This window comes from Rhodobacter viridis (assembly GCF_003217355.1).
Classification (GTDB): domain Bacteria; phylum Pseudomonadota; class Alphaproteobacteria; order Rhodobacterales; family Rhodobacteraceae; genus Rhodobacter; species Rhodobacter viridis.
In genome coordinates this window covers 1-111613 of the sequence record NZ_QJTK01000002.1, presented here as the reverse complement: position 1 = coordinate 111613, position 111613 = coordinate 1, and the positions used below count along the sequence as shown (strand labels likewise).

The 111613-nt window shown below is 65.7% G+C and carries 107 protein-coding genes (1 of these 107 cut by a window edge); 49 read left to right on the top strand and 58 right to left on the bottom strand.

The features are described from left to right. Together C8J30_RS03800 and C8J30_RS03795 are read right to left on the bottom strand one after the other, a co-directional pair. On the bottom strand, positions 1-2398 hold the 5' portion of the coding sequence (locus tag C8J30_RS03800; protein WP_181420763.1) for an Ig-like domain-containing protein. 695 nt of this gene lie to the left of the window's left edge; the window shows 2398 of its 3093 coding nt (coding positions 1-2398); it begins with the start codon at positions 2396-2398; the stop codon falls past the left edge of the window. Positions 2399-2591: 193 nt separating this feature from the next. Next, complete coding sequence (locus C8J30_RS03795; RefSeq protein WP_110804406.1) at positions 2592-3035, bottom strand: NUDIX hydrolase; 444 nt, start codon at positions 3033-3035, stop codon at positions 2592-2594. A gap of 93 nt (positions 3036-3128) precedes the next feature. Here C8J30_RS03795 and hslO point away from each other — a divergent pair, with 93 nt between their 5' ends. The 6 genes from hslO (at position 3129) to C8J30_RS03765 (ending at position 9637) form a co-directional block, all read left to right on the top strand. Beyond that, positions 3129-4142 (top strand): Hsp33 family molecular chaperone HslO, encoded by a 1014-nt coding sequence (hslO, locus tag C8J30_RS03790; RefSeq protein ID WP_110804405.1) that lies wholly within the window; start codon positions 3129-3131, stop codon positions 4140-4142. Beyond that, on the top strand, positions 4135-4728 hold the full coding sequence (locus C8J30_RS03785) for a CoA pyrophosphatase (RefSeq protein ID WP_110804404.1): 594 nt from the start codon (positions 4135-4137) through the stop codon (positions 4726-4728). The genes hslO and C8J30_RS03785 overlap by 8 nt, the downstream gene beginning before the upstream one ends. Then, positions 4725-5879 (top strand): CCA tRNA nucleotidyltransferase, encoded by a 1155-nt coding sequence (locus C8J30_RS03780; RefSeq protein WP_110804403.1) that lies wholly within the window; start codon positions 4725-4727, stop codon positions 5877-5879. The genes C8J30_RS03785 and C8J30_RS03780 overlap by 4 nt, the downstream gene beginning before the upstream one ends. A gap of 50 nt (positions 5880-5929) precedes the next feature. After that, complete coding sequence (locus C8J30_RS03775) at positions 5930-7777, top strand: ABC transporter ATP-binding protein (RefSeq protein ID WP_110804402.1); 1848 nt, start codon at positions 5930-5932, stop codon at positions 7775-7777. 50 nt (positions 7778-7827) lie between these two features. Then, a complete protein-coding gene (locus C8J30_RS03770) occupies positions 7828-9051 on the top strand; it encodes a class I SAM-dependent RNA methyltransferase (protein WP_110804401.1) in 1224 nt (407 codons plus the stop codon). A gap of 82 nt (positions 9052-9133) precedes the next feature. Next, positions 9134-9637, top strand: a complete 504-nt coding sequence (locus tag C8J30_RS03765) for a L,D-transpeptidase family protein (RefSeq protein ID WP_110804400.1) — start codon at positions 9134-9136, stop codon at positions 9635-9637. A gap of 65 nt (positions 9638-9702) precedes the next feature. Here the strand turns inward: C8J30_RS03765 and C8J30_RS03760 are convergent, their stop codons facing one another. Then, positions 9703-10212 carry a CAP domain-containing protein gene (locus C8J30_RS03760; RefSeq protein ID WP_110804399.1) on the bottom strand — a complete coding sequence of 170 codons (510 nt, stop codon included), beginning with the start codon at positions 10210-10212 and terminating at the stop codon, positions 9703-9705. A 162-nt stretch (positions 10213-10374) separates the two neighbouring features. Here C8J30_RS03760 and C8J30_RS03755 point away from each other — a divergent pair, with 162 nt between their 5' ends. Then, on the top strand, positions 10375-10986 hold the full coding sequence (locus C8J30_RS03755) for a L,D-transpeptidase (protein WP_110804398.1): 612 nt from the start codon (positions 10375-10377) through the stop codon (positions 10984-10986). Positions 10987-11052: 66 nt separating this feature from the next. On the opposite strand, the gene hemH is transcribed toward C8J30_RS03755, so the two are convergent. Together hemH and C8J30_RS03745 are read right to left on the bottom strand one after the other, a co-directional pair. Next, entirely contained in the window at positions 11053-12108 is a 1056-nt protein-coding gene (gene hemH, locus C8J30_RS03750; RefSeq protein ID WP_110804397.1) for a ferrochelatase, read from the bottom strand. A 97-nt stretch (positions 12109-12205) separates the two neighbouring features. Beyond that, the gene (locus tag C8J30_RS03745) at positions 12206-13021 is read right to left on the bottom strand and encodes a methyltransferase domain-containing protein (RefSeq protein WP_110804396.1); all 816 of its coding nucleotides are present in this window, start codon (positions 13019-13021) and stop codon (positions 12206-12208) included. A 34-nt stretch (positions 13022-13055) separates the two neighbouring features. On the opposite strand from C8J30_RS03745, the gene C8J30_RS03740 reads away from it, so the two are divergent. Genes C8J30_RS03740 through C8J30_RS03725 form a run of 4 tightly spaced genes read left to right on the top strand, consistent with a single transcriptional unit; the run spans position 13056 to position 15350 of the window. After that, the gene (locus C8J30_RS03740; RefSeq protein ID WP_110804395.1) at positions 13056-13793 is read left to right on the top strand and encodes a ComF family protein; all 738 of its coding nucleotides are present in this window, start codon (positions 13056-13058) and stop codon (positions 13791-13793) included. A 32-nt stretch (positions 13794-13825) separates the two neighbouring features. After that, complete coding sequence (gene grxC / locus C8J30_RS03735; protein ID WP_110804394.1) at positions 13826-14083, top strand: glutaredoxin 3; 258 nt, start codon at positions 13826-13828, stop codon at positions 14081-14083. Further along, positions 14083-14913, top strand: a complete 831-nt coding sequence (locus C8J30_RS03730) for a carbon-nitrogen hydrolase family protein (protein ID WP_110804393.1) — start codon at positions 14083-14085, stop codon at positions 14911-14913. Before grxC ends, C8J30_RS03730 begins: the two co-directional genes overlap by 1 nt. Beyond that, positions 14910-15350, top strand: coding sequence for a MarR family winged helix-turn-helix transcriptional regulator (locus tag C8J30_RS03725; protein ID WP_110804392.1), 441 nt, complete (start codon positions 14910-14912; stop codon positions 15348-15350). Before C8J30_RS03730 ends, C8J30_RS03725 begins: the two co-directional genes overlap by 4 nt. A 211-nt stretch (positions 15351-15561) precedes the next feature. On the opposite strand, the gene C8J30_RS03720 is transcribed toward C8J30_RS03725, so the two are convergent. The 3 genes from C8J30_RS03720 to C8J30_RS03710 form a co-directional block, all read right to left on the bottom strand. Next, entirely contained in the window at positions 15562-16665 is a 1104-nt protein-coding gene (locus C8J30_RS03720; RefSeq protein WP_110804699.1) for a site-specific DNA-methyltransferase, read from the bottom strand. 122 nt (positions 16666-16787) lie between these two features. Then, positions 16788-17423 (bottom strand): ribonuclease HII, encoded by a 636-nt coding sequence (locus tag C8J30_RS03715; protein ID WP_110804391.1) that lies wholly within the window; start codon positions 17421-17423, stop codon positions 16788-16790. Between the two features lie 119 nt (positions 17424-17542). Beyond that, positions 17543-17923 (bottom strand): hypothetical protein, encoded by a 381-nt coding sequence (locus tag C8J30_RS03710; protein WP_181420762.1) that lies wholly within the window; start codon positions 17921-17923, stop codon positions 17543-17545. 181 nt (positions 17924-18104) lie between these two features. On the opposite strand from C8J30_RS03710, the gene C8J30_RS03705 reads away from it, so the two are divergent. From C8J30_RS03705 to mog, 7 genes are all read left to right on the top strand, one after another. Beyond that, positions 18105-18386, top strand: a complete 282-nt coding sequence (locus C8J30_RS03705) for a hypothetical protein (RefSeq protein WP_110804390.1) — start codon at positions 18105-18107, stop codon at positions 18384-18386. Beyond that, on the top strand, positions 18364-19062 hold the full coding sequence (locus C8J30_RS03700) for a hypothetical protein (RefSeq protein ID WP_110804389.1): 699 nt from the start codon (positions 18364-18366) through the stop codon (positions 19060-19062). Before C8J30_RS03705 ends, C8J30_RS03700 begins: the two co-directional genes overlap by 23 nt. 87 nt (positions 19063-19149) lie before the next feature. Next, the gene (locus tag C8J30_RS03695; RefSeq protein ID WP_110804388.1) at positions 19150-20244 is read left to right on the top strand and encodes a carboxynorspermidine decarboxylase; all 1095 of its coding nucleotides are present in this window, start codon (positions 19150-19152) and stop codon (positions 20242-20244) included. Positions 20245-20290: 46 nt separating this feature from the next. Next, positions 20291-21526 carry a saccharopine dehydrogenase family protein gene (locus C8J30_RS03690; RefSeq protein ID WP_110804387.1) on the top strand — a complete coding sequence of 412 codons (1236 nt, stop codon included), beginning with the start codon at positions 20291-20293 and terminating at the stop codon, positions 21524-21526. A gap of 68 nt (positions 21527-21594) precedes the next feature. Then, the gene (locus tag C8J30_RS03685) at positions 21595-22989 is read left to right on the top strand and encodes a M10 family metallopeptidase C-terminal domain-containing protein (protein ID WP_110804386.1); all 1395 of its coding nucleotides are present in this window, start codon (positions 21595-21597) and stop codon (positions 22987-22989) included. Positions 22990-23096: 107 nt separating this feature from the next. Further along, positions 23097-24326: an argininosuccinate synthase gene (locus C8J30_RS03680; RefSeq protein WP_110804385.1), complete on the top strand. Its 1230-nt coding sequence runs from the start codon at positions 23097-23099 to the stop codon at positions 24324-24326. Next, complete coding sequence (gene mog / locus C8J30_RS03675) at positions 24323-24862, top strand: molybdopterin adenylyltransferase (RefSeq protein ID WP_110804384.1); 540 nt, start codon at positions 24323-24325, stop codon at positions 24860-24862. The genes C8J30_RS03680 and mog overlap by 4 nt, the downstream gene beginning before the upstream one ends. Positions 24863-25002: 140 nt before the next feature. On the opposite strand, the gene ubiG is transcribed toward mog, so the two are convergent. Continuing rightward, entirely contained in the window at positions 25003-25746 is a 744-nt protein-coding gene (ubiG, locus tag C8J30_RS03670; RefSeq protein ID WP_110804383.1) for a bifunctional 2-polyprenyl-6-hydroxyphenol methylase/3-demethylubiquinol 3-O-methyltransferase UbiG, read from the bottom strand. Between the two features lie 68 nt (positions 25747-25814). Here ubiG and pip point away from each other — a divergent pair, with 68 nt between their 5' ends. The 5 genes from pip (at position 25815) to infB (ending at position 32292) form a co-directional block, all read left to right on the top strand. Then, complete coding sequence (gene pip, locus C8J30_RS03665) at positions 25815-26786, top strand: prolyl aminopeptidase (protein ID WP_110804382.1); 972 nt, start codon at positions 25815-25817, stop codon at positions 26784-26786. A 136-nt stretch (positions 26787-26922) separates the two neighbouring features. Further along, positions 26923-27522, top strand: a complete 600-nt coding sequence (gene rimP / locus C8J30_RS03660) for a ribosome maturation factor RimP (RefSeq protein WP_110804381.1) — start codon at positions 26923-26925, stop codon at positions 27520-27522. Between the two features lie 3 nt (positions 27523-27525). Then, positions 27526-29139 carry a transcription termination factor NusA gene (nusA, locus tag C8J30_RS03655; protein ID WP_110804380.1) on the top strand — a complete coding sequence of 538 codons (1614 nt, stop codon included), beginning with the start codon at positions 27526-27528 and terminating at the stop codon, positions 29137-29139. A 1-nt stretch (position 29140) separates the two neighbouring features. Beyond that, a complete protein-coding gene (locus tag C8J30_RS03650) occupies positions 29141-29770 on the top strand; it encodes an RNA-binding protein (RefSeq protein ID WP_110804379.1) in 630 nt (209 codons plus the stop codon). Then, positions 29767-32292, top strand: a complete 2526-nt coding sequence (infB, locus tag C8J30_RS03645; RefSeq protein ID WP_110804378.1) for a translation initiation factor IF-2 — start codon at positions 29767-29769, stop codon at positions 32290-32292. The genes C8J30_RS03650 and infB overlap by 4 nt, the downstream gene beginning before the upstream one ends. A gap of 87 nt (positions 32293-32379) precedes the next feature. On the opposite strand, the gene C8J30_RS18520 is transcribed toward infB, so the two are convergent. The 4 genes from C8J30_RS18520 to C8J30_RS03630 all read right to left on the bottom strand — a co-directional run bounded on the left by C8J30_RS18520 (position 32380) and on the right by C8J30_RS03630 (position 35478). Then, positions 32380-32517: a hypothetical protein gene (locus tag C8J30_RS18520; protein WP_181420761.1), complete on the bottom strand. Its 138-nt coding sequence runs from the start codon at positions 32515-32517 to the stop codon at positions 32380-32382. Between the two features lie 173 nt (positions 32518-32690). Then, positions 32691-33128 (bottom strand): (deoxy)nucleoside triphosphate pyrophosphohydrolase, encoded by a 438-nt coding sequence (locus tag C8J30_RS03640; RefSeq protein ID WP_245909698.1) that lies wholly within the window; start codon positions 33126-33128, stop codon positions 32691-32693. Continuing rightward, a complete protein-coding gene (gene argJ, locus C8J30_RS03635; protein WP_394341910.1) occupies positions 33125-34480 on the bottom strand; it encodes a bifunctional glutamate N-acetyltransferase/amino-acid acetyltransferase ArgJ in 1356 nt (451 codons plus the stop codon). The genes C8J30_RS03640 and argJ overlap by 4 nt, the downstream gene beginning before the upstream one ends. A gap of 128 nt (positions 34481-34608) precedes the next feature. After that, positions 34609-35478 (bottom strand): peptidylprolyl isomerase, encoded by an 870-nt coding sequence (locus C8J30_RS03630; protein WP_110804376.1) that lies wholly within the window; start codon positions 35476-35478, stop codon positions 34609-34611. Positions 35479-35661: 183 nt separating this feature from the next. Between C8J30_RS03630 and secA the strand changes: the two genes are divergently transcribed. Both secA and C8J30_RS03620 read left to right on the top strand, forming a co-directional pair. Then, a complete protein-coding gene (secA, locus tag C8J30_RS03625; RefSeq protein WP_110804375.1) occupies positions 35662-38382 on the top strand; it encodes a preprotein translocase subunit SecA in 2721 nt (906 codons plus the stop codon). Positions 38383-38579: 197 nt separating this feature from the next. Continuing rightward, on the top strand, positions 38580-39536 hold the full coding sequence (locus tag C8J30_RS03620) for a hypothetical protein (protein WP_110804374.1): 957 nt from the start codon (positions 38580-38582) through the stop codon (positions 39534-39536). On the opposite strand, the gene radC is transcribed toward C8J30_RS03620, so the two are convergent. The 3 genes from radC to dnaK all read right to left on the bottom strand — a co-directional run bounded on the left by radC (position 39533) and on the right by dnaK (position 43541). Beyond that, complete coding sequence (radC, locus tag C8J30_RS03615) at positions 39533-40297, bottom strand: RadC family protein (protein ID WP_110804373.1); 765 nt, start codon at positions 40295-40297, stop codon at positions 39533-39535. The two genes, C8J30_RS03620 and radC, sit on opposite strands and share 4 nt — an antisense overlap. Before the next feature lie 104 nt (positions 40298-40401). Then, the gene (gene dnaJ, locus C8J30_RS03610) at positions 40402-41556 is read right to left on the bottom strand and encodes a molecular chaperone DnaJ (protein WP_110804372.1); all 1155 of its coding nucleotides are present in this window, start codon (positions 41554-41556) and stop codon (positions 40402-40404) included. 68 nt (positions 41557-41624) lie between these two features. Beyond that, complete coding sequence (gene dnaK, locus C8J30_RS03605) at positions 41625-43541, bottom strand: molecular chaperone DnaK (RefSeq protein ID WP_110804371.1); 1917 nt, start codon at positions 43539-43541, stop codon at positions 41625-41627. Positions 43542-43710: 169 nt separating this feature from the next. On the opposite strand from dnaK, the gene C8J30_RS03600 reads away from it, so the two are divergent. Further along, the gene (locus C8J30_RS03600) at positions 43711-44346 is read left to right on the top strand and encodes an alpha-ketoglutarate-dependent dioxygenase AlkB family protein (RefSeq protein WP_110804370.1); all 636 of its coding nucleotides are present in this window, start codon (positions 43711-43713) and stop codon (positions 44344-44346) included. 50 nt (positions 44347-44396) lie between these two features. On the opposite strand, the gene mutY is transcribed toward C8J30_RS03600, so the two are convergent. Beyond that, positions 44397-45473: an A/G-specific adenine glycosylase gene (mutY, locus tag C8J30_RS03595; RefSeq protein WP_110804369.1), complete on the bottom strand. Its 1077-nt coding sequence runs from the start codon at positions 45471-45473 to the stop codon at positions 44397-44399. A gap of 81 nt (positions 45474-45554) precedes the next feature. On the opposite strand from mutY, the gene C8J30_RS03590 reads away from it, so the two are divergent. Both C8J30_RS03590 and C8J30_RS03585 read left to right on the top strand, forming a co-directional pair. Further along, a complete protein-coding gene (locus C8J30_RS03590) occupies positions 45555-46136 on the top strand; it encodes a DUF721 domain-containing protein (protein ID WP_110804368.1) in 582 nt (193 codons plus the stop codon). Continuing rightward, complete coding sequence (locus tag C8J30_RS03585) at positions 46133-46795, top strand: DsbA family protein (protein ID WP_110804367.1); 663 nt, start codon at positions 46133-46135, stop codon at positions 46793-46795. The genes C8J30_RS03590 and C8J30_RS03585 overlap by 4 nt, the downstream gene beginning before the upstream one ends. Here the strand turns inward: C8J30_RS03585 and lpxK are convergent. From lpxK to C8J30_RS03565, 4 genes are all read right to left on the bottom strand, one after another. Continuing rightward, positions 46792-47781 (bottom strand): tetraacyldisaccharide 4'-kinase, encoded by a 990-nt coding sequence (gene lpxK, locus C8J30_RS03580; RefSeq protein WP_110804366.1) that lies wholly within the window; start codon positions 47779-47781, stop codon positions 46792-46794. The genes C8J30_RS03585 and lpxK overlap by 4 nt on opposite strands. Then, positions 47781-49001 carry a 3-deoxy-D-manno-octulosonic acid transferase gene (locus C8J30_RS03575; RefSeq protein WP_110804365.1) on the bottom strand — a complete coding sequence of 407 codons (1221 nt, stop codon included), beginning with the start codon at positions 48999-49001 and terminating at the stop codon, positions 47781-47783. Before C8J30_RS03575 ends, lpxK begins: the two co-directional genes overlap by 1 nt. 14 nt (positions 49002-49015) lie before the next feature. Continuing rightward, complete coding sequence (locus tag C8J30_RS03570) at positions 49016-49273, bottom strand: DUF4170 domain-containing protein (RefSeq protein ID WP_110804364.1); 258 nt, start codon at positions 49271-49273, stop codon at positions 49016-49018. 77 nt (positions 49274-49350) lie between these two features. Beyond that, on the bottom strand, positions 49351-50172 hold the full coding sequence (locus C8J30_RS03565) for a sugar phosphate isomerase/epimerase family protein (protein WP_110804363.1): 822 nt from the start codon (positions 50170-50172) through the stop codon (positions 49351-49353). 88 nt (positions 50173-50260) lie between these two features. Between C8J30_RS03565 and zapE the strand changes: the two genes are divergently transcribed. Continuing rightward, positions 50261-51343 carry a cell division protein ZapE gene (gene zapE / locus C8J30_RS03560; RefSeq protein WP_110804362.1) on the top strand — a complete coding sequence of 361 codons (1083 nt, stop codon included), beginning with the start codon at positions 50261-50263 and terminating at the stop codon, positions 51341-51343. A gap of 235 nt (positions 51344-51578) precedes the next feature. Here the strand turns inward: zapE and C8J30_RS03555 are convergent, their stop codons facing one another. The 4 genes from C8J30_RS03555 to C8J30_RS03540 form a co-directional block, all read right to left on the bottom strand. After that, a complete protein-coding gene (locus C8J30_RS03555; protein WP_110804361.1) occupies positions 51579-52598 on the bottom strand; it encodes an LLM class flavin-dependent oxidoreductase in 1020 nt (339 codons plus the stop codon). A 96-nt stretch (positions 52599-52694) separates the two neighbouring features. Continuing rightward, on the bottom strand, positions 52695-53969 hold the full coding sequence (locus tag C8J30_RS03550) for a bifunctional folylpolyglutamate synthase/dihydrofolate synthase (RefSeq protein WP_110804360.1): 1275 nt from the start codon (positions 53967-53969) through the stop codon (positions 52695-52697). Positions 53970-54055: 86 nt separating this feature from the next. Continuing rightward, positions 54056-54988, bottom strand: coding sequence for an acetyl-CoA carboxylase, carboxyltransferase subunit beta (accD, locus tag C8J30_RS03545; RefSeq protein WP_110804359.1), 933 nt, complete (start codon positions 54986-54988; stop codon positions 54056-54058). Positions 54989-55063: 75 nt separating this feature from the next. Continuing rightward, complete coding sequence (locus C8J30_RS03540) at positions 55064-55942, bottom strand: CPBP family intramembrane glutamic endopeptidase (protein WP_110804358.1); 879 nt, start codon at positions 55940-55942, stop codon at positions 55064-55066. 108 nt (positions 55943-56050) lie between these two features. Between C8J30_RS03540 and C8J30_RS03535 the strand changes: the two genes are divergently transcribed. Further along, on the top strand, positions 56051-56809 hold the full coding sequence (locus C8J30_RS03535) for a TSUP family transporter (RefSeq protein WP_110804357.1): 759 nt from the start codon (positions 56051-56053) through the stop codon (positions 56807-56809). A 247-nt stretch (positions 56810-57056) separates the two neighbouring features. Here C8J30_RS03535 and C8J30_RS03530 read toward each other — a convergent pair whose 3' ends face one another. Then, positions 57057-58046, bottom strand: coding sequence for an asparaginase (locus C8J30_RS03530; protein WP_110804356.1), 990 nt, complete (start codon positions 58044-58046; stop codon positions 57057-57059). A 163-nt stretch (positions 58047-58209) separates the two neighbouring features. Between C8J30_RS03530 and C8J30_RS03525 the strand changes: the two genes are divergently transcribed. After that, entirely contained in the window at positions 58210-58734 is a 525-nt protein-coding gene (locus C8J30_RS03525) for an invasion associated locus B family protein (protein ID WP_110804355.1), read from the top strand. Positions 58735-58752: 18 nt separating this feature from the next. Here the strand turns inward: C8J30_RS03525 and C8J30_RS03520 are convergent, their stop codons facing one another. Then, positions 58753-59736 (bottom strand): Hint domain-containing protein, encoded by a 984-nt coding sequence (locus tag C8J30_RS03520; RefSeq protein ID WP_110804354.1) that lies wholly within the window; start codon positions 59734-59736, stop codon positions 58753-58755. 136 nt (positions 59737-59872) lie between these two features. Between C8J30_RS03520 and rlmN the strand changes: the two genes are divergently transcribed. Further along, entirely contained in the window at positions 59873-61054 is a 1182-nt protein-coding gene (gene rlmN / locus C8J30_RS03515; protein WP_110804353.1) for a 23S rRNA (adenine(2503)-C(2))-methyltransferase RlmN, read from the top strand. Between the two features lie 85 nt (positions 61055-61139). On the opposite strand, the gene C8J30_RS03510 is transcribed toward rlmN, so the two are convergent. Further along, the gene (locus C8J30_RS03510; RefSeq protein WP_110804352.1) at positions 61140-61964 is read right to left on the bottom strand and encodes an LOG family protein; all 825 of its coding nucleotides are present in this window, start codon (positions 61962-61964) and stop codon (positions 61140-61142) included. 78 nt (positions 61965-62042) lie between these two features. Here C8J30_RS03510 and dapD point away from each other — a divergent pair, with 78 nt between their 5' ends. The 4 genes from dapD (at position 62043) to C8J30_RS03490 (ending at position 64833) form a co-directional block, all read left to right on the top strand. Then, positions 62043-62870, top strand: coding sequence for a 2,3,4,5-tetrahydropyridine-2,6-dicarboxylate N-succinyltransferase (gene dapD / locus C8J30_RS03505; RefSeq protein ID WP_110804351.1), 828 nt, complete (start codon positions 62043-62045; stop codon positions 62868-62870). A 2-nt stretch (positions 62871-62872) separates the two neighbouring features. Further along, entirely contained in the window at positions 62873-63127 is a 255-nt protein-coding gene (locus C8J30_RS03500; protein WP_110804350.1) for a hypothetical protein, read from the top strand. Between the two features lie 13 nt (positions 63128-63140). Then, positions 63141-63494 carry a hypothetical protein gene (locus tag C8J30_RS03495; RefSeq protein WP_110804349.1) on the top strand — a complete coding sequence of 118 codons (354 nt, stop codon included), beginning with the start codon at positions 63141-63143 and terminating at the stop codon, positions 63492-63494. Positions 63495-63573: 79 nt separating this feature from the next. Then, positions 63574-64833: a lytic murein transglycosylase gene (locus C8J30_RS03490; RefSeq protein ID WP_110804348.1), complete on the top strand. Its 1260-nt coding sequence runs from the start codon at positions 63574-63576 to the stop codon at positions 64831-64833. Positions 64834-64851: 18 nt separating this feature from the next. On the opposite strand, the gene C8J30_RS03485 is transcribed toward C8J30_RS03490, so the two are convergent. The 5 genes from C8J30_RS03485 to C8J30_RS03465 all read right to left on the bottom strand — a co-directional run bounded on the left by C8J30_RS03485 (position 64852) and on the right by C8J30_RS03465 (position 70304). Further along, on the bottom strand, positions 64852-65535 hold the full coding sequence (locus C8J30_RS03485) for an NnrU family protein (RefSeq protein WP_110804347.1): 684 nt from the start codon (positions 65533-65535) through the stop codon (positions 64852-64854). Positions 65536-65538: 3 nt separating this feature from the next. After that, positions 65539-66402: a DMT family transporter gene (locus C8J30_RS03480; RefSeq protein ID WP_110804346.1), complete on the bottom strand. Its 864-nt coding sequence runs from the start codon at positions 66400-66402 to the stop codon at positions 65539-65541. 194 nt (positions 66403-66596) lie between these two features. Then, positions 66597-66884 carry an HU family DNA-binding protein gene (locus C8J30_RS03475; protein WP_013065996.1) on the bottom strand — a complete coding sequence of 96 codons (288 nt, stop codon included), beginning with the start codon at positions 66882-66884 and terminating at the stop codon, positions 66597-66599. A gap of 145 nt (positions 66885-67029) precedes the next feature. Continuing rightward, a complete protein-coding gene (locus tag C8J30_RS03470) occupies positions 67030-68505 on the bottom strand; it encodes an AMP nucleosidase (RefSeq protein WP_110804345.1) in 1476 nt (491 codons plus the stop codon). Next, positions 68502-70304, bottom strand: a complete 1803-nt coding sequence (locus C8J30_RS03465; RefSeq protein WP_110804344.1) for an adenine deaminase — start codon at positions 70302-70304, stop codon at positions 68502-68504. Before C8J30_RS03465 ends, C8J30_RS03470 begins: the two co-directional genes overlap by 4 nt. Before the next feature lie 76 nt (positions 70305-70380). Between C8J30_RS03465 and C8J30_RS03460 the strand changes: the two genes are divergently transcribed. Further along, positions 70381-71217 (top strand): SDR family oxidoreductase, encoded by an 837-nt coding sequence (locus C8J30_RS03460; RefSeq protein ID WP_110804343.1) that lies wholly within the window; start codon positions 70381-70383, stop codon positions 71215-71217. Here the strand turns inward: C8J30_RS03460 and C8J30_RS03455 are convergent. The 6 genes from C8J30_RS03455 to C8J30_RS03430 form a co-directional block, all read right to left on the bottom strand. Further along, complete coding sequence (locus C8J30_RS03455; protein WP_110804342.1) at positions 71205-72440, bottom strand: MFS transporter; 1236 nt, start codon at positions 72438-72440, stop codon at positions 71205-71207. The genes C8J30_RS03460 and C8J30_RS03455 overlap by 13 nt on opposite strands. A gap of 49 nt (positions 72441-72489) precedes the next feature. After that, positions 72490-73671 carry a TIGR03862 family flavoprotein gene (locus C8J30_RS03450; RefSeq protein ID WP_110804697.1) on the bottom strand — a complete coding sequence of 394 codons (1182 nt, stop codon included), beginning with the start codon at positions 73669-73671 and terminating at the stop codon, positions 72490-72492. Next, positions 73671-74699: a DNA polymerase III subunit delta gene (gene holA / locus C8J30_RS03445; protein ID WP_110804341.1), complete on the bottom strand. Its 1029-nt coding sequence runs from the start codon at positions 74697-74699 to the stop codon at positions 73671-73673. Before holA ends, C8J30_RS03450 begins: the two co-directional genes overlap by 1 nt. Beyond that, on the bottom strand, positions 74696-75190 hold the full coding sequence (gene lptE, locus C8J30_RS03440; protein ID WP_110804340.1) for an LPS assembly lipoprotein LptE: 495 nt from the start codon (positions 75188-75190) through the stop codon (positions 74696-74698). Before lptE ends, holA begins: the two co-directional genes overlap by 4 nt. Continuing rightward, complete coding sequence (leuS, locus tag C8J30_RS03435; protein WP_110804339.1) at positions 75177-77819, bottom strand: leucine--tRNA ligase; 2643 nt, start codon at positions 77817-77819, stop codon at positions 75177-75179. Before leuS ends, lptE begins: the two co-directional genes overlap by 14 nt. A 136-nt stretch (positions 77820-77955) precedes the next feature. Further along, complete coding sequence (locus C8J30_RS03430; RefSeq protein WP_110804338.1) at positions 77956-78465, bottom strand: DUF3576 domain-containing protein; 510 nt, start codon at positions 78463-78465, stop codon at positions 77956-77958. A 278-nt stretch (positions 78466-78743) separates the two neighbouring features. Between C8J30_RS03430 and C8J30_RS03425 the strand changes: the two genes are divergently transcribed. Both C8J30_RS03425 and C8J30_RS03420 read left to right on the top strand, forming a co-directional pair. Then, on the top strand, positions 78744-79700 hold the full coding sequence (locus C8J30_RS03425; protein ID WP_181420760.1) for a porin: 957 nt from the start codon (positions 78744-78746) through the stop codon (positions 79698-79700). 91 nt (positions 79701-79791) lie between these two features. Then, the gene (locus C8J30_RS03420; RefSeq protein WP_110804696.1) at positions 79792-80454 is read left to right on the top strand and encodes a YggS family pyridoxal phosphate-dependent enzyme; all 663 of its coding nucleotides are present in this window, start codon (positions 79792-79794) and stop codon (positions 80452-80454) included. On the opposite strand, the gene C8J30_RS03415 is transcribed toward C8J30_RS03420, so the two are convergent. Further along, a complete protein-coding gene (locus C8J30_RS03415) occupies positions 80451-81005 on the bottom strand; it encodes a L,D-transpeptidase family protein (protein ID WP_110804336.1) in 555 nt (184 codons plus the stop codon). The two genes, C8J30_RS03420 and C8J30_RS03415, sit on opposite strands and share 4 nt — an antisense overlap. Beyond that, entirely contained in the window at positions 81002-82081 is a 1080-nt protein-coding gene (gene ribA / locus C8J30_RS03410; protein ID WP_110804335.1) for a GTP cyclohydrolase II, read from the bottom strand. Before ribA ends, C8J30_RS03415 begins: the two co-directional genes overlap by 4 nt. A gap of 144 nt (positions 82082-82225) precedes the next feature. On the opposite strand from ribA, the gene C8J30_RS03405 reads away from it, so the two are divergent. Then, positions 82226-82912: a response regulator transcription factor gene (locus C8J30_RS03405; protein WP_013066010.1), complete on the top strand. Its 687-nt coding sequence runs from the start codon at positions 82226-82228 to the stop codon at positions 82910-82912. Between the two features lie 127 nt (positions 82913-83039). Here the strand turns inward: C8J30_RS03405 and C8J30_RS03400 are convergent, their stop codons facing one another. From C8J30_RS03400 to C8J30_RS03355, 10 genes are all read right to left on the bottom strand, one after another. Then, positions 83040-83384, bottom strand: coding sequence for a DUF3775 domain-containing protein (locus C8J30_RS03400; protein WP_110804334.1), 345 nt, complete (start codon positions 83382-83384; stop codon positions 83040-83042). Positions 83385-83442: 58 nt separating this feature from the next. Next, positions 83443-84594: a DNA recombination protein RmuC gene (locus tag C8J30_RS03395; RefSeq protein ID WP_110804333.1), complete on the bottom strand. Its 1152-nt coding sequence runs from the start codon at positions 84592-84594 to the stop codon at positions 83443-83445. Continuing rightward, on the bottom strand, positions 84591-86423 hold the full coding sequence (gene mutL, locus C8J30_RS03390) for a DNA mismatch repair endonuclease MutL (protein ID WP_245909697.1): 1833 nt from the start codon (positions 86421-86423) through the stop codon (positions 84591-84593). The genes C8J30_RS03395 and mutL overlap by 4 nt, the downstream gene beginning before the upstream one ends. Before the next feature lie 68 nt (positions 86424-86491). Then, entirely contained in the window at positions 86492-87808 is a 1317-nt protein-coding gene (locus tag C8J30_RS03385; RefSeq protein WP_110804331.1) for a M16 family metallopeptidase, read from the bottom strand. After that, positions 87805-89178: a M16 family metallopeptidase gene (locus C8J30_RS03380; protein WP_110804330.1), complete on the bottom strand. Its 1374-nt coding sequence runs from the start codon at positions 89176-89178 to the stop codon at positions 87805-87807. The genes C8J30_RS03385 and C8J30_RS03380 overlap by 4 nt, the downstream gene beginning before the upstream one ends. Positions 89179-89268: 90 nt before the next feature. Beyond that, entirely contained in the window at positions 89269-89820 is a 552-nt protein-coding gene (locus C8J30_RS03375; protein ID WP_110804329.1) for a DUF3035 domain-containing protein, read from the bottom strand. A 66-nt stretch (positions 89821-89886) separates the two neighbouring features. After that, positions 89887-90363: a signal peptidase II gene (gene lspA, locus C8J30_RS03370; RefSeq protein WP_110804328.1), complete on the bottom strand. Its 477-nt coding sequence runs from the start codon at positions 90361-90363 to the stop codon at positions 89887-89889. A 6-nt stretch (positions 90364-90369) separates the two neighbouring features. Next, positions 90370-91956, bottom strand: a complete 1587-nt coding sequence (gene purH / locus C8J30_RS03365) for a bifunctional phosphoribosylaminoimidazolecarboxamide formyltransferase/IMP cyclohydrolase (protein ID WP_110804327.1) — start codon at positions 91954-91956, stop codon at positions 90370-90372. 39 nt (positions 91957-91995) lie between these two features. Then, on the bottom strand, positions 91996-93756 hold the full coding sequence (locus tag C8J30_RS03360) for a heparinase II/III family protein (protein ID WP_110804695.1): 1761 nt from the start codon (positions 93754-93756) through the stop codon (positions 91996-91998). A 95-nt stretch (positions 93757-93851) separates the two neighbouring features. After that, positions 93852-95117: an RsmB/NOP family class I SAM-dependent RNA methyltransferase gene (locus C8J30_RS03355; RefSeq protein WP_110804326.1), complete on the bottom strand. Its 1266-nt coding sequence runs from the start codon at positions 95115-95117 to the stop codon at positions 93852-93854. A 78-nt stretch (positions 95118-95195) separates the two neighbouring features. Here C8J30_RS03355 and C8J30_RS03350 point away from each other — a divergent pair, with 78 nt between their 5' ends. Continuing rightward, a complete protein-coding gene (locus tag C8J30_RS03350) occupies positions 95196-95375 on the top strand; it encodes a DUF1674 domain-containing protein (protein ID WP_055209120.1) in 180 nt (59 codons plus the stop codon). 33 nt (positions 95376-95408) lie between these two features. Here C8J30_RS03350 and dapB read toward each other — a convergent pair whose 3' ends face one another. Further along, a complete protein-coding gene (gene dapB / locus C8J30_RS03345; protein ID WP_110804325.1) occupies positions 95409-96218 on the bottom strand; it encodes a 4-hydroxy-tetrahydrodipicolinate reductase in 810 nt (269 codons plus the stop codon). 106 nt (positions 96219-96324) lie between these two features. On the opposite strand from dapB, the gene rbfA reads away from it, so the two are divergent. From rbfA to pflA, 8 genes are all read left to right on the top strand, one after another. After that, positions 96325-96759 carry a 30S ribosome-binding factor RbfA gene (gene rbfA / locus C8J30_RS03340; protein ID WP_110804324.1) on the top strand — a complete coding sequence of 145 codons (435 nt, stop codon included), beginning with the start codon at positions 96325-96327 and terminating at the stop codon, positions 96757-96759. Further along, the gene (locus C8J30_RS03335) at positions 96749-97492 is read left to right on the top strand and encodes a phosphodiester glycosidase family protein (RefSeq protein WP_110804323.1); all 744 of its coding nucleotides are present in this window, start codon (positions 96749-96751) and stop codon (positions 97490-97492) included. Before rbfA ends, C8J30_RS03335 begins: the two co-directional genes overlap by 11 nt. A 50-nt stretch (positions 97493-97542) precedes the next feature. After that, positions 97543-98454, top strand: coding sequence for a tRNA pseudouridine(55) synthase TruB (gene truB, locus C8J30_RS03330; RefSeq protein ID WP_110804322.1), 912 nt, complete (start codon positions 97543-97545; stop codon positions 98452-98454). After that, a complete protein-coding gene (locus C8J30_RS03325; RefSeq protein ID WP_110804321.1) occupies positions 98451-98969 on the top strand; it encodes a DUF1643 domain-containing protein in 519 nt (172 codons plus the stop codon). The genes truB and C8J30_RS03325 overlap by 4 nt, the downstream gene beginning before the upstream one ends. Before the next feature lie 133 nt (positions 98970-99102). Then, positions 99103-100209, top strand: a complete 1107-nt coding sequence (locus tag C8J30_RS03320) for a calcium-binding protein (protein ID WP_110804320.1) — start codon at positions 99103-99105, stop codon at positions 100207-100209. A 132-nt stretch (positions 100210-100341) separates the two neighbouring features. Beyond that, positions 100342-100611: a 30S ribosomal protein S15 gene (rpsO, locus tag C8J30_RS03315; RefSeq protein ID WP_110804319.1), complete on the top strand. Its 270-nt coding sequence runs from the start codon at positions 100342-100344 to the stop codon at positions 100609-100611. Between the two features lie 502 nt (positions 100612-101113). Then, a complete protein-coding gene (gene pflB, locus C8J30_RS03310; protein ID WP_110804318.1) occupies positions 101114-103381 on the top strand; it encodes a formate C-acetyltransferase in 2268 nt (755 codons plus the stop codon). Positions 103382-103387: 6 nt separating this feature from the next. After that, positions 103388-104176 carry a pyruvate formate-lyase-activating protein gene (gene pflA, locus C8J30_RS03305; protein WP_110804317.1) on the top strand — a complete coding sequence of 263 codons (789 nt, stop codon included), beginning with the start codon at positions 103388-103390 and terminating at the stop codon, positions 104174-104176. A 3-nt stretch (positions 104177-104179) separates the two neighbouring features. On the opposite strand, the gene C8J30_RS03300 is transcribed toward pflA, so the two are convergent. From C8J30_RS03300 to C8J30_RS03275, 6 genes are all read right to left on the bottom strand, one after another. Beyond that, a complete protein-coding gene (locus C8J30_RS03300; protein WP_110804316.1) occupies positions 104180-106282 on the bottom strand; it encodes a 3'-5' exonuclease in 2103 nt (700 codons plus the stop codon). Beyond that, on the bottom strand, positions 106282-106677 hold the full coding sequence (locus tag C8J30_RS03295; RefSeq protein WP_110804315.1) for a response regulator: 396 nt from the start codon (positions 106675-106677) through the stop codon (positions 106282-106284). The genes C8J30_RS03300 and C8J30_RS03295 overlap by 1 nt, the downstream gene beginning before the upstream one ends. A 30-nt stretch (positions 106678-106707) precedes the next feature. Further along, a complete protein-coding gene (locus tag C8J30_RS03290) occupies positions 106708-108534 on the bottom strand; it encodes a DUF294 nucleotidyltransferase-like domain-containing protein (RefSeq protein WP_110804314.1) in 1827 nt (608 codons plus the stop codon). Between the two features lie 103 nt (positions 108535-108637). Next, on the bottom strand, positions 108638-110374 hold the full coding sequence (locus tag C8J30_RS03285; RefSeq protein WP_110804313.1) for a cation acetate symporter: 1737 nt from the start codon (positions 110372-110374) through the stop codon (positions 108638-108640). Continuing rightward, a complete protein-coding gene (locus C8J30_RS03280) occupies positions 110371-110679 on the bottom strand; it encodes a DUF485 domain-containing protein (protein ID WP_110804312.1) in 309 nt (102 codons plus the stop codon). The genes C8J30_RS03285 and C8J30_RS03280 overlap by 4 nt, the downstream gene beginning before the upstream one ends. 159 nt (positions 110680-110838) lie before the next feature. After that, the gene (locus C8J30_RS03275; RefSeq protein ID WP_110804311.1) at positions 110839-111516 is read right to left on the bottom strand and encodes an adenylate kinase; all 678 of its coding nucleotides are present in this window, start codon (positions 111514-111516) and stop codon (positions 110839-110841) included. Positions 111517-111613: the final 97 nt, after the last annotated feature.

Sequence of the window (111613 nt, the reverse complement as noted above, 5' to 3'; positions counted from 1 at the left end):
AGGTGCCGTCGCCATTGGCCGAGACCGTCTGCGTCGCGCCATTCTCGAGCGTCACGGTGACCGTCGAGCCCGCTTCGACCGTGCCGGTGATCGCGAAGCCCGCTTGCGCCTCGGCATGGTTCACCACATTGTCGCTCGTCACCGAATTGGCCGCGGTGAAGTTGCGCACCACCGGGTCGATGTCGATCAGGCTCGTCTGCGTCGCGGTGTTGCCATAGGGGTCGGTGGCATTCACCGTCAGCTGCACGTTGTTGGTTTCGCTCGTCGGAATGTCCGCGGCCGGAACCGTCGCCGACCAGGTGCCATCCGAATTCACCGCAGCGGTGACGATCCGGCCCGAGGCCAGCTGCACGGTGACGGTTGAGCCCGCCTCGACGATGCCCTCGATCACCAGCCCGCCCGAGGCCTCGGCGGCATTCACCACGCCATCGGTGCCGGGGGTGTCGGTCCAGTGCGAGAGCGGCGACACCTCGGTGTCGACGTCGATCATGTGCGTCGTCGTCGCGGTGTTGCCCGCAAGGTCGGTCGCGGTGACCGTGGCCGTTGCGGAGTAGGTGCCCGCGGCATATTCACTCGAGGAGAACGCGGCGCTCCAGCGCCCGCTCGCATCGGCGGTCACGGTGCGGCTGCCGGTGCCGAAGTCGACCACCACCGAGGCGCCCGCCTCGGCCGTGCCGCTGAGCACCAGATTGCCCGCGGCGCGTTCGGCCGCATTCACCAGATCGTCGCCACCGGACAGGTTGGAGTCGACGCTGACGCTGGTTTCGGTATCGACCACCAGCGTGTCGGTGATCGTGGTGACGTTGCCATGGATGTCGGTCGCGGTGACCGTCATGCCCTGGGTATATTCCCCGTTCGGCAGATCGCTCGTCGGGAAGGTCACGCTCCAGCTGCCATCCGTGGCAACGGTCGTGGTCTGCTGATGGCCCGCGATGGTGACGGCGATGCTCGCCCCCGCCTCGCTGGTGCCGCCGATGGTGATGCCGTCAGCATATTCGGATGCATTCTCGACATCGCCGGTTGATTGCGCGCCCCCGGTGATCTCGACCTCGGGGCGGGTCATGTCGATCAGGTAGTCTGGGCCGTCGAGGTTGTAGACGGTGCCATCGGGCGCCGTCACGACGACGCTTGCCGAATAATCGCCATCTGCCGGGAAGGTCGAGCCGGAGAAGCTCACCTCCCAGGTGCCTTCGGTGCCGACGGTCACGGTCATGGTCTCGCCGCCAAGCGTCACGACCACGGTCGAGCCCGCCTCGCCGGTGCCAGAGACGGTCGCCTCGGCCTCGGTGTTGGTGGTCAGCGTCGCATGATCGCGCTCATCGACGGTTGGCGTCGGATGCGTCGGGTCGGTGGGATCGGTCGGCACTGTCGGGTCGGTCGTGTCCGTCGGATCGGTGACGTCGGTCGGGTCAGTCACATCCGTCGGATCGGTGACGTCGGTCGGGTCAGTCACATCCGTCGGATCGGTGACGTCGGTCGGGTCGGTCACATCCGTCGGATCGGTGACGTCCGTCGGGTCAGTCACGTCCGTCGGATCGGTGACGTCCGTCGGATCGGTGACGTCGGTCGGATCGGTGACGTCGGTCGGATCGGTGACGTCGGTCGGATCGGTGACGTCGGTCGGGTCAGTCACGTCCGTCGGATCGGTGACGTCGGTCGGGTCAGTCACGTCGGTCGGATCGGTGACGTCGGTCGGGTCAGTCACGTCGGTCGGATCGGTGACGTCGGTCGGGTCGGTGACGTCGGTCGGATCGGTGACGTCGGTCGGGTCGGTCGTGTCCGTCGGGTCGGTGACGTCGGTCGGGTCGGTCGTGTCCGTCGGATCAGTGACGTCGGTCGGGTCGGTCACATCCGTCGGGTCGGTGACGTCGGTCGGGTCAGTCACATCCGTCGGGTTGGTGGTATCCGTCGGGTCGGTCGAGCCGCCGCCGCTATCGCTGCCAACGAGGCCGAGACCGGCCAGACCCGCCGCGGCCCAGCCCAGCGGGCCAAGCGCCAGCGCGGCCGGGGCAAAGGCCGCCATACCGGTCGTGTCATCGCCCGCCGGGCCGATGATCTCGTCGCCATCCAGGAAGGCAAGCTGCTCGTTCGGGCTCCATTTGCCCATCACTTCCGGGGTGCCGTAATCGGCATAGATCACGCCGTCGCCGCCCGCATCCACCGTCACCGGGGTCAGCTCGCCGTTCGAGGAGATGCAAAGCTCTCCATGCGCCGGGTAGAAGCCCGACAGCGTGATCGTGCGACCATCGACCAGAACGATCTCCAGATCGTCGCCGTCCCGCATGTATTTCAGGATGCTGGTCTTGTTCAGGTTCAGCGAAATCTCGTCGCCGGTTCCCACCTGAATGAAATCGCTCGCGCCATCACCGGCCACAGAGCCCCGAGAAATACCGCCCATAGAATCACGGACGACAAAGTCGACTGACTTCACCATTATACTGCTCCGCCTCGAACATGGCCCGGCTCTTGCGACCGGCTGACAACTCTTGAAGGCCGAATACCCCAAATTGGGCACAAAGGCTAGTAATAATTATTAACGCGGAAACAATTGGGAGTTGAGGCGACCAAGTGATGCAGGGCGCGCACGCCAATTAACCTATATTTTGTAGGACTTTGGCGAGGAAGTGCCTGTCGCCGGAGTTGGCGAGCGCGGCCAGAGCCTCGCCTCCGGACATCCAATGCGCGACATGTCCGGCTTCGGTCGGCGGCCCCAATCGCAGCGCCGGACGCGCAATATAGACGTGGCAGATCTTTTCGGCCCAAATATTGTATTCCGGCATATAGGTGAAGCGCCGATAGGCCCCCAACCGCCGATGCCCGGTGATCGACCAGCCGGTCTCCTCGTAAACCTCGCGGTTCAGGGCGGTCAGCGGCCCTTCGCCGGGGTCGATGCCACCGCCGGGCAGCTGGAACTCGGGCTTCGGCTCGGCCTGATGCGTCAGCAGGAACCTGTTGCCCTGCACCAGCACCGCATAGGCCCCCGGCCGCTGCCTGTAGCGCTGCCCCGAGACCACCCGTTCGCCAAACCGCCGCATTTTCGCACATCCTCTGTTGGGGGAACCGGTTGCCCCGCCTATATAGGCACGGTATGCCAGCCCAAGGGCTGCTCGAAAACCCCCGGGAACCAGATGACACCGCTTTCGCAAATCGCATGGGACGATACCGTCCTGCCGTTCCAACTCGACCGCTCGGATGTGCGCGGCCGCATCGCCCGCCTTGATGGCGTGCTGGAAGACGTGCTGCGCCAGCACGACTATCCGGCCATCGTCGAGGGGCTGGTGGCGGAAATTGCCCTGCTGACGGCGCTGATCGGGCAGACGATGAAGCTGCGCTGGAAGCTCTCGCTGCAGGTCCGCGGCAAGGGGCCGATCCGCATCCTGGCCACCGACTATTACGCGCCCACCGAAGAAGGTGCCTCCGGCCGCATCCGCGCCTGGGCGAGTTTCGATCCGGAGCGGCTCGATGAAAGCGCCGATGCCTTCAGCCAGATTGGCGAAGGGTATCTGGCCGTGCTGATCGACCAGGGCGAAGGCATGCTGCCCTATCAAGCCATGACGCCGCTCGCCGGTGGCTCGCTTTCGGCCTGTGCCGAAACCTATTTTGCCCAGTCCGAACAGCTGCCGACGCGGTTCCAGCTCGCCTATGGCCGCTCGACCGAGGCGGGTCAGGCCGAGCGCTGGCGGGCCGGCGGGGTGATGCTGCAGATGATGCCGTCCTCGCCCATCGCTGCCCGCGAAGGCTCGGGCGAGGGCGGGCTGCTGCGCCACGCCGACATTCTGGCCGGGGCCGAGGACGAGAACTGGACCCGCGCCAATGTGCTGCTCGACACGGTCGAGACGATGGAGCTGATCGGCCCGTCGGTCGGGCTGACGAACCTGCTGGTGCGGCTCTTCAACGAGGAAGTGCCGCGGGTCTATGATCCGACGCCGGTGCGGTTCGGCTGCACCTGTTCGGAAGATCGGGTCCGCACCAGCCTCTCGATCTATTCGGCGCGCGACATCCGGCACATGACGACGGCGGACAACACCGTGACCGCCGATTGCCAGTTCTGTGGCGCCCATTACGTCTTCGACCCGCTGACGCTGGGCTTCGAAGCGCAGAAGAACGCCGATGGCAGTCCGAAAGAAGCCGCGGATGGCTGAGGGTTTCACGCCCCTTCTTGCCGCTTTGGCGCGGCCGGGGCGGCCCTCGTCGGATTATGACCTGAACCCGGAAACAGACTTGCCCGCGGGGCGCGTGCTGCGGCCCGCGGGCGTTCTGATCGTCTTCGAGGAGACGCCCGCGGGGTTGCAGCTGTATTTGACCAAGCGCGCCTCGCATCTGCGCCACCATCCGGGGCAGATCGCCTTTCCGGGCGGCAAGGTCGATCCCGCCGATGATGGCCCGGTCGCTGCGGCGCTGCGCGAGGCGGAAGAAGAAATCGGCCTGCCGCGGGAAAACGTCGAAATTCTGGGTGTTCTCGAGCCGCATGAAACCGTGACCGGCTTTCTGGTCACCCCGGTTCTGGCGCGGCTCGTCGCGCCCTTCACCCCACGCCCCGACCCCTCCGAAGTGGACGAGGTCTTCACCGTGCCCTTCGCGCATCTTGCGTCACGCCGGTTCCGGGTCGAAAGCCGCCGCTGGCGCGGCCGGATGCGACACTACTATGTTGCGCCCTTCGGCCCCTATTACATCTGGGGCGCCACCGCGCGGATGCTGCGGGCGCTGTGCGACCGGATGGGCCGATGAAGATCGCGGGCGACTGGCTTTCGGCGGGCCATGTGCAGAAGGTCCTGGCGATGCTCGCGGGCGGCGGGTATCAGGCGCTGCTGGTCGGCGGCTGCGTGCGCAATGCGGCTCTGTTTCAGCCTGTTGCCGATATCGACATCGCCACCGATGCCCCGCCCGAGCGGGTGATCGAACTGGCGAAAGCCGCCGGGCTGAAGCCGGTGCCGACGGGCATCGATCATGGCACGGTGACCGTCGTTGCCGATCATGTCGGCCACGAGGTCACCACCTTCCGCCGCGATGTCGAGACCTTCGGCCGTCATGCGACGGTCGCCTTTTCGACCGATATCCACGACGACGCCGCGCGGCGCGATTTCACCATGAACGCGCTTTACGCGACGGCCGATGGCACGGTCCTTGACCCGCTGGGTGAGGGGCTGGCCGATCTGGCGGCGCGAAGGCTGCGCTTTGTCGGCGACCCGGCGCAGCGCATCACCGAGGATTACCTGCGCATCCTGCGTTTCTTCCGTTTTACCGCCTGGTACGGCGATCCCGAACAGGGGATGGATGCCGAAGGTCTGGCTGCCTGCGCCGCGTTTTCTGCTGGAATAGAGACGCTTTCGCGCGAACGCATCGGCCATGAGATGCGCAAGCTTCTCGCTGCCCCCGATCCCGCGCCCGCCGTCTGCGCGATGCAGGCGAGCGGTGTGCTCATGCAGGTCCTGCCGGGGGCCGAGGCGCAGTTTCTGGCGCCGCTCGTGCATCTGGACGGGGATCTTCCGCCCGATCCGATCCGCCGTCTGGCGGTTCTGGGCGGTGCCGATGTGGCGTCGCAGCTGCGCCTGTCGAAAGCCGAGGCAAGGCGGCTCGAACGCTTGCGGGACGCTTTGGCCGATCCGGGGTCCGACGCTGAACTTGGCTATCGTTACGGGGCCGAGATCGCCCGCGATGCGCTTTTGATCCGCGGCGCCTCTCTGGGGCAGGACATCCCCGAATTGAGCCTGAACAGGGTCGCATTCGGCGCCGCGCAGCGCTTCCCGGTCACCGCGTCCGACCTGATGGCCACTTATCAGGGCCCGGCCCTTGGTGCGAAGCTGAAAGAACTGGAGGCGCGCTGGATCGCCTCGGGCTTCTCGCTTTCGCGTGAGGCGCTGCTTGCCGAGGACGGCTGAGCTTTCCCTTTCGCCGTCGCCCGCTATATTTGAGGGCGAAAGGACCTCCGATGATTGACGCCTTCCTGCCTGCCGAGGGACCGCCCCCCTCGCGACTGACCCCGTTTCTGCGCTGGTGCCTGAAGGGCGCCTGGCCCGCTGTCTGGATTGCCGCCCTTGCCTCGTCGCTGGCAGGCTCGATGGAGGTGGGGGCCGCCTGGCTTCTGGGGCTGGTCATCGACAGCGTCGTCAGCGCCGATCCGGCGACCTATGCGGGGCAGCATCTGTGGCTGCTCTTCGCCTTTGTCGTCTTCTATCTGGTGATCCGGCCGGGGGCCTTTGGCCTCTCCACCTGGACGACGAACATGCTGGTGGCGCCCAATGTCATGCCGCAGGTCCTGTCGCGGCTGCATCGCTGGACGATGGGCCATTCGGTCACCTTCTTCGACAATGATTTCGCCGGCCGTATCGCGCAAAAGCAGATGCAGACCGCCCGCGCGGTGACCGATGTGGTGTCCGAAATCATCGGCACGGTCTTCTTCGCGCTCGCCTCGATCATCGGCTCGGTGGTGCTTCTGGCCGGGATCGACGGCTGGGGCGCGCTGTCGCTGGCGCTGTGGCTGGTGTTCTACTTGGCTTTGATCCGCGCCTTCCTGCCCCATGTCCGGGGGCGGTCGAAGGCCCGCGCCTCGGCCCGCGCGATGGTGACGGGGCAGGTCGTCGACACGATCACCAACATCAAGACGGTGAAGCTCTTCGCCCATGCCGATCACGAAGACCGTGTGGCCTTGGGCGCGATGGAGGGGTTCCGCACCGCCACCAAGCGCTTCGGCGTCACCACCACCTGGTATCGGCTGAGCCAGATCACCTTTTCGGGCCTGTTGCCGATCCTGCTCGTGGGCGGCGCGATGCTGATGTGGCGCAAGGGCGCCGCGACGCCGGGCGACATCGCCGCCGCGGGCGCCGTCGCGATGCGGATCGCGCAGATGTCGGGCTGGGTGTCGCAATCGCTGATGGCGCTCTGGTCGAACGTCGGCGAGGTCGAGGATGGCATGCGCACCCTCACACCCGCCCATGCGATCACCGACGCGCCGGGCGCGCAGGTGCTGGGCCGGGTCAAGGGCGAGGTCCGGTTCGAGGCCGTCAGCTTTGCCTATGGCCGCGAAAAGGGCGGTATCGACGGGGTGGATCTGGCGATCAAGCCGGGCGAACGCATCGGTATTGTCGGCGCCTCCGGGGCGGGGAAATCGACGCTCGTCTCGCTGTTGCTCAGGCTCTATGACACCGAAAAAGGCGCGGTGACGATCGATGGCGTCGACCTGCGCGAAGTCACGCAGGAAAGCCTGCGCCGCAACATCGGGATGGTCACGCAGGAAACCGCGATGTTCAACCGCTCGGCGCGGGAGAACATTCTTTATGGTCGCCCCGACGCGAGCGATGCCGAGATGATTGCCGCGGCGCAGGCCGCCGAGGCGCATGAGTTCATCCTTGGGCTGGTCGATCACACCGGCAAGACCGGCTATGATGCGGCGCTGGGCGAGCGCGGGGTGAAGCTTTCCGGCGGGCAACGGCAGCGCATCGCCTTGGCTCGGGCCTTCCTGAAGAACGCCCCCATTCTGGTGCTGGACGAGGCCACCTCGGCGCTGGACAGCGAGGTGGAGGCCGCGATCCAGAAGGCGCTTCGCCGGGTGATGGAGGGCAAGACGGTTCTGGCCATCGCGCACCGGCTTTCCACCATCGCGGAAATGGACCGGATCGTCGTGCTGGATCAGGGGCGCATCGTCGAGGAAGGCAGCCATGCCGAACTCTTGGCGCAGAACGGGCTTTATGCGCGCTACTGGAACCGGCAGTCGGGGGGCTTCCTGGGCACCGACGAGGAAGAGGCCGAGGAGATGCTCGGCATCGAAGCCGCGCAATAGGCTTGGCGGGCGCGGCCCCATCGGCTAAGCGGGCGCAAAGGAGCCCGCCCATGTCATTCACCATCGACCGTCTCTCCCTGCTTGCCGATGGCGTCGCCCACGGGCCCGAAGGCACCGTGCATGTGGCGATGGCGCTGCCGGGCGAGGTGGTCGAGGGCACGGTCGAAAACGGGCGCATTGCGGCGCCGTCGATCGTCACCCCCTCGCCCGAGCGGATCAAGGCGCCCTGTCCGCAGTATCGCGCCTGCGGGGGCTGTCTGCTTCAACATGCCTCGGACAGTTTCGTGGCGGGCTGGAAGGCGCAGGTGGTGGAAACCGCGCTCGCCGGGCGCGGCATTGCGGTCAAGATCGACCGCGTCGAAACCTCGCCCGAGTTTTCGCGTCGTCGCGCCACCTTTTCCGGGCGGCGCACGAAAAAGGGCACGCTGGTCGGCTTTCATGCTCGCGCCTCGGATACGGTGGTCGAGGTGCCGAACTGCCGGATCCTGCGGCCGGAATTGCTTGCCGTTCTGCCCGCGCTGCACGAGATGACCGCGGCGGGTTCCTCGCGCAAGGGCGAGATCTCCTTTGCGGTCACGCTCTCGGAAGCCGGGCTGGAAATCGCGGCCAAGGGCGGCAAGGAGATGGACCCCGCGCTGTTTCAGACCCTCGCGGGGCTGGCCGAACGGCATGATTTCGCCCGCCTCAGCTGGGATGCCGACACGGTCGCCGCCCGCCGTCCGGCGCTGCAAAGCTTTGGCGCGGCGCGGGTCAACCCGCCGCCCGGGGCCTTCCTGCAGGCCACCGCCGCGGGCGAGGCCGCCCTGGTCGATTTCGTGCGCAAGGCCACCGAAGGCGCGGCGAAGGTCGCTGATCTCTTCGCCGGTTGCGGCACCTTTGCCCTGCCGCTCGCCGCCACGGCCGAGGTTCATGCCGTCGAAAGCGAAGCGGCGATGCTGATGGCGCTCGACAAGGGCTGGCGCACTGCGCAGGGGCTGAAGCGGCTCACCCATGAGGCCCGCGATCTGTTCCGCCGCCCGCTTCTGCCCGACGAGATTGACCGCTTCGACGCCGTGGTGATCGACCCGCCGCGGGCCGGGGCCGAGGCGCAGGTGGCCGAGATTGCGGCGTCAAAGCTGCGCAACCTGACCTATGTCTCCTGTAACCCGGTGACCTTTGCCCGCGATGCCGAGCGGCTGGTGCAGGCGGGCTTTGAACTGACCCACGCAATCGTGGTCGATCAGTTCCGCTATTCCGCGCATATCGAGCTTGCGGCACGCTTTCGGCGGACGTAAGGCCATCGCGCCCGGCCGATCTTTCTGCTAAGCTGGGCGCAACCATAATACCAACACGATACCGGCAGCACACAGGCACGTCATGAACCGTCGCACGCTTCTTCTGGGGCTTTCGAGCCTCACTCTTCTGGCCGCTTGCGGCGGCGATTCCGCGAAATTCCGGCATTACTCCGGCCCGCCCGTCACGCAGATCCAGGTCTTCAAGCGCAAGCGCAAGATGTTCCTGTTCTCGGGCGAGGAGATCGTCGCGAAATACAAGATCGCGCTCGGCGGCAATCCGGTCGGCAAGAAGCACTTCGAGGGCGACGGCAAGACGCCCGAGGGGCTTTACTACATCTCGATGCACAATCCGAATTCGGCCTATCACCTGTCGCTGCGGGTGTCCTATCCGAACGCCGAAGACGTGGCCTTTGCCGAGGCGCACGGCCGCAAGCCCGGCGGCGACATCATGATCCACGGCCAGGGGCGCCGGTATCGCGGCACCCGCGGCGACTGGACGGCGGGTTGCATCGCCGTGAAGGACGCCGAGATCGAGCAGATCTTCTCGATGGTGCCGAATGGCACGCCGATCTTCATCTTCCCCTGATCCGGGTGACCCGGACATGCAAAAGGCCCCCGCGGGGGCCTTTTTCGTATCGGGCGGTGCCGGAGTTACTGGCCGGTGACCATCGTCCACCAGATCTTGCCCGAGGGTTCCTGATACCAGGAAAAGCCCATCTGCGTCGCCGCCGGGTTCAGGATCACGTCGCGCGTGTCGGCCAGCGCCATCCAGGCGGACAGCGTCTCGGTCTCGGTCTCGTAGGTCTCGGAGATGTTCTCGCCCAGGAACTGGCCCATGAAGCCCGCGCGCTGCACGCGCTGGATCGGCGAAGACCCGTCCGAGCCCCAGTGCCACGGCCGGTTCTGGTCGGCCATGTCGCGCGAGTGACGCTCGGCCGCGGAATTCAGCGAGGGGTTCAGCGCCAAGGGGGCGGTGCCGCGGGCAGAGCGCAGCGTGTTGACGGCCTCGAGCACGCGCACCGGGATCTCTTTCGCGTCCCCCTTGGAGATACGGTACATTTTCGGCAGCGGCTTGCCATCCGGCCCGATCTGTTCGCCGGACGTGGTGCAGCCGAAAAGAGCAAGACTTGCCGCAATGAGCAGGGCGGTTGCGCGGATCATGGTATTCCCCCGGGGTTTGAGCGGTCCCTTACACTGCTCCGCTCTGCGGCGCAAACCCACAGTTGCGTGAAACGTCACAATGACGTCGGTTTGATTTGCACATGCAGCGCAGCGGCATTATGGAAGCGCCCTGAATAGTTTCCCGCCCTACGGAGTTCACCCATGTCGGATGCGCGCAAGATGCTCGATCGCCGTTCCTTCCTCGGCACCGCCGCATTTGCCGGTGTTTCGCTGGCTGCACCCGCGGTGCTTGCCCAGGCCCTGCCCGATACCGGCCTCGAGCAGCACGAAGAAAGCGCCAACACCAACATGCGGCGCAACATCTCGAGCTTCCGCGAGCTCGACTGGAAGCCGTATTTCAGCAACACCAAGAACGGCATCATCCTGGTCGACACGATCTCGCGGGCGCTGCATTTCTGGTCCGAGGATCAGTCGGTCTACAAGCTCTATCCGACCTCGGTGCCGGTGTCGGATGACCTGACGCGGCGCGGCCGCACCGAGATCATCCGCAAGGTGAAGAACCCGACCTGGTCGCCCACGCCCTCGATGAAGCAGCGCAACCCCGACTGGCCGGATTTCGTCGATGCCGGTCCGGACAATCCGCTCGGCACCCGCGCGATGTATCTGAGCTGGCAATATTACCGCATCCACGGCACCCACGACACGCGCAAGATCGGCCGCAAGTCGTCGAACGGCTGCATCGGTCTCTTTAACCAGCATGTCGAAGAGCTTTACGAACTGGCGCAGGTCGGCACGCAGGTCGTGCTGATCTGAGACCGGCGCGATCGCCAAAACGAAGGGGGCCAGCGGCCCCCTTTTTCATGCGCGAGGATCGGCGGATCAGTCGATCCATCCCGCCAGATTTTCCTCGACCACCTCGAGCAGCGCCGCGATATGCAGGTCGTCGTCATTGAGGCAGGGCACATAGGTGAAGCTTTCGCCCCCCGCATGTTCGAAGGCCTCGCGGATCTCGCCGTTGATTTCCTCGAGCGTCTCGATGCAATCGGCCGAAAAGGCGGGCGAAATCACCGCGATGCTCTTCTTGCCCGCTTCGGCCAGCTGCACGACATGCTCGACCGTATAGGGGCGCAGCCATTCCTCGGTGCCGAAGACCGACTGGAAGGTGGTGTCGATCGAATCCGGCCCCCAGCCCAGCCGCTCGCGCAAGAGCCGCGAGGTCTTCTGGCATTGGCAATGATAGGGGTCGCCCTCGCGATGATAGCGCTTCGGCATCCCGTGATAGGAGGCCACCAGCACATCAGGGCGTTTTTCGAGCGTCGCATAGACCCGCTCGACCGAGCTGGCCAAAGCCTCGATATAGCTGGGCCTTGCGAAATATTCGGGCGCGGTGCGGGCAGCGGGCTGGCGCTTCACCCCCATCAGCGCGCGGAAGAACTGGTCGTTCGCCGTGGCCGAGGTGGCCCCCGCATATTGCGGATAGAGCGGCAGGAACAGGATGCGCTCGCAGCCCTGTGCCAGCATGTCATCCAGCACGTCGCGGGTCGAGGGGTTGCCGTAGCGCATGCAGAAATCGACCACCACATTGCCCGCGCCATAGCGCGTATCGATCGCGCCGCGCAGCTTGCGCACCTGATCGCGGGTGATCGTCATCAGCGGGCTTTCGTCACGCTCTTCGTTCCAGATCGTGCGGTAGTTGTTGCCCGAGGTGAAGGGGCGTTTCGACAGGATGATCAGCTGCAAAAGCGGCTGCCATTTCCAGGTCGGATAGTCGATCACCCGCTTGTCCGAGAGGAACTCGTTCAGATAGCGCCGCATCGACCAGTAGTCGGTGGAGTCAGGCGTTCCGAGGTTCGCAAGCAGCACGCCGACACGCGGAACCGGCACCGACGGGTGGTCGGCGGGGGCGTGCGGAAGGATGCGGTTGGCGATCGTCATGACTCGTCCTGCTGGCTGTCCGGTCCCGGAGGTATAGCTTTTTCATTTGGGGTCAATGAAAAGCTTCACAATATCCTTGCGCAATGATTGCGACCCGTCACGCCTGCGGCGTTTTGCCCAGAACATCGGTCAAGGAACAGGCAGCCGATCCCGGTCGCAGCGGTTTTTGTTGACTTTCATGCGGTTTCCAGCCGGTCAGCCAGACCATGTCGAAGCTCGCGCGCACCCGTCCCTCGGCATCGGCGAAATGGGCGACATAGCGCGAGAGCGCCTGCATCAGCACCGCGCGCGAGGTGAAGCTGCGCCGTCGCTCGATCAGCGCATTCGTCTCGCCCATCGCCCGCAGATCGCGCAGCAGCTTCATCGGATCGCCATAGCTGACCCGGCGCAGCACGCTGTCGGCGACCGGCAGCGCCAGCCCCGCGCGTTGCAAAAGCGCCCCCAGATCGCGGATCTCGCCCATCGGCAGCACCCGCGGCGACAGGCCGCCGGTCACCTCGACCTCGGCCTCGGCCAGAACCGCGCGCAGTTCGGACAGCGTCTGTCCCCCGAACAGCACCGCGATAAAGAGCCCGTCGGGCCGCAACGCCCGGGCGCATTGCACGATCTGCCCCACCGGATCATCGGCCCAGTGCAGGCACATCGCATGCACGATCAGATCATGCGCCTCGGGGGCAAGGTCGAGCAGATCCTCGTCCGCGACGACTTTCGCCCCCGGCAGAATTTCCGCCCAAGGTTGTGAAAAATTCGTCACCACAGCCGGAGATGTAAACGATCTGTTAACCTCGTTCAGTCTCTCCTGCAGTTCGATGGCGGCGTCTTCGTGCAGGAAAAGCTCCGGCCCAAGCGATCGGGCGCGGGCACGGTGACGCGTCAGGGCGGTGCGGTCGGTCAGTCGTGGAGAGTGTGTCATGGTCAGGACGAAAGATAGGGCGGTTCGCCCGCAGATGCCAGATGCCGTGCGGTCCGCCCTGCGCATGGCGCTGCATACGGTATTTCCGCCGCGCTGCATCTGCTGCGGCGCGGCGGTCAGCACCGATTACGGCCTGTGTGGCCCGTGCTGGCGCGAGACCAGTTTCATTTCCGGCGCGGTCTGCGATTGCTGCGGCCTGCCGTTGCCGGGCGACGAGGCGGGGACGGTGCTGTGCGACGACTGTCTTGCAAGCCCGCGGCCCTGGGCGCGGGGGCGGGCGGCGTTTCTTTATGCGGGGACCGGGCGCAAGCTGGTGCTGCAGTTGAAACATGCCGACCGGCTCGATCTGGTGCCGCCGCTGGCGCTGATGCTGGCCCGCGCGGCCGAGCCGATCCTGCGGCCGAAGATGCTGGTGGCGCCGGTGCCCTTGCATCGGCTGCGTCTGGTGCGGCGCAAGTTCAACCAATCCGCGATGCTGGCGCAGGGGCTGGCGCGCGAACGCGGTCTGGCCTGCGTGCCCGATCTCTTCGTGCGCACCCGGCCGACGGCGGCGATGGAGGGGATGACCCGGGGCGAGCGGAGGACCAATCTGGAAGGCGCCATCGCGGTGACGCCCAAGCATCTCGACCGGATCAAGGGCAAACACCTGCTGCTGATCGACGACGTGCTGACCTCTGGCTCGACCCTTGAAGCCACGGCCGAGGCGGCCTTGGCGGCGGGTGCGTCCAAGGTCTCGGTCGCGGTGCTGGCCCGCGTTGCGCGCGACGGCTGAAAACCTTACGTTGGGGCCAACAAGGAGCCCCCATGAAACGCGTCGAAATCTACACCACCCGCACTTGCCCCTATTGCCTCGCCGCCAAGGAGCTTTTGACCACCAAGGGCGTCGCCTTCGAGGAGACCGATGTCGGCGCCGATCCGGCGCTGCGGGTGGCGATGCGCGAGCGGGCAAACGGCCGTCATACCGTGCCGCAGATCTTCATCGGCGGCGTGCATGTCGGCGGCTGCGACGACATCCATGCGCTCGACGCCGCGGGCAAGCTTGACCCGATGCTGGCAGACTGATGCGCGCCGCTCTGGTCCAGCTGTCGGTGAGCGAGGATCCGGCCGCGAACCTGCCGGTGACAGTCGAGTTCATCCGGCAGGCCGCGGCGGGCGGCGCGGGCTTCGTGCTGACCCCGGAATGCACCAATCTGCTGTCCTCGGACCGGGCGCATCAGCGCGCGGTGCTGGCGCATGAGGAAGACGATGCGACCTTGGCCGCGCTGCGGGCCGAGGCCGAGCGTCTGGGCCTCTGGCTGCTGATCGGCTCGCTCGGGCTGAAGACCCATGATGCGGATGGCCGATTTGCCAACCGCTCCTTCCTGATCGGTCCGGCGGGGCAGATCGTGGCGCGGTATGACAAGATCCACATGTTCGATGTCGATGTGAGCCCGACCGAACGCTATCGCGAATCCGAGGCCTACCGCCCCGGCACAAGCGCCGTTCTGGCCGATGCGGGCTTTGCGAAACTGGGCATGGCGATCTGCTACGACCTGCGGTTTCCGCAGCTCTTCCGTCGGCTCTCGCAGGCCGGAGCCAATGTCCTGACCCTGCCCGCGGCCTTCAATGACACCACGGGCGCGGCGCATTGGGAAAGCCTGATCCGCGCGCGCGCAATCGAAAATACCTGTTTCGTGCTCGCCCCCGCGCAATGCGGCACCCATGCCGCCCACGCCGGAAAGCCGCGACGAACGCATGGTCACAGCCTCGCCGTCGCGCCTTGGGGCGAGGTGCTGGCCGATGGTGGCACCGAGCCCGGGGTGACGTTTGTTGATCTCGACCTCGCCCGCGTCGCCGAGGCCCGCGCCCGCGTGCCCTCGATCACCCATGACCGCGGGTTTGACGGGCCATGAGCGATCCGACCGACCCGCTTGCCGCCGCGCTCTTCGCCGAGGTCTTCATGGCCGATCAACTGGCGCGCAACGTGGTCAGCCGGGCGCTGCCGAAGGGGATGGAAATCTCGCATTTCTCGGTGCTGAATCATCTGGCTCATATCGCCGAGGAACGCACCCCCGCGCAGCTGGCCGCGACCTTCCACGTCACCCGCGGCGCGATGACCAACACGCTGTCGAAACTGGTCTGGGCCGGGCATGTGCATATCCGCCCCGACTGGGATGACGCGCGGCGCAAGTTCGTGGCGATCTCACCCGCCGGGCGGCAGGCGCGGGATGCCGCGCTGACCTCCTTCATGCCGGTGATTGCCGATATCGTGCGCGACATCGGCGCCGAGAAAGTCCGCGCCGCCTTGCCGGTCCTGCGCGAATTGCGGCTGCGGCTCGAGGAAAGCTGAAGCCGCGGAATCGGGGGGCTTTCCGCCCCCCGCACCCCCCGAGCGTATTTGCGCCAAGAAGAAGCGAAGGGGTTTCTTCTTGGCTCAAATACGCCCTTTTTCTTGGCTCAAATACGCCTCCTTCAAATCAAAAAGGCCCCGCCGAGCAAACGGCGGGGCAAGGTCGTGCCTTGGACCATCGTCCAGACACCGGCGGTAACCTTGAATTGGGTCAGTTCATCTCGGCGCGGATTTGCTGGCGCAGCAGGTCGATCGGCACCATCTTGCCGTCGCGCTTGAAGTGCCAGTAGGTCCAGCCGTTGCAGCTGGGCGCGCCTTCGAGATGGGCGCCGACCTGATGGATCGAGCCCTTCACGTCATTGCCGACCAGCGTGCCATCGGCGCGGACCTTCGCCTTGAAGCGATTGCCGATCGAATACAGTTCCTCGCCCGGGCGCAGCATGCCGCGTTCGACCAGCTGGCCAAAGGGGATGCGCGGCTCGGCGCGTTTCGAGCCGGTGATCTCCAGCGCCTCGCGGTCGAATTTGCGCACCTTCTCGATGCGCTTGCGGGCGGCCTCGCGATAGGCTTCCTCGCGTTCGATGCCGATGAAGTCGCGGCCGAGCATCTTCGCCACCGCGCCCGTCGTGCCGGTGCCGAAGAACGGGTCCAGCACCACATCGCCCGCATTGGTCGTGCCCAGAATGATCCGGTGCAGCAGGCTTTCGGGCTTTTGCGTCGGATGTGCCTTGTCGCCCGCATCGTCCTTCAGCCGCTCATTGCCGGTGCAGATCGGCAGCACCCAGTCCGAGCGCATCTGGATGCCCTCGTTCAGCGCTTTCAGCGCCTCGTAATTGAAGGTGTATTTGGCGCCCTCGCCTTTCGACGCCCAGATCAGCGTTTCATGGGCGTTGGTCAGCCGCTTGCCGCGGAAGTTCGGCATCGGGTTCGACTTGCGCCAGACCACGTCGTTCAAAATCCAGAAGCCCTGGTTTTGCAACTCGGCGCCCAGACGAAAGACGTTGTGATAGGACCCGATCACCCAGATCGCCCCATTGGGCTTCAGGATGCGTTTCGCCGCCGCCAGCCAGTCGCGGGTGAAGCTGTCGTAGTGATCGAAGCTGCCGAACTGGTCCCAGGCGTCATCCACCGCATCGACCTTGGAATTGTCGGGGCGATGCAGATCGCCGCGCAATTGCAGGTTGTAGGGCGGGTCCGCAAAGATCAGATCGACGCTTGCCTCGGGCAAGCCGTTCATCACCTCGATGCAGTCGCCTGCAAGAATTTCATTGAGCGGAAGCGCCGCCTGCGGCTTCCGCGTCTCGGATTTGGTCATATCTGCCTCATTCTGCCCGTTCGGGTCTTGCCCACCAGAGCTGCCCATCGGTCGCCAGCTTGTGCCGGTCTATGGTGCCAAACATGAGTCAAACACGATTCGCCGTCAATTTCTTTTTTGAATCAACGGGTTAGAGAAATGTCTTGGCACAAGATGTTGTGCACGGGGCGGAACGAACGCCTATGAACGGGGGTGACCCCAAAATCTAGAAGCGCCTGCAGATGGTCCTTGGTCGGGTAGCCTGCGTTCCTCTCCCAGCCGTAGCCGGGGAATTGTTGCGCCAAATCCACCATCAGCGCATCGCGCACTTCCTTGGCCACGATCGAGGCGGCGGCGATCGAAACCGAGCGCGCATCGCCCTTCACGATCGTCTCGGCGCTGATCGCGAGCGCTTTCGGCATCCGGTTGCCGTCGATCAGCACATGGTCGGGCGGCACCGTCAGCCCCTCGATGGCGCGGATCATCGCCAGATGGCTGGCCTGCAGGATGTTGAGCGCGTCGATCTCTTCGACGCTGGCATGGGCGACCGAGATCTCGGCCGTGGCGGTGATCTCGGCCACAAGCTCGGCGCGGCGCTTGGCGGAGAGTTTCTTCGAATCGTTCAGCCCCACCGGAATGCGGGAGAGGTCGAGCACGACGGCGGCCGCGGTGACCGGGCCGCACAGCGGTCCACGGCCGACCTCGTCGACGCCGGCGATGCGGGTGAAGCCGCGGGCGAGGGCGGCCAGTTCGAAACTGCTGTCAGGGGTGCTGCTCATGCGCCCGGTGTGCCGCCTGTTGCCGACGCTGGCAATGAAAAAGGCGCGGGGAATGCCCCGCGCCAGTCCGATCCGGCCTCTTGCGTCCGGTTGCCTGTTCTGTCGCGCCCCGACCCGGGTCAGCGGCGATAGCGCGGCTCGTTGCAGCCGGGCGAGCTCACCTCGACGCGGCGGCCATAGCGGTCGTAATGCACCCGCACCGTGCAGGCCTCGGCGCGGCGGTGGTGACCGCGATAGTCACCGGGATAATAGCCGCCCGGGTCCCCCGGGTAGTAGCCACCCGGAGGGGGCGGCGGCGGATAGTGGCGCGGCGGGGGCGGCGGGCGGTGATCATTGTTCGCGTCGGCGATGGCGGCCAGCACGCCCAGACCGACGATCAGGCCAAGCGCGGCGCGGTCGCGGTCGTTCATCGCGCTTGCGGGGGTAGCCGAGAGGCCCGTCACCGCCAGAGCGGCGGCAAGCGCGGCTGCAGTCAGGCGGGGGAAGGCGAAGGCAGTCATGGCAGCGATCCTTTCGATGCGGGCCTGACGTTGCGACGATGCGACGGGGTCCGCTTTTGCCTGTCCCGAACATGAGGTCCGCCCCCGCCGCAGCGCAATATCAGCCCCTTGTTATCGGATAGCAGCCGCGAAAACCCCTTTGGTTCTTGCATAACGCGGCCTGCGCGGGCAGCCTGCGGCCATGATGAAGACCCTGCTCCTCACCCTGCTTCTTCTGGCTGCCGCCCCGGCGCAGGCGCAGTGTTTCGCCTCGTGGAAGGCGAAACAGGACGCGCCCTTGCGGCTGACCTATGGCGTCTCCGAGGTGCCCGACAGCGCCTGTTCCAAGAAAGCCGCCAAGGCGGTGCTTGCGCCGCGACTGGCGGCGGGCGGCTGGAAACTGCTGACGGTGGTGGCCGTCTTTGGCCCCGAGGGCCTCGAACAGAGAAAGGTCAGTTCCGGTGAATTCTTCCTCCGTTACTGAGGGGCTGAAGACCGGCTCGCGGGCGCTGATCTGGGGGGTGGTGGCGATCGGGCTGGCCCTGTCCGCGGCGGCGGCCTTCCTGTTCCTGTCGCTGCCCGACAGCAATGCCTTCGATGCGCGGGTCGAGCAGATCTTCGTGCAAAACGACGTGCTGACGAATCCGACGCAGTTGCGGCTTTTGGAGGTGCTCGCCTCGTCCTCGAACACCTTCGCCGACATGCTGCAATCCTATCGGGTGATCATCTTCATCCTCCTCGTCTTTGCGATGGTGCTGATGATTGCCGCGCTGGTGCTGCTGGTGATCATCGCGGGGCTGAACCGGCGGATGAGCGCGATTCAGCGCGCCGGGATCGAGGTGCAGTCCCTGCGCATCCTGCGGGCGGAAAACGCGGTGATGCTGAACGACATGGTCTTCACCCTGACCCCCGCCGCGATCGAGACGCTCGCCGTTCTGGCCGAGGCGCGGATGGATGACGAATGGCTGACCGGGTCAAAGATCGAATCGGTGATCTCGGGGCGGCCCGAGCCCGATTGCGAGGAAGCCGCGGGGGCGACGCGGATCAAGCGGCTGCGTGACGCGCTTGGCAATGCGCTCGTCTCGGAGCTGCTTGTGAGAAATGTTTCACGGAAAGGTTACACGCTTGGCGTAGCGAAAGAGCGGCTGCGGGTTGACTGACCCCCTTTTCGCCCATCCGCGAATCCTGTTGCGCGGGGGGGGAGGGGGTCCTATATCGCGGCTTCACTTTCGCGCGGGGGGGCGCCCTTGATTCCGACACCCTTCTACCTGATCGACGAGACGGCTCTTTTGCAGAACCTGCAAAAGATCGACCTGCTGCGCGAGGCCTCCGGGGCCAAGGCGCTGCTGGCGCTGAAATGCTTTGCCACCTGGTCGGCCTTCGACATCATGCGCCCGCATATGGATGGCACGACCTCCAGCTCGCTCTTCGAGCTGCGTCTGGGGCGCGAGAAGTTCGGCAAGGAAACCCATGCCTATTCGGTGGCCTGGTCGGATCGCGAGATCGACGAGGCCTGTTCCTATGCCGACAAGATCATCTTCAACACGGTCGGGCAGTTGACCCGCTTTGCTGAACCGTCCCACGGCATCAAGCGCGGTGTGCGGCTCAATCCGCGGTTCTCGACCAGCGGGTTCGATCTGGCCGATCCGGCGCGGCCGTTTTCGCGGCTGGGCGAATGGGACGTGACGAAGCTTCTGGGCGTCGCCGACCTGATTTCCGGCGTGATGATCCATTACAACTGCGAGAACCGCGATTTCGCGCTGTTCGATGCGCAACTGGGCCGGATCGAAAATGAATTCGCGCCGCTGCTGGAGAAACTGGAGTGGGTCAGCCTTGGCGGCGGCATCCATTTCACCGGCGAGGGCTATCCGATCGAGGATCTGGCCAAGCGGCTGAAAAGCTTCTCGGATCGCTTCGGGGTTCAGGTCTATCTGGAACCGGGCGAGGCCTCGATCACCAAATCGACGACGCTCGAGGTCACGGTGCTCGACCTGCTCGACAACGGCAAGCAACTCGCCATCGTCGACAGCTCGATCGAGGCGCATATGCTCGATCTGCTCATTTACCGCGAAAGCGCGAAGCTGCCGCAGGTGGGCGATTACCCCTATCAGATCTGCGGCAAGTCCTGCCTTGCGGGCGACATCTTCGGCGAGGCGCGGTTCCCCGCGCCCCTGAAGGTGGGCGACCGCATCTCCGTGGCCGATGCCGCGGGCTACACAATGGTGAAGAAGAACTGGTTCAACGGCGTCAACATGCCGTCGATCGCGATCAAACGCGCCTCGGGCCAGATCGATCTGATCCGCGAGTTCACCTACGAGGATTACCTCTCATCCCTGTCCTGAGGGGCTGATCGCCCCCTTCCCTGTCTCGTGAAAGGAGCCAGAAGAAGTGAAGAAGAACGTGCTTATCATCGGTGCCGGTGGCGTCGCGCAGGTGGTTGCCCACAAATGCGCGCAACACAACGACATTCTGGGTGACCTGCACATCGCATCGCGGACAACCGCGAAATGCGACGCCATCATCGCCTCGGTGCACGCAAAGAACGCGATGAAGGTGCAAGGCACGTTCGAGGCGCATGCCGTCGACGCGATGGACGCGGGCGCCGTCGCGGCACTGATCCGCAAGACCGGCGTGCAGATCGTCATCAACGTCGGCTCGTCCTTCGTCAACATGACGGTCCTGCAGGCCTGCATCGAGACCGGTGTGGCCTATATGGATACGGCGATCCACGAAGACCCGAAGAAGATCTGCGAAGCGCCGCCGTGGTATGGCAACTATGAATGGCACCGCCGCGAGGCCTGCAAGGCCGCCGGCGTCACCGCGATTCTGGGTGTGGGCTTCGATCCGGGCGTGGTGAACGCCTATGTGCGTTTGGCCGAGGAAGAGTTCCTCGACACGATCGAGAGCATCGACATCGTCGATATCAACGCGGGCTCGCACGGGCGCTGGTTCGCGACGAACTTCGACCCCGAGATCAACTTCCGCGAATTCACCGGCACGGTCTATTCTTGGCAAAAGGGCGCCTGGCAGACGAACACGATGTTCGAAGTGGGCAAGGACTGGGATCTGCCCGTCGTCGGCACGCAGAAAGCTTACCTCACCGGACATGACGAGGTGCATTCGCTCTCGGCGCGCTACCCGCAGGCGGATGTGCGCTTCTGGATGGGCTTTGGCGATCACTACATCAACGTCTTCACCGTGCTGAAGAATCTGGGCCTGCTCTCGGAAAAGCCGGTCAAGACCGCCGAGGGGCAGGAGGTGATTCCGCTCAAGGTGGTGAAAGCCGTGCTGCCCGATCCGGCCAGCCTCGCGCCCGATTATACCGGCAAGACCTGCATCGGCGACGTGATCCGCGGCACGAAAGATGGCAAACCGGCCGAGGTCTTCATCTACAACGTCGCCGACCACAAGGAAGCCTACGAGGAAGTCGGGTCGCAGGGCATTTCCTACACCGCGGGCGTGCCCCCGGTGGCCGCCGCGATCCTGATCGCCAAGGGCATCTGGGACGTGGGCCAGATGGCCAACGTGGAAGAGCTTCCGCCGCGGCCCTTCCTCGAACTGCTGGGCGAGATGGGCCTGCCGAACCGCGTGATCGACGCGACCGGGCAAGATCGTCCGATCTGAGCCGCCAGCCATTGCAAGACACCCCGGGCGCAGGCACTCTGCCCGGGGTTTTTCTTTGCGAGGCTCCGATGCCGATTTCCGCCTATGCGCTGCAATATTCCGATGTGGACGTGGCGCAGGTGATCGCCTCGGGGGTTGATCTGTTCATCACCGAAGGTGGGGCCGAGACCAATTTCGCCGCCTCGGCCATCACCGAGGCGGAACTCGCGCAGATGCAGGCCGCGGGCGTGCGGGTGGTGGCCTATGTCAATCTGGCGGTGACCGATTCCGGGCGACCCTATTGGGATCCGGCCTGGACCGATACCGGCACCGATACCGGAACGCCAACCGGGGCCGCCCCGGACTGGCTGCGCGATCAGCCGCCGAATCCCTGGGGCTATGTCGTCGATTTCACCGATCCCGACTGGCAGCAGATCGTCATCGCCCAGGCGGTCGATCTGGTGACACAGGGTTTCGACGGCGTCTTTCTGGATGATCTGGCGCAGTATTTCGTCACCGGCGCCACCGGCCTGACGATTTCCGAACAGGCCAGCGCGATGATGACGCTGGTCTCGGAGGTGACCGAGGCGATCCGCGCCGTGAACCCCGAGGCGATGGTGGTGGTGAATGGCACCCCCTATGTGGTGTCGGATGCCGTGGGAGGCTCTGCCTCGGCGGTTTCGACCGCCTTTCTGGCCGATATCGACGCGATGCTGTTCGAAACCTACTGGGGCATCAGCAATACCGAGGCCGCCGCGATCGCCTATGCGCAAGCGGTGATCGGGCCGCATGCGCAGATGCTGGCGCTCGATTACGGCGGCACGGCGCTGCAAAACGCTCTGGTCGCGGCCTATGCGAGCACGCATGGCTTCCTGCCCTATCTCGCTGCGGATGCCAGCTATTCCGGCCCGGGGGCGATTGCGCTGCCCGGCGCGGGCAATGACAGCGGCCTCGGCACCAATCTGGCCGATACGCTGGCGATGGGGGCGGGCGATGACAGCCTCGACGGCCGCGGCGGCAATGACCGGCTGAGCGGCGAGAGCGGCAACGACAGCCTGACCGGGGGCGCGGGAAACGACCGGCTTCTGGGCGGGACGGGCAACGATCTGCTGATCGGCAGCGCCGGGGCGGATGTGCTGACGGGTGGGGCAGGGGCCGACCGGCTGCGCGGCGGCGCCGGGGCGGATACCTTCGTCTTTCAGAGCGCGGCCAGCAGCACGGCAACCAGCCGTGACACGATCCTTGATTTTACCGCCGGGCAAGATCGGATCGACCTGCGCCAGATCGATGCCGACACGACCGAGACAGGCCTTCAGGCCTTCACCTTCATCGGCACCGCCGCTTTCGACCATGTCGCGGGCGAGTTGCATCTTGTGCAGCGCAGCGGCTTTGCGCTGATCGAGGCCGATCTGAACGGCGATGGCCGCGCCGATCTGTCGATCCGGGTGAATGGCGAGCTGCCCGGCGCGGGGGATTTTCTCTGATCCGGGACGCAAAGCCGGATCGCGAGGCCCTCCCCGCCCTTGCGCCCCTTGAGATACGGGCGAAAACCCACTAGACCCGCGCAAAACCGCATCCTCGGAGGCTTTCCATGTCCGCTCCCAAGAAAGTCGTGCTTGCCTATTCGGGCGGCCTCGACACCTCGATCATCCTGAAATGGCTGCAGACCGAATACGGCTGCGAGGTCATCACCTTCACCGCCGATCTCGGTCAGGGCGAAGAGCTGGAACCGGCCCGCGCCAAGGCCGAGCTGATGGGGATCAAGAAAGAGAACATCCACATCGTCGACGTGCGCGAGGAGTTCGTGCGCGACTTCGTCTTTCCGATGTTCCGGGCGAATGCGCTTTACGAAGGGCTGTACCTGCTCGGCACCTCGATCGCGCGGCCGCTGATTTCGAAACATCTGGTCGAGATCGCGCAAAAGCACGGCGCCGATGCGGTGGCGCATGGCGCGACCGGCAAGGGCAACGATCAGGTCCGGTTCGAACTGTCGGCCGCGGCGCTGGATCCGTCGATCCGGGTGATCGCGCCGTGGCGGCTGTGGGATCTGACCTCGCGCACGAAACTGCTGGAATTCGCCGAAGCGAACCAGATCCCGATCGCGAAAGACAAGCGCGGCGAGGCGCCGTTCTCGGTCGATGCGAACCTGCTGCACACCTCCTCGGAAGGCCGCGTGCTGGAAGACCCGGCGCAGGAATTCCCGGAATATGTCCTGCAGCGCGTCGTGCCGGTGGAACAGGCCCCCGATCAGGCCGAGATGGTCGAGATCACCTTTGAAAAAGGCGATGCCGTCGCGATCAATGGCGAGCGCATGTCGCCCGCAACGATCCTGGCCAAGCTGAACGAGATCGGCGGCAAACACGGCGTCGGCGTGCTCGATCTGGTGGAAAACCGCTTTGTCGGCATGAAGTCGCGCGGCGTTTACGAAACCCCCGGCGGCACGATCCTCTTGGAAGCCCACCGCGGCATCGAACAGATCACGCTCGACGCGGGCGCCGGTCACCTGAAAGACAGCATCATGCCGCGCTATGCGGAGCTGATCTACAACGGCTTCTGGTACAGCCCCGAGCGCGAGGCGCTGCAGGCGCTGATCGACAAGACGCAGGAGCATGTGACCGGCACCGTTCGGGTCAAGCTTTACAAGGGCAAGGCCTCGACCGTCGCGCGCTGGTCGGATCACAGCCTTTACAGCGAAAAGCACGTCACCTTCGAGGAAGACGCGGGCGCCTACGATCAAAAGGATGCGGCGGGCTTCATTCGCCTGAATGCGCTGCGGCTGCGCCTGATCGCCACCCGCAACGCCCGGGTGGAAAAGAAGTGACGGCAAAGGTTGCCGCCAAGGTCGCCATTGTCACCGTGTCCGACCGCGCCTCGCGCGGGGACTACGAGGACAAGGGCGGACCGGGCTGCGAAGATTGGCTGAGGGGTGTCGTCACGACACCCCTTTCCATTTCCCGCGTGATCATTCCCGACGGCCGCGACAGCGTCGCCGACTGCCTGAAGGAGCTGGTGGCCCGTGGCATGGATCTGATCCTTGTCACCGGCGGCACCGGCCCGGCGCCGCGCGATGAAACGCCCGAAGGCGCGGCCGAAGTGATCGAAAAGGAACTTGCCGGCTTTGGCGAGGAAATGCGGCGGGCGAGCCTGCTCGAAGTGCCGACGGCGATCCTGTCGCGTCAGACCGCGGGGATTGCGGGCAAGAGCCTGATCATCACCCTGCCGGGCAATCCACGCGCGATTGCGACCTGTCTGAATGCGGTCTTTGCGGCGGTGCCCTATTGCCTTGATCTGATCGGTGCCGGGCATGTCGACACCGATCCGGCGAAGATCGCGGCGTTCCGCCCGAAGACGAAGTAAAAAGGGGGCGCTGCCCCCTCTTTGCCTGTCGGCAAATTCACCCCCGAGATATTTGGAGCAAGATAAAGGAGCCTGTTTTTATCTTGCTCCAAATATCTCGGGGGTCTGGGGGCAGAGCCCCCAGCCGTTTCGATCCGGCCTTAGCGTTTCACGCAGGCGGCGGCGTAGTTCACGCTGAGGTCGCGCGACGAGAGCGACCAGCTCCAGCCGAGCGGATTGAACACCATCCCCTTGCGGTCGATCGGATCAACACCCGCCTTGCGCATCAGCTCGTAAAGCTCGTCGGGCGTGACGAATTTCGACCAGTCATGCGTGCCGACAGGCAGCCAGCGCATCACGCGCTCGGCGCCGAAGATCGCCATGACGTAGCTTTTCGGGTTGCGGTTCAGCGTCGACATGATCATCAGCCCGCCCGATTTCAGCAAAGCTGCGCAGGTGTCGGTGAAACCCTGCGTGTCGGAGACATGCTCGATGATCTCCATCGCCAGCACGACATCGAAACGTTCGCCAGCCGCCGCCAGATCCTCGGCGGCGCAGTTGCGGTAATCGATCGTCAGGCCGGATTGCTCGGCGTGCAGCTTCGCCACCGGGATGTTTTTCGGGGCGGCATCGGCGCCCACCACCGTCGCGCCGAGCCGCGCCATCGGTTCGGCCAGAAGCCCGCCGCCGCAGCCGATATCCAGAAGGCGCAGCCCCTCGAAGGGCTTCGGCGCCCGCAGATCGCGGCCGAACTGTGCCGCGATCTGGCTGGTGATGTAGTCCAGACGGCAGGGGTTGAGCATGTGCAGCGGCTTGAACTTGCCGTTCGGATCCCACCATTCCGCGGCCATCGCCTCGAATTTCGCCACCTCGGCGGGGTCGATTGTCTTCGTTGCGGTTTCCATGCCATCCTCCGGTCAACTTTTCGGTCAGCCCCATGGCGGGGGCGTTTGAGGCGTTATATAGTGCAGTGATGGACAAGAACGCAGGGCAAAAGCGCACGGCAAGTGCCTTTCTCTATCCGCCGATCGAACCTTTCGATCAGCGGATGATCGATGTCGGATTCGGCCATCACATCTATGTCGAGCAGGCGGGCAATCCGCGCGGCCAGCCGGTCGTGGTCTGCCACGGCGGGCCGGGCGGCGGCTGCAGCCCCGCGATGCGGCGCTATTTCGACCCGGCGCAGTATCGCATCGTGCTTTTCGACCAGCGCGGCTGCGGGCTGTCGAAGCCGCATGCCTCGGTGGGCCACAACACCACCTGGGATCTGATCGCCGACATGGAGCGGATCCGCACCGAGCTGGGCATCAACACCTGGATCGTCTTTGGTGGCAGCTGGGGGGCGACGCTGAGCCTGCTGTACGCCCAGACCTACCCCGACCGGGTGCAGGCACTGGTGCTGCGCGGCGTGTTCCTCGCGCAGAAATCGGAACTCGACTGGTTCTATGGCGGTGGTGCGGGGCAGTTCTTTCCCGACCTCTGGACGCAATTCATCGCGCCGATCCCCGAGGGTGAACGTGGCGATCTGATTGCCGCCTATCACAAGCGGCTGTTTTCTGGCGATTACCTGCAGGAGGCCCGCTTTGCCCGGCATTGGGCAATGTGGGAAAACGCGCTCGCCTCGGTCGATTACGACGGCTTCCCGGGCGAATCGCCGCCCGATTACGCCCATGCCTTCGCGCGGCTGGAAAACCACTTCTTCATGAACCGCGCCTTCCTTGAAGTCGACGGTCAGATTCTGCGCGACCGGCACCTGATCGAGCATATCCCGACGACGATCGTGCAGGGGCGGATGGACATGATCTGCCCGCCGATCTCGGCCTGGCGGTTGGCGCATGGCTGGAAGAAATGCGAGATGCGCCTCATTCCCGCCGCGGGCCATGCGCTGAGCGAGCCCGGCATCACCGCCGCCCTTGTCGCGGTGATGGACCGGATGAAGGCCTGATCCGAGAGAAAGCTTGCAACGGAAGGGCGATTCGCCTATATGCAATGCAACAGCGGCGTTTCAGGGTCCAAACCTGAAGCCCACCGGATCCATGTGACGGGCCGCTCGGGCCCGTTTTTTGTTTTCAGGGATCGGAATGACCGACCTCATCGCCAAGACCGGTATCGACCGGCGTCTCGCCGACATCGTCGGCCCCACCATCGAAGGCCTCGGCTTCGAGCTGGTGCGCATCCGCATGCAGGGCGGGCGTCACCCGCTCTTGCAGATCATGGCCGACCGCCCCGAGGGGGGCATCGACGTTGACGATTGCGGCGCGATCTCGACCGCGGTCTCGGCGCTGCTCGATGTCGAAGACCCGATCGAGGAAAAATACACGCTGGAAGTCTCGTCCCCCGGGATCGACCGTCCGCTGACCCGGATGAAGGATTTCGACGTCTGGGAAGGCTACGAAGCGCGCATCGAGACCGACGAACAGATCGACGGCCGCAAGCGCTTCAAGGGCATCCTGCGCGGCACCGAAGACGACGAGGTTCTGATCGAGATCGAAAATCAGGGCGAACAGGTCACCATCGGCCTGAAGTTCGACTGGCTTTCGGATGCGAAACTGATCCTGACCGACGAGCTGATCGCCGAGATGCTGCGCCAGCGCAAGGCCGCGGGCATCATCGACGAAGACCAGTTCGACGAGATCCAAACCGAAGACGACGACCAGACTTCCCCCGACGAGGAGACCTGAGAGATGGCAATCACCTCTGCCAACCAGCTCGAGCTTTTGCAGACCGCCGAGGCGGTTGCCCGCGAGAAGATGATCGACCCCGACCTGGTCATTCAGGCGATGGAAGACAGTCTCGCCCGGGCGGCGAAGTCGCGCTATGGCGCCGAGATGGACATCCGTGTCAGCATCGACCGCAAGACCGGCCGGGCGCGGTTCACCCGCGTGCGCACCGTGGTCGAGGATGATGCCGTCGAGAATTATCAGGCGCAACTGACCGTCGCGCAGGCCAAGCAATACAAGACCGCGCCGCAGATCGGCGACGAGATCGTGGACGAGGTTCCCCCGGTCGATCTGGGCCGGATCGCGGCGCAATCGGCGAAACAGGTGATCTTGCAGAAGGTCCGCGAGGCCGAACGCGATCGTCAGTTCGACGAATTCAAGGATCGCAAGGGCACGATCATCAATGGCGTCGTCAAGCGCGAGGAATACGGCAACATCATCGTCGACATCGGTCGCGGGGAAGCCATCCTGCGCCGCAACGAAAAGATCGGCCGCGAAAGCTATCGCCCGAACGACCGCATCCGCGCCTATGTGAAAGACGTGCGCCGCGAAACCCGGGGCCCGCAGGTCTTCCTGTCGCGCACCGATCCGCAGTTCATGGCCGAGCTCTTCAAGATGGAGGTGCCGGAAATCTATGACGGCATCATCGAGATCAAGGCCGTGGCCCGTGATCCGGGCTCGCGCGCGAAGATCGCCGTGATCTCGAACGACAATTCGATCGACCCGGTCGGCGCTTGCGTCGGTATGCGCGGGTCGCGCGTGCAGGCCGTCGTGGGCGAGCTGCAGGGCGAAAAGATCGACATCATTCCGTGGAACGCCGATGCGGCCACCTTCCTCGTGAACGCGCTGCAACCGGCCGAAGTCGCGAAGGTCGTGATCGACGAGGAAGCCGGCAAGATCGAAGTGGTGGTGCCGGACGAGCAACTGAGCCTCGCCATCGGCCGTCGCGGTCAGAACGTGCGTCTGGCCAGCCAGCTGACCGGGCTCGACATCGACATCCTGACCGAGGCCGAAGAATCGTCCCGCCGTCAGGCCGAATTCGCCGAGCGCACCAAGCTCTTTGTCGATGCGCTGGATCTGGACGAATTCTTCGCCCAGCTGCTGGTCGCCGAAGGCTTCACCAATCTCGAAGAAGTCGCCTACGTCGATCTGGATGAACTCCTGTCGATCGAAGGCGTCGATGACGGCACCGCCGAGGAGTTGCAGGCCCGCGCCCGCGACTATATCGAGGCGCAGAACGCCAAGGCGATCGCCGCGGCCAAGGAAATGGGCGTCGAACAGTCGCTCTTCGACTTCGACGGCCTGACGCCGCAGATGATCGAGGCTCTGGCCAAGGACGACGTGAAGACGCTGGAAGATTTCGCCACCTGCGCCGACTGGGAACTGGCTGGCGGCTGGACCACGGTGAACGGCGCCCGCGTCAAGGACGAGGGCATTCTCGAGAAATTCGGCATGAGCCTCGAGGATGCGCAGAAGCTGATCATGACGGCGCGGATCCAGCTCGGCTGGGTTGATCCTTCGGAACTTGAAGCCGAAGACGCGCCCGAAGAAGACGACGAAGAAGAAACCGAGGAATGAGATGAGCCGCGGCGGCAAGGACAAAGACAGCGAAGATCCGGAACGGCGCTGCATCGTCACGGGCGATGTGGGGCCGAAGAACGGGTTGGTGCGCTTTGTCCTTGGCCCCGATGGCATGATCTACCCGGATCTGGCCGAAAAGCTTCCCGGCCGCGGGATCTGGGTCACGTCGGACCGTGACGTGCTTGAAAAGGCGGTGGCCAAGGGGCTGTTTGCCCGCGCCGCAAGGTCGCAGGTGACCCTGCCCGAAGACCTGTGCAAGATCGTCGAAGACGGTCTCGCGCATCGGGTGGTGGAGTTGGTTTCGCTGTCGCGCAAGACCGGGCACGCGGTCTGCGGCTTCGAAAAGGTCAAGGGCTGGCTGGCGGATGGCAAGGCCAAGGTTCTGTTCCAGGCCTCGGACGGGTCGGAGCGCGGCAAGGGCAAACTCTGGACTCCGCCCGGCGGGCGCTGGTTCGGCTGTCTGACGGCCTCGGAAATGGGTTTGGCTTTTGGCCGCGACCATGCCATACACGGCGCGCTTGCGGCTGGGGGACTCACCCCGCGTGTAATCAGAGAAGCGGCAAGGCTTGCAGGTTTGCGCAAGCAGGACGGCGGCGATACCGCCATGAAGGATACGAAGACGGCATGAGCGATACGGACGGCAAAAAACCCCTCGGTCTTGGCGGCGCCCGCCCCGGTTCGGTGAAGCAGAGCTTCAGCCACGGACGCACGAAAAATGTGGTGGTCGAGACCAAGCGCAAGAAGGTGGTTGTGCCGAAACCCGGTGCAGCCCCTGCCAAGACGGCCGGTTCGCCCGCGCTGGGGGATCCTTCGCGTCGTCCTGCCGGCATCTCGGATGCCGAGATGGAACGCCGCCTGAGGGCGCTGCAGGCCGCGAAAATCCGCGAGGTCGAAGAGGCCGCGCAACGCGCCGCCGATGAAAAGGCCCGCGAAGAAGAACGCGAACGCCGTCGCGCCGAGGCCGAGGCCAAGGAACGCGAAGAACGCGAACGCGAAGAAGCGCTGCGGCTGAAGGCCGAGGAAGAAGAGCGCAAGGCCCGCGAGGCCGAGCTGCGCGCGCAGAAAAAGGAAGAGGTCCGGGCGAAACCGGCGCCGAAGCCCGCTCCGGCCGATCCGGCTGCCGCCGAGGCCGCCGCCGCGCGCGCCGCGACGAAGGGCGTTTCGGCGACCGGTCCGCGCAAGACCGACCGCGACCGCGACGATCGCAGCGCCACGCCGGACCGCAATGCGAAAGCCGCCAAGGGCGGTGACGAAGGCCGTCGGGCCGGCAAGCTGTCGCTGAGCGACATCGAAGGCGAAGGCGGGCGTCAGCGCTCGCTCGCCGCGATGAAGCGCAAGCAGGAAAAAGCGCGTCAAAAGGCGATGGGCTTCGGCCAGAAAGCCGAAAAGATGGTCCGCGACGTGCAGTTGCCGGAAACCATCGTGGTGTCTGAACTGGCGATCCGGATGGCCGAACGGGCTGCCGACGTGATCAAGGCCCTGATGAAGATGGGCATGATGGTCACGGCCAACCAGGCCATCGACGCCGACACCGCGGAACTGATCATCGAGGAATTCGGCCACCGCGCCGTGCGCGTCTCGGATGCGGACGTGGAACAGGTGATCGACACCGTCGAGGACAAGGCCGAAGACCTGCAATCGCGTCCGCCGATCATCACGATCATGGGCCACGTCGACCACGGCAAGACCTCGCTTCTGGATGCGATCCGCAAAGCCAATGTGGTGGCGGGCGAAGCGGGCGGGATCACCCAGCACATCGGCGCCTATCAGGTGACGACCGAGACGGGGGCGGTTCTGACCTTCCTCGACACCCCCGGCCACGCCGCCTTCACCTCGATGCGCGCCCGTGGCGCGCAGGTGACGGACATTGTCGTGCTCGTGGTGGCTGCCGATGACGCGGTGATGCCGCAGACGATCGAGGCGATCAACCACGCCAAGGCCGCCAAGGTGCCGATGATCGTCGCGATCAACAAGATCGACAAGCATTCGGCCAATCCGCAGAAAGTGCGGACCGACCTTTTGCAGCACGAAGTCGTCGTCGAAGAGATGGGCGGCGAGGTGCAGACGGTCGAGGTTTCGGCCAAGACCGGCCTCGGTCTCGACAAGCTGCTCGAAGCGATCGCACTGCAGGCCGAGATCCTCGAGTTGCGCGCCAACCCCGGCCGCGCGGCGCAGGGCGCGGTGATCGAAGCGAAACTCGACGTCGGCCGCGGGCCGGTGGCGACGGTTCTGGTGCAGCACGGCACGCTGAAGCGCGGCGACATCTTTGTCGTCGGCGAGCAGTGGGGCAAGGTGCGCGCGCTGATCAACGACAAGGGCGAGCGCGTCGACGAAGCCGGTCCCTCGGTTCCGGTCGAGGTGCTGGGTCTCAATGGCACGCCGGAAGCCGGTGACGTGCTGAACGTCGTCGAAACCGAAGCCCAGGCGCGTGAAATCGCGGATTACCGCGAGAAAGCCGCCAAGGACAAACGCGCCGCTGCGGGCGCCGCGACGACGCTCGAACAGCTCATGGCGAAGGCCAAGGCGGATGAGAACGTCTCGGAACTGCCGGTGCTGGTCAAGGCCGACGTGCAGGGCTCGGCGGAAGCCATCGCCCAGGCGCTGGAAAAGATCGGCAACGACGAGGTCCGCGTGCGCGTGCTGCATTCGGGCGTTGGCGCGATCACCGAAAGCGACGTCGGTCTGGCCGAAGCTTCGGGGGCGCCGGTGATCGGCTTCAACGTCCGGGCCAATGCGCCCGCGCGTGCCGCCGCGAACCAGAAGGGCGTCGAGATCCGCTACTACTCGATCATCTACGATCTGGTGGACGACATCAAAGCCGCCGCCTCGGGCCTGCTCAAGAACGAAGTCCGCGAGAACTTCATCGGCTATGCCGCGATCAAGGAAGTCTTCAAGGTTTCCGGCGTCGGCAAGGTCGCTGGCTGCCTTGTCACCGAAGGTGTGGCCCGTCGCTCGGCCGGTGTGCGCCTGCTGCGCGACAACGTGGTGATCCACGAAGGCACGCTGAAGACGCTCAAGCGCTTCAAGGACGAGGTCAAGGAAGTGCAGTCCGGTCAGGAATGCGGCATGGCCTTCGAGAACTACGACGACGTCCGCGCGGGCGACGTCATCGAAATCTTCGAGCGCGAGGAGGTCGAGCGCAAGCTCTGACCTTCGTCGCCTCGGCGAGACCGCGGAAAAGAAAAGGGGGGCGAAAGCCCCCCTTTTGCTGTTCGTGAGTGGTATTCGGTTGGTCGATCAGGCGTTCTGACGCATCACGGGCTTGCCGGCGAACAGCCGATCGCCGACGCGAACAACGATTTTTCCGTTTTCGAGCTGCGACTCGAACGTTCCCTGCACGGAGACGCAGCTGCCGACAACGATAGTGCGAAGCATGAGACATCCTCCCTAGAAATCTCGATTACACCTTGAGCTTAGTCACGAATGGTTAACAAAGTGCAAACGAAAAGTTACCCGGGAAGTATCTTTTGGATAGCTTTGTTGCTGTCTGTGGCGCCATGACGCAGGAAAATTGCTGCACTGCAGGAATTTATGCTGCGCCCGCGCCGTCAGAGCCAGTCCTGAAGCACCGGAATGAGTGGCTCGTCGGCGGGCGGCATCGGGTAGTCGCGCAGCTTCGCGGGCGTGACCCAGGCCAGTTTCTGCCCTTCCCGCGGTTGCGGCGTGCCCGCCCAGCGACGGCAGGCGAAGAGCGGCATCAGCAGATGGAAGCTTTCATAGCTGTGGCTGGCAAAGGTCAGCGGCGCCAGGCAGCTGCCCCAGGTGTCGATGCCCAGTTCCTCGTGCAGCTCGCGGATCAGCGCCGCCTCGGGGGTTTCGCCCGGCTCGACCTTGCCGCCCGGAAACTCCCAGAGCCCGGCCAGCGACTTGCCTTCCGGGCGCTGCGCGAGCAGCACCCGGCCATCGGTGTCGATCAGCGCCACCGCGCTGACCAGAACCACCCGCGCCGTGGTCAGCGCGGGCGACGGACCACAGGGCGAGGTCACGAGCGGTAATCCGCGTTGATGTCGATGTAGCGATGCGTCAGGTCGCAGGTGAAGACGGATTTCGCCGCCTTGCCCAGCCCCAGATCGATGCCGATCACCAGCTCCTGCCCCTTCATGTAGGCCGAGGCCGCTTCCTCGGAATAATCCGGCACGCGCCAGCCATTCTCGGCCAGAACCATGTCGCCGAAGGAAATCCGCAGCTTGTCGCGGTCAGCCTTGGCGCCCGACTTGCCGACGGCCGCAACGACCCGCCCCCAGTTCGCATCCTCGCCCGCGATCGCGGTCTTCACCAGCGGCGAATTCGCCACCGCCATCGCCACCTTGTGCGCATCATCGGCATTGGCGGCGCCACTCACCCGGATCTCGACGAATTTCGTCGCGCCTTCGCCATCGCGCACCACCTGCTGCGCCAGATCGAGCATCACGCCATGCAGCGCGGCCTCGAAATCCTTCGCCGCGCGCGAGCGCAGATCGGTGATCTCGGCCGCCGCCGACCGGCCGGTGGCGGCAAGGATCAGCGCATCCGAGGTGGAGGTATCGCTGTCGACGGTGATCGCGTTGAACGTGTCATCGACATGCCGCGACAGCATCTTTTGCAGCATCTTCGACGGGATCTTCGCATCGGTGAAGAGATAAACCAGCATCGTCGCCATGTTCGGCGCGATCATCCCCGAGCCCTTGGCGATGCCCGCAATGCGGATCACCCCGCCTTCGCCCTGCACCTCGGCGCAGGCGCCCTTGGGGAAGGTGTCGGTGGTCATGATCGCCCGCGCGGCGGCCTCCATGCCCGCCGGATCGAGCGCGGCCACAAGGCCGGGCATGGCGGCAACGATGCGCTCATGCGGCAGCGCCTCGCCGATCACCCCGGTGGAGGACGAGAAGACCCGGTTGATCGGCAGATCGAGCGCCGCGGCCACGGCGCCGGTCACCGCATCGACCGAGGCCTGCCCGGCGGCGCCGGTGAAGGCATTGGCATTGCCCGAGTTCACGACAATCGCCGCACCCGTGGTTTCATCCGCCATCCCGGCCAGTTTCGCCTGACAGTCGAGCACGCAGGCCGCCCGGGTCGTGGAGGTGGTGAACACCCCCGCAATCGTCGATCCGGGCGCGATCTGCGCCAGCATCACGTCGGTCCGGCCCGCATAGCGCACGCCCGCGGCGGCGGCGGCGAAGGACACGCCCTCGATCACCGGCAGCGCCGGGAAAGCGGCAGGGGCGAGGGGCGAGACCGGGTTCTTGGCCTTCACGGGCGGCGCAGCCGTTTCGCTGGCCGCGGCGGCAGCTGCGGCAGCGGCTTCGGCCACGCCTTCGCGCAGCGCCGAGGCGACTTCCGTCACCTCGTCACGCAGCATCGCCACCGCATCCTCGGTGATCTCGCCCAGTTGCGAGCGCAGATCCTTCACCTTGGATTTCAGCCGCTCGATCTTTTCCTCGAGTTCGCGTTTCTTCGCCATCGTCCTCTCCCCTCAGTCCGGTGGTCTTACTTTTCGCCGAAGAAGTTCGGGGCCTTCAGCACGGCCGGATCGATCCCCTCGACATGCTTTTCAACCTTGGCCTTCGCCACGGTGTCATTCACGCGATCCTGCACGGCCTTCTGGCGCAGGTCGCCCGACAGCTCGGCGGTGGCTTCTTCCAGCGTCGGCGCCGCCGCCAGACGGCTGTCCATCAGCTTGATCACGTGCCAGCCATATTCGGTCTGCACCGGGCCCTTGACCTCGCCCGGCTTCATCGCGGCCACGGCTTCGGCAAAGGGCGGCACCATCGCAGAGAGGTCGAACCAGCCCAGATCGCCGCCATTCGCCGCCGCGCCATCTTTCGATTTCGACTTCGCCTCTTCGGCGAAATCGGCGCCGCCGTCGATCTCGGCCTTGATCTTCTTCGCCTCGTCCTCGGAGGCCACGATGATATGCGCGGCGTGATATTCGCGGCTCGGTTCGGCCTTGGCGAATTTCGCGTCATAGGCGGACTTCAGCTTCTCGGGCGTCACCGCGCGGTCGGCGGTATAGTCGAGCAGCATCCCGGCCAGATAGGCGCGGCGTTCGACTTCAAGCGCAACCTCGTCGCGGTGCGTCATCATGCCTTCGCCGATCTTGGCGAGCGCGGTCTGCTGCACCAGCTGATCCAGAACGCCGTTGAACAGCACCTGATCGGGCAATTGCTGATATTCCGCGGGCAGGCTGTTGCGGACATTGACCATCATGCCCAGCGTGATTTCGGTGCCGTCGACGGTGGCAACGACCGTATCCGGGCTCGGCATCTTGGCCGGTTTGGCGGCGTCTTCGGCCAGCGCCGGGGCGGCCAGAAGCGCCATCACGGCCGCGGAACCCAGAACTCGTGTGAAAATCGGCATCAAAGCCTCTCCCGCAGGGCCGCGGCAGCCCGCGGCGTTGACACTCGGACGGCAGCCCCTTACATCGCCAAGGGTCCTGTGAAGGCCGTTTCGCCCTTATCCGCTTGCCGTTCTACGGTCGTGTGACGGGTGCGACAAGACCGCATTTCACACGATTTGGTCAGACGAACCCGCGGAGAAAAAATGCTGGGCCTCGGTTACATTGGAAGAAAGCTCTTCGGCACGCCCAACGACCGCAAGGTCAAGCGCACGCGTCCGCTGGTGGCGAAGATCAACGCGCTGGAACCGGCCTTCGAAAAGCTCTCCGATGCCGAGATCGTGGCCAAGACCCGCGAATTGCAAGCGCGCGCGCAATCGGGCGAGGATCTTGACGATCTTCTCGTCGAAGCCTTTGCCAATTGCCGTGAAGCCGCGCGCCGGGCGCTTGGCCTGCGTGCCTTCGACACCCAGCTGATGGGCGGGATCTTCCTGCATCAGGGCAACATTTCCGAGATGAAGACGGGCGAGGGCAAGACCCTTGTCGCGACCTTCCCGGCCTATCTGAACGCGCTCGCGGGCAAGGGCGTGCATATCGTCACGGTGAACGATTACCTCGCCAAGCGCGACTCGGAATGGATGGGCAAGGTCTATCGCCATCTGGGCCTGACCTGCGGCGTCGTCTATCCGTTCCAGCCCGATGATGAGAAGCGCGCCGCCTATGCCGCCGACATCACCTATGCGACGAACAACGAGCTTGGCTTCGATTATCTGCGCGACAACATGAAATCCTCGGTCGCCGAGATGTATCAGCGAGATCACTTCTTCGCCATCGTCGACGAGGTGGACAGCATCCTGATCGACGAGGCGCGGACGCCGCTGATCATTTCCGGCCCGTCGCAGGATCGCTCGGACATGTATCGCACGCTCGACGCCTACATCCCGTTCCTGACCGAAGAGCATTACAAGCTCGACGAAAAGCAGCGCAACGCGACCTTCACCGAGGAAGGCAACGAGTTTCTGGAACAGAAGCTGCAGGCCGATGGTCTGCTGCCCGAAGGCCAGTCGCTTTATGACCCGGAAAGCACGACGATCGTGCACCACATCGGGCAGGCTTTGCGGGCGCACAAGCTGTTCTTCAAGGATCAGAACTATGTCGTGGCCGATGACGAGATCGTGCTGATCGACGAATTCACCGGCCGGATGATGAAGGGCCGCCGCCTGTCGGATGGTTTGCATCAGGCGATCGAGGCCAAGGAACGGGTGACGATCCAGCCCGAGAACGTCACGCTCGCCTCGGTGACCTTCCAGAACTACTTCCGCCTCTACGAGAAACTGGCGGGCATGACCGGCACCGCCGTGACCGAGGCCGAGGAATTCGGCGACATCTACAAGCTCGGTGTGGTCGAAGTGCCGACGAACCGGCCCGTCGCCCGGAAGGACGAACACGACCGCGTGTATCGCACCGCGCGGGAAAAATACGCCGCGGTGATCGAGGCGATCAAGACCGCGCATGAAAAGGGCCAGCCGACGCTGGTGGGCACCACCTCGATCGAGAAATCCGAGATGCTGTCGGACATGCTCAAGGCCGAGGGGCTGCCGCATAACGTGCTGAACGCGCGTCAGCACGAACAGGAAGCGCAGATCGTTGCCGATGCCGGTCGTCTGGGCGCGATCACCATCGCGACGAACATGGCCGGTCGCGGCACCGACATTCAGCTGGGCGGCAACGTCGAGATGAAGGTGCTGGAAGAAATCGCCGCCAATCCCGAAGCCGCACCCGAAGAAGTCCGCGCCCGGATCGAGGCCGAACATGCCGACGAAAAGCAGAAGGTGATCGAGGCCGGTGGCCTGTTTGTTCTGGCCACGGAACGGCACGAAAGCCGCCGCATCGACAACCAGCTGCGCGGCCGCTCGGGCCGTCAGGGCGACCCCGGCCGCTCGCTGTTCTTCCTGTCGCTCGAAGATGACCTGATGCGCATTTTCGGTTCGGACCGGCTCGAAGGCGTGCTGTCGAAACTGGGCATGAAGGAAGGCGAGGCGATCATCCACCCCTGGGTGAACAAGTCGCTGGAACGCGCCCAGGCCAAGGTCGAAGGCCGCAACTTCGACTGGCGCAAGCAGCTTCTGAAATTCGACGACGTGATGAACGACCAGCGCAAGGCGGTGTTCAGCCAGCGCCGCGAGATCATGGAAACCGAAGAGATTTCCGAGATCGTCGCCGACATGCGTCAGCAGGTGATCGACGATCTGATCGACGATTACGCGCCCCCGAAAAGCTATGTCGATCAATGGGATGTGGAAGGCATGCGCGAAGCCTTCATCGAGCACACCGGGGTTGATCTGCCGCTGGCGCAATGGGCTGCCGAAGAAGGCGTGGATCAGGTCGAGCTGGCGCAGCGCGTGACCGATGCGCTGGATGCGGTGATGGAACAGAAAGCGCAGGCCTTCGGTGGCGACACGATGCGCGTGATCGAAAAGCAGATCCTGCTGCAGACGATCGACAGCAAATGGCGCGAGCATCTGGTGACGCTCGAACATCTGCGCTCGGTCGTGGGCTTCCGCGGCTATGCGCAGCGCGATCCGCTGTCGGAATACAAGACCGAGTCCTTCCAGCTGTTCGAAAGCATGCTCGACAGCCTGCGTTATGAAGTGACGAAGCGCCTTGGCCAGATCCGCCCGATGAGCGAGGAGGAACGCGCCGAACTGCTGCGTCAGCAGGCGGCCGCCCTTGCCGCGGCCGAAGCGACCGTGGCGGCCCCGGCCGAGGTTACGGCCCCCGCGCCGCAGCCCGCGCTTGAGATGGCCGCAGCCGCTCCGGGCTTCGTCGAATCGGACCCCACGACCTGGGGCGAGCCCTCGCGCAATGATCCCTGCCCCTGCGGCTCGGGCGAGAAGTTCAAGCACTGCCACGGCCGTCTGGTCTGAGGCGATTGTGGAAGAATGATGGCGGCGGCGTGGAGAAGATCCGCGCCGCCGTTTTCCACCCTGCTGATTTTCGTTAAATTTTAGAGGATCTGCCCGAAACGACTCCGTTTCCGATTTGGAAACCATGCCGCAGTCCGGCCCAAGCTTTGCCGAGATCTTCCGTTAACCTTCCGGCAAGATGTCAGGAGTTGACGGACATGAAACCGCTTCACAAGATTGCGCTTGTTTGCACCACCTTCGTCTTGGCCGCGGCCACCGGCCATGTCATGCAGAATTCTGTCCCGGAAGGCCAGATGGCGAGTCCTGTTCCCTCTGCCTCGGAGCCCGTCACCCTGCAGCAGGCCCGGCCCGCCGCGCGCAGCGAAGTACATCTGGCCGAGGCCGCTCTCGCCCCGCCGCCGCTGCCCCGCCCGGAGATGCGTGGTCCCGCCGTCGATGCCGCGCTCGGTCCCCTGCCCGAGGACAGTCCCGCGCAGAGCCACGGCTTTGCCAAACCGGCTTGCGCCGAGCCGCAGCTTCGCGGCGAACCCGCGCCGGGCGGTTCGGTCCTGCTGACGGTCAGCGCGCCCTGTGAGGCCGGGCAAAAGGCCGAGATCCGCCACGAAGGGCTGCGCCTGCCGATCCAACTGTCCGCCGAGGGGGGCTGGCAAGGCATCGTCCCCGCCTTTGCCCCGGAGGCGCTCTTCCTGCTCCGCCTCGACCGGATCGGGCTGCCGCCGATGGTCACCGTGACCGTGCCCGAGGTCGCCGACTACAACCGCATCGCGGTGATCACCGCAGCCCAAACCGGGGTGCAGTTGCACGGCTACGAATACGGCGCCGAGCCGGGATCGATCGGCGATGTCTGGCAACAGGCGCCGCGGACGCCCGACACCAGGAACGGCGGCTGGATGGCAAGCTACAGCGTTCCCGGGGAGGTGATGGCGGTGCAGATCTATTCCGCCCCGATCGCCATGTCCGACATCGATCTCGTGCTCGATGCGCCGGTGACCGAAAAGACCTGCGGTCAGAATGTTACCGGCGTTGTCCTGCGGAAGCTGGGCAAGGGCTCCGACGATGCGATGCTGGCGATTGCGATGCCCGACTGTGGCGATGGCGAGGGCTCGGTGCTGATGCAACTGCCGGAGTTCCCGCTGAGTGTCGCAGAGAACTAAAGCAGCCCCTCGGCCCGGAAGCTGAGCTCGCGACCCTTGCCGATCACCAGATGGTCGTGCAGCACCAGCCCCAGAGCCTCGGCGGCACGGCGGATCTGCTCGGTCATGCTGACATCGGCCGGGGACGGCGTTGGATCGCCCGACGGGTGGTTGTGCACCAGGATCAGCGCCGAGGCATCAAGTTCCAGTGCCCGTTTCACCACCTCGCGCGGATAGACGGGCACATGATCGACCGTGCCGCGCGCCTGTTCCTCGTCGGCGATCAGCAGGTTCTTGCGGTCGAGATAGAGCACCCGGAACTGCTCGGTCGGGCGATGCGCCATCGCGGTGTGGCAATAGTCAAGCAGCGCCTGCCACGAGGATAGCACCGGCCGTTGCAGCACCCGCGAGCGGGCCAGCCTTTGCGCCGCCGCTTCGATGATCTTCAGCTCCTGCACCACGGCCGCGCCGACCCCCGTGACCTCGGCCAGCCGGGCTTGCGGTGCGGCCAGCACATGGCCGAAGGTTCCGAAAACCTCGATCAGTCGCCGTGCCAAGGGCTTCACATCCTGACGGGGCAGGGCGCGAAACAGGATCAGCTCCAGCAGCTCGTAATCGGGCATGGCCTCGGCGCCGCCCGCCATGAACCGTTCCCGCAGTCGCTTGCGGTGATCGGTGATGTAAGAGGGCAGCCGGTCGGAGGAGAGAGATACCGGCTGCGCCTCATCAGGGTCGCCAAACAGCGTCGGCCCTTCGTCAAAGCTGGAGGAACGGGTCTTCATGCCCTCAGCTTGCCTTGGCGTGGTAAATAAACGGTTAACGCTTTTCCTGATCCAAATACGCAAAAGGGCGCCCGCAGGCGCCCTCTCTTGACCGTTTCAGGAACTCAGCCCTTCATGCCATCCCAGAAGCTTTTCACCTTCTGAAAGAACGACGCCCCTTCGGGGTTGTTCTCGGCCTGAATGCGCTGGAACTCGTCCAGCAGTTCCTTTTGCCGCGTGGTCAGGTTCACCGGCGTTTCGACGGCGAGTTCGATCACCATGTCGCCGATGCCGCCGCCGCGCAGGGCGGGCATCCCCTTGCCGCGCAGACGCATCTGCCGACCGGATTGGCTGCCCACCGGCACCTTGACCTTGGAGCGCCCGCCATCGATCGTCGGCACCTCGACCTCGCCACCAAGCGCAGCCGAAACCATGCTGACCGGCACCCGGCAGAACAGGTTCACCCCGTCGCGCTGGAAGATCGCGTGGTCGCGCACTTCGATGAAGATATAGAGATCCCCCGAGGGTCCGCCGCGCATCCCGGCTTCGCCCTCGCCCGCAAGACGGATCCGCGTGCCCGTTTCCACCCCGGCCGGGATGTTGACGGACAGGGTGCGTTCCTTCTCGATCCGGCCCGAACCGTGGCAGGCGCGGCAGGGGTTCTTCACCACCTGACCTTGGCCACCACAGGTGGGGCAGGTGCGTTCGACGGTGAAAAAGCCGTTCTGCGCCCGCACCTTGCCCAGACCCGAACAGGTCGGACAGGTTTGCGGCTCGGCCCCGCCCTCGGCCCCCGTGCCATTGCACGAGCCGCAAGCGGCCGAGCCCGGAACGGTGATCGTCTTTTGCGCGCCCTTGAACGCCTCTTCCAGCGTCACCCGCATGTTGTAGCGCAGGTCCGAACCGCGGGTCGCCCGCGACCGGCCGCCACCACCCGGGCCGCCACGCCCGCCCATGAAGTCGCCGAACAGATCCTCGAACACATCCGAGAAAGCCGAGGAGAAATCCGCGCCCTGACCATAGGGTCCGCGCGGCCCGCCGCCGCCCATGCCGCCTTCGAACGCCGCATGACCATAGCGGTCATAGGCGGCCTTCTTGTCGCCATCCTTCAGCACGTCATAGGCTTCGTTCACTTCCTTGAACTGGGCCTCGGCCTGCGGATTGTCCTGATTGCGGTCGGGGTGCAGTTCCTTCGCCTTGCCGCGATAGGCCTTCTTGATCTCCTCGGCCGAGGCGCCCTTGGACACCCCCAGAACCTCGTAGAAATCACGCTTCGCCATTGGAAAGCCCCACTGCGAGAACACGGAAGCGAGCCCCATGACGGGGCCCGCTCCTCAGGTTCCGGCGCTTACTTGCGCTTGTTTTCACCCATGTCCTCGAAGTCGGCATCGACGATATCGTCGTCGACCGACCGCGGGCTTTCGTCGTCATCCGAGGCGGCACCGCCCTCGCTCGACGCCTGCGCCTTGTAGATCGCCTCGCCCAGCTTCATCGCGGCATCGGTCAGGTTCTGCACCGCGCCCTTGATCTTGCCCGGGTCTTCCGACTTCAGCGATTCTTCCAGCGCGTTGCAGGCCAGCTCGATCATCTCGACGGTCGAGCCATCGACCTTGTCGCCATGCTCTTCCAGCGATTTGCGGGTCGAATGCAGCAGGCTTTCGCCGGTGTTCTTCGCTTCGACCAGTTCCTTGCGCTTCTTGTCGGCTTCGGCATTGGCCTCGGCGTCCTTGATCATCTTCTCGATGTCGTCGTCCGAAAGACCGCCCGACGCCTGGATGGTGATCTGCTGTTCCTTGCCGGTGCCCTTGTCCTTGGCCTTGACCGAAACGATGCCGTTCGCGTCGATGTCGAAGGTGACTTCGATCTGCGGCACGCCGCGCGGCGCCGGGGGGATGTTCTCGAGGTTGAACATGCCCAGCATCTTGTTGTCGGCGGCCATTTCGCGCTCGCCCTGGAACACGCGGATCGTCACCGCGTTCTGGTTGTCCTCGGCGGTCGAGAAGATCTGGCTCTTCTTCGTCGGGATCGTGGTGTTGCGATCGATCAGACGGGTGAAGACACCGCCCAGCGTCTCGATGCCGAGGCTGAGGGGGGTGACGTCAAGCAGCACGACGTCTTTCACGTCGCCTTGCAGCACGCCCGCCTGAATCGCGGCGCCAAGGGCCACGACTTCATCCGGGTTCACGCCCTTGTGCGGTTCCTTGCCGAAGAACTTCGTCACTTCCTCGACCACGCGCGGCATGCGGGTCATCCCGCCGACCAGAACGACTTCGTCGATCTCGTCTTTCGACACGCCCGCATCCTTCAGCGCCGCGGCGCAGGGCTTCAGCGAGGCCTTGATCAGATCGTCGACGAGGCTTTCCAGTTTCGCACGGGTCAGCTTCATGACCATGTGCAGCGGCACGCCGGTCGCCGCGTTCATCGAGATGAACGGCTGGTTGATTTCGGTCTGGCTGGCCGAGGACAGTTCGATCTTCGCCTTTTCGGCGGCTTCCTTCAGCCGCTGCAGCGCCATCTTGTCCTTGGTCAGGTCGACGCCATGCTCCTTGCGGAACTCGTCGGCCAGATAGTTGACGATGCGCATGTCGAAGTCTTCCCCGCCAAGGAACGTGTCCCCGTTGGTCGATTTCACTTCGAACAGGCCGTCGTCGATCTCGAGGATCGTGATGTCGAAGGTGCCGCCGCCAAGGTCATAGACCGCGATCGTCTTGCTGTCCTTCTTGTCGAGCCCGTAGGCGAGCGCCGCCGCCGTCGGTTCGTTGATGATGCGCAGCACTTCCAGACCGGCGATCTTGCCCGCGTCCTTGGTGGCCTGACGCTGGGCGTCGTTGAAGTACGCCGGAACCGTGATCACCGCCTGCGTCACGGTCTCGCCCAGATAGCTCTCGGCGGTTTCCTTCATCTTCTGCAGGATCACGGCCGAAACTTGCGCCGGGCTGAATTTCTCGCCGCGCACTTCCACCCAAGCGTCGCCGTTGCCGCCGTCGACGATGTTGTAGGGCACCAGTTTCTTGTCCTTTTCCACCTCGGCATCGGTGGTGCGGCGGCCGATCAGGCGCTTGACCGCAAAGACGGTGTTGGTCGGGTTGGTCACGGCTTGCCGCTTGGCAGGCTGGCCGACCAGACGCTCGTTGTCGGTGTAGGCGACGATCGAGGGGGTGGTGCGCGCCCCTTCCGAGTTCTCGATCACGCGGGGTTGCGAGCCGTCCATGATGGCGACGCAGGAGTTGGTCGTCCCAAGGTCGATCCCGATGACTTTGGCCATTTCAATACCTCTTCTTTCGGCGACAGGTGGGGGCGGGTCCCATCAGGCCCCCGGCCCCTATCCCAAGGTTTCCAGACGGTCCGGCGCAGGTGGCCTGCTCCGGCTTCCCGGCGTATATAAGGAGGGGAAAATAGCCCTGCAAGAACTGACGCGCGGGAGTTTGCGACAAATGCCACAATCCGCCCGACCGGTGCAAATTCGCCCTGATCCGCAGGAGATCCGCGGCTTTCGGCATTACCCCGGCTGGCTCGTGCCCACGGAACAGGCCGCCCTTGTCGAGGAGCTGCGTGCGGTGGTCGCGGCAGCCCCGCTGTTCTCGCCGATGACGCCCTACGGGCGGCCGATGTCGGTACGGATGACCTCGGCCGGGCGCTTCGGTTGGGTGAGCGATCGGCGCGGCTATCGCTACAGCGAAACGCACCCTTCGGGCGGGGCCTGGCCGCCGATTCCCGAGCGCATTTTGGAGATCTGGCGGGCAGTGTCCGGCTCCGATCGCAGCCCGGAATGCTGTCTGGTGAATTTCTACGCCGAAAAGGCGCGGATGGGCCTGCATCAGGATCGCGACGAGGCGGATTTTGCCGAGCCCGTGGTGTCGATCAGCCTCGGTGATGACGGGCTTTTCCGCATCGGCAACGAGACGCGGGGCGGGGCGACGCAAAGCCTGTGGCTGCGTTCGGGCGACGTGCTGGTGATGGGCGGCCCGGCGCGGCTGCTTTACCACGGCATCGACCGGATCGCGCCCGGGACCTCGACGCTGCTGCCGCAGGGCGGGCGGATCAATCTGACCTTGCGCGTGGTGACGTGACAGAGAAGGGCGTATTTGCGCCAAGAAGAAACCAATCCCTTCATCTTGCCTCAAATACCTCGGGGGTGCGGGGGCGCCGCCCCCGCCTGTGCCCTCGCTTGCGCCAGATCCCAGACCTTGCGCATCACTGTGGGCAGGGCGGCGGGGGAAAAGTCCTGCCTTGGGGTGAAGCCCTCGCCCTCGGCTTGGGCGACGAAGACCCGCAGCCGCAGGTGGAAATGGGTGAAGGTGTGGCGGACCTCGTGCGAAAGCTGGGTCCAGTCGGCGGCAAGCGGCGGGCAGGGGGCGGGGGCGGTCTCGGCCCAGTCCGAACCGGGAAAGCCGAGCATGCCGCCGAGCAACCCCTTCTCCGGGCGGCGCTCCAGCAGCACCCCGCCCGCGGCGTCGAAGGCGACATAGGCCAGACCGAAGCGGGTCGGCTTCTCGGGTTTCGGGGATTTGCGCGGCAACTCGGCCGCGATGCCCTGCGCCTTGGCTGCGCAGAACGCATTGACCGGGCAAAGCGCACAGGCCGGGTTGCGCGGCGTGCAGATCGTCGCGCCAAGGTCCATCATTGCCTGCGCATGATCGCCCGGGCGCAGCTGCGGCGTCAGGCGCCCGGCCTTGTCGACAAGCTCCGGTTTCGCCGCGGGCATCGGGGTCTCGATCGCCCAAAGCCGCGCCACCACCCGTTCCACATTGCCATCGACCACCACCGCCGGTTCGTCGAAGGCAATCGCCGCCACGGCCGCGGCTGTATAGGGACCGATCCCGGGCAGGGCCCGCAGGCCCTCGGCGGTTGCGGGAAACTGCCCGCCTGCCGCCGCCACGGCCCGGGCGCATTTCAAGAGATTGCGGGCGCGGGCGTAATAGCCAAGCCCCGCCCATTCCGCCATCACATCGCCATCCTCGGCCGCGGCCAGATCGGCGACCGAGGGCCAGCGCGCGGTGAAGCGGCGGAAATAGTCGCGCACGGCGGCCACGGTCGTCTGCTGCAGCATCACTTCCGAGAGCCAGACGTGATAGGGATCGGGCCGCACGCCCGCCGCCCGCTCGGCCGGACCGACCCGCCAGGGCATCACCCGCGCATGGCCATCATACCAGAAAAGCAGCGCCGCCCCCGCTTCCGCCTCGCTTCCGTCACGCAATCTTTATGGCCCCCCGCCCCATTCCTCTGGCTTTGCCCCGCGGCCTGCCTAGAATAGGGCCAAGTTCCGGGAAGGACAGGGATGGACGACGATCGCCACGACCACGAGCCATTCGAGCGCCCCGCGGCGCCGACCAAGCTGCGCCGGATGCGCGGCTTTGAACCGGCTGCGGGTCTGGTCAAGGATCGCATCCGCACCGCGGGCGAATCCCGCGGCTTTGCCGTGGCCCGGCTGGTCACGCATTGGGCCGAGGTCGTCGGCCCCGAGATTGCCGCCCATGCGGTGCCGGTGAAGATCGGCTACGGCCGCGAGGGCATCGGTGCCAGCCTGACGCTGCTTGTCGCCGGGCCGATGGCACCGATGATCGACATGAGCCGCGAGAAGATCCGCAAAAAGGTCAACGCCTGCTACGGCTACAATGCGATTTCCCGCATCCTGATCACGCAGACCGCCGCCACCGGCTTTGCCGAGGGGCAGGCGGCCTTTGCCCCGGCGCCGAAAAAGGTGCCCGCGAAACCCACCCCCGAGGTCTGCGCCAAGGCGCAGGCGGCGACCGAAGGTCTGGCCGATGCCGGGCTGCGGACGGCGCTGGAAGACCTTGCCCGAAACATCCTGATGAAACCCGCAAGACAGCGGGACGACCTGAGAAAGGCTGATCCATGAACCGACGTTCCCTTCTTCTTGGCCTTGCCGGTGGCGTCGTGGTTGCCGCTGCTGGCGGCTATGTCGCGCTCGGCCGTGGCCCGGCGGAGACGCTGATCGCGACCCCGGCGCTTGCCGCGGGGGCGACCGGCACCATCCTGCCCGATATCCCGCTCGGCAAGGCCGATGCGCCGATCACGCTGATCGAATATGCCTCGTTCACCTGCCCGCATTGCGCGCATTTCCATGAAGAGGTCTTCACCCAGCTCAAGCGCGACTACATCGAGACCGGCAAGGTGAAGTTCATCCTGCGCGAGGTCTATTTCGACAAGTTCGGGCTCATGGCCGGGCAGATCGCGCAATGCGGCGGCGATCTGAAATATTACGGCATCGCCGGGATGATGTTCGCCGAGCAGAAGGGCTGGATCGGCGACGGCACCGAAGCGACGATCACCGAGAACCTGCGCAAGATCGGTCTCAAGGCCGGGCTGACGCCGGCGCAGATCGACACCTGCCTGAAGGACAATGCCCGCGCCGAAGCGATGGTGATGACCTATCAGAAGAACGCCTCGGCCGATGCGATCGAGGGCACGCCGACGCTGGTGATCAACGGCGAGAAGCACGACAACATGAGCTATGAGGATCTGAAGAAGATCCTTGATGCGAAGCTTGGCGGCTAAAGTCCGAGGCTTTCGAGCGCTTTGAGAAGCGGTGCGGCGTCTTCGAAGACCAGCCGCACCGGCAGCGCCAGAACCTTGGGCCGGAAGGCCGGGGGCAGGCGCACGGCATCCTTTTCCGTCGTGACCAGCTGCGCATGCTGGAACAGCGCCTCGGTCTCGAGCCGCGTCAGCAGTTGCGGCGAGAAGGGCTGATGATCGTCCAGCGCTTCGGCCCGCACCACCTCGGCGCCAAGGCCGCGCAGGGTGGCGAAGAATTTCTCGGGATGGCCGATGCCCGCAAAGGCGAGCACCCGCTGGCCCTCCCAATCCATCCCGGTGGGCAAGGGCACCAGTTGCCCGCGCAGATGCGGCACCGGGATCTGACCGCCCCAGCGCGCGGCAAAGCTTTCCTGCGCCGGGACCTGCCCGATCGAGAGCAGCAGATCGGCACGGGCCATCCCCGTGGCCACCGGCTCGCGCAGCGGTCCCGCGGGCAGGCAAAGCCCGTTGCCGAAGCCCTTTGCCGCATCGACGACGACGATCGAGAGATCCTTTTGCAGCGCCGGGTTCTGATGTCCGTCATCGAGCAGGATCACCTTCGCCCCGGCCGCGATCGCCGCCCGAGCGCCCTTGGCGCGGTCCTTCGCGACCCAGGTGGGCGTGAAGGCGGCAAGCAGCAGTGGCTCGTCGCCGACATCGCTGGCGCGGTGGCGCATTTCGTCGACGCGGACCGGCCCGGCCAGACTGCCGCCATGACCGCGGCTGACCACATGCGCCTCGAGCCCGCGCGAGGCCAGCAGTTGCGCCAGCGCGATCACCGTCGGCGTCTTGCCGGTGCCGCCCGCGTTGATGTTGCCGACCGAAATCACCGGCACCGGCAGGCGCAGACCGTCCTTGGCCACCCGTGCCCGGGTCGCGGCGCCATAGACCTGCCCGAGCGGCTTCAGCAGTCGCGCCCGCAGCGCGGGGCGGGCCGGGTCGGTGAACCAGAAAGCGGGGGCCTGCATCAGCTTGTCCTTTCTGCGCGGGCGGCGTCGAATTCCCGCAAGATCGCCCGCACGATGGCCTCGGCCGCGGCCGCCCCGCCCGAGGTGACGGCCCAGGCATTATGCGCCAGAACCGCCGCCCGGTCGGGCGACATCAGATCGGCGATGGCCTCGCCGAGCGAGGTTTCGTCATGGATCGACCGCGCCGCCCGGGCCTCGTCGAGCCGGACATAATCATCGGCGTAAGGCGCCGTCTGCGGCCCGTGCACCACCGCCGAGCCGAGCGAGGCGGGTTCGAAGGGCGAGCGCGCATGACCCGCCGCGCCGATCAGCGTACCGCCCATATAGGTCACCGGGGCGACGCGATACCAGAGCCCGTATTCGGCCGGATCATCGGCCAGAAAGATTTCCGTTTCCGCATCGGGTTCGCCTTCAAGCGAGCGGCTCGCCACCGTCCAGCCCTCGTCGGTCAGCCGGTCGCCCAGTTCCAGCGCGTCATCGGGCTGGTCGGGGGCAAGGATCAGCAGCATCCGATGCGCGTGATGCTGCGCATGCGCCTGCGCCGCCAAGACCGCGGCGAGTTCCGCCTGCGGCACCGAGGCCGCCAGCCAGACCGGCCGTGTATGGGTCAGCGCCGCCATCGAGGCCCGCTCGGCCTCCGAACAGCGCAGCGGCTCGGGCGGCAGGCCAAGAGCGCCGCCGACATCGATCTGCGCCGGATCAAGGCCTTGCCGTTCCAGCAGCCCGAACGAGGCCTGATCGCGCACCACAATCCGGCCGATGCGCCGCAACAGGCCGCGCTGCCCGATCCGGCCCAGACGGCGCAGGGGCGGCGGCAGGCAGACATCGACCATCATCACCGGGATGTTCTCGCGGTCGGCGCCGGTGATCAGCGTGCCGGGCAGTTCATTGCCGAAGAGCACGACAAGCCCGGGCTTGACCCGATCGAGCGCGTCCCGGGCGACGCCGATGCTTTCGTCGGGCGGGGGAACAAGCTCGACCCCCTCGGGCAAAATGGGCTCGAGCCCCGGCGGCAGCGCCAGTATCACCCGCATCTCGGGGCGCACCCGGTGCAGCCGGGTCAGAACCTGCAGCGCGCCGTCAAGACCGGCACTTGCAGCCTCGGGGCCGATCTGCATCCAGATCATCGGCCCCGGAGCATCGGGCTGCAGCACATCTTCCCCGGTCCCCGCCGCGGGGTCGGGGCTGCCGCGCCACCAGCGTGCAAGCGATCCCAGCATCGGGGGTCAGTGTCTCAGCTGCCGAGTTCCTCGGTGGGCGACGCGTCGGTTTCCTCGTCGCGCAGCCGGTGCAGGTGGGCGATGAAATAGCGCATATGCGCATCGTCCACGGTGCGCTGCGCTTCGGCCTTCCAGGCGGAATAGGCTGTGGCGTAATTCGGATAGATGCCGACGATATGGATGGCGGACACATCCTTGAACTCGCTGCGCGAGGCGGAGACAAGTTCGCCGCCGAAAACGAGATGCAGGCGTTGGGGAGAAGGTTTGCTCATGGGCCATCCTGTCGGAGAAGTTATGCGGTGAGACTATGCGAAGCCCCGCCGCCTCTCAAGCGGGGATCGGGCGGCGGTTATTGGGCGAGACCGAGCCCGATCAGGTAGTCTGCCCCCTTGCGCAGCCCGCGCGGGTCGAAAACCTCGAGCAGCAGCCGCGGCATCTGCGGCAGCCGGTTCAGCGCGGCAAAGACCGCCCTCCAGGGAATGTTGCCTTCGCCCGGGTGCCAGTGCCGATCGGCAAAGCCATCGACATCCTGCAGATGCACATGGCGCAGCGCCGCGCCCGCCGCCAGCGCGAAGGCATCGACCGGCGGCGCCCCGCAGCGGTGGTGCATCATCTGCGCATGGCCGGTATCGAGCGACAGCTTCACCATCGAACTGCCAAGCGCCTCGGCCAGCCGGGCGCGCAGCCCCGGATCGGTGTCTTCGACATTTTCCAGCACCAGCTCGACGCCCAACCGCTCGGCCCGCTCGATCACCGGCCCCATCACGAAGCGTACCCGCTCGAAGGAAATCGCGGCCGCCACCGACGAGGTGGCGATCTCCGCCTCGGTCCAAAGGCCATAGGGCGAATGCACGACCATCTGATCGGCATTCAGATCGGCGCAGATTTCCAGTGCCCGCAAGAGCCGGTGCCGGATCATCGGGGTGATTTCGGGGTCGGCGCAATCGATGCGGAAGGACATGAACGGCCCATGCAGCCCGAGCCGCCCCTTGTGGCCGTCGAGCAGCTGTTTCGCCCGCGCCACCAGTTCGGGCGTGTCGCCGTCATGGGTGGTCGGCCAGCAGAAACTTTGAATCTCGATGTCGCGGTCTTTTTCGAACAACCAGTCGCGATGGAACTCGATCATGTCGAGGCTGAGCGCCGCGCCCAGAACGGGTAACTCTTTTGTCATCGCTGATCCCTAAGGTTGTTCGCGCTGATAGAAGCTGCGCCAGCCGCGCGCGCTTTTCAATCCGGATTCAAGCCGTTAATCAGGCGCCATGCACAGAAGTCTGACTCAGATCTACGATGGCCGCGTCGCGGCGGGAACCCTGCGGGCCGATGCGGCCCAGCGTGCGGTGCTGCCGCTCCTCGACCGGGTGCGGACCGAGCTTGAGGCGCCGGTGAAAAAGCCCGGTCTGTTCGGGCTGTTTGCGAAGCCGCCCGAACCGGTGAAGGGGCTTTACCTCTGGGGCGGCGTCGGGCGCGGCAAGTCGATGCTGATGGATCTGTTCGGCGAGGCGGCGGCCGTGCCCAAGCGCCGGGTGCATTTCCACGCTTTCATGCAGGAGGTGCAGGGCAAGATCGATGCGCACCGCCGCGCCAAGGAGGAAGACCCGATCCAGCCCGTCGCGGCCGAGATCGCGGCCTCGGTCCGGCTGCTCTGCTTCGACGAGATGCAGATCACCGACATTGCCGATGCGATGATCGTCGGTCGGCTCTTTGACGAGATGTTCAAGCGCGGCGTGACGGTGGTGACGACCTCGAACCGGCCGCCCTCCGATCTTTACAAGAACGGATTGAACCGGCAGCTGTTCCTGCCCTTCATCGACATTCTGGAACACCGGCTCGAGGTGCACGAGATCGTCTCGGAGACCGACTACCGGCTGCATCGTCTCTCGGGGGCGGAGGTCTATTTTGCACCCGCGGGCACGATGGCGCACAAGAAGATGGATATGCTCTGGAACGAGCTGACCGGGCATGACGGCACGACGAAGCTGCGCATCGAGGTCAAGGGGCGTTCGGTCGTGGTCCCGCATTACCATAACGGCGTCGGGCGGGCGCGGTTCTGGGATCTGTGCGGGGCGATGCTCGGGCCGGCCGATTATCTGGCGATTGCCGGGGCGCTGCGGGTGCTGATGATCGACGACATTCCGCATCTGTCATCGTCGAACTTCAACGAGGCGAAGCGCTTCGTGACGCTGATCGATGCTTTGTATGAGGGCAAGGTGCGGCTGATCTGTTCGGCCGCCGATGTGCCCGAGCGGCTGTACAACGAGGGCGAGGGCAGTTTCGAATTCGCCCGCACGGCGTCGCGGCTGCGGGAAATGCAGTCCGCCGACTGGTCGCAGGAAAACCGGTAGGCCGTCGCTTCGGGGCTTTTGACCGAGGCCATCGCCGAGGTCACGCGGGACATTGGCCCCATGACTGCCGAGGGCCCAAAGGCACTCGGCCAGCGCCCGCCCCGCCCATGGCGGGCGCTTCTCGCCCGCCGGGGCAGGCGCCGGCCTCTGTCGCGCTTGGGGAAGCGGTCGTGGCTTCAGCGTGGCTCTGCGGGCGGGGAAAGGCGGTGCCTTTCCTTTTCCGCCCGAAACGCCCCTAGCCCAGCATGTCCCGCACCAGCGGCGCGACCTTGGCGCCGTAAAGCTCGATCGTGTCGCGCAGATGCGCGGGGTTCTGCGGTCCGGCCGAATATTTCAGCGTGAACCGCGACAGACCCAGCGCCTTGACCGTCGTCGCGATCTTCCGCGCCACCGTCTCGGGGCTGCCGACATAAAGCGAGCCATGGGCGATTTCCGCCTCGAACGCCGCTTTCGTGAACCGCGGCCAGCCGCGCGAGCGCCCGATCAGATCGTGCATCGTCGCGTAAGCGGGGAAATAGCGCTCTTTCGCTTCCTCGTCCGTCGCCGCGACATGGCCCGGCGAATGCACTGACAGCGGCAGCATCTTCGCCCCCATCCGCTCGCGGGTGTGGCGGTAGAGATCGGCCAAGGGCGCAAACCGCGCCGCATTGCCGCCGATGATCGCCATGACGAGGGGCATGTCCATCGCCGCCGCTTCCATCACCGACTCCGGGCTGCCACCCACGCCGCGCCAGACCTGCAGCGGGCGCTCGGGGCGCGGATAGACGGTCACGCCTTTCAGCGCGCGGCGGTGTTGACCCTGAAAGCTGATCTTCTCCTGCGCCACAAGGCTTTGCAGCAGCTGCGCCTTTTCGGTGAACAAGGTCTCGTAATCGTTCAGATCGAAGCCGAAGAGCGGGAAGCTTTCGGTGAAGGACCCCCGCCCGATCGTCAGCTCCGCCCGCCCGGGGGCGAGTGCATCGAGCGTCGCAAAGCGCTGGAACACCCGGATCGGATCATCCGAGGACAGCACCGTGACCGAGGTTCCGGCATGGATCTTCTCGGTCGAGGCCAGGATCGCCCCCAGCAGCGGCTCCATCGAGGAGATCGCGAAATCCGGGCGGTGGTGTTCGCCCAGACCGATGAAATCGAGACCGACCTGATCGGCCAGGATCGCCTCGGCCAGCGTATCGCGGATCACCTGCGCGCCGGACCGCAGCCCCTGCGCATCGGCGGTGATGTCGCCAAAAGTATCAAGGCCGAATTCAAGCGTCATAGCTGGCCTCCTTTCCGTTGCGGGAAAGATAGGCAAAGCGAGCCTGTGCGCCTAGGCACAGGGGCGCACAGGACTTGGCACAGAAATGCGCAGGTCTCAGCCGTTCTCGCGCAGCACTTGCCCGGCAAGATACAGCGAGCCACAGATCAGAACCCGCGCCTGCGGGTCGGTTTGCGCAATCGCGCCAAGGGCTTCTGTCACCGATCCGGCCTCGGTCACCTGCGCGAAACCGGCCGTGCGGGCGGCCTCGGCGGTGGCGGCGCTCGGCAGGGTGTTGATCTCGTTCGGGATCGAGACAGCGGTCAGGCTTTGCGCCTGCCCCGCGAGCGGGCGCAGATAGCCCGCAATGTCCTTGGTATTGAGCATGCCGCAAATCAGATGCGTCGGGCGTTTCGCCATCCGCGCCAGCGTCGCGGCAACGGCCTCGCCCCCGGCCGGGTTGTGGCCGCCATCGAGCCAAAGCTCGACCCCGGGCGCATTGGTCGCAAGCGGCCCCTGCCGCAGGCGCTGCATCCGTGCGGGCCATTCGGCGCGCGTCACCGCCGCCTCGCAGGCCAGATCGTCAAAGCCGAGAACGCGCAGGGTGGCAATCGCCGCGCCCGCGTTTTCGATCTGATGCGCGCCCAAGAGGTTCGGCAGCGGCAGATCCAGCAACCCGGTGTCGTCCTGATAGATCAGCCGCCCGCGCTCCTCGAAGGCGTGCCAGTGCTGGCCATGCGCAAACAGGGGAACGCCCAGACGCGCGGCTTTCTCCTCGATCACGGCAAGCCCGTCGGGGTGCTGCGGACCGACGATGCAGGGCACGCCGCGTTTCAGGATCCCGGCCTTTTCGCCTGCAATCTCGGGCAGGGTCTCGCCCAGATATTGCTGATGGTCGATCGAGACCGGGGTGATGATCGTCACCGCCGGTTTCGCGACGACATTGGTGGCATCGAGCCGCCCGCCAAGGCCGACTTCCAGCAGCGTAAAATCCGCAGGCGTGCGGGCAAAGGCCAGAAACGCCGCGACGGTGGTGATTTCGAAGAAGGTGATCGGCTGCCCGCCATTCGCCGCGTCGCATTCATCAAGAAGCGCCGAGAGGGCGGGTTCGGAAATCAATTCGCCCGCCAGCCGGATGCGTTCGTGAAAGCGGGCGAGATGCGGCGAGGTGTAGGCATGCACGCGCTTGCCCGAGGCCTCGAGCCCGGCGCGGATCATCGCCTGCGTGGAGCCCTTGCCATTCGTGCCCGCGACATGGATCACCGGCGGCAGGTGCGTTTCCGGGTGGTCGAGCGCGGCCAGCAGCCGATGCACCCGGTCGAGCGTCAGATCGATGATCTTCGGATGCAGCCCCATCAGCCGCGCCAGAATTTCGTCGGAAGGTTGCGGCATGCTGGGCTCCTTTCATGCAAAGGCCGGGGGCGCTGCCCCGCCGGGGCAATGCCCCGGCCCCCGGGATATTTAGAGCAAGATGAAGGTTATTCAGCCGCAGGTTGGTCGGTGGGCGGGGTGGCCTCGCTTGGCGCGGGGCCGGGCGGCGGCAGTTCGCCCCAGATCGGCGGCGGCAGGCGCATCATCATGCGCAGGATCACGATGAGTTCCTCGCGCAGTTTCTTGCGATGCGTCACGCGGTCGAGCATGCCATGGTCGAGCAGGTATTCGGCGCGCTGGAAGCCCTCGGGCAGGGTTTCGCGGATCGTCTGTTCGATGACGCGCGGGCCGGCAAAGCAAATGAGCGAATTCGGTTCGGCGATCTGCACGTCGCCGAGCATCGCATAAGACGCCGTCACGCCGCCCGTGGTCGGGTGCGTCAGGACGACGACATAGGGCAGGCCCGCGTCTTTCAGCATCTGCACCGCGACAGTCGAGCGCGGCATCTGCATCAGGCTCAGGATACCTTCCTGCATCCGCGCGCCCCCCGCGGCGGAGAACAGCACCATCGGGCAATGCAGATCGATCGCGCGCTGGGCGGCGGCCAGGATCGCATTGCCGACATACATCCCCATCGAGCCGCCCATGAAGGAGAAATCCTGGCCCACGGCGACGATCTGGGTCTTTCCCACCTCGCCTTCGACGACGAGCATCGCTTCTTTCTCGCCGGTCGATTTCTGCGCCGATTTCATCCGGTCGGGATATTTCTTCTGATCGCGGAAATGCAGCGGATCGGCGATCGGCTCGGGGACTTTCACCTCGGTGAAGGCACCAAGGTCAAACAGCGCCTCGAAGCGCTCGCGCGGCGTGATCGCCATGTGATGGTCGCAGTTGGTGCAGACGTTCAGATTGTCCGCCACTTCGCGGTGGAACAGCATGGTTCCGCATTCGGGGCATTTCGTCCACAGGTTCTCGGGCATCTCGCGGCGCGAGAACAGCGAGTTGATCTTGGGTCGGACGTAGTTCGAGATCCAGTTCATCGGGGGGCCCCTTGGTTTCCGCGACGTCGCTTTGTGAGCTTGGGCTCAGATAAGCCCGCGCGCGGGCAAATGCAATCAGCGCCGCAGCCGCAGGCGCGCCGCCAGCCAGAACGTCACGATCGCCAGCGCATCAAGGGCAAGATAGGGCGCCATCGCCCCGATGTCGCGGGTGTTGATGACGAGCGTGTAAAGCGAGAGCCCGTCGAGCTGGCCGTAGAGACCGACAAGGAAGATCGCCGAGATGTTGTTGGCGAAATGGAAGGCGAGCGAAGGGCCGAGGTTTCCGGCCCGCGCGGTCAGATCGGCGGACAGGCAGCCGAACAGCATCGCCCAGAGCACGAAGATGATGGCCGTGGGGCCGTTCTCGTCGGGGGCATAGTGGAGCGCGCCAAACAGGGCGGCGGGCAGCACCATCCACAACAGGCGCGCGCGGCTGCGGGCACCCATCTGTTGCAGGAAATAGCCGCGAAAGAGCAGCTCTTCCGAGGCGATCTGGATGAAGAGGAGCGGCAGCGCGATCGGCAGCCAATTCAGCAGCACCGGCAGGGGCGTCGATTTGCCGAGGTTCGGATCCAAGGCCGAGGTTGCGGCGACCAGCGCGACAAGCCCGAGCAGGGTCGGGAAGACCTTAAGGAAATCGCCAAAAGCTCCGGTGCCGAACAGGCTGGCGATCGGGCGGCGATGCAGGAAGCGGGTGACCAGCATCACGCCCGCCGCCAGCGGCAGGAAGCTGAGCATCACCAGCACGAGGCCGCCCGGGGTGCCGCCGCGCTCCATCGCCATCACGACGGCGGCGAAAACGATCGGGCCGCCGAAGCGGTACAGCAGCGCCAGCGCGCCCATCACCGCGCCCCAGTAGATCCCCGCAATCAGGATCAGACCGGCAAGGCTGCGCAGCCACTCGGCGCGGGCCCGGGCGGGGGCGGTGAAAAGCTCAAGTCTGGGGTAGGGCATTGCGGTCTCCCGATCTGGCGGGTGACCCTAGCGGCGCGGCCTGCGCGGGACAAGTCGCTTTACTTTGGACGGAGGCTGGCGGAAGAGGGGTCTCTGCCCGGAGGACCCATGTTCGAAGTTTCCCTTGATCTGGCCCTGTCCCTGATCGGCGCGGCCTTCGTGGCCGGGTTTGTCGATTCCATCGCGGGCGGCGGCGGGCTGATCACCCTGCCGGTGCTGCTGCTGGCCGGGGCGACACCGTTGCAGGCCTTTTCGACGAACAAGGTGCAGGGGTCTTTCGGCGCGGCGACGGCGGCGCTGACCTATGCGGCGAAAGGGCAGGTGAACCTGCGTGCGCAGGTGGGCGCCGCCTCGCTGGCGTTTCTGTCCGGTCTTGCGGGGGCGTTTCTGGTCTCGGTCCTGCCGACCGAGGCGCTGCGCCGCGTGCTGCCGTTCATCCTGATCGCGATCGCGGCCTTCTTCGCCTTTCGCAAGGGGCTCGACGACACCGACCGGGCCGAGCGGATCAAGCCTGCGGCCTTCACCGCCTTTGTCGTGCCGCTGATCGGCTTTTACGACGGGCTGATCGGGCCGGGGGCGGGGGCGTTCTACATGATCGGCTTCGTGATGCTGGCGGGCTATGGCGTGCTGAAGGCCACGGCGCATACGAAGCTTCTGAACTTCGCCTCGAACCTTGGCGGGCTGGCAGCCTTTGCCGCGATCGGCGCGCCGTGGTGGGTGACCGGTATTGCGATGGGTCTTGCGCAGGTGGCGGGCGCCAGCCTTGGCGCAAGGCTGGCGATGAAGAAGGGAGCGAAGCTGATCAAGCCGCTTCTGGTCGTGACCTCGACCGCGCTGGCGGTGCGGCTGATCTGGCAGATGATCTGAGGGGGGCTGGCGGGCTTGCTTTGGCCTCGGCCATCGCCGAGGCCATGTGGGACATCAGCCTCGCAACCGCCGGAGGCCCAAAGGCCGCCGGCCAGCGCCCGCCCCGCCCTCGGCGGGCGCTTCTCGCCCGCCGGGTCAGGCGCCGGCCTCTGTCGCACTTGCGGTGACCGGTCCCGTGACGGCTGCCCCTTTCGCGGGCGGGGAAAGGCAATGCCTTTCCTGATCCGCCCGGCCCGAGGTCGGTTTCTCAGCAAAACCCCTTCGCCAGCCGCATTCCTCCGGTCGCGAGCCCGCGCCAGTTCTTGCTGACCGGCGGCAGCAGCTGCGCCACCACCGGGTGATCCGGCGCCAGCGCGCCCAGATGCACCAGAAGCGCGGTGATCGCCGCTTCCGAGGCGCGGCTGGCGCCATCGGTGATCTTCAACGCGATGCCGCGCTTCTGCTCGGGCAGGATCGCGACGAAGACCCCCTCGGCCCCGGTCTTCACCGCGACCTTGCCGCCCGTGGCCCGCATCAGCTTCGTGCAGGCACGATTTTCTCCCGCCACCAGTTCGGGGAAAGCCGTCATCGCCTCGATCAGCCGCGCCGCGGCGGCCGCGCGCAGGCCGCCCTCGGGCCGGGCGGCGGCAAAGAACTGCATCGCCCGCGCCAGACCTTCCAGCGTGCAGGCGAAATTCGGGGCCGAGCAGCCATCGACCCCCCAGCCCGGCGAGGTCTCGCCCGTCACCTCCTCGAAGGCCGCGCGCACCGCGCGCTGCACCGGATGGTCGATCTCGACATATTCGGCGCCGCCCTTCAGGTGCCGGTTCAGCGTCAGGAACCCGGCATGCTTGCCCGAGCAATTGTTGTGCAACTGGCAGGGCTTTTCGTCCGAACAGGTCAGCCGCGTCGCCTCGACCTTGTCAAAGGGCAGATGCGACCCGCAGCGCAGATCGGCCTCGCCCATCCCCAGACCCGTCAGCCACTCGCCGACCGCGCCCACATGCAGCGCGGCCCCGGAATGGCTGGCGCAAGACAGCGCCAGGTGTCGCAGACCGAGCCCCGCAGCCTCTGCCGCGCCGCTTTCGATCAGCGGCAGCGCCTGTACCATCTTGCACGACGAGCGCGGAAACACGACCGCCCCGGCCTCGCCCCAGACCAGTTCCGCGCCCTGCGGCCCGCACACGACCGCATGGCCGTGATGCAGGCTTTCCAGCAAATCCCCGCGCCAGATCTCGATCAATGCGGCCGCCGTCATGCGATTCCTTCCTTTCATGCGCGAAAACCCGCCGGGGGGGCTTTCCCAAAACGCCACTTTTGCGTTATCACTGGAATATCGAGTTGAAATCCGGTCTGCCACAGTCAAGAAGGGCCAATAGCCCACGGGCGGACCAGAGGCACAGACAGCTGGAGGCTGTTTCATGAAGACGATCATCACGAGCGTCGCTGCGTTTGTCGCCGCGTCGCTGGCATTTTCCCCTGTCGCGCAAGCCCAGGAAAGCTCGAACCGCGTCGCCGCGAAAACTGACTGGAGCGTCTTCGTCGAAGACAGCCCGAAGGAATGCTGGGGCGTGTCGCCGCCGAAAAAATCGGTGGCCACCAAGGATGGCAAAACGGTGCAACCGCGCCGCTCGGAAATTCTGCTCTTCGTCACTTATCGCCCCGGCAAGGCTGGCGAAGTGATGTTCATGGCGGGATATCCCTTCGCCGATGGCTCGACCGTCGATCTGAAGGTGAACACCGGCGCGACCTTCACCCTCTTCACCAATGGCGAAGGCGCCTGGGCGGGCTCGCCCGAGGACGACGCCAAGCTGATCGCGGCGCTGAAATCCGGGGCCGAAGTGACGATCTCCGGTCATTCGGGTCGCGGCACCAAGACCGAGGACACCTTCTCGCTGATGGGCTTTACCGCCGCGCTCGACGAAGCGTCCAAACGCTGCAAGTAAGATCACGGCCCACCGGGCTCAGGCGGGATGCGTCACGCGCATCCTGTCTTTTTGTTTTTGCCGTGCCCGTCCCGGGGTCAGGATCGGCAGGCAGGGCAGCATCGCCTCGGGGCAAAGCGTGGCCAGTTCGGGATGCTGCGCCAGCACCTGTGCACCGAGCAGCAGCGTCTCGACCGCAAGCCCGCGCGCCAGCACCAACGCATGCCGATCCAGCAGGAAGCAGATGTAGCGGATGGCGCCGTGGACCCGGTCGCGCCGGGCCGGGCTGCACGTGTCCCCGCGGCAGGCACAGTCGCGCAGGCGGCAGATCTCGGGCGCGCACAGATGCTGCGCCGCGATCAGTACCTCCTCGCCGTCACGCAGCCGGACGCGCAGCCGATGCTGCGGCGAGACCCTGAGCGGCGGATCTGCGGCCGCGCCCCCGAATTGCGCCACCGGCACGAGGATCGGCAGATCCCGGGCAGCGACCTCTGCGGCGGGCACCTCGCGCCGCCCGATCCAGCGGATCGGACGCGGCCCCGCGGGCGTCAGCACCTGCATCCCGGGGGTCAGATCCTCGGCCCGGACAGGCCCGGCAACGGTTTCGATCGGCGTATCGGGCCAGAGGCACAGCTGCGTCTTCGTGATCGGGTCATAGCCGACCGGGGCCGCATCGATCACCATCGCGATCATCCCCGTCGCATTCGGTACCCCGTCGGGAAAGACGAAATACATGTGATGCGCGGAATCCTGCAGCAGGATCATATCCTTGGCGGTGCCGGTCGGGATCGTGAGGCCAAGAATGTTGATCCCCGGCTGCGCCGTGCCCGAGCCCAGAACGGTGTAGTTCGTGCCCCCGACCGAAACGAGTTCGCCGACCGAGATCTTGCCATTGAGATCGGTCAAGGTCAGCCCGTCCGTCAGGCTGCCAAAGCTCGACAGCAGCAGGGTCTGCTGTGCCGACAGAAGCGAGACGGACAAAAGCGAGCCGTTGTATTGAAGAATGCTGACTGGAAAGTCCATGACCGGTTCGGGGTGGGCAACAGGCACGGGCAACTTCGCAAAACAGTCCTAAGAATGCTTTAACCGTTCTGGATTCCGGCTTTGTTTTCCGCGCCGAATCCCCTATATGCACGGCTTGCCCAACGCTGGACCTGCCATGACCGAGCCGACCTCTCCGATCACGCAAGACGTGCTGACCCTGCCGCGCAAGCTGCCCGAGGGCGGCAAGGTCAATCTTGTCGGCCTGACCCGCGAGCAGCTGCGCGCGGCGCTGATTGCCGCGGGCACGCCCGAGAAACAGGCGAAGATGCGGGTCGGTCAGGTCTGGCAGTGGATCTATCACTGGGGTGTGCGCGACTTCACCGCCATGACCAATCTGGCGAAAGACTACCGCGCGCTGCTCGACCGCAATTTCGAGATTGCCCTGCCCGAGGTCGTGACCTGTCAGGTGTCGATGGATGGCACGCGGAAATATCTTCTGCGCATCGCGGGCGGTCACGAGGTCGAGGCCGTCTACATCCCCGAGGAAAACCGCGGCACTTTGTGCATTTCCTCGCAAGTGGGCTGCACGCTGACCTGCTCCTTCTGTCACACCGGCACGCAGAAACTGGTGCGCAACCTGACGGCGGGGGAAATCGTCGGTCAGGTGATGGTGGCGCGCGACGATCTGGGCGAATGGCCGGTGCCGGGCGCGCCGAAGGACGAGACGCGGCTGATCTCGAACGTCGTGCTGATGGGCATGGGCGAGCCGCTCTACAATTTCGAAAACGTCCGCGACGCGATGCAGGTCGTGATGGACAACGAAGGCCTGACGCTGAGCCGCCGCCGGATCACGCTTTCCACCTCGGGTGTCGTGCCGGAGATTGCCCGCACCGCCGAGGAAATCGGCTGCCTGCTGGCGATTTCCTTCCACGCCACCACCGATTCCGTGCGCGACAAGCTGGTGCCGGTGAACAAGAAATGGAACATCGCGACGCTGCTCGATGCGCTGCGCGACTATCCGCGGCTGTCGAACTCCGAGCGGATCACCTTTGAATATGTGATGCTCAAGGATGTGAACGACAGCGACGCCGACGCGCGGCGGCTGGTGAAGCTCATTCAGGGCATCCCGGCGAAGATCAACCTGATCCCCTTCAACGAATGGCCCGGCTCGCCCTATCAGCGCTCGGACTGGGAGCGGATCGAGGCGTTTGCCGATATCGTCTACAAGGCCGGTTACGCCGCGCCGATCCGCACGCCGCGGGGCGAGGATATCATGGCCGCCTGCGGGCAGCTCAAATCCGCCACCGAACGGGCGCGGAAATCGAAGGCCGAGATCGAGGCCGAAACCGGTCTCTGATCCCCGCCGTCGCAAAGGGCGTATTTGGACCAAGAAGAAGCCGCATGTTTCTTCTTGGTCCAAATACGCCCTTTCGCGGTTGGCTTCAGGCGTGGCCGTTGGCCCAGGTCTCGATGACGTCCACCGCTTCCTCGGCGGTTTCGACAAAGCTGATCAGGTCGATGTCCTCGCGCGCGATCGTGCCTGCCTCGGCCAGATAGTCCCAGTCGACGACGCGGCGCCAGAATTCGGCGCCGAACAGGATCAGCGGAATCCGCTTCATCCGCCGGGTCTGGATCAGCGTCAGCGTTTCGAACATTTCGTCGAGCGTGCCGAAGCCGCCCGGAAAGACGCAGACCGCCTTCGCCCGCATCAGGAAATGCATCTTGCGGATCGCGAAATAGTGGAAGTTGAAGCACAGATCCGGCGTCACATAGGCATTCGGCGCCTGTTCATGCGGCAGCACGATGTTGAGCCCGATCGATTGCCCCCCGGCCTCGTGGGCGCCGCGGTTGCCCGCCTCCATCACGCCCGGCCCGCCGCCGGTGCAGATGACATATTCGCGCCCGTAAGCCGCCATCGAGCGTTCCGTCATCATCCGCGCGAAGGTCCGCGCCTCGTCGTAATAGCGGCTGAGGTCCGCCAGAATGGGGGTCTTGGCGGTGTCTTTTTGCGCCGGTTCCGGGATGCGGGCGCCGCCAAACAGCACCACCGTGCTTTCGACGCCGCGTTCGTCCATGATCAGCTGCGGCTTCAGCAGTTCCAGCTGCAACCGCACCGGGCGCAATTCCTCGCGCATCATGAAGCCGCCATCGGTGAAGGCGAGCTTGTAGGCGGGCGCGCGGGTCTGCGCGGTGGCGGGGATGTCCTGCGCCGTTTTCGCATCCATGATGCTGTCACGGAACGGGTGGGATCGGCTTTCGTCTTTCATATCCTGCTCATTGCGCGAAGGGCTTTCCCCAACTATAGGGGGAAAACCATGAAGACCACTTGAAAGAGGACCGTTCCGATGTCGAACGCCATGCTCGAAGCTGCCATCGAAGCCGCCTGGGAGGTTCGCGACACCCTCACGCCCCACACCAAGGGCGAGACGCGGGACGCGATCGAGGCCACGCTCGAGGCGCTCGACAAGGGCGTGCTGCGCGTCGCCGAGAAGAAGGACGACGGCAACTGGCATGTGAACCAATGGGCGAAAAAGGCCGTGCTGCTGGGCTTCCGCGTCAAGGACATGGAAGTGCATTCGGGCGGGCCGCAGAACGGCACCTGGTGGGACAAGGTCGACAGCAAATTCGCCCATTGGGGCGAGGCGCAATGGAAGGCCGCGGGCTTCCGCGCCGTGCCGCACTGCATCGTGCGCCGCTCGGCCTATATCGCCAAGGGCGCGGTGCTGCTGCCGTCCTTCGTCAACCTCGGCGCCTATGTCGATGAAGGCACGATGGTCGACACCTGGGTGACGGTGGGCTCCTGCGCGCAGATCGGCAAGAACGTGCACCTCTCGGGTGGCGTCGGCATCGGCGGCGTGCTGGAGCCGATGCAGGCCGGTCCGACGATCATCGAGGACAACTGCTTCATCGGCGCGCGCTCGGAGGTGGTCGAGGGCTGCATCGTCCGCGAGGGCTCGGTTCTGGGCATGGGCGTCTTCATCGGCAAGTCGACGAAGATCGTTGATCGCGAGACCGGCGAGGTCTTCTATGGCGAAGTGCCGCCCTATTCGGTGGTCGTCGCGGGGTCGATGCCCACGAAGGGCGGCATCAACCTTTACTGCGCGGTGATCGTGAAGCGCGTCGATGCGCAGACCCGCTCGAAGACCGGCATCAACGAATTGCTGCGGGACTGATCATGCTTTTGTCGCTGGCGGCCAAGGTGGTGGATGCGGTGCGCCAGGGCGCGCTGCCGCAGCCCCTGCGCTTCGTTCTGATGGTCGCCGATCTGGCGATGATCGGTCTGGTGACGCCCGTGGCCCTGAGCAAACTGGGCGAAATGGCCAAGGCTGCCGCCCCCGGGGACTGGATGCCCGGGGCGGCGATCGGGCTTTATGTACTGGTCGCAGCCTGGCTGGCCGTGACCTCGCTGCGGTCTTTGCGCCGCAGTTGAGAAGGGAAACAGGATGACCGAGACGGCCGAGAAACCCGAAAAGGCGAAACGCCCGCAGCAGGTCTATACGCTGCTGGTCGAGGTGGGGCGCTCGGCCAATGATGGGTTGCCGAAGGGCTCCACCGGGGCGGGGCTTTTGTGCTACGCCAGCGGCGTCGACGAGGCCGAGGCGGTGCGGGAAACCGTGGCGATCCTGAAGCAGGCGGATATGGCGCCCCTCGATGTGACCGGCTACGGCACTTTGGCCGAGCGCGAAAAGGCGGGCGACGAGATCGACGCCGCCGAGAAGGAGCTGATGCAGCGGGCGCTGGATGAAAATTCGGTCGTCGTCGCGCAGATGACGCCCTTCTACGACGAGAAGGCCTGAGCGGACACCCGCCAAGCGGGTTTGCGCCCTGCCCATAGCCTGCTAGACTGTTTTCAAACAACGAACAGTCGGGCAGGCCATGAAACGCGCGTTGAAACCCATCCTCTTCTCCCTGTTGGCTTTTTCGGCGCTGACCGCCTGCGGCGGGCCGCTGGATCGGGGAGGCGTTTCCATGAACACCATCGAAGAGATTCCCCCCGTCGATGCGGCGACGCAGGCGGGGATGGATGCCTGGGTCGCGGGCTTCAAGCCCCGCGCGATGGCGGCGGGGATTTCCGAAGCGACCTGGAACCGCGCGATGCGCGACGTGCCCTATAACCCGAAGGTGATCGAGCGGCAGCAGTTTCAGGCCGAGTTCGTGAAGCCCATTTGGGACTACATGGACAGCGCGGCCTCGGACGAGCGGATCGCGAATGGCCGGGCGGCGCTTGCACAATATGACGGCGTGCTGCGCGAGATTGAGGCACGCTATGGCGTCGACAAGGAAGTGGTCGTCGCCGTCTGGGGGATGGAGAGCCGCTACGGTGCCAAGCGCGGCAACACCCTGATCATTCCCGCGCTGGCGACGCTGGCGCATGACGGGCGGCGGGCCGAGTTCTTCGAAGGCCAGCTGATCGGCGCGCTGAAGATCCTTCAGGCGGGAGACATCGACCCGGCGCACATGACCGGGTCCTGGGCCGGGGCGATGGGGCATACGCAGTTCATCCCGACCTCCTATCTGGCCTTCGCGGTCGATTTCACCGGCGATGGCAAGCGCGACATCTGGTCGGACAATCCGGCCGATGCGCTGGCCTCCACCGCCGCCTATCTTGCGCGCTCGGGCTGGTCGAAGGGGCAGCCCTGGGCGGTCGAGGTCAGCCTGCCCGAGGGCTTCGACGTGGGGCTGGCGGGCAAGGGCACGAAACGGGCGCCCTCGGACTGGGCGGCGCTGGGCGTGCGGGGCGTGAATGGCGGGGCGGTGCCGAATTACGGCGCCGCCTCGATCCTGCTGCCGGCCGGGCCGCAGGGGCCTGCGCTGATGATCTTTGGCAATTTCACTGCGATTTCGCGCTACAACAATGCCGATGCCTATGTGATGGGGGTCGGCCATCTGTCGGACCGGCTGAAGGGGCAGGGGCCGTTCGTGCATCCGTGGCCGCGCGAAGGCCGGGCGCTGACCGATGCCGAAAAGGTCGAGGTGCAGCAACTTCTGACCGCGCAGGGCTATGACACCAAGGGCACCGATGGGCTGATTGGCGCGGGCACGATCATGGCGGTGATGGACTACCAGCGCGCCCACGGCATGACGCCGAATGGCTGGGTGACGATCAAGCTGCTGGAGAGCCTGCGCGGCGGTTGAGCGGGTGTTTCGGGCGGATCACGGCGCCGGGCTGAGGCCGATCACCAGCTCATGCAGGTGAAAGACCGCCGCCCAGGCGAAGACCGCGATGCCGAGCCGGAGCAACGAAGGGTGTCCCTGCGGGCGCCAGCGCCCGCTGAGGACGGCGGCAAAGGGGATCAGGCTGGTATGCGCGGCCAGACGGCCGAATTCCGCCGCGCCGATGCGGCGGATCAGGCGCTTTTCCATCGCCCGCATGCCGATCAGCGAGAAGACGAGGAACACCCCGAACAGGATGCCGTGCGCCAGATCGCCGTTCACCAGCAGATGCGCCGCCGCCCAAAGCACCAGCGCCCAGAGGAACGGTTGCCGGGTGATGCCGACGATGCCGGGCCGCGCCGGGTCGAAGCCGGTCGAACGGCCCTCGAAGGCGAAGGGGTTCGGGGCAGCGATGGCATAGCTTGAAATCAGGATCACCACAGGCATCACGAGATTCGTGACCCAGCGCATCCAGACCTCTTGCGGCCAAAGCTCGACATAGGGCGCGCGGGCGGCAGCCCCGATCAGCCAGTAAAGCAGCCCCAGCGCCAGAAGGCCGAAGGCGATGCCGTAGCCCGCACGGCCGAGTGTGGCGACCAGCAGCCCCTTGATCCGCGGATTGGCCGGGATCAGGTGGGTCGACAGGAAGGCAAGCCCGGCAAGGGCGAATTCGAGCCAGTCCATCACTTACCTCTGTTTCGACAATTGCACGGCCAGAATCCCGCCCGCGATGATGATCACGCCCAGAAGGTCAAGCAGGCCGAGCCGCTCGCCCAGCACCAGCGCCGCGATGGCGACGCCGAAGAACGGGTTGAGGAAATGGAAGGTCGCGGCCTTCACCGCGCCGATCCGCCCCACCAGCTTGAACCAGATCCAGGTGGCCAGAAGGCCCGGGATCAGTGTCGTGTAAAGGAAGGCCAGCACCAGCCGGGTCGAGGGCATGACATCCCAGGTTTCGGTGAAAGCCGACACCACAGCCAGCACGGCGGCGCCGACCCACATCTGCAGCCCGACGATCATCAGCACATTGCCCCCCGACGACGCGCCGCGTACCGAAAGCGTGGCCACCGACAGCGCCAGCGCCGCCGCGAAGCACAGCGCCAACCCCACCGGATCGACCCCGCCCGAGAGCCGCGCTCCCATGATGATGGCGACGCCGATCACCCCCGCCACCAGCCCCGCAAGGCCAAGCGGGCGCACGGTGTCCCCAAAGACCACCCGGCCGAGCAGCGCCACCATTAGCGGCATGGTCGAGGCGACGATCGAGGCGACCGAGGCCTGAATCCACTGCATCGCAACGAAATTCAGCCCCAGATACAGCGCGTTCTGGCAGATGCCGAAGATCAGCGTCGCCTTCCATTGCGCCCGGCTCAGCCGCCAGCTTTGCCCCAGCGCCAACGCAATGGCGACGCCCAGCCCGCCCGAGATCAGGAACCGTGCCGAGAGCGCCAGCAGCGGCGGCGCCTCGGCCACGATGATCCGCGCCGAGGTAAAGGCCGAAGACCACATCAGCGCGAAAGCAAGGCCCATGGCTATGGCGCGAATATCCATTCTGTTCCCATCCGTCGGTGCGATTTCGAACAGCCAGAGCCGAATTTGCCCCGGCCGGACAAGACAAAACCTGTATGCGATACAGGTTATTTCTCCGTCTGCGCCTTGGCGCAGGCCCGGTGCCCAAGAAGAAGGCCGCCCTGCGAAGCAGAGCGGCCCAAATACGTCAGCACCCTTGCGGGGGCCTCAGGGGATCAGACGTTGACGCTGTCCTTGAGGGCTTTGGCGATCGTCACTTTCACCTGCTTGTCAGCCGGTTTCATCATCGTCTCGCCGGTGGCGGGGTTGCGCACCTGACGCTCCGGACGGGCCTTGCACGAGACTTTGCCGATGCCCGGCAGCGTGACCGAACCGCCCGCCGCGACTTCCTTCGTCACGACATCGGCGATGGCGTCGATGGCGGCGGTCGCGGTTTTCTTGTCCGACCCCATGGCTTCGGCAAGCGCGGCCACCAGCTGGGTCTTGGTCATCGGTTTCGACATGGGTCTTCCTCTCATATGCCCCGGTGGGCGGGGCTATCTTGATCCGTCTGCACGGTTTGATGCGCCCTCTAACACACCGTTTTTTCCAGCATGGCAAGCCTTTTCGGGCGAGTTTTGCCGATTTTCCCGGCGTCAAGGCAGCGCATCAAAGGAAGGCTGTTTCGTCGAAAGAGCGCAGTTTCCGGCTGTGGATCCGCTCCAGCGGCATGGCCCGAAGCTTCTCCATCGCGCGCACGCCGATGAGCAGATGACTGGCCACCTGAGTGCGGTAAAACTCGGTCGCCATGCCCGGCAGCTTGAGTTCGCCATGCAAGGGTTTGTCCGAAACGCAGAGCAGCGTGCCGTAGGGAACCCGGAACCGGAAGCCGTTCGCGGCGATGGTCGCGCTTTCCATGTCGAGCGCGACGGCCCGGCTTTGGTTCAGCCGCTGCACCGGGCCGGATTGATCGCGCAATTCCCAGTTGCGGTTGTCGATCGTCGCCACGGTGCCCGTGCGCATGATCCGCTTCAACTCGTAGCCCTCGAGCTGCGTGATCTCGGCCACGGCTTCCTGCAGCGCCACCTGCACCTCGGCCAGGGCCGGGATCGGCACCCAGACCGGCAGATCGTCATCCAGAACATGGTCTTCGCGCAGGTAGGCATGGGCCAGAACGAAATCGCCCAAGCTCTGCGAGTTGCGCAGCCCTGCACAATGGCCGACCATCAGCCAGGCATGCGGCCGCAGCACGGCGATATGGTCGGTCGCTGTCTTCGCATTCGACGGCCCGACGCCGATATTGACCAGCGTAATGCCGTTCCCGTCCGGCCGCTTCAGGTGATAGGTCGGCATCTGCGGCAGCTTTGCGAGCGGCGGGATCACGCCATCGGCGGTGGTGATTTCCACATTCCCCGGCGCGACGAAACTTGTGTAGCCCTGCGCCGGATCGGCCAGCATCTGCCGCGCGACCTTCTCGAATTCGTCGACGTAGAACTGGTAGTTGGTGAACAGCACATGGTTCTGGAAATGCTCGGGCGCGGTCGCTGTGTAATGCGACAGCCGCGCGAGCGAGTAATCCACCCGCTGCGCGGTAAAGGGCGCCAGATGCCCCGAGCCATCCGGGTTCGGCTTCGCCGTGCCGTTCACGATGTCGTCGTTCATGCTTTCCAGGGACGGCACGTCGAAGACATCGCGCAGCGAGATCGTCAGCGCGCCTTCCTGCGGGATCGTCACCTCGGGTTGCCCTGCCACGGCGAAATGCACCGGGATCGGGGTCGAAGACGGCCCGACCGTCACCGGAACCCCATGGTTGCGCATCAACAGCCCGATCTGCTGCGTCAGGTAGTTCCGGAACAGATCGGGCCTTGTGATCGTCGCCACCTTGGTGCCCGGGGACGACACATGGCCGAAGCTCAGACGGCTGTCGGCCTTGAGGTGCGAGGTGACGGTGATCCGCACCTCGGGGTAGAAGGCGCGAAAGCGCGTGTCGGCGTCGCCATTGGCCAGCACCTCGTTGAACTTTTGCAACAGGAAGCTTGTCGCCTCGGCGTAGAGCTGTTCGAGCCGGGCCACGGCAGCGGCCGGATCGGTGAAGGTGTCATGCGCCGAGGGCGGCGGGGTCAGGATCGTGACGGGATCATTCATGCGAAAAGCTCGGTCAGTTGGAATTTCGTCACATCGACAAGGCCAAGGTCGGAAATGCGGATTTCCGGGATCACCACCAGGGCCAGCAGCGAGTGCTGCATATAGGCGTTGTTCAGCGTGCAGCCGCAGTCGGCCATCGCCTTGACCATCGCCGCGGCACGGGCGGCGACCTCGGCGGCGGGGTCGTCGGACATCAGCCCGGCAATCGGCAAGGGTACGGCGGCCAGCTCGGCGCCGTCTTTCCAGACGCTGATGCCGCCGCCCATCTCGCCCAGACGGTTGGCGACGGCGGCCATCGCGGCGCGGTCGGTGCCCACCACAATCATGTGGTGGCTGTCATGCGCGACGGTCGAGCCGATGGCCATCGAGCCCTTGTAGCCAAAGCCCGAGACGAAGCCGTTCACCACCTTGCCCGTGCCGCGGTGCCGCTCGACCAGCGCGATCTGCGCCACGTCTTTCATTTCATCCGGCTGCGCCAGCCCATCCATGACCGCCAATTCCGCGGTCAGCGCCTTCGTCGGCGCCTGATTTTCAACGACGCCGATCACCTTGGCGGTCACCGTATTCGCGCCCTCGGGGGCGGGAATCGCGAAATCCGCAGGCGCGAGGTGCTTGCCCAGATGCACGGTCTGACGCGCGCTGTCGGGCCAGTCGTAATGCGGGCAGGCGACTTTCAGGGTGCCGTTCTCGGCCACCACTTCGCCCCGCGCGATCACCATCTCGACCGGCAGGGCGACCAGATCCGAGGTCAGGATCACATCCGCCCGCCGACCCGGCGCAATGGAGCCCAATTCCCGTTCCAGCCCGAAGTGGCTCGCCGTGTTCACCGTGCACATCTGCAGCGCGATCAGCGGATCGCAATCGCAGGCGACGGCATGGCGATAGACGCGGTTCATGTGGCCTTCGTGGACCAGCGTGCCGGAATGGCAATCGTCGGTGCATAGGATGAAATTACGCGGATCGAGCCCGCGCTTCGTCACCGCGGTGATCTGGCTTTCGACATCATACCAGGCCGAGCCGAGCCGCAGCATCGCCCGCATCCCTTGCCGGACCCGGGCCACGGCGTCGTCTTCGCAGGTGCCCTCATGGTCATCGGCCGGACCGCCCGCGGCATAGGCGCGGAACGGCGCGCCCAGATCGGGGCTGGCATAATGCCCGCCCACGGTTTTCCCCGCCCTCTGCACGGCCGCGATCTCGGCCAGCATCTTGGCATCGGCGCCAATGACGCCGGGAAAGTTCATCATCTCGCCCAGACCGATGATGCCGGGCCAGGACATCGCCTTGGCCACATCCTCGGGGGTGATTTCAAAGCCCGTCGTCTCCAGCCCCGGCGCCGAGGGCGCGCAAGAGGGCATCTGGGTGAAGATGCTGACGGGCTGCAGCATCGCCTCGTCATGCATCATCCGCACGCCCGCCAGACCCAGCACATTGGCAATTTCATGCGGGTCGGTGAACATCGTCGTCGTGCCATGCGGGATCACGGCGGCGGCAAATTCCGCGGGCGTCAGCATGCCGCTTTCGACATGCATGTGACCATCGACGAGACCGGGGATCATGTAGCGGCCCTGCGCCTCGATCACCCTTGTCTCGGGCCCGATGGCCGAGCTCAGATCCGGGGCGATGGCGGCGAAACGCCCCTCGGCAATCGCGATGTCGTAACCGTCCAGCACTTCGCGGCTTTGGACGTTGACCCATTTGCCCTGCCGGATCACGCAATCGGCGGGTGCTCTGCCCGCGGCGACGGCAATCAGACGCGGCGCGGCCTCGGGCCAGGTTTTGAGAGATGTCATATGTTCCATGACCAAAGGTGCCAGAGCTTTTTGCCCTTCGCAAGTGACGACGTGATGACTAGGGTGCGAGGCGAAGGAGAAACCCATGAAAACGCTGCTGTCGATCGGTCACGGCTATTCCGCGCGAGCGCTGGCCCGGCTGCTTTTGCCCGCGGGCTGGCGGATCATCGCGACGACGCGCAGCGCCGTGAAAGCGGAAATGCTTCGAGCCGAAGGGGTGGAGCCGCTGGTGTGGACGGGGGGGCCGTTGCCGCTGGCGGAAGCCACGCATCTGCTCACTTCCGTGGCCCCCGATGGCTCTGGCGACCCGGTTCTCGCTGCGCAGCGAAATGAAATTGCTGCGGCGCAGCATTTGCGCTGGGTGGGGTATCTTTCGACCGTCGGCGTCTATGGCGATCATGGCGGCGGCTGGGTGGATGAAGACACGCCCCTGACCCCCTCGACCACGCGCGGCGTGCAGCGGGTGGCGGCCGAAGCGGCTTGGCAGGCGCTGGGATTGCCGCTGCATATCTTCCGCCTTGCCGGGATTTACGGCCCCGGCCGTGGCCCGTTCGAGAAGGTCCGGGACGGCACCGCGCGGCTGATCCTGAAGCCCGGACAGGTGTTCTCGCGCATCCATGTCGAGGACATCGCGCAGGTTCTGGCGGCCTCGATCGCGCACCCGAACCCCGGGCGGGTCTACAACGTCTGCGACGACGCGCCCTCGCCGCCCGAGGATGTGCTGGCCTATGCGGCCGAGCTTCTGGGCCTGCCCCGCCCGCCCGAGGTGCCCTTTGACCCCGCCAGCATGACCCCGATGGCGGCCAGTTTCTATGCCGAAAACAAGCGGGTGCGGAACGACCGGATCAAGACGGAACTCGGGGTGAGCCTGCGCTACCCCGAGTTCCGGTCCGGTTTGGAAGCGATGCTTCAGGCCGGTTGAGCGATCAGCGGGCGCTCTTTCACCGGCAGGTGGACGAGCGCCGAGAACGCCCCCATGCCGACGCCGACCCACCAGACCAGCGTGTAATCGCCCGAGATGTCGTAAAGCCGCCCGCCCAGCCAGACGCCCAGAAACGCGCCGACCTGATGCGAAAAGAAGACGACGCCATAAAGCGTGCCCATGTAGCGCAGCCCGTAAATCTCGGCGATCAGGCCCGAGGTCAGCGGCACCGTCGCCAGCCACAACGCCCCCATCACGAGCGAGAACACCAGCACCGTCGCGGGCGTCATCGGCACCAGGATGAAGGCGGCAGCGGCGATCGTGCGCAGCAGGTAAACGATGGCGAGCGCATATTTCTTCGAATAGTGCCGCCCGGCCCAGCCCGCAAAGATCGTGCCTGCGATATTGGCCAGACCAATGAGCGAGATCGCCACGGCGCCAAGGGTGGACAGGCTTTGAATGCCGATTGCCGCCAGCAGCGATCCGGGCGGAACGGCGCCGCACATCTCGGTCACCATCGCGGGGAAATGCGCGGTGATGAAGGCGAGCTGATAGCCGCAGGAAAAGAAGCCAAGGAAGATCAGGGTGAAGGACGGGTCCCGCAGGGCCCGTTTCAAGACCGTGCCCATCGGCTCGCTTGTGCCATGGTGCGCGGCGCGGGCGGGGCTGCGCAGAAGCGGCAGGGCGGCCATCGCGGCAAGGATCGTGACCGAGAAGATCACGAAGACGGTCTGCCACGGGAAGTGGCTGAGCAGCGCCTCGGCCACCGGCGCGCCGAAGACCTGACCTGCCGAGCCCGCGGCAGTGGCGATGCCCAGCGTCAGCGAGCGATTCTCGGCCGAGGCGGCGCGGCCGACGACGGCCAGGATCACGCCAAAGCCGGTCCCGGCAATGCCGAAGCCGACGAAGATTTCCAGCAGATCATGTTGCCAGGGCTGGGTGGCAAAGGCCGACAGCACCAGACCGAGCGCATAGAGCAGCGCGCCCAGCACGATCGCCTTGCGGTCGCCGAAGCGTTCGGCAATCGCGCCGAAGATCGGTTGCCCGATCCCCCAGGCGAGGTTCTGGATCGCGATGGCGAGCGAAAACTCCGCCCGCGGCCAGCCGAATTCGGTGGCGATCGGGATCTGGAACACCCCGAACGAGGCCCGGATGGCGAAGCCAAGCATCAAGATGATGGCACCGCCCACAAGGACGGGGGTGATCAGGCGGGTCTGGGTCATCTGCGTCTCCCTCGCAAGGGGGCCAGTTCGCCATGCGCGGGGGGCTGCGTCAATCTGTCGATTGTGCCCCGAACAATCGCGCCGCCGCCTGCCCCGCGATGCGGCCCGTGGCAAGGCAACCGGTCAGGAGGTATCCGCCCGTCGGCGCCTCCCAATCCAGCATCTCGCCCGCGGCAAAGACCCCGGGCAGGGCCGTCAGTTCAAGACCGTCGGTCAGGGCGGTCTCGGCAATGCCGCCCGCCGAGGAAATCGCCTCGGTCAAGGGGCGCGGGCCCAGATGGCGCACGGGGAGCGCTTTCAGCTTGCGGGCGAGCGCCAGCGGATCGGAGGGCAGCGGGCGGCCCCATTCCTGCAGCAGGGCGAGTTTCACCGGATCGAGCCGCAGCGCCTTGCGCAGCCGATTGGGCAGGCTGTCGCGCGCAGGCGTGCGGCTCAGCCGATGCGCGATGTCATCGAGCCGCAGATCGGGCGCAAGGTCGAGCGACAAAGGCGCCCCATCCCGCACCCGCGCGGCAATCGCATAGATGCCGCCGCCTTCGAGCCCCCGGGCGGACAGCACGAATTCGCCCCGGCTTGTGTGATCCGGCGTGATCAGCGCCGCGCCTTTCACCGGCTGGCCCAGGTGCGCGGCCATGTGGGGAGACCACTCCACCACCAGCCCCATGTTCGCGGGTTTGAACGGGGCAAGGCTCACGCCTTTCTCGGCCAGCCACGGCACCCAGGCGGCATCCGAGCCAAGCCGCGGCCAGCTTGCGCCGCCAAGCGCCAGAACGGTCACCTTGGGGGTCAGCAGCTTCGGTCCGTCGGGCGTGTCAAAGGCGAAAGCGTCGTTCGCAAAGCCGGTCCAGCGCCAGCGCGTGCGGACCTCCACCCCCAGATCGGCCAGCCGTCGCGCCCAAAGCCGCAGCATCGGCGAGGCTTTCATTTCGACCGGAAACACCCGCCCCGTCGAGCCGGTGAAGAGATCGAGCCCAAGTCCGCGGGCGAAGTCCTTCACCCCCTCGGGGCCGAAACCGGCCACATGCGGGCGAATCCAGTCGGGGGAATAGGCGTCGAGAAACTGCGCCAAAGGCTCGTCGCGGGTCAGGTTCAACCCGGATTTCCCCGCCATCAGGAATTTCCGCGCCAAGGTCGGCTTCGCTTCGGCCAGAATGACCCGGATGCCCGCACGGGCCAGTTCCTCGGCCGCCATCATCCCGGCCGGACCGCCGCCAATCACCAGCGCCTGCATCATCCGAGCTTCGCCGCCATCGAAGCCAGCCGCATCAAGGCCCGTTCGATCACCGCCATCTGCGGCGCCTTGGAGGCCGAACGCAACGTGAGGTCAGCCTCGATCAGCACCTTCAGCGCCTCTTCGAGTCGCATCATCCCCCAGCGGCTCGCCTGCCGCTGCAACACGTCGCGGCGCGGGCCAAAGACCGGCGGACGCAGCTTGCCGATGCCCGCCCCGGCCCCGCCGGGGTCCGAGGCCGCCATGTGCAAGGTGCGGAAATGCCGGGTCGCCATGATCGCCAGCGTCACCGGCTGCACGCCCTGTCCTTCGATCCGGCGCATCATCCGCGCCAGATCCAAGGGCCGCCCGTCAGCCACCAGTTCCAGCACTTCGTCGATCTCCGCTTCGACTGTCGTGGGGGCGCAAAGCGCCACCTCGGCCGGGGTCAGGGGGCTGCTATCCCCATGTTTGTAAAGCGCGATCTTTTCGATCGTCTGGCGAAAATCGCCCGGATCAAGCGCCTTCGACAACGCCAAAACATCGGTCATCGTCTCGTTCGGGATGGTCCGCAGCCCGGCCTTTTTCAGGATCTCCTCGATCTCTTCGCGGCTCGGCGGATCGTCATAAATCCCGATCGCATAGGCGTTCGGGTGATTCTCGAAGATCTTGCGCAGCGCAGATTTCGCGGTCAGCCCGCCTGCCGTGACGATGATCTGCGCATCGCCATGCGTCCAAGCCTTCACTGCGGCGTCGAAGGCCGGGGCGGTGGTGTCGGTGGCTTCTTCGACAAAGACCACGCGCGGACCGGGAAAGAACCCGATCTCCTTGATGCCGTCGATCACCTGTGAGGCATCCTTGCGCAGATCGGCGCCCGAAAGCCGGGTCAGCCGCATCTCGGCCTCGCCCTCGGGGCCGATCAGCGCCGCGATGACCTCTTGCCGCCGCAGGGCGACCCGCATCGCATCGGCGCCATAGATCAGAAGCCCGAGCCGCGCCGGATCGGGTTTGCCGAAATAGCGCGTCGCGGCGATGCCGGTCAGCTTCATTTCGGCAGCGTGCTCGCCTGCGCCAGCAGACGGGTGACGATCTGATCGGCGAGCATCCGCATCAGGCGGCGATGGGCGTCATCCTCGGCCGAGGAGGTCGCGACCACCGAGCCAGAGGCCGACCACGAGGTGAAGCTGCTCACCTTGCCCGCCAGCAGCACGGCATCCGAGCGACTGTCATGCAGCGTGTAATCGACCTGCCCGGTCAGCGAATAGCGCGTCGTCGCCCCTTCGGGCGTGATCGCCTGCCCGAGCACGTCGGTCGTGACGGTGTAAGACAGCCGATACCGCGCCTTTTCGACCGGGCCGAGCCGTTCCGACAACCGCCGCACCAGCGCGAAATCGTCGGGTGTTTGCGGCATGTCGGTTTCGACGCGGCCCAGAAGTCCGGTCGCGCCGCCCTTCGGCCCGAAGGCCGGGGTGAAGCCGCAGCCCGAGAGGGCCGCAGCGCTGATCAGAAGCAGAAAGGACCGACGGTCAGACGACCACATTGACGATACGCCCCGGGACGACGATGAGCTTTTTCGGCTGGCCACCGGCCAGAACCTTGATCACAGTCTCGTCCGCCAGCACGAGCTTTTCAACCTCGGAAGCGGGCATGTCTTTCGGCACGACCACTTCGCCGCGGCGCTTGCCATTGATCTGAATCGGCAGCGTGACGGTATCCTCGATCAGCATCGCCGGATCGGCCTTCGGCCAGGGCGCGCGCACAACGAGCCCCTCGCCGCCCTGCTGCGCCCAGACATCCTCGGCCAGGTGCGGCGTCATCGGCGCCATCAGCTGGGCAAGCGTGCGCATCGCCTGTTGCCGCACCGGTTTCGACGCATCCGATTTCGCCAGCGTGTTGGTGAATTCGTAAAGCTTCGCAATCGCCTTGTTGAAAGCGAAATTCTCGATCGAGAAGGTCACATCGGCAATCGCCCGGTGCATCGCGCGCAGCAGCGCCTCGTCTTCGCGGGGCGGCAGGTCGGCGGGCAGGGAGGCGATACGGTCGCACAGGTTCCAGACCCGGGTCAGGTGCTTGCAGGCGGCCTCGGCCCCCGAAGCGGTCCATTCCACGTCACGCTCGGGCGGGCTGTCCGACATCACGAACCAGCGCGCGGTATCGGCGCCGAATTGCGCGATGATGTTCATCGGATCGACGACGTTCTTCTTCGACTTCGACATCTTGGCCGAGGGGATGACGCTTACTCGCCGGTTTTCAGGTTGAGACTGGTATTTGATAAACAGCTCTCCCTCGGTCAGTTCTTCCAAGTTAAGGTTTGGGAATTTCGCGCGTTCTAGCGCAAGGCGAAGTGGCCCAGCGTTGAAGACATGAACCTCTTCTGGGAGGTGATAGACCGGACGGCCATTGGCGTCGCGGGTCAGGTAGATCTCGTGCGTCACCATGCCTTGGGTGAAAAGCGCGTCGAAGGGCTCGATCGCTTTCGCGGGCAGGTGCCCGGTCTTCGCCATCGCACGGGCGAAGAAGCGCGAATAGAGCAGGTGCAGAATCGCATGCTCGATGCCGCCGATATATTGATCGACGTTCATCCAGTAGTCGGCATCCTCGGCCACGGTCGGCGTGGTGGCATGGGGCGCAGTGAAGCGCGCGTAATACCAGGACGAATCGACGAAGGTGTCCATCGTGTCGGTTTCGCGCCGGGCGGGGGCACCACATTTCGGGCAGCTGCAATCGCGCCAGGTCGGGTGCCGGTCGAGCGGGTTGCCCGGCTTGTCGAAGGTGACATCATCGGGCAGCCGGATCGGCAGGTTTTCCTTCTTCTCGGGCACGACACCGCAGGCGGCGCAATGCACGACGGGAATCGGGCAGCCCCAGTAGCGCTGACGGGAAAGCCCCCAGTCGCGCAGGCGGTATTTCGTGACGCCGGTGCCCCAGCCTTGCGATTCTGCCACGGCGATGGCGGTGGCCACGCCCTCTTCGCCGGTCTGCACTTCCGCCCCGGCAAAGCCGCGGATGTAGTGGACGGTTTCCGATTTCATCGGCACGAAAGCTTCCGTCAACGCCGCTTCTTCGGCGCCTTGCGCAACGAAGACCGGGTTGATCGGCAGGGCGTATTTCGTGGCGAATTCGAAGTCGCGCGCATCATGCGCCGGGCAGCCGAAGATCGCGCCGGTGCCGTAATCCATGAGGATGAAGTTTGCGATCCAGACCGGCAATTCCCAAGCCGGATCAAGCGGATGCTTGACGCGAATCCCGGTATCCAGACCGATCTTCTCGGCGGTTTCGATCGCTTCCTCGGTGGTGCCGCCCTTGCGGCATTGGGCGATGAACTCGGCCATTTCCGGGTTCGCCGCTTCCAGCACTTTCGCCAGCGGATGGTCGGGCGAGATGCCGACGAAGCTGGCCCCCATCAGCGTGTCAGGCCGGGTCGTGTAGACCTCGATCTGGCCGAATCCCTCGGGCGCATCGACGGTGTCGAAGCTGAATTGCAGCCCGCGCGACTGGCCGATCCAGTTCGCCTGCATCAGCCGCACCTTTTCCGGCCAGTCCTTCAGACCATCGAGCGCCGCGAGCAACTCGCCCGCGTAATCCGAGATCTTGAAGAACCACTGCGTCAGTTCCTTGCGCTCGACCAAGGCGCCCGAGCGCCAGCCGCGCCCGTCCTCGACCTGTTCGTTCGCCAGAACCGTCATGTCGACCGGGTCCCAGTTCACCACCGCATTCTTGCGATAGACGAGACCGGCGTCGAGCATATCAAGGAACATCGCCTGCTGCTGGCCGTAATATTCCGGGTCGCAGGTGGCAAACTCGCGGCTCCAGTCGATCGAGAGACCAAGCGGCTTCATCTGCGCGCGCATGTCGGCGATGTTCGAATAGGTCCAATCCTTCGGATGGCCGCCCCGCTCCATCGCGGCGTTTTCCGCGGGCATCCCGAAAGCGTCCCAGCCCATCGGATGCAAGACGCTGAATCCGCAGGACATTTTATACCGCGCCACCACGTCGCCCATGGTGTAGTTGCGCACATGGCCCATGTGGATGCGTCCCGACGGATAGGGGAACATCTCGAGCACGTAATATTTCGGCTTTGCGGGATCGCGCCGCGCGGTGAAGACGCCCTCCGCCTCCCAGGCGGCTTGCCAATTCTTTTCGCTCTGGCTCGGCTCGTAACGCGACATCTGGCCCCTCGTTCGTCATCGGTCGCGGTTTGCTACACCGCGCGGGGCCGGAAGGTCCAGTGATCAGGAAAGACAAGTGACAAAATAACCCCGCCGCGGGACGGCCCGGGCGGGGAAATCGCAGGCTTGTGACGGCTCAGAGGCCCGAGTCGCGAATCCGCAGCTGCCGGGCCCGGGTCAGGATTGCATCCTCGACCGCACGCGTGGTTTCCGGGGACACCACGCCGCCGCGGCTTTCGAGCGACACTTTCAGCGACCGCGCATCCAGCGCCGGATCGGTGATGTGGATCGTCGCCTTGTAGGCCTTGCCGCCACCGGGCGGCGTGCCGTAGCCCGTCACGATCAGGCCAGAGAACGGATCGACCGATTGAATCGGCAGGAAGTCGAGCACTTCCAGCGAGGCGCTCCAGAGATACTTGTTCACCGCGAGCGAAACGTTCGGGTCCTCGTTGTTCGAAAACAGGTCGAACAAGGAAGATTGCTTCGGCTTTGCATTGAACTTGTCGAAAGCGGTTTCCTGCTTTTGCGGGGCCGCCGCGGATCCGCCCCAGTGAAACAGCTTGCCACTGGAGGTGCCGCCGCAGCCTGCAAGGCCAAGCGCAAATCCCAGCACCGCCGCGCTGCGCAGAAAGGTTGCTTTCTTCATACGATCGACTGCCCCCGCAGGCTGAACCCATTGGCTTTTCCTGTCTCTAGCCGAAGGCCCGAAGGGCGACAAGATTTTTCCCCCGTCAGTCGGGCTGCGCGGCGGCCTGAAGTCGTCTGGTCCCAGCGGGGCACTGTGGCAAAGCTGCACCACGCGGTTTCGCTTTGGCCGCTTCGGCCCTGTTTTCGTTGCAAAGAGGGGCGTGGCGAGAGAAAAAGCCTGCATACCCACCTCGGATTCCCCTGAGTTGGGGCTGACCTTAGCAAATGAGGGAACAAATGAAAAAGCTTCTCATCGCGACGACCGCGCTCGTCATGACCGCTGGCATGGCTTCGGCCGAAGTGAAACTGTCGGGCGACGGCCGCATGGGCGTGGTCTATGACGGCGCCGACTGGAACTTCTCGAGCCGCGCTCGCGTCGCCTTCACCCTCTCGGGCACCACCGACTCGGGTCTGGAATTCGGCGCTTCGTTCAAAACCTCGGACATCCGTGGCGACGCCGCTGGCGCTGATGGCCTCGAAGATCCGCGCGCTGGCAACCGTGGCACCGTGTTCATCTCGGGCGCCTTCGGCAAGCTGACCATGGGCGACGTTGCTTCGGCTCCGGAAGAGCTGTTCGGCGACCTGGCTGACGTCGGCTACATGGGCGACGACTGGGGCACCGCGAACGGCGGCACCAACGACATCCCGTACCTGACCCTCGACAACGAGACCACCTCGGGCCTGATGTACACCTACAGCGCCGGCTCGTTCTCGGTCGCCGCTGCGATGACCGACGGCAACGGCTACGGCTCGGCGCTGCAAGGCACCTTCGAAGCTGACACCCAAGCTTACTCGGTCGCCGCTGCCTACACCTTCGGCAACTACACCGTTGGCCTCGGCTACGAGCAGCTGGACCGCACCGGTTCGGTTCTCGACATGAGCCAAACCGAACTCGCCGGCATCGCCAAATTCGGCAACACCGACGTCAAAGCCTACTACGCCATCGGCGGCGATGCGAACCCGGTTGACGACGCTGTCGGCCTGAGCGTTGCCTCGACCTTCAACGCGATCACCGTCAAAGGCTACGTGCAAAACGTTGACTATGTTGCCGCTGGCGTCGACAGCGTGACCTGGTACGGCCTGGGCGCCGACTACGATCTGGGCGGCGGCGCGATCCTCGCCGCTGGCGTGCAAGACGACGACATCAACGGTTCGGATCCGACCGCCAACGTCGGTGTGAAATTCAAGTTCTGATCTTTCAGAACCTGATGGGAAAGAGCGGGCCTTGGCCCGCTCTTTTCTTTTTCGGCATCCTGTGCTGGATTGTGCCGCAAAGGAGATCGCCATGGGATTGCAGGATATTCAGGCCCGGATTGCCGCCGCGGTGCGGGCAGCCGGGCGGGCCGAGGGGTCGGTCTCGCTCATCGCCGTGTCGAAGGTGCAGCCGCCCGAACGGGTCGCGGCGATTCTGGCCGAGGGGCAGCGGCTCTTTGGCGAGAATTACGTGCAGGAGGCGGCGGGCAAATGGCCCGCATGGCGGGTGCAATTCCCGGGCGTGGCCGTGCACATGATCGGGCCGTTGCAGACGAACAAGGCCAAGCAGGCGGTGGAGCTGTTCGAGGCGATCCACACGCTCGACCGGCCGTCATTGGCCACCAAGCTTGCGTCTCTGGCGCAGGCGCGCGGGGCAAGCCCGAATCTGTTCGTGCAGGTCAATACCGGCGCCGAGCCGCAAAAGGCGGGGGTTCTGCCCGAGGCGCTGGATGCCTTCGTGGCCGAGACGCGGCGGCTGGATCTGCCGGTGGTCGGGCTGATGTGCATCCCGCCCGAGCAGGAAGACCCGGCTCCGCATTTCGCGCTGCTGGCCGAGATGGCGGCGCGGAACGGTCTGGCCGGGCTGTCGATGGGGATGAGTTCGGATTTCGAAGCGGCGATTGCCGCCGGGGCGACGCATGTGCGGGTCGGTTCGGCGATCTTTGGCGCGCGCGATTACGGCGCGAAGGCTTAAGCCTTGTCGGCGGACCGGGGCGCTGCCCCGGACCCCGGGATATTTTTCGCAAGATGAAAACAGGCGAGGTTCGGGATTTCGATCTCGGTGCCGGGTTTCAGGCTGCGGGCGAGCTTGATCAGATCGGCACGGCGCAGCGCAAGGCAGCCCGCGGTCGGGTAGCCAAGGCGGCGGTGCTGGTGCACGAAGATCGCCGAGCCCTTGCCGGGCGTCGCCTTCGGGTAATTCCAGTCCGTCACCAGAACGATGTCGTAAAGCGGATCGCGGCGGGCCAGTCGTTCATGGCTGGCCTTGAATGGCGCCGTGACCGGCTGGTTGTAGGCGGGGTGATCGGCGGCGTCGCACCACAGGTCCTGCGGTCCGATCGGCCTTGCCCAAGGTGCCGGGCGGGGCAGCCGGTCGGCGCGGTAAAGCAGCCCGACGATGCGCAACCGGCCAACGGGGGTGGCGCCGTCGCCCTCGCGCTTGGCGGTGGAAAGACCGCCGCGGCCGATCTGCACCGGGTGGCGACGGCCGTTGAACAGAAGTCCGGTGGCGGTCAGGCGGATCACAAGAGATGCCCCGATTTCGCGGCCTTGGTGGCCAGATAGGCGGCGTTATGGGCGCTTTGGCCGACCTTGAGCGGCACGCGCTCGGTCACCTCAATGCCGTGGGTTTCGAGCATCCGCACCTTGGCCGGGTTGTTGGTCAGAAGCCGCACCGATTTGAAGCCGAGTTTTTTCAACAGCGCCGCACCGATGCGGAAATCGCGCTCGTCATCCTCAAACCCCAGCCGATGGTTCGCCTCGACGGTGTCAAACCCCTGATCCTGCAAGGAATAGGCGCGCATCTTGTTCGCCAGACCGATGCCGCGGCCCTCCTGATTGAGGTAGAGCAGCACGCCCGCTCCCTCGGCGCCCATCTGCTGCAGGGCGGCATCGAGTTGCGGGCCGCAGTCGCATTTCAGCGACCCCATCACATCGCCGGTGAAACAGGCCGAATGCAGCCGCGCCAGCACGGGCTGCATCCGGTCGGGGGAGCCGATCTCGATGGCGTAATGTTCGGGGCCGCCATCGTCGGGGCGGAAGATATGCAGCCGCCCCTTTTCCGCCGCCCGCATCGGCACCCGCGCCGCGGCGACGGGGGCAAAGGCGGCCTCGGAGGACAGCAGTTGCAACACCTGCGCGGCGTCAAGGCCCGTCAGCCCCTCCGGCGCGGGCGTGGGCAGGGGCGCGAGCAGCGCGGCGGGCAGAAGTTGCGCCGTCTTGCACAGGCCGATCGCGGCCCGCGCCAGCCTGGCCTCGCCGCCGCGTTGGCTGGTCAGCGGCCCCTTCATCGGCACCCGCAGATCATCGGCCGGATCGGCCAGCGCTCGCAGCCAGGCGAGATCGGCGTCTTCGGGGACGGCGATCCGGGCCAGATCCCCGTCATAGACCCGGGCCTTCAGCGTCTCGGCCCGCCACGAGGTCAGCGCCAAAGTCAGCGGCCCTAGGCCGCGCAGGGCGCGCAGTCGCTCGGGCGAGAGCGTCTCGACAGCGACGGCCAGCATCTGCCCCGACAGCACGACAGGAAGACCGAGCCGCAGGTCGGCGCGGGCGCGGTTCACAAGTTCAAGGGCGCTCGGGCCGAGAAGGGAGGGCGTTTCCATGGCCGGAAGATAGCGGTGACTGAAACAGATTGAAACACTTCCCGCCCCTGCGTCACCCTTGCGTGAGAAAGATTTCACCTCCCTTGCCGCGGTCGTGATCAGGGTCCAGCTTGACGGAAACCGCAGCGAGACCGGGAGGCAAAGATGGCCGGGCTGAAGAAAATTCTTCTGGTGGATGACGACAGCGACCTGCGCGAGGCGCTGGCCGAGCAGCTGATCGCGACCGAGGAATTCGACGTGTTCGAGGCGGGCTCGGGCGCCGAAGGGGTCGAGAAGGCCAAGGGCGCGCTCTATGATCTGGTCATGCTCGACGTGGGCCTGCCCGACACTGATGGCCGCGAGCTGTGCAAGAAGCTGCGCAAGCAGGGGGTGAAATGCCCGATCATGATGCTGACCGGCCATGATACCGACGCCGACACGATCCTTGGGCTTGATAGCGGCGCGAATGACTACATCACCAAACCGTTCAAGTTCCCGGTGTTGCTGGCCCGCATTCGCGCCCAGCTGCGCACGCATGAGCAGTCGGAAGACGCGGTGTTCCAGCTTGGGCCGTATACGTTCAAGCCGGCGATGAAGATGCTGATCGACGCGAAGGACCGCAAGATCCGGCTGACGGAAAAGGAAACCAACATCCTGAAGTTCCTTTATCGGGCGCAGGATGGGGTGGTGGCGCGCGATGTGCTCTTGCACGAGGTCTGGGGCTACAACGCGGGCGTGACCACGCATACGCTCGAAACCCACATCTACCGGCTGCGTCAGAAGATCGAGCCCGATCCGTCGAATGCGCGGCTGCTGATCACCGAGTCGGGTGGCTACCGGCTGGTGGCCTGACGCAGGGCAGGAGCGGGGGTTTCACACCCCCGCACCCCCGTGGCGTATTTTGCCAAGGAAAGGCCGGGCGTTTTCTTGGCAAAACACGCCGGGGGCGGGCCACTTGCGGACGGGGGGCAGCGCCTCCCTATACCGTCGGGTGGATCTCGTCCTCGGCCTCTTCGAGGCTGATGCCCATCGCATTCAGCCCGTCTTCAAGGTAATCGGCCAGCATCGGGATGCCGAGAAGATAGTCCTCGGTCGGTGCCGTCGCCTCGACCTTGGCGGTCTCGAAAGCCTCGTCGAATTCCTCGGGTTCAAAGGTCTCGCGGCCGATCCACATCAACGCGGTCAGGGCGGCCTGCTCATCTTCGTTCAGCGCGGCGATGAAGGCGCGCAATTCGCGCGCTTGACCGGACCCCGGCACCTCGGCGTCGAATTTCCGGGCGTTGATGATCACATGGGCGATTTTCGACGGGCTGATCGGCAGCATGACACGTCCTCCTGTGGCGCCAGTCTCGCCCCGGATCGGCCGTGACGCAAGCGCCATCTCAGCTTTCGACGGGAAGCCGCAGGGGGGGCTCGGGGGCGAGTTCCTCGAAGTCGAAATTGTCGAGCCGATGCGCCCGTTTCCCGGCCTTTTCGGCGGAGGTCTTGATCTCTTCGATGTCGCGTGCGGCCATGCCGAAGTGGCGATCCAGATTGGCCACCCGCTCGCCCAGCCGCCCGACATCGGCATGCAGCGCGGCGAGTTCGCGCCGGATCGCCCCCGCCTGCGCCCGCATCCGCGCGTCTTTCAAAACGGCGCGCATCGTGTGCAGCGTCGCCATGCAGGTGGTGGGCGAGACGATCCAGACCTTGGCGGCAAAGCCCTCGCGCACCAGTTCGGGGAAATTCGCGTGCAGTTCCGCATAGACGGCTTCCGAGGGCAGGAACAAAAGCGCCCCGTCCGAGGTCTCGCCCTCGAGGATGTAGCGATCGGCAATGGCGCGGATGTGGGATCGCAGCGAGATCCGCATCATCCGCTGCGCCTCGATCAGCTGGCTTTGATTTTCGGCCCGGCGCAGGGCTTCGTAGGCTTCCAGCGGGAATTTGCTGTCGATCACGATCGGGCCGGGCGGATGGGGCAGATGGATCAGGCAATCGGCGCGGCGCCCGTTCGAGAGCGTCGCCTGCATCGTATAGGAATCGCGCGGCAGCGCCTTTTGCACGATGTCATGCAGCTGGATCTCGCCAAAGGCGCCGCGGGTCTGCTTGTTTGACAGAATATCCTGCAACCCCAGCACATTGCCCGAGAGCTTCTCGATATTCGCCTGCGCCTTGTCGATGGCGGCCAGACGCTGTTGCAGGTCGCCCAAGCTGCGCGCCGTGCGGGTGGCCGAGCCGTGCAGGCTTTCGGTCATCGCGCGATTCACCTCGGCCAGCCGGGCCTCCATCAGTTGCAGCATCCGGCTTTGGCTGGCGGCCTGCGCCTCCGACACATGATGCAGCCCGCCTGCAAGTTGGTGCTGGCCATCGGACAGCGCCTGCACCCGTTGCGCCAGATGCAGCAGGTTTCCCGCGAGCGGATCAAGCGCCTTTGCCGCGCGCAGGGACGCCCGCAGCATCATGAGGACGAGCAGCAGCAGCAAGACCGCCGCGCCCAAGGCACCCTGCACCAGCGGGTCCTGCAGGTCGATCACATGCGTGCCGATCTGGATCATGTCCGGCCGAACAGGCGTTCGATGTCGGAAAGCTTCAGCTCGACATAGGTCGGGCGGCCGTGGTTGCACTGGCCGGAAAGCGGCGTCGCTTCCATTTCGCGCAGAAGCGCGTTCATCTCCTCGACCCGCATCTGCCGACCGGAGCGGATCGAGCCGTGGCAGGACATGCGCGACAGAACCGCGTCGATCTTCGATTGCAGCCGCAGGCTGTCGCCCTGATCGGCGAGTTCGTCCAAAATATCCCGCAGCAAAGCCGCCGCGTTGATTTCGCCAAGGATCGCGGGGGTTTCGCGCACGGCGATGGCGCCGCCGCCAAAGGGCTCGATCGCAAGGCCAAGCCGGTGCAGATCGTCGGCGACCTCCAGCAGCCGGGCGGCATCGGCGGCGGAAAGCTCGACGATTTCGGGGATCAAAAGCGCCTGCGCCGCGATGCCCTTTTCCGCGCTTTGGGCTTTCAGCCGTTCATAGACCAGCCGCTCATGCGCGGCGTGCTGATCGACGATCACCATGCCGCGCTCGGTCTGGGCGATGATGTAGTTTTCATGCAGCTGCGCGCGGGCGGCGCCGAGCGGGCGGTGGATCAGCTCCGCCGTCTCGGGCGGCGGCGGCTCGACCCGCGCCGAGGGGGCAAAGGGCGCGGTGTAGCTTTGCGGCGCCTCGTCAAAGGCGGCAAGCGGCATCTGCGCGGCAAAGGCACTGCGGATCGCCCCGTAGCTTGGCCGCTCCATCTGATAGATGCGGGGTTGTGCCGGTTCGGGCTGCATCGCGCCTAGGGTGGCGGTGGCGACGGTCGAGGAGGACCGATGCCCCGATTGCGCCAGCGCATGGCGAATGCCGGTGACGATCAGGCCCCGCGGCACGCCCGCCTCGCGGAAGCGCACCTCGGCCTTGGCGGGGTGGACGTTCACATCGACCGACTCGGGATCGCAGGTCAGGAACAGCACGGCGGCCGGGTGGCGGTCGCGGGACAGCACATCCATGTAGGCGGCACGCAATGCGCCAAGCAGCATCTTGTCGCGCACCGGGCGACCGTTGACGAAGAGAAACTGCTCGATCGCGGCGCCACGGGAATAGGTGGGCAGGGCGGCATAGCCGGTCAGCCGGATGCCTTCACGTTCGGCATCCAAAGGCACGGCATTGTCGGCAAAGGCCCGGCCGAGGATGCGGCCGAGACGGCCCGAAAGCGCCCCGAACAGCTCGCCCTGTTCGGCATCGGCGCGGAAGATCTCGCGGGTGTCGGTGCCCGCGATCTCGCGCAGGGTGAAGCTGACATAGGGCTCGGCCATGGCGAGGCGCTTCACCGTGTCGGCGATCGCCTGCGCCTCGGTCCGGTCGGTGCGCAGGAATTTCAGCCGGGCAGGGGTGGCGTAGAACAGATCGCGCAACTCGACCACGGTGCCGCGATTGAGCGCCGCCGGTTTCACCGCGCTGATCTGCCCGCCCGCGACGGTGATCTGCGCGGCGTCATAGCCCTCGGCGCGCGAGGTGATGGTGAGCCGCCCGACCGCGCCGAGCGAGGGTAGCGCTTCGCCGCGAAAGCCGAAGGTGTGGATGTTCAGCAGGTCCGAGCCATCGATCTTCGAGGTGGCATGACGCGAGAGTGCCAAGGGCAGGTCTTCGGCGGTCATGCCGCAGCCGTCGTCACTGATGCGGATCAGCGTCTTGCCGCCGTCGGCATAGGCGACCTCGATCCGGCTGGCCCCGGCGTCGAGCGCGTTTTCGACCAGTTCCTTCACCGCCGAGGCGGGGCGTTCCACCACCTCGCCCGCCGCGATGCGGTTGGCGGCGGCGTCGTCAAGCTGGCGGATCACCGGGCGGGATGCGCCCATTTGGGGGGGCTGTGCGTTCATTCCACAAGGGATAGCACAGCCCGAAATCAAGCCCAACAGATTCGGACTTACTTCAGCCCCTCGGGCTGCCCGACGACGACGAAGCGCAGCCCGTCGGCCTTCAACAGCCGCTTCGCCACGCGGGCGATGTCGTCTTTCGTCACCGCATTGACCTTGTCGTTGCGGGTGTTGATGTAATCGACCGGCAGGCCGTTCAGCTGCATCCCGGCCAGAATGTCGGCAATATTGCCGTTGCCGTCAAAGCGCAGCGGATAGGCGCCGGTCAGATAGGTCTTGGCATCGGCCAGTTCCCGGTCCGAGACCTTGCCGGTCGCGGCCTTCGCCCATTCCTTCTTCACGATCTCGACCGCCTGCGCCACCTTGCCATTGGCAGAGGCGAAGCTGCCCTGCCAGGTCTCGGCCAGATCCTTCGGAACCAGATAGGTGTAGATCCCGTAGGTCAGGCCGCGCTTTTCGCGCACCTCTTCCATCAGCCGCGAGGAAAATCCGCCCGCGCCGAGGATCTCGTTGAAGACATAGGCGGGGAAGAAATCCGGGTCCGACATGGCCAGACCCTGTTCGCCAAAGATCACCGTCGCCTGCGGTGTGTCGAAGGGCACGACAGTGACGCCGCCAGTCAGGGCCAGATCGGCGCGCGGCGGCAGGGGGGCGCCGGTGGCTGGCAACTCGCCCAGAAGCTTGTCGAGCAGCGGGCCGAGGTCCGCGGGGGTAATGTCGCCCACGGCCGAAACCACCAGCCGGTCGCGCGCCATCACCCGGGCCTTGGCGGCGAACATGTCCTCGCGCGTCAGCGCCTGCACGCTGTCGACCGTGCCGTTCAGCGACGTTCCATAGGGGTGATCGCCGTAAGCCAGCTTGCGGAAGGTCTCGCCCGCGATCGCCTGCGGGTCCTGCGTGTCCGAGGCGATGATCGACAGCACCTGCCCCCGCACCCGATCGACCGAGGCCTGATCGAAATGCGGATCGCTCAGGGCGCCATGCAGCAGCTCCACCGCCTTGTCGCGGTTTTCGGTCAGCATGCGGGCGGAAATGCTCAGCGTGTCGTCATCGACGTCGAATTTGAAACTGGCGGCCAGTGCCTCTTGCGCGGCGGCAAAGCCCTGACTGTCGAGATCGGCCGAGCCTTCCTCGAGCGTCGCCGTCATCAGATTGATCGCGCCGCGCTTGCCCGGTTCGTCCAGACTGGCGCCGCCGCGGAAACGGATTTCCAGCGCGGTGAAGGGGATGTCATGCGCCTCGACCAGCCAGGCCTTGATGCCGCCGGGCGAGGTGACCTCTTCGATCTCGATCGCCGCGGCGGGCAGGGCGGAGAGCAGCGCCAGGGTCAGGGCGGCAAGCATGCGGAAGGGGGCGCGAAGGATCATTTCGTGGCCTCCGGGGTCAGGGCAGGTTCAGCGGCGGCTTGCGCCGGGGCGCCGCCCTCGGGTTCGGCGAAGACGGTTACCGATTGCGCCGGATCGAACAGCGCCTTCGCCGCCGCCATCACCTCGTCGGGGGTGACCGACATCAGCACTTCGGGCCAGGCCGCGATGTCGTCGATCGCGAAGCCCGAGGCCAGCGCCTCGCCATAGCGCTGCGCCAGCGCCTCGGTATCGTCCTGTTCGTAGATCTGGCTGGCGCGGATCTGCGTGCGGATGCGCTCGAACTGTGCCGGATCGATGCCATCCTTGAAGAAATCGGCCAGCGCCTTGTCGAGCGCGGCTTCGGCTCGGGGCAGGTCGACATCCTTCGCGGGCATCACGGCGAGCGAGAAGGTGGTCTTGTCGATCGACATGCCGTCATAGCCCGCCGAAACATGGATCGCATCGCCCGCCTCGAACACCAGTTTGCGGCCGAGAACCGAAGTCGCCATGTTGCCGCCCAGCAGTTCCGCCAGAATCGTCAGCGCGGCGGCCTGTTTCTGATCGCCCGGGTCACGCTCGGGCGCCAGATAGCTGCGCATCACATAGGGCTGGGCGATCCGGGGATCGCGGTAGACCATCCGCCGCTCGGCCAGCTGCGGCGGCTCCTGCGGGCGGACACGGGCGGGAATGTCGGCCGAGGGCGCGAGCGGGCCATAGTAGGTTTCGGCCAGCGTCTTCACCTGATCGGGTGTCACATCGCCCGCCACCACCAGCACCGCATCGTTCGGCGCATAGTAGCGGCGATACCAGACCAGGGCGTCGTCGCGGGTCAGTTCCTCCATCTCCTGGCGCCAGCCGATCACCGGCGTGCCATAGGGGCTGTTGAGGAATTGCGCCGCCCGCATCTGCTCGCCCAGAAGCGCCGAAGGATCGCTGTCGGTGCGCTGGGCGCGTTCCTCCAGAATCACCTCGCGTTCCGTCTTCCAGTCGTCCGGCGAGATCCGCAGGTTGCGCATCCGGTCGGCTTCCATCTTCATCACCAGTTCCAGACGGTCGGCGGCGATGCGCTGGTAATAGGCGGTGTAGTCATAGCTGGTGAAGGCATTGTCCGAGCCGCCATTCGCGGCCACGACCTTCGACAGCTCGCCCGCCGCCATCGTGTCGGTGCCCTTGAACATCAGGTGTTCAAGGTAATGGGCAATGCCCGACTTGCCGCGAACCTCGTCGGCAGAGCCAGCCTTGTACCAGACCATCTGCACCACGACCGGGGCGCGGTGATCCTCGATCACCACGGCTTCAAGGCCGTTTGGCAGGGTAAAATGGGTCACCGGCGCGGCCTCGGCGCCAAGGGCGGTCGCCGTCAGGAACAGTCCGGCAAGCATCGTGCGCATGGGCACCTCCGTCGATCTGGCGTCAGGGTAGTCCCACCGCCGCCACAGGCAACCGGGGCCGGAAGGGGCTGACGCAGGTTTGATCGGCCGTTACGGCAACGAGTCCTGCGCCGAGCCCGAGGGCGGGGCCGCCGGCGTGCGCAGGCCAAGCTTGCGCCAGCGGTCCAGTTCGGCCTGCTGGTCAAGCGACATCGGCCGGTAGGCCTTGAGGTAGACGTTGATGTTGAAGAGCCGCTCGAGCAGGCGGCCGTCATGCTTGCGCCGCCAGTCGAGATCTTCGGCGGCAAGCTGGTCGCGAATCTGGCCATCGACGCCGAAGCGGTCGGCATGGGACAAAAGCCCGCCATCGCCCGCGGTGCTGCCCTTGGCGGTCACCCGCTCGGGGTTGCCGCCCAGCGCGGCGATCGCATCGGCTTCGGGCGTCGGATCGGTGAGGCTGGTGCCGCCCGGCGTCGGCTGGGGCAGCTCGGTCAGGCTGTCAGGCATCGCCAGCGGCTTCGTCGGCAGGATGCCGAATTCGTCCGGGCCCGAGGTGGTCGAGCGCAGATGCATCAGCTCGGGTTGCTTGTCCTTCGCGCCGCAGCCGCCAAGGGCCAGCGCCGTCACCAGCGCAATCCCGAGCGTTCCAGACACCGATCGCATGCAGCACCCCATCGTCGTTTGTCCCGTCTTAGCCTATCACTCTGCGCGCGTCACGTCCCAAAGGCGTCACGCCCGGCCGGACTTGCTGTCGCCGGTGAACAGCACCAGACCCGCCGCGCCGAGGAAGATGGCGATGTCGGCGACGTTGAAGGAAAACGGGTTGTCCCAGAACGGCGCCGAGACATTGAGGAAATCGGCGACCGCGCCATAGGCGATGCGGTCGATCACGTTTCCGAGCGCGCCGCCGATCAGCAGACCCGCCGCCAGCTGCACCCGCCCTTCGTGCGGACGCCGGGTCACCCAATGCCAGACCCAGGCCGAGATCAGCAGCGCCATCACCACCAAGGCCCAGCGGGTGATCGCATCCTCGCCCGCGAACAGGCCGAAGTTGATGCCGCGGTTCCAGGCCATGCGCAGGTTGAGCCACGGCGGCAGCACCGCCATCTGTCCGATCCGGTCCAGCCCGAGCCCCTGCACGACCAGGAATTTCGATCCCTGATCGAGCAGCAGCACGAAGGCCGCGATCCGCGCCATCAGTCGCATGATGCCTCAGTGCCGGAAATGGCGCATGCCGGTGAAGACCATCGCCAGACCGCGCTCGTTCGCGGCGTCGATCACGTCCTGATCGCGCATCGAGCCGCCGGGCTGGATGATCGCCGTCGCGCCCGCCTCGGCCGCGGTGATCAGACCGTCGGCAAAGGGGAAGAACGCGTCGGACGCCACGACCGAGCCCTTGGTCAGCGGGCCGGAGAGGCCCATCACTTCGGCCATGTCCTCGGCCTTGCGGGCGGCGATCCGGGTGCTGTCGACGCGGCTCATCTGGCCCGCGCCGACGCCGACGGTGGCGCCGTCCTTGACGTAGATGATCGCGTTCGACTTGACGTGCTTGGCGACCTTCCACGCAAACAGCAGGTCTTTCAGTTCCTGTTCGCTCGGCGCGCGCTTGGTGACGACCTTCAGATCATCCATCGAGATCGCGCCATTGTCCTTGCCCTGAACAAGGAAGCCGCCCGCCACCTGCCGGAAGCTGGTGATCGCGGCTTTCGGATCGGGCAGGGCGCCCGTGGTCAAGAGGCGCAGGTTCTTCTTCGCGGCAAAGATCGCCTTGGCCTCGTCGCTCGCCTCGGGGGCGATGACGACTTCGGTGAAGATCTTGCAGATTTCTTCCGCCGTCGCGGCGTCGAGCGTCTGGTTCAGCGCGATGATGCCGCCAAAGGCCGAGGTGCGGTCGCAGTCGAACGCCCGGGTGTAAGCCTCGAGCATCGTCTTGCCAGTCGCGACGCCGCAGGGGTTGGCGTGCTTGATGATCGCGCAGGCCGGGGCGTCGGTCGGGAATTCCGCCACCAGTTCAAAGGCTGCGTCGGTGTCGTTGATGTTGTTGTAGCTCAGTTCCTTGCCCTGATGCTGCTTGGCCGTCGCCACCCCCGGACGGGCCGAGCCGTCCAGATAGAAGGCCGCCGACTGATGCGGGTTTTCGCCGTAGCGCAGGGTCTGCGCGAGCGTCCCGGCAAAGGCGCGGCGGCGCGGGGCGTTCTCGCCGATCGCCTGCGCCATCCAGGTCGAGACGGCGGCATCATAGGCGGCGGTGCGGGCATAGGCGATCTGCGCCAGCCGCTGCCGGAAGGCGAGCGTCGTCTTGCCGTCGTTGGCATCGAGTTCCGCCAGCACGGCGGCGTAATCCTCGACATCGACCACGGTCGCGACGAAAGCATGGTTCTTCGAGGCCGCGCGGATCATCGCCGGGCCGCCGATGTCGATATTCTCGATGCAGTCGTCATAGTCGCCGCCCTTGGCGACGGTGGCCTCGAACGGGTACAGGTTCACCACCAGCAGATCGATCACCTCGATGCCGTGGGTTTCCATCGCGGTCAGGTGCTCGGTGTTGTCGCGCAGCGCCAGCAGGCCGCCATGCACCTTCGGGTGCAGCGTCTTCACCCGGCCGTCCATCATCTCGGGGAAGCCGGTCACTTCCGACACGTCGCGCACCGACAGCCCCGCTTCGCGCAGCGTCTTCGCCGTGCCGCCGGTCGAGAGCAGTTCGACCCCGCGCGCGGCCAGCGCACGGGCGAAATCGACCAGACCGGTCTTGTCGGAAACCGAAAGCAGGGCACGGGTGAGCGGAACGGGACGGGTCACGAGACTTTCCTTCTTTGCAAGGGCCGTCGCGGCCCGTGGTCAGGGAGCGGGAGAGGGCGGTGTGGGCTCGCCCGGATTGGCGCCGGGCGTATCCTGAGCCTTGGCCAAGGTCCAGCCGATTTGCAGCACAGGCTCCTGCAAACGGCCCGAAAGCACGATTTGTTGCGTCGCGCGCGGGCGCAAACGGCCCTTTTCCAGATAGACCGAGGGGTCGAGCGTCAGATCGACCGGGCCATCGAAGCGGAAAACCCAGATTTCCCCGGATTTGAGCGCCATCGACACCGCCCAGCCGCCCATGTCGAGCGTCGCATCGACCTCGGGGTGGACGTGGAAACGAATCTGAAACGGAATGCCGCGCAGGGCATCGGCCTGAAACACCGTCTCGAAGCGGGCCTTGTCGGCGCTGGTCATCGCGCCAAGCGTGTCTGTGCCCTTCAGGCTGTTGCCGTCGGGGGCAAGCTCCAGCTCGCGGATATGGGTCAGCCCGTGGGTGATCAGATAGCCGTCATGGCCGAAAAGCGCATGCCGGGCCGGGTCGGTTTCCGGCCGCATCCAGACTTCCGAGGGTGTTTCCTCGAGCCAGGTCCGCATCGCCGCGCCCGTGCGGCGGGCGGGACCAAGCCGCGACGACGAATAGCCCTCGATCGCCAGCGTCGAATGGCTGGGCGTGGCCCGACCGGCGCGGTGCCAGTCGGGGCCGAACATCGCGCCCGAGCCGCAACTGACGATCAGGGGCCAGCGCCCCGAGGTCATCTCGAAGGCCAGCGTCGAGGCATGGGCATTGGCCGAGGCGGCGCCCTTGGGCGGCGGCGCGGCATCGACGATCAGGCTGGTGCGCCCGGCATGCAGCCGCACAAAGCCCATCGCCAGCCCTTGCCGCGCCACGGCCCGGGTGCCCGAGGCATTCAGCGCCGCATCGAGCCGCCCCTCGGCGCCGCGGCCCCCGCCATGAAACCGCGCCAGCCCGCCATCGGAATGGCGCAGCGCCCGCAGCGTCGGCGCGATCCGCGCGATCGCGGCCAGATGCGCGGGCAGGGGCGTGCGCCCGGCCGCGGTCATCGCATCGGCGGCCCATAGAAGCAGCGTCAGGACCTCCAGCAATTCCTCGGGGTTGCGGGTGGGAATGCCGCCCGCCGCGTCGATGTCTTCGGCGCATTCCTCGGCCAGCGCCTCGGCGGCGGCCGTCGCATGGACCTCCATCCCGGTCAGCGCGAGGCTCGCATAGATCAGCCCGGTCAGCGCCTCGACCCGCGGCAGGCCGGGGCTCGCCGAACGCCAGCGCCGCGCCAGAAACAGCGTCTGCTGGCCCAGGGTGCGGAAGAAGGCCTGCGCCTCGGCCTTGTCGCGACCGTTGAGCAGGAACAGCGCATGGTTGATCAGCCGGATCAACCGCCGCCCGGTCAAGTCCGGCGTCCAGCCCGGCCCCTTGGCAGTGCCGAAGCGGGCGATCCAATCAAAGACCCAGGCCTGCGCCCGTTCCCGCGCGGGCCGGTCGCCCACCGCGGCGAGATCGTCGAGCCAGGTGCAGCCCTGCAGCGCCTCTTCGAAGCTCGGATCGGGCATCGGCAGATCCCAGATCGAGCGATCGGCGCCCTCGACCAGAAACCCCGCAAACAGGAAATTTCCCGCGATCATCTGCCGTCCGCGGGCAAACGAGCCGATCGAGCGCGGCTCGGGCTGGCTGACGAAGCCGGTCGCGGGGCTGGCCTTGGCGGCACGACGCGCGGCCAGCCGGTCCAGCCAGCCCGTCAGCCGCCCACGCGACTCGGCCCGAGAGGATTTGCCCTTGCCCGCAGTCATCGCACCCGCCATCGGAGTTGAACCGTCATGCCTTTTGTTGAGTTTGGCGCAGCTTAAAGCTGCGGCCTGGTCCTGTCATGGTCTGAATTTGCCCTTCAGTGACCCTGTTGCAGCACGGCGACGAAGAAGCCGTCAAGGCCGCCGCGCTCGGGCCAGAGGTCGGGGCTCAGACGCAGGCAGCCGGTTTCGGTCAGCCAGCCGGGCTCGAGTCCGGGGGCGCTGATCGGGGTGATCGTCAGCCCCGGATGACGGGCGAGCGCCGCGGTGATCTGCGCCTCGCCTTCTTCGGGCAGAAGCGAGCAGGTGGCATAGACAAGCCGCCCACCGGGGTTGAGCCAGCCGAGCGCCCGGTCAAGGAGCGCCGCCTGCAGTGCCACCAACTCCTTGATGCCGCTCGCGTCTTTCACGAAGGGCAGGTCCGGGTGGCGGCGAATCGTGCCGGTCGCCGAGCAGGGCGCATCGAGCAGGATCGCATCGAACGGCGCCTCGGGGGTCCAGTCGAGCGCATCGGCGGCGACGGTTTCGGCACGCATCCCGCAGCGGGTCAGGTTTTCTTCCAGCCGATCCAGGCGCGGCGCGGAGATGTCGAGCGCGGTGACCGTGGCGCCTGCCGTCAGCAGTTGCAGCGTCTTGCCGCCCGGCGCAGCGCACAGGTCGAGCACGCGCTCGCCCGGCTTTGCATTCAGCACCTTGGCGGGCAGGGCGGCGGCGGCATCCTGCACCCACCAGTCGCCCGTCTCGTAGCCCGGAAGTTCGGTGATCTGGCCGGTCTGTGCCAGACGCAGCGAGCCGGTGGGCAAAAGCTCGGCGCCCAGGTTTTCGGCCCAAGTTTCGGGATCGGCCTTCACCGACAGATCGGTGCGGGCGCCGGCCAGATGCGCGGCCTCCATCCGCATCACCGCGACCTTGCCGTAAGCGGACATCAGCCGCCCGCGCAGCCAGCCGGGCAGGGCGGGGGCATCGAGCCGCGCCCAGCGCTCGCTGTCGGCCGCGATCTTGCGCAGGACCGCGTTGATCAGCCCGGCGAAGCCCTCGGTCTTTTGCCCGCCGGATCGGGCGAGGGTGACCAGCGCATCGGTGACGCCATGCGGGGCTTCCTGCAGCGCGCAGATCTCGACCGTGCCAAGCCGCAGGAGCACATGCAGATCGGGCGGCGGCGCCTTGCGCAGATGCGGTTTCAGCATCGCATCGGCGCGGGACAGGTTGCGCAGCGTGGCAAGGGCGAGCCTTTGCGCCCGGGCGCGCTCGGGCGGTGCCAGCGCGGCCAGCTCGCCCGCCTGTTCGGCGAGCGTCAGCCGTTCCTGCAAAACGCCCGACAAAAGCGCCGCTGCCGCACGACGGGCCGGATCGATCGAAGCCATGGCGCTTTCCCTTGCTTGTTCCCGTGGATGGGGCGGCCTATATCAGGCCCGACCCGAAACGCAAAGCCGGAGGCCTTGATGAGCGAAGACGCCCCGAAGGATCTGCCCCCCGCCGCGATCCGCGCGCTGGCCGAGGCCGAGGAACGCCGCAAGGCCGCCAAGGCCGCGGAGCTGCCGAAGGAATTCGGCGGTCGCGATGGTCCCGAGCCCGTGCGCTTTGGCGATTGGGAGAAGAAGGGCATCGCCATCGACTTCTGAGCCGCCCTTGACCGGGCGTGGCGGCGGGGGAGGTCAGATCCCCAGCACGTCCAGCATGTCGTACTGGCCGGGCTTCTGGGTCTGACCCCAAAGCGCGGCCTTGAGTGCGCCGCGGGCGAAGATCGCGCGGTCGGTGGCGATGTGGCGCAGCACGATGCGCTCGCCCGCCGCGGCGAAGATCACGTCATGCTCGCCGACGATGTCGCCGCCGCGGATCGCCGAAAAGCCGATGGCTCCATGTTTGCGGGCGCCGGTGATGCCGTGCCGACCCGATTCGCTGTGGCCCTCGAGGTCGATGCCGCGGCCCTCGGCGGCGGCTTGGCCCAGCATCAGCGCCGTGCCCGAGGGGGCATCGACCTTGCGGTTGTGATGCGCCTCGACCACTTCGATGTCCCAATCGGCATCCAGCGCCTGCGCCACGGTCTTGGCGAGTTTCGTCAGCAGGTTCACGCCAAGGCTCATGTTGCCCGCGCGGATCTGCACCGAATGCCGCGAGGCGGGTTCAAGCGCCTCGATCTGTTCCCTCTCGAAACCGGTGGTGCCGATCACATGCACGGCGCGGGCCTGCGCGGCCAGCCGGGCGAAGTCGAGCGTCGCGGCGGGGGCGGTAAAGTCGATCACCGCCTGCGCTTTCGCAAAGGCTTCGAGCGGATCATCGGTGACGATCACGCCATTTTTCGCCCCGCCCAGAGCCTCGCCCAGATCGCGGCCGATCCAGTCATGGCCCGCGCGTTCGACCGCGCCGACGAGCCTGGCCTTGTCCGAGGCGCCGACCGTCGCGGCCAGCATCCGCCCCATGCGTCCCGAAATCCCCGTGATCACGATCCCCGGCAGGTCACTCATCTGTCTCTCCATGCGTTTCTCCCTTCCTAGCCCGCGGCTGCCCGCTTGGCAAAGCCCCGTTGCAGGCCCCGTTGCGGAATGGGCCCGAAAGCCCTATGTGCGGGACATGGCAAAGAACCGTTTCTCCTCGGGCGATGGCCCCTCGCAACGTCAGCTTCGCGTCGGCGAACTGATCCGGCGTACCCTTTCCGACGTGCTGTTGCGCGGCGATGTGCATGACCCGGACCTGAACAAGATCTCGATCACCGTGGGCGAGGTGCGGACCTCGCCGGATCTGAAGGTGGCGACGGTCTATGTGGCGCCTTTGGGGGGCACGCTGGGCGGCGAAACCGCCGAGGCGATGCTGGCCGCGCTGCGCCGTCATTCGGGCGAGCTGCGCCATCATGTGGCAAAAGCGATGACGCTGAAATATGCGCCCGACCTGCGCTTCCGGATGGACGAGACCTTCGACCGGCTCGACGAGACGCGGCGGCTGTTTTCCGATGAAACCGTGCAGCGCGATATTGCCGCGAAGGACGAAGACGAAGGTGATGAGGACTAAGCCGCTCTGGGCCCGGCTGTTTGCCGCCCTTGCGCTGATCGTGCCGCGGGTGGCGCTGGCCGCCGATCCCTGCCACACCGTCACCTTCGAGGACACGCCCTTCACCGTCTGCGAGGCGAAAGCCGGGCAGGATGTGCGGCTGTGGCTGAAGAATGATCAGGGCCAGTTGCTGGGCAATGCCGAGCGGGTCAAGGCCACGCTCGCCCCGGGCGAGCGGCTGGTTTTCGCGATGAATGCCGGCATGTATGCGCCCGACCGCGATCCGGCCGGGCTTTACATCGAAAATGGCGCCGAGCGGAAGCCGATCGTCACCCGCGAGGGGCCGGGCAATTTCGGCCTGCTGCCGAACGGGGTCTTCTGCGTGTCGGACACCTTTGCGGTGATCGAAAGCCGCGCCTTTGCCGCGGCGCCGCCCGCCTGCCGCTTTGCCACGCAATCGGGGCCGATGCTGGTGATCGACGGCGCGCTGCATCCGCGGTTCCTGCCCGACAGCACCTCGACCTATATCCGCAACGGCGTGGGGGTGTCGGCCGACGGGCTGACGGCCTGGTTCGTGATTGCCGACCGGCCGGTGACCTTCCACCGCTTTGCCCGGTTCTTTCGCGACAGCCTTGGCGCGCCGAATGCGCTGTATTTCGACGGCTCGATTTCGCGGCTGTTCGTGCCGTCGCAGGGCCGGGCCGATTTCGGCCTGCCGCTTGGTCCGATGGTCGGACTTGTCGCCCGCGATTGACCGACACGCCCCAAGGCGCTAGCACGCGAACCTGCATCAGGGAGTCGGTCATGGGTCGCAAGAAGGGTCGCGATATTTCGGGTTGGGTTGTCGTGGACAAACCCGCGGGGGTGACCTCGACCGCGGTTGTGGGCAAGGTGCGCTGGGCCTTCGACGCGAAGAAGGCGGGGCATGCGGGCACGCTCGACCCGGCCGCGACCGGCGTTCTGGCCGTGGCGCTGGGCGAGGCGACGAAGACCGTGCCCTTCATCACCGATGCGCTGAAGTGCTACCGGTTTCAGGTCCGCTTCGGCGCGGCGACGGCGACCGATGATGCCGAAGGCGCGATCATCGCCCGGTCCGACAGCCGCCCGACCGATGCCGAGATCGAAGCGGCGCTGACCGCGTTCCGCGGTGACATCCAGCAGGTGCCGCCGCAATATTCCGCGGTGAAGGTCGAGGGCGAGCGTGCCTATGATCTGGCCCGCGAAGGGGTCGGTATGGATCTGGCGGCGCGACCTTTGTGGGTTGAAAGCCTCGAGATGATTTCGCGCCCCGATGCCGACACGGTCGAACTTGAAATGGTCTGCGGCAAGGGCGGCTATGTCCGCGCCATCGCCCGCGATCTGGGGCAGGCTTTGGGCTGCCTTGGCCATGTGCTCTGGCTGCGCCGGGTCTGGTCCGGTCCCTTCGAGGCGGAAAAGGGCCTGAGCCTTGACGAGATCGACCGCATGGCGCGCTCGGGCGAGATCGACGCGCATCTGCTGCCGCTCGAACTTGGCCTCGACGATCTGCCCGAGGTCAAGGCCACCGTCGAAGGTGCGGTGCGGCTGAGCCACGGCAATCCGGGCCATGTCATCTGCTCGGGCGTCGATTTTGGCGCCGAGGTCTGGGTCAGCCACCACGGCCTTGCCATCGCCGTCGGCCGCTACATGGGTGGCGAGGTCCACCCCGACCGCGTCTTCAACCGGGTCGAGGCATGATCACCCGGACCCACGTCAAGGGCGATGCCCCCTCGGTGGCGGTCTATTCCGACTGCGAGGCCTATCGCTATCTGCTGACGCGGGTCTGGGACGACAGCCTGCCGCGCGCCTTGTTCGTGATGCTCAACCCCTCGACCGCGACCGAGGTGCAGAACGATCCGACGGTGGAGCGCTGCGAGCGCCGGGCGCGGGCTTTGGGTTTTGGCGCCTTCCGGGTGACGAACATCTTTGCCTATCGCGCCACCGATCCGCGCGCGATGCGGGCCGTGGCCGATCCGGTCGGGCCGGAGAACGACGCGGCGATCCGCGCCAGTCTGGACTGGGCGGGCGGCCCCGCGGATCGCATCGTCTGCGCCTGGGGCACGCATGGGGCGCATCTGGACCGTGGCGCGGCGGTCGCGCGCCTGCTGCGCGACTCGGGGCGCGATCTGCACCACCTTGGCCTGACGGCCGCGGGGGCGCCGAAACATCCGCTCTACATCGGCTATGCGCAGCCGCTGCAGCTCTGGAGCTGAGGCTCGGGCCCGTCTTCGCGATATGTTAACCAAGCCTTAAGAAAACAGCGGCGCGGCCTTGGCCGTGCCATGTTTTGCTTTTGTTCGACAGGCCCGTTTCGGCTATGCTCCGGCGGTAAAGCTGGGGTGTGCCATGTTGTTCCTGTCGGGGTTTCTGGGTCTTTTGATGGCGGGTCTTGCGGCCGGGGTGTCCCCCGTGTCTGGGGACGAGGACGACAGCGCCGAGAGTTCTGAGTCCGATGCTCCCGAAGAGACGTCCGAGGACGGCTCTCAGGCGCAGGATGACACGGCGACACCACCCGCACCTGACGACACGGCTGGCGACACGACCGAGGATGGCGCCGCCGACGACACCACCGACAGCGGCACCGAAACCACCCTGCCCGGCGATGAGCCCACGGACCCCGCCCCCTCGCCCGAGGCGACGGAGGGGAATGATATTCTCTGGGGCGATCTTTTCGGCGATGTGCTCGATGGTCAGGCCGGGGATGATCAGATCAATGGCTATGCGGGCGATGACACGGTTTCGGGGGATGCGGGCGACGACACCCTGCTCGGCGACGCAGGCGATGACAGTCTGGACGGCGGCACCGGCGATGACAGCCTGAACGGTGACTATGGCTCCGACACGCTGAGCGGCGATGCGGGCGATGACACGCTGGTGGCCTGTTTCGGGGACGACAGCCTGAGCGGCGGCGAGGGCGCGGATTCGCTCTTGGGCGGGGCCGGGGACGACAGTGTTTCGGGCGATGCCGGCGATGACAGTCTGGAAGGCAACGATGGCGATGACACCCTCGACGGCGGATCGGGCGAAGACGACCTGAGCGGCGGAAAGGGGGACGATCTGCTCATCGGGGTTGTTTCAGACGCCCAAAGCGGCAACACTGACACCGACGGGTTGGATTTCCTCAACGGTGGTGTGGGGGCTGATACATTTATCATGGGTACAGGTGATTGGGCCTCGGGTGGGGAGGATGGCGATCTGTTTGCGCTGGGCGAATGGATCGATCCCGACAGCCCCGCCACGATCACCGATTACGATGCGAGCGCCGATCAGATCGTCGTCGTCTATGATCCCGACAGCGGCGCGACGCCCGAGGTGACGCTGGAGCCGTCCGAGACCGAGGGCAATGTCTGGATCACGCTGAATGGCACGCGTCTGGCCGAGGTGGTCGATGCCGCCGATCTGCGCCCCGAGGATATCCTGCTGATCACCCCCGAGGAGTTCGGCGCCGCCTGATCCGGGCTTTTTCCTTTCCTTCTGGCGGTTTTTCCGCTAAGTGCCGCCATCCGCCGGATTCGGCGGAGCCTCCACGGGCCCTGCTGGACGACATCCCGGCTTGCGCCATCACCCTTTGAACAGGAGACCCCGATGTCGATCACCGTCGAAGAAAAGAACCGTCTGATCAAGGAATTCGCGACCAAGGAAGGCGACACCGGTTCGCCCGAAGTTCAGGTTGCGATCCTCAGCTCGCGCATCGCGACGCTGACCGAGCACTTCAAAGCCCACAAGAAAGACAACCACTCGCGTCGGGGTCTTTTGATGATGGTGGCCCAGCGCCGCAAGCTGCTCGACTATCTGAAGAAGAAAGAAGTGGCTCGCTACCAGTCGCTCATCGAGCGTCTCGGCCTGCGCCGCTGATCCTTTCGAGGTTCGGAAAACGAAACGCCTGTCGCGCAAGCGGCAGGCGTTTTGTTTTGGGATTTCGCCTCGGCGGCCCGTCGCGCAAGCCCTTGGCGGAGCAAGTCGAACCCGGGTTGCGGGGGCGAGTCAGGGGCGGGGTTTCGCGACTTTCACGCCGCAAGGATCTGTTGCCCGGGACGGTCTGGGTAAAAGATTATTTCGAAGGATCATTTTCGGTCGATCCGCGCGGATAACTTGCAACAATCTTGTCATGCCAAATTTGCAAACCTGCTGCAGCGTCAGAGGTAACCATATGAAATCGCGTGTATATTTACTTATGACGCAACGTCAGATTGGTTGATTTATGGGGTGGTTTCCGGTCAACTAAACTTACCGGAAGATCCAATCCGCCAGCCCCTCAGCGCCGAAAGTGCCGCGTCTGGTGATCCGGGTGCGATCCTCCCTCATCCGACCGTCAGGCCGCCAATCGGGCTTTGTGCCCGCGGGAAAGGACCGCTCCATGAATGCCATCACCGAAACTCCGATCCCTGCGGTCGCCGCCGATCCGTGGCACGGGTTCTCGGCCGGGGCTTGGCGCGACAGCATCGACCTGCGCGGCTTCATTCAGGAAAACTACACGCCCTTCCCCGGCGATGCGGGCTTTCTGGCCGGGCCGACGGCGCGGACGCAGAAGCTTTGGGCCGATGTCGCGGCACTGTTGAAGCTCGAGCGGGAAAAGGGCGTGCTGGATGTCTCGGCCGACCGGCCTTCGACGATCACCGCGCATGACGCAGGCTACATCGACCGCGAGGCCGAGCTGATCGTGGGCCTGCAGACCGATGCGCCGCTCAAGCGGGCGATCATGCCGAACGGCGGGCTGCGCATGGTCGAGACGGGGCTGAAGGCCTATGGTTTCACCCCGGATGCGACGGTGGCCGAGATCTGGACGAAATACCGCAAGAGCCACAATCAGGGGATTTTCGACACCTATTCCCCCGACATTCTGGCGGCGCGGAAATCGGGCGTGATCACCGGCCTGCCCGATGCCTATGGCCGCGGCCGGATCATCGGCGATTACCGGCGCGTGGCGCTGTATGGCATCGACCGGCTGAAGGCGGCGAAACTGGCCGAGTTTCATGCGCTGGATGACGCCGTTTTCGACGAAGACACCTTGCGGCTGCGCGAGGAGCTTTCGGAACAGTTCCGCGCGCTGGAAGAGCTGCGCGAGATGGCGCGGAAATACGGCATCGACCTGTCGGGTCCCGCGTCGACCGCGCGCGAGGCGGTGCAGGCGACCTACCTTGGCTATCTGGCGGCGGTGAAGGAACAGAACGGCGCGGCGATGTCGCTCGGCCGGGTCTCGACCTTCCTGGATGTCTATTTCGAACGCGATCTGGCGGCGGGGCTTCTGACCGAGGAAGCCGCGCAGGAGCTGATCGACGATCTGGTGATCAAGCTGCGGATCATCCGCTTCCTGCGCACGCCCGATTATGACGAGCTGTTTTCGGGCGATCCCACCTGGGTCACCGAAGCCATCGGCGGCATGAGCGAAGACGGCCGGACGCTGGTGTCGAAGACCTCGTTCCGGGTGCTGCAGACGCTTTACAACCTTGGCCCGGCGCCCGAGCCGAACCTGACCGTGCTTTGGTCGGTCAGTCTGCCGCGCGGCTTCAAGGCGTTCTGTGCCAAGGTGTCCAAGGATACCTCGGCCATTCAATACGAGAACGACGATCTGATGCGGCCGAAATGGGGCGACGATTACGGCATCGCCTGCTGTGTGTCGGCGATGCGGATCGGCAAGCAGATGCAGTTCTTCGGCGCGCGGGCGAACCTCGCCAAGGCGCTGCTCTATGCGATCAACGGCGGCGTCGATGAAAAGTCGGGGGCGCTGGTCGCCAAGGGGCTGACGCCGATCACCGGTGATGTGCTCGACTATGACGAGGTGCAGGCCAAGTTCGATCTGGCGATGGATTGGCTGGCGCGGACCTATGTCAAGGCGCTGAACGCGATCCACTACATGCACGACAAATACGCCTATGAGCGGATCGAGATGGCGCTGCATGACCGCGATATCCTGCGCACGATGGCGACGGGGATTGCGGGGCTCTCGATCGTTGCCGACAGTCTTTCGGCGATCAAGCACGCCAAGGTCCGGGTCATTCGCAACGACGCCGGTCTTGCCATCGATTACGCGATCGAGGGCGACTATCCGGCCTTTGGCAACAACGATGACCGCGTGGACGAGATCGCCGTCGCCGTGACCGAGGCCTTCATGGCCAAGATCGCCGCGCAGCCGCATTTCTATCGCAACGCGATGCCGACGCAGTCGATCCTGACGATCACCTCGAACGTCGTTTACGGCAAGAAGACCGGCAACACCCCCGATGGCCGCCGCGCCGGTGAACCCTTCGCCCCGGGGGCCAACCCGATGAACGGACGCGACAAGAAAGGGTTTGTCGCCGCTGGCGCTTCGGTCGCGAAGCTGCCCTATGAAGCCGCGCTCGATGGCGTCTCGTGGACCGCCTCGGCCACGCCCGGTTCGATGGGCCATACCGAGGCCGAGCAGGTGACGAACCTTGCCAATTGCCTTGACGGGTTCTGCGGCGCGGGGGGCTTCCACGTCAACGTCAACATGCTGACGCGCGAGATGCTGGAAGATGCGATGGACCACCCCGAGGCCTATCCGCAGCTGACCGTGCGCGTCTCGGGCTATGCGGTGAACTTCGTCAAGCTGACGCGGGCGCAGCAGCTTGACGTGATCAGCCGCACCTTCCACGCGAACATGTGAGGCGCGATGACGTTCCTGACGCCGCATCCCGGGTTCGACACCTTTTGCGATCCGCATGAGGCCGCCTGTCACGGCTTCCTGCATTCGCTCGAATCCGGGGCGGCGGTCGACGGGCCGGGAATGCGCTTCGTGTTCTTCCTGTCGGGCTGTCAGTTCCGCTGTCTGTACTGCCACAACCCCGACACCTGGAAGCTGCATGCCGGGCGTCGGGTCGCGGTCGAGGATTTGCTGGCCGAGGTTGCCCCCTTGGCCAGCTTCCTCAAATTCGCGGGCGGGGTGACCTTTTCGGGCGGCGAGCCGATGATGCAGGCGGCCTTTGTCAACGCGACCGCCCGGGCGCTGAAGGACCGCTTCGGGCTGCATATTGCGCTCGATACGCAGGGCCATCTGCATGACCGCGTGAGCGACGACTGGTTCGATCCGATTGACCTCGTGATGCTCGACATCAAGCATATCGATCCGGCGCGGCATCTGGCGCTGACGGCGCAGCCCTTGCAGCCGACGCTCGATTGCGCCGATCGGATGGTGCGGCTCGGCAAGACCATGCGCATCCGCTACGTTCTGGTGCCCGGCTGGACCGACGCCCCGGACGAGATCGCCCGCATGGCTGATCACGTTGCGGGGCTGGGCCGTGCGGTCGAGCTGGTCGAGGTGCTGCCCTTCCATCAGCTTGGCGCCTCGAAATGGGCGATGCTCGGCCATCCCTATGCTTTGGCCGAAACCCCGACGCCCGCGCCGGAAGTGGCCGAGGCGGCGCGGGCGGTGTTTCGCGCCCGGGGCCTTGTCGCCTGTTAGAGCTTACTCGTTCGCGTCGCGCAGGATGCGCCCGTGCTTGCGCACCTCGGTCAGCACCGCGCCGAAGGTGGTCAGCCCGCGCGCCTTCAGCGCCGGCAGCAGCCGCAGGAAGGCATCGGCCGTGGCGATCGTGTCACCGATGGCGGTATGGCGGGCCTCTTCGGGGATGGTGATGCCCAGCCGATGCGTCAGCGCGTCAAGGCTGTGACTTTCGGACGGGCCAAAGATCACCGCCGACAAAAGCACCGTATCCAGCACCGGATTGTCGAAATTCTTGCCGATCAACAGTTCCTTGCGGCGCAGGAATTCCATGTCGAAGGGGGCGTTATGGGCGACCAGAACCGCCCCTTCGGCGAATTTGTGAAACCGCCGCCCGACCTCGGCGATCGGCGGGGCCTCGGTCACCATCGCATCGGTGATGCCGTGAATCACCGTCGAGGCCTCGGGGATATGCCGCCCGGGGTTCACCAGCGTGTCGAAAACCTCGGTGGCGACGCGCCGCCCGTTGACGATCCGCACCGCCGCGATCTGCACGATCTCGTCGCCCTCGGTCGGCAGAAGCCCCGTCGTCTCGGTGTCGAAGACGACGAAGGTCAGCTTGTCGAGCGGCGTTTCGGCAAAGGCGCTTTCCTTGCCGCGCCCGAGCAGGTCGAAATCATAGACCACCTTGCGCGGCACCGGACGCGGCCCGTTGCCGATCCGCCGCGCTTCGCGCAGCGGAAGGCAGAGCCGGTGCCGCCCCTCGTGCAGCCGCTCGGGCCAAAGGTCGGTCGCATGGACCGAGAGCACCCGCCGCCCGGTCACATCCGGAATGCCGACATCAAGCGGCTCGGTCAGCCAGCCGTCGAGTTCGGCAATCGCCACCGCCTCGCCGCGCCATTCCAGCGCCAATAGCGCCCCCGCCCCTTCCTCCAGCACCTCGAGCCGCTTTTCGAGCCGGCTCGCGCCCAGACGGCGCACCAGATGCGCGATCAGCGCCACCATCTCGAAGCCCTCGATCCGCAGCATCAGAGGTGCGGTCACCGGCAGCAGATCGCCATTGCCCTCGGCCGCGACGCGGGCCTGCACGGCGGCACCGAAATCCGAGGCGCGGATCATCGCGAGCGGCCACCAATCGGCCCGCATCGCCTCGTGGCGTTCGAAAAGCGTATGGATCGCATGGGAAAGACTGCCCGCCTCGGCCCGGGCGGCGCCGCGCAACTGCGCGCGGGCCTGCGGTTCGGTCGGGCCGTCATCGGCGATCAGCACCCCGGTCAGCGATTGCAGCGCGGCGGCCGGACGACGGATGCGGTCGAAAAGCTCGTCCATCAGCGCCTCGCGCCCGGCATGGGCGCGCATGTCGGCCGACACATCGCGCAGCGTCAGCACATAGCCCGCATTGCGCACCACATGGTGATCCTCGCCCTCGGAAATCAGCCGCATCCGCGCGGCCAAGGTGCGGCCATCGGCAACAGTGGCGCAGAGCAGATCCGAGGCCGCATCGGGATCGGCCGTCGCCAGAAGCCGCGCATAGGCATGCTGGATCGGCGCCGGGTTGAGAAAATCGAAGACGCGCCGATCGAGGCCCGGCGCATGGGTGCCGCCCAGCAGATCGACCGCCTGACCGTTGTAAAAGACCAGCGCATGATCGGCGGTGCACAGAAGCACCCCCACCGGCACGTCCGAGAGCAGCGTTTCCAGCCGTTCCTTTTCGCGCGCAAGCCGCGTGGTTTCCCGCTGCACCGATTCCGTCAGCGCCGAGCGGGTCTCGTTCAGGTTTTGCGCAATCGCGGCCGCGGCGGGGGCCAGATCGCCCAGATAGCGGCCGGGCAGCTGATCCAGCGCGCTTTCGACCGAGGTCTGCGTGCGGGCGCGGATCGAGCCCGCCAGCCGCTCGATCGGCTTGGCCAGGTTCGCATCGAACAGAAACCAGACCGCCGCGATCAGGCCAAGGATCGCCAGACCTGCAACCGAACCTCCGACGACGAAGCCATCCAGCGCTTCGGGGCGGCCCAGCTTGTGAAACCCGAAGATCAGACCCGCGACGAGGGCGGCCAGATTGCCGAAGGCCAGCGCGGCGAAGAACAGGAAGATCCGCAGCCGCAGGCTGAGCCGGGTCAGGTCCATCACGCCCCCTCCGCATCGAGCAGCCGGTGCAACTCGTCGCGCAACTCCTTCAACTCGAACGGCTTGGCGATGAAGCCATCGGCGCCCAGGGCCAGCGCCTTGCGCCGCTCCAGCGCCGAGCCGCGGGCGGTCATCATCACGATCCGCACGTCGGACAGCGCGCCATCGGCCCGGACCTCCTGACAGATCTCGTAGCCCGAGACTTCGGGCAGCATCACGTCGAGCAGCACCAGATCCGGGTGGTCGGCGCGGATGCGATCGACCGCGCCCAGACCCGTGTCCATGCGCGTGTGATCCAGCCCCTCGCGGCCCAGAAGATAGTCGAGCGCGATGGCGATATTGTCCTCGTCTTCGACGATCAGCACCCGCCTTCTGCGGCCGCTTTGCCCGTTCATTCCGTCCTCCCGCGCAGGCCGCGCTTCATCTCAGGTCACCACGGCCTTGCTGTGCCCCACCGCCGATTGCATCGTGCGGACCACCACGAAGGCGTCGCGCAGATGCGAGCGTTCAAAGTCGCTCATGTCGGAAGGCGCAAGGAAATTGTCGGGCGCACGCCCGAGCTTGATCAGCGTCACCTGATTTTCAAGCCGGGTGGCGGCGATCAGGTCATAGGCCTCGATCAGGTCGCGCGCATCATTGGCCGAGATCACCCCGGCCTCTTCCGCCGCCTTCAGCCGGGCGCGGGTATTGGCAAGGCCAAGCCGACCCTTCAGCGCATAGACCCGCGCCAGATCGATCACCGGCACCACCCCGTTCATCTTCAGATCGATGTGGTTGCGGTGCTCGCCCGAGCGGATCGTGGCAAAGCCGCGCAACAGGCCCAAGGGCGGCGTGTGCTTGAGCGAATTCGCCAGCATGTTCGAAATGAAGATCGGGCTGTGCGAGGCCAGCCGCAGGGTTTCTTCCTGCAGCGCGGCGAACAGGTCGGCGCCATTGCCGCCGATCGGGCGCAGGTCGAACATCACCGAAGCCAGCATCTGCGCCTCGGGGTTCGGCGTGTCGATCCAGTCGTGGAAATAGCCGCGCCAGACCTTGAGCGGCTGGCACCAGCGCTCGGCCGTCGCCATCATGTCGCCCGGGCAATAGACGTAACCGCAGGCATTCAGCCCGTCGCAGACGATCTTCGCCAGCGCGCGGAAGAAAGCCATGTCCTCGGGTGTCGCGCGGTCATCGACGATGATGCAATTGTCCTGATCCGAGACGCCGGTCTGTTCCTGCCGCCCTTGGCTGCCACAGGCCAGCCACAGATAGGGCACGGGCGGGGGCCCGAGTTCGCGCTCGGCCATCACCAGCAGGCGCCGGGTGACGGCATCGGCGATATCGGTGATCAGCCGGGTCACGACGTCATGGGCGTGATGGGCGCCGACCAGTTGCAGCAGCAGTTGCGGGATGCGGGCGGTGACGGCGGTCATCTCGTCAAGCGTCTCGGCCGAAACCACGTCGCGGATCAGCACCGCCGAGGAGACGGCCTGAAACCGCGTCAGATCGGTCTGCGTGATCATGCCGACGAAGCGGCCCGCTTCGGTGATCGGCAGATGGCCGATGCGCTTTTCCAGCATGATATGCAGGATGTCCGAGCCAAGCGCCGTGGGCGGCAGGCTGATCGGATCGGGGGTCATCACCGCGGCCACCGGCGTCTGCGGCGGCTGGCCATCGGCGAGGATCTTGTTCGACAGATCGCGCTGCGTGACGATGCCCAGAAGCTTCTCGTCGCCCTCGACCACGCCCAGTGACGAGACATGGGCATCGCGCATCATCCGCGCGGCCTCAATCGCGGGGGTGCCCGGCGCGCAGGAGAGCGGCTTTCTGGCGATCAGATCGGCCACCTTCTGCGTCGCGATATCGGTCGAGACCTTCTCGCCGCGCTTGCGGTTGAAGAACCGCTCAAACGCCGGATAGGTCTCGATCAGCCGCTTGAAGGTGGGGGTGGGCAGCACAAGGCAGACGGTCTGCGCCGTCGCCCGGGCCTGCGTCGCGGCCAGACCGTCGCGCAAAAGCCCGCGTTCGCCAAACGAGTTGCGCGGACCGAGCAGCGAGACGAGCCCGCCATTGCCATCGGTGATTTCGACCGCGCCCTGCTTGATCAGGTACAGCCCGCCAAGGGGGGTCTGATAGACGTAGATCAGCGCCTCGGGGCGGAATTCCATGCGGCGAAAGGAACTGGCCACGTCGGTCAGCTCGTCACGCGGCAGGGAATCGTAGGGATGCACGGTTTCCAGAAAGGCGATGATGGCCTGACGATCGGTGTCCATGATGTCTCCTGCGATCAGGGGGAGGCCCGCCCGCCGACTTCGAAACCGGTTTGGCGGAGGGGCCGAGGGAGAACGGGCGGGGCATGACCCCCGCCCGCCTTGATCAGTGCGCCGAAGCTTCCGCAGCGCCGATGCCGGTTTCCGAACGGACTTCCTGCGCCAGGTAGCCGTCACGATCCTGATCGCCACGGCGGCTCTTGTCGGTGATCGAGAAGAGCCAGATGCTGACGAAGGCGAGAGTCATCGAGAACAGCGCCGGCGAGGTGTAGGGGAACGGAGCCGAGCCCTTTTCAAAGCCGAGCGTCACTTCCCAGACCGAGGGCGAGATGACGGTCAGGCCGACCGAGACGATCAGACCGATCGCGCCGCCGATGACCGCACCGCGGGTCGTCATGCCCTTCCACAGAAGCGACATGAAGAGCACCGGGAAGTTCGCCGAAGCCGCGATGGCGAAGGCCAGCGACACCATGAAGGCGATGTTCTGCTTTTCGAACGCCAGACCCAGAACCACCGCGACGAGGCCGAGGCAGATCGTGGTGATGCGCGAGACCCGCAGTTCCGACGCGCTGTCGGCCTTGCCGTTCTTGACCACGGTCGCATAGAGGTCATGCGACACCGCCGAAGCCCCCGAGAGCGTCAGACCGGCGACCACGGCGAGGATCGTGGCGAAAGCCACCGCCGAGATGAAGCCGAGGAAGACGTTGCCGCCGACGGCTTGCGCCAGATGGATCGCGGCCATGTTGTTGCCGCCCACCAGCGCCAGAGCGCCTTTGGCATCATGGGTGATCAGGTTCGGGTTGGTCAGCACGTAGACGATCGCGCCGAAGCCGATGATGAAGGTCAGCATGTAGAAGTAGCCGATCCAGACGGTCGCCCACATCACCGACTTGCGCGCTTCCTTGGCCGAGGGAACGGTGAAGAAACGCATCAGGATATGCGGCAGACCGGCGGTGCCGAACATCAGCGCCATGCCGAAGGAGATCGCCGAGATCGGGTCTTTCACGAAGGTGCCCGGGCCCATGATCGCGATCCCGGCCTTGGCGGCTTCCTCGGGCGTCTTGCCGTCGGCGGTCGCAAGGGCGGTCTTCACCTGCACGGATTCGGCGAACAGGCTTTCAAGGCTGAAGCCGTAATGCGCCATCACCATCAGCGCCATGAAGGTCGCGCCGCCAAGCAGCAAACAGGCCTTGATGATCTGCACCCAGGTGGTCGCGGTCATGCCGCCGAACAGCACGTAGACCATCATCAGGATGCCCACGATGATCACGGCGTAGAAGTAGTCGAGACCGAAGAGCAGCTCGATGAGCTGGCCCGCGCCGACCATCTGCGCGATCAGGTAGAAGGCCACGACGACAAGCGTCGACATCGCGGCGAAGACCCGCACCGGGGTTTGCGCGAAGCGGAAGGCCGCCACGTCGGCGAAGGTGAACTTGCCGAGGTTGCGCAGGCGCTCCGCCATCAGGAAGGTCAGGATCGGCCAGCCCACAAGGAAGCCGATCGAGTAGATCAGCCCGTCGAAGCCCTGCATCATCACGGCCGCGGAAATCCCGAGGAACGAGGCCGCCGACATGTAGTCGCCCGCGATCGCCAGACCGTTCTGGAAGCCGGTGATGCCGCCGCCGGCGGTGTAGAAGTCGGCTGCCGATTTCGTCTTCGCCGCCGCCCATTTCGTGATGAAGAGCGTCATCACGACGAAGAAGCCGAACATGCCGATGGCGGTCCAGTTCGTGGCCTGTTTCTCGACCGTGCCTTCCAGCGTGCCCACGGCCATCGCGAAGCCGGGGACCATGGCAAAGCCGGTTGCCGCCGTCAGGCGGGTCAGGGTGGTGATCCGGCTCATTTCAGCACCTCGCGCTTCACTTGGGCCGTCAGGTCGTCATATTCGCGGTTGGCGCGGGTCACGTAGATCGCGGTCACGATGATGGTGAAAAGGATCACGCCGAAGCCGACCGGAATCCCCCAGGTCATCACGCCCTCGCCCATCGGAATGGCGAGCAGGTCCTTGCGGAAGGCGATGACGGTAATGAAGCCGTAATAGACAAGCAGCATCGCGATGGTCAGCGTCCAGCCAAAGCGCAGGCGCTTGCCGCGCAGCGCCTTGTAGGACGGGCTGTTCGCGATGCGTTCAAGCATCGAGTCTTGCATGGTGATCTTCCTCCTCGTTGTATCGTCGCTGACCCGGCTTTGCGCGCGGTGTCAGTGTTTGCTCCCTGTCGGCGGTGATGGGCGGAACATCTCCCCGTCCGCCCGCCGCCTTTCAGTGTCTGGATGCCGCCCGACCAGGCTGGTCGCAGGCCGCCCCCGTCAGGCCGTCACGTCCTCTACGATCGACCCGAGTGCGCCTGCGACGGTATCGATGCCGTCCATCGCATCGACCGAGCGCAGGACGCCCATGCCCCGGTAATGGGCGATGAGCGGTGCCGTCTGCGCGTGATAGGCTTCAAGCCTTGCCCGCGCGGTCTCGGCGGTGTCGTCGGCGCGGCGTTTGAAAGCCACCCCGCCGCATTTGTCACAGCAGCCCGAAACGGCGGGTTGCTTGAAACTGTCATGGTAGCCCTCGCCGCAGGCGGCGCAGGTGAAGCGACCGGCGACGCGGGCGATCATCGCCTCGTCATCGACGTCAAGGCTGACAGCCGCGGTGACCTTCTGCCCCGAGGCGGCCAGCAGCGCATCGAGCGCCGCCGCCTGCCCCGCGGTGCGGGGAAACCCGTCAAGGATCACCCCGGCGGTCACATCCGGCTCGGCCATGCGGTCTTGCAGGATCGCCAGCACGATCTCGTCGCTGACGAGCCCGCCCGCTTCCATCACGGTCTTCGCCGCAAGGCCCGCAGGTGTGCCCGCGGCGACGGCCGCGCGCAGAAGATCGCCGGTTGAAAGCTGGATCAGGCCGAAGCGCTCTTCCAGCATCCGGGCTTGCGTGCCCTTGCCGGCCCCGGGGGGGCCAAGCAGGATCAGCACGGCGGGGGTGGTCACGGTGTCCATGCTCACGCCCGGTTCATTCTGTTGTCGATGAGTTCCTGGACGACGCCGGGATCGGCGAGGGTGGAGATGTCGCCCAGCGCGCCATAGTCGTTCTCGG

What these genes read in the sequence shown, in the direction of transcription:
- C8J30_RS03795 (WP_110804406.1), bottom strand. Translation starts at nt 3,035, where the DNA reads ATGCGGCGGTTTGGCGAACGGGTGGTCTCGGGGCAGCGCTACAGGCAG.
- hslO (WP_110804405.1), top strand. Translation starts at nt 3,129, where the DNA reads ATGACACCGCTTTCGCAAATCGCATGGGACGATACCGTCCTGCCGTTC.
- C8J30_RS03785 (WP_110804404.1), top strand. Translation starts at nt 4,135, where the DNA reads ATGGCTGAGGGTTTCACGCCCCTTCTTGCCGCTTTGGCGCGGCCGGGG.
- C8J30_RS03780 (WP_110804403.1), top strand. Translation starts at nt 4,725, where the DNA reads ATGAAGATCGCGGGCGACTGGCTTTCGGCGGGCCATGTGCAGAAGGTC.
- C8J30_RS03775 (WP_110804402.1), top strand. Translation starts at nt 5,930, where the DNA reads ATGATTGACGCCTTCCTGCCTGCCGAGGGACCGCCCCCCTCGCGACTG.
- C8J30_RS03770 (WP_110804401.1), top strand. Translation starts at nt 7,828, where the DNA reads ATGTCATTCACCATCGACCGTCTCTCCCTGCTTGCCGATGGCGTCGCC.
- C8J30_RS03765 (WP_110804400.1), top strand. Translation starts at nt 9,134, where the DNA reads ATGAACCGTCGCACGCTTCTTCTGGGGCTTTCGAGCCTCACTCTTCTG.
- C8J30_RS03760 (WP_110804399.1), bottom strand. Translation starts at nt 10,212, where the DNA reads ATGATCCGCGCAACCGCCCTGCTCATTGCGGCAAGTCTTGCTCTTTTC.
- C8J30_RS03755 (WP_110804398.1), top strand. Translation starts at nt 10,375, where the DNA reads ATGTCGGATGCGCGCAAGATGCTCGATCGCCGTTCCTTCCTCGGCACC.
- hemH (WP_110804397.1), bottom strand. Translation starts at nt 12,108, where the DNA reads ATGACGATCGCCAACCGCATCCTTCCGCACGCCCCCGCCGACCACCCG.
- C8J30_RS03745 (WP_110804396.1), bottom strand. Translation starts at nt 13,021, where the DNA reads ATGACACACTCTCCACGACTGACCGACCGCACCGCCCTGACGCGTCAC.
- C8J30_RS03740 (WP_110804395.1), top strand. Translation starts at nt 13,056, where the DNA reads ATGCCAGATGCCGTGCGGTCCGCCCTGCGCATGGCGCTGCATACGGTA.
- grxC (WP_110804394.1), top strand. Translation starts at nt 13,826, where the DNA reads ATGAAACGCGTCGAAATCTACACCACCCGCACTTGCCCCTATTGCCTC.
- C8J30_RS03730 (WP_110804393.1), top strand. Translation starts at nt 14,083, where the DNA reads ATGCGCGCCGCTCTGGTCCAGCTGTCGGTGAGCGAGGATCCGGCCGCG.
- C8J30_RS03725 (WP_110804392.1), top strand. Translation starts at nt 14,910, where the DNA reads ATGAGCGATCCGACCGACCCGCTTGCCGCCGCGCTCTTCGCCGAGGTC.
- C8J30_RS03720 (WP_110804699.1), bottom strand. Translation starts at nt 16,665, where the DNA reads ATGACCAAATCCGAGACGCGGAAGCCGCAGGCGGCGCTTCCGCTCAAT.
- C8J30_RS03715 (WP_110804391.1), bottom strand. Translation starts at nt 17,423, where the DNA reads ATGAGCAGCACCCCTGACAGCAGTTTCGAACTGGCCGCCCTCGCCCGC.
- C8J30_RS03710 (WP_181420762.1), bottom strand. Translation starts at nt 17,923, where the DNA reads ATGACTGCCTTCGCCTTCCCCCGCCTGACTGCAGCCGCGCTTGCCGCC.
- C8J30_RS03705 (WP_110804390.1), top strand. Translation starts at nt 18,105, where the DNA reads ATGATGAAGACCCTGCTCCTCACCCTGCTTCTTCTGGCTGCCGCCCCG.
- C8J30_RS03685 (WP_110804386.1), top strand. Translation starts at nt 21,595, where the DNA reads ATGCCGATTTCCGCCTATGCGCTGCAATATTCCGATGTGGACGTGGCG.
- C8J30_RS03680 (WP_110804385.1), top strand. Translation starts at nt 23,097, where the DNA reads ATGTCCGCTCCCAAGAAAGTCGTGCTTGCCTATTCGGGCGGCCTCGAC.
- ubiG (WP_110804383.1), bottom strand. Translation starts at nt 25,746, where the DNA reads ATGGAAACCGCAACGAAGACAATCGACCCCGCCGAGGTGGCGAAATTC.
- pip (WP_110804382.1), top strand. Translation starts at nt 25,815, where the DNA reads ATGGACAAGAACGCAGGGCAAAAGCGCACGGCAAGTGCCTTTCTCTAT.
- rimP (WP_110804381.1), top strand. Translation starts at nt 26,923, where the DNA reads ATGACCGACCTCATCGCCAAGACCGGTATCGACCGGCGTCTCGCCGAC.
- nusA (WP_110804380.1), top strand. Translation starts at nt 27,526, where the DNA reads ATGGCAATCACCTCTGCCAACCAGCTCGAGCTTTTGCAGACCGCCGAG.
- C8J30_RS03650 (WP_110804379.1), top strand. Translation starts at nt 29,141, where the DNA reads ATGAGCCGCGGCGGCAAGGACAAAGACAGCGAAGATCCGGAACGGCGC.
- infB (WP_110804378.1), top strand. Translation starts at nt 29,767, where the DNA reads ATGAGCGATACGGACGGCAAAAAACCCCTCGGTCTTGGCGGCGCCCGC.
- C8J30_RS18520 (WP_181420761.1), bottom strand. Translation starts at nt 32,517, where the DNA reads ATGCTTCGCACTATCGTTGTCGGCAGCTGCGTCTCCGTGCAGGGAACG.
- argJ (WP_394341910.1), bottom strand. Translation starts at nt 34,480, where the DNA reads ATGCTGCGTGACGAGGTGACGGAAGTCGCCTCGGCGCTGCGCGAAGGC.
- C8J30_RS03630 (WP_110804376.1), bottom strand. Translation starts at nt 35,478, where the DNA reads ATGCCGATTTTCACACGAGTTCTGGGTTCCGCGGCCGTGATGGCGCTT.
- secA (WP_110804375.1), top strand. Translation starts at nt 35,662, where the DNA reads ATGCTGGGCCTCGGTTACATTGGAAGAAAGCTCTTCGGCACGCCCAAC.
- C8J30_RS03620 (WP_110804374.1), top strand. Translation starts at nt 38,580, where the DNA reads ATGAAACCGCTTCACAAGATTGCGCTTGTTTGCACCACCTTCGTCTTG.
- radC (WP_110804373.1), bottom strand. Translation starts at nt 40,297, where the DNA reads ATGAAGACCCGTTCCTCCAGCTTTGACGAAGGGCCGACGCTGTTTGGC.
- dnaJ (WP_110804372.1), bottom strand. Translation starts at nt 41,556, where the DNA reads ATGGCGAAGCGTGATTTCTACGAGGTTCTGGGGGTGTCCAAGGGCGCC.
- dnaK (WP_110804371.1), bottom strand. Translation starts at nt 43,541, where the DNA reads ATGGCCAAAGTCATCGGGATCGACCTTGGGACGACCAACTCCTGCGTC.
- C8J30_RS03600 (WP_110804370.1), top strand. Translation starts at nt 43,711, where the DNA reads ATGCCACAATCCGCCCGACCGGTGCAAATTCGCCCTGATCCGCAGGAG.
- C8J30_RS03590 (WP_110804368.1), top strand. Translation starts at nt 45,555, where the DNA reads ATGGACGACGATCGCCACGACCACGAGCCATTCGAGCGCCCCGCGGCG.
- C8J30_RS03585 (WP_110804367.1), top strand. Translation starts at nt 46,133, where the DNA reads ATGAACCGACGTTCCCTTCTTCTTGGCCTTGCCGGTGGCGTCGTGGTT.
- lpxK (WP_110804366.1), bottom strand. Translation starts at nt 47,781, where the DNA reads ATGCAGGCCCCCGCTTTCTGGTTCACCGACCCGGCCCGCCCCGCGCTG.
- C8J30_RS03575 (WP_110804365.1), bottom strand. Translation starts at nt 49,001, where the DNA reads ATGCTGGGATCGCTTGCACGCTGGTGGCGCGGCAGCCCCGACCCCGCG.
- C8J30_RS03570 (WP_110804364.1), bottom strand. Translation starts at nt 49,273, where the DNA reads ATGAGCAAACCTTCTCCCCAACGCCTGCATCTCGTTTTCGGCGGCGAA.
- C8J30_RS03565 (WP_110804363.1), bottom strand. Translation starts at nt 50,172, where the DNA reads ATGACAAAAGAGTTACCCGTTCTGGGCGCGGCGCTCAGCCTCGACATG.
- zapE (WP_110804362.1), top strand. Translation starts at nt 50,261, where the DNA reads ATGCACAGAAGTCTGACTCAGATCTACGATGGCCGCGTCGCGGCGGGA.
- C8J30_RS03555 (WP_110804361.1), bottom strand. Translation starts at nt 52,598, where the DNA reads ATGACGCTTGAATTCGGCCTTGATACTTTTGGCGACATCACCGCCGAT.
- C8J30_RS03550 (WP_110804360.1), bottom strand. Translation starts at nt 53,969, where the DNA reads ATGCCGCAACCTTCCGACGAAATTCTGGCGCGGCTGATGGGGCTGCAT.
- accD (WP_110804359.1), bottom strand. Translation starts at nt 54,988, where the DNA reads ATGAACTGGATCTCGAACTACGTCCGACCCAAGATCAACTCGCTGTTC.
- C8J30_RS03540 (WP_110804358.1), bottom strand. Translation starts at nt 55,942, where the DNA reads ATGCCCTACCCCAGACTTGAGCTTTTCACCGCCCCCGCCCGGGCCCGC.
- C8J30_RS03535 (WP_110804357.1), top strand. Translation starts at nt 56,051, where the DNA reads ATGTTCGAAGTTTCCCTTGATCTGGCCCTGTCCCTGATCGGCGCGGCC.
- C8J30_RS03530 (WP_110804356.1), bottom strand. Translation starts at nt 58,046, where the DNA reads ATGACGGCGGCCGCATTGATCGAGATCTGGCGCGGGGATTTGCTGGAA.
- C8J30_RS03525 (WP_110804355.1), top strand. Translation starts at nt 58,210, where the DNA reads ATGAAGACGATCATCACGAGCGTCGCTGCGTTTGTCGCCGCGTCGCTG.
- C8J30_RS03520 (WP_110804354.1), bottom strand. Translation starts at nt 59,736, where the DNA reads ATGGACTTTCCAGTCAGCATTCTTCAATACAACGGCTCGCTTTTGTCC.
- rlmN (WP_110804353.1), top strand. Translation starts at nt 59,873, where the DNA reads ATGACCGAGCCGACCTCTCCGATCACGCAAGACGTGCTGACCCTGCCG.
- C8J30_RS03510 (WP_110804352.1), bottom strand. Translation starts at nt 61,964, where the DNA reads ATGAAAGACGAAAGCCGATCCCACCCGTTCCGTGACAGCATCATGGAT.
- dapD (WP_110804351.1), top strand. Translation starts at nt 62,043, where the DNA reads ATGTCGAACGCCATGCTCGAAGCTGCCATCGAAGCCGCCTGGGAGGTT.
- C8J30_RS03500 (WP_110804350.1), top strand. Translation starts at nt 62,873, where the DNA reads ATGCTTTTGTCGCTGGCGGCCAAGGTGGTGGATGCGGTGCGCCAGGGC.
- C8J30_RS03495 (WP_110804349.1), top strand. Translation starts at nt 63,141, where the DNA reads ATGACCGAGACGGCCGAGAAACCCGAAAAGGCGAAACGCCCGCAGCAG.
- C8J30_RS03490 (WP_110804348.1), top strand. Translation starts at nt 63,574, where the DNA reads ATGAAACGCGCGTTGAAACCCATCCTCTTCTCCCTGTTGGCTTTTTCG.
- C8J30_RS03485 (WP_110804347.1), bottom strand. Translation starts at nt 65,535, where the DNA reads ATGGACTGGCTCGAATTCGCCCTTGCCGGGCTTGCCTTCCTGTCGACC.
- C8J30_RS03480 (WP_110804346.1), bottom strand. Translation starts at nt 66,402, where the DNA reads ATGGATATTCGCGCCATAGCCATGGGCCTTGCTTTCGCGCTGATGTGG.
- C8J30_RS03475 (WP_013065996.1), bottom strand. Translation starts at nt 66,884, where the DNA reads ATGTCGAAACCGATGACCAAGACCCAGCTGGTGGCCGCGCTTGCCGAA.
- C8J30_RS03470 (WP_110804345.1), bottom strand. Translation starts at nt 68,505, where the DNA reads ATGAATGATCCCGTCACGATCCTGACCCCGCCGCCCTCGGCGCATGAC.
- C8J30_RS03465 (WP_110804344.1), bottom strand. Translation starts at nt 70,304, where the DNA reads ATGGAACATATGACATCTCTCAAAACCTGGCCCGAGGCCGCGCCGCGT.
- C8J30_RS03460 (WP_110804343.1), top strand. Translation starts at nt 70,381, where the DNA reads ATGAAAACGCTGCTGTCGATCGGTCACGGCTATTCCGCGCGAGCGCTG.
- C8J30_RS03455 (WP_110804342.1), bottom strand. Translation starts at nt 72,440, where the DNA reads ATGACCCAGACCCGCCTGATCACCCCCGTCCTTGTGGGCGGTGCCATC.
- C8J30_RS03450 (WP_110804697.1), bottom strand. Translation starts at nt 73,671, where the DNA reads ATGCAGGCGCTGGTGATTGGCGGCGGTCCGGCCGGGATGATGGCGGCC.
- holA (WP_110804341.1), bottom strand. Translation starts at nt 74,699, where the DNA reads ATGAAGCTGACCGGCATCGCCGCGACGCGCTATTTCGGCAAACCCGAT.
- lptE (WP_110804340.1), bottom strand. Translation starts at nt 75,190, where the DNA reads ATGTGGTCGTCTGACCGTCGGTCCTTTCTGCTTCTGATCAGCGCTGCG.
- leuS (WP_110804339.1), bottom strand. Translation starts at nt 77,819, where the DNA reads ATGTCGCGTTACGAGCCGAGCCAGAGCGAAAAGAATTGGCAAGCCGCC.
- C8J30_RS03430 (WP_110804338.1), bottom strand. Translation starts at nt 78,465, where the DNA reads ATGAAGAAAGCAACCTTTCTGCGCAGCGCGGCGGTGCTGGGATTTGCG.
- C8J30_RS03425 (WP_181420760.1), top strand. Translation starts at nt 78,744, where the DNA reads ATGAAAAAGCTTCTCATCGCGACGACCGCGCTCGTCATGACCGCTGGC.
- C8J30_RS03420 (WP_110804696.1), top strand. Translation starts at nt 79,792, where the DNA reads ATGGGATTGCAGGATATTCAGGCCCGGATTGCCGCCGCGGTGCGGGCA.
- ribA (WP_110804335.1), bottom strand. Translation starts at nt 82,081, where the DNA reads ATGGAAACGCCCTCCCTTCTCGGCCCGAGCGCCCTTGAACTTGTGAAC.
- C8J30_RS03405 (WP_013066010.1), top strand. Translation starts at nt 82,226, where the DNA reads ATGGCCGGGCTGAAGAAAATTCTTCTGGTGGATGACGACAGCGACCTG.
- C8J30_RS03400 (WP_110804334.1), bottom strand. Translation starts at nt 83,384, where the DNA reads ATGCTGCCGATCAGCCCGTCGAAAATCGCCCATGTGATCATCAACGCC.
- C8J30_RS03395 (WP_110804333.1), bottom strand. Translation starts at nt 84,594, where the DNA reads ATGATCCAGATCGGCACGCATGTGATCGACCTGCAGGACCCGCTGGTG.
- mutL (WP_245909697.1), bottom strand. Translation starts at nt 86,423, where the DNA reads ATGGGCGCATCCCGCCCGGTGATCCGCCAGCTTGACGACGCCGCCGCC.
- C8J30_RS03385 (WP_110804331.1), bottom strand. Translation starts at nt 87,808, where the DNA reads ATGATCCTTCGCGCCCCCTTCCGCATGCTTGCCGCCCTGACCCTGGCG.
- C8J30_RS03380 (WP_110804330.1), bottom strand. Translation starts at nt 89,178, where the DNA reads ATGCGCACGATGCTTGCCGGACTGTTCCTGACGGCGACCGCCCTTGGC.
- C8J30_RS03375 (WP_110804329.1), bottom strand. Translation starts at nt 89,820, where the DNA reads ATGCGATCGGTGTCTGGAACGCTCGGGATTGCGCTGGTGACGGCGCTG.
- lspA (WP_110804328.1), bottom strand. Translation starts at nt 90,363, where the DNA reads ATGCGACTGATGGCGCGGATCGCGGCCTTCGTGCTGCTGCTCGATCAG.
- C8J30_RS03360 (WP_110804695.1), bottom strand. Translation starts at nt 93,756, where the DNA reads ATGACTGCGGGCAAGGGCAAATCCTCTCGGGCCGAGTCGCGTGGGCGG.
- C8J30_RS03355 (WP_110804326.1), bottom strand. Translation starts at nt 95,117, where the DNA reads ATGGCTTCGATCGATCCGGCCCGTCGTGCGGCAGCGGCGCTTTTGTCG.
- C8J30_RS03350 (WP_055209120.1), top strand. Translation starts at nt 95,196, where the DNA reads ATGAGCGAAGACGCCCCGAAGGATCTGCCCCCCGCCGCGATCCGCGCG.
- dapB (WP_110804325.1), bottom strand. Translation starts at nt 96,218, where the DNA reads ATGAGTGACCTGCCGGGGATCGTGATCACGGGGATTTCGGGACGCATG.
- rbfA (WP_110804324.1), top strand. Translation starts at nt 96,325, where the DNA reads ATGGCAAAGAACCGTTTCTCCTCGGGCGATGGCCCCTCGCAACGTCAG.
- C8J30_RS03335 (WP_110804323.1), top strand. Translation starts at nt 96,749, where the DNA reads ATGAGGACTAAGCCGCTCTGGGCCCGGCTGTTTGCCGCCCTTGCGCTG.
- truB (WP_110804322.1), top strand. Translation starts at nt 97,543, where the DNA reads ATGGGTCGCAAGAAGGGTCGCGATATTTCGGGTTGGGTTGTCGTGGAC.
- C8J30_RS03325 (WP_110804321.1), top strand. Translation starts at nt 98,451, where the DNA reads ATGATCACCCGGACCCACGTCAAGGGCGATGCCCCCTCGGTGGCGGTC.
- C8J30_RS03320 (WP_110804320.1), top strand. Translation starts at nt 99,103, where the DNA reads ATGTTGTTCCTGTCGGGGTTTCTGGGTCTTTTGATGGCGGGTCTTGCG.
- rpsO (WP_110804319.1), top strand. Translation starts at nt 100,342, where the DNA reads ATGTCGATCACCGTCGAAGAAAAGAACCGTCTGATCAAGGAATTCGCG.
- pflB (WP_110804318.1), top strand. Translation starts at nt 101,114, where the DNA reads ATGAATGCCATCACCGAAACTCCGATCCCTGCGGTCGCCGCCGATCCG.
- pflA (WP_110804317.1), top strand. Translation starts at nt 103,388, where the DNA reads ATGACGTTCCTGACGCCGCATCCCGGGTTCGACACCTTTTGCGATCCG.
- C8J30_RS03300 (WP_110804316.1), bottom strand. Translation starts at nt 106,282, where the DNA reads ATGGACCTGACCCGGCTCAGCCTGCGGCTGCGGATCTTCCTGTTCTTC.
- C8J30_RS03295 (WP_110804315.1), bottom strand. Translation starts at nt 106,677, where the DNA reads ATGAACGGGCAAAGCGGCCGCAGAAGGCGGGTGCTGATCGTCGAAGAC.
- C8J30_RS03290 (WP_110804314.1), bottom strand. Translation starts at nt 108,534, where the DNA reads ATGGACACCGATCGTCAGGCCATCATCGCCTTTCTGGAAACCGTGCAT.
- C8J30_RS03285 (WP_110804313.1), bottom strand. Translation starts at nt 110,374, where the DNA reads ATGAGCCGGATCACCACCCTGACCCGCCTGACGGCGGCAACCGGCTTT.
- C8J30_RS03280 (WP_110804312.1), bottom strand. Translation starts at nt 110,679, where the DNA reads ATGCAAGACTCGATGCTTGAACGCATCGCGAACAGCCCGTCCTACAAG.
- C8J30_RS03275 (WP_110804311.1), bottom strand. Translation starts at nt 111,516, where the DNA reads ATGGACACCGTGACCACCCCCGCCGTGCTGATCCTGCTTGGCCCCCCC.